Annotated in this window: 107 protein-coding genes and 1 tRNA gene (2 of these 108 cut by a window edge); 47 read left to right on the top strand and 61 right to left on the bottom strand. The window is 59.5% G+C overall.

Annotated features, from left to right (window positions below):
- Positions 1-722: the 3' portion of a TIGR02186 family protein gene (locus AAFN47_RS10405; RefSeq protein ID WP_499809155.1), read on the top strand. Its footprint begins 67 nt before the window's first position; the window shows 722 of its 789 coding nt (coding positions 68-789); its start codon lies off the left edge, out of view; it ends in the stop codon at positions 720-722.
- Positions 723-726: 4 nt separating this feature from the next.
- Here the strand turns inward: AAFN47_RS10405 and pdeM are convergent, their stop codons facing one another.
- A complete protein-coding gene (pdeM, locus tag AAFN47_RS10400; RefSeq protein WP_499809154.1) occupies positions 727-1,458 on the bottom strand; it encodes a ligase-associated DNA damage response endonuclease PdeM in 732 nt (243 codons plus the stop codon).
- 18 nt (positions 1,459-1,476) lie between these two features.
- Positions 1,477-4,020 carry a ligase-associated DNA damage response DEXH box helicase gene (locus tag AAFN47_RS10395; RefSeq protein WP_499809153.1) on the bottom strand — a complete coding sequence of 848 codons (2,544 nt, stop codon included), beginning with the start codon at positions 4,018-4,020 and terminating at the stop codon, positions 1,477-1,479.
- A 166-nt stretch (positions 4,021-4,186) separates the two neighbouring features.
- Between AAFN47_RS10395 and AAFN47_RS10390 the strand changes: the two genes are divergently transcribed.
- Positions 4,187-4,456: a DUF6460 domain-containing protein gene (locus tag AAFN47_RS10390; protein WP_499809152.1), complete on the top strand. Its 270-nt coding sequence runs from the start codon at positions 4,187-4,189 to the stop codon at positions 4,454-4,456.
- Positions 4,457-4,471: 15 nt separating this feature from the next.
- Positions 4,472-5,866 carry an MATE family efflux transporter gene (locus AAFN47_RS10385; protein ID WP_499809151.1) on the top strand — a complete coding sequence of 465 codons (1,395 nt, stop codon included), beginning with the start codon at positions 4,472-4,474 and terminating at the stop codon, positions 5,864-5,866.
- Here the strand turns inward: AAFN47_RS10385 and AAFN47_RS10380 are convergent.
- Positions 5,859-6,755: a cation diffusion facilitator family transporter gene (locus tag AAFN47_RS10380; RefSeq protein ID WP_499809150.1), complete on the bottom strand. Its 897-nt coding sequence runs from the start codon at positions 6,753-6,755 to the stop codon at positions 5,859-5,861. The two genes, AAFN47_RS10385 and AAFN47_RS10380, sit on opposite strands and share 8 nt — an antisense overlap.
- 6 nt (positions 6,756-6,761) lie before the next feature.
- Complete coding sequence (locus AAFN47_RS10375; RefSeq protein ID WP_499809149.1) at positions 6,762-7,103, bottom strand: hypothetical protein; 342 nt, start codon at positions 7,101-7,103, stop codon at positions 6,762-6,764.
- A 13-nt stretch (positions 7,104-7,116) separates the two neighbouring features.
- Here AAFN47_RS10375 and mgrA point away from each other — a divergent pair, with 13 nt between their 5' ends.
- Positions 7,117-8,145: an L-glyceraldehyde 3-phosphate reductase gene (gene mgrA / locus AAFN47_RS10370; protein ID WP_499809148.1), complete on the top strand. Its 1,029-nt coding sequence runs from the start codon at positions 7,117-7,119 to the stop codon at positions 8,143-8,145.
- Between the two features lie 3 nt (positions 8,146-8,148).
- Here mgrA and AAFN47_RS10365 read toward each other — a convergent pair whose 3' ends face one another.
- The 4 genes from AAFN47_RS10365 to AAFN47_RS10350 form a co-directional block, all read right to left on the bottom strand.
- Positions 8,149-9,576, bottom strand: a complete 1,428-nt coding sequence (locus AAFN47_RS10365; protein WP_499809147.1) for a carnitine 3-dehydrogenase — start codon at positions 9,574-9,576, stop codon at positions 8,149-8,151.
- Entirely contained in the window at positions 9,573-10,484 is a 912-nt protein-coding gene (gene bcoG / locus AAFN47_RS10360) for a 3-dehydrocarnitine:acetyl-CoA trimethylamine transferase BcoG (RefSeq protein WP_499809146.1), read from the bottom strand. Before bcoG ends, AAFN47_RS10365 begins: the two co-directional genes overlap by 4 nt.
- A 109-nt stretch (positions 10,485-10,593) precedes the next feature.
- On the bottom strand, positions 10,594-11,694 hold the full coding sequence (locus AAFN47_RS10355; protein ID WP_499809145.1) for a quinone-dependent dihydroorotate dehydrogenase: 1,101 nt from the start codon (positions 11,692-11,694) through the stop codon (positions 10,594-10,596).
- Positions 11,694-12,038, bottom strand: a complete 345-nt coding sequence (locus AAFN47_RS10350; protein ID WP_499809144.1) for a DUF952 domain-containing protein — start codon at positions 12,036-12,038, stop codon at positions 11,694-11,696. The genes AAFN47_RS10355 and AAFN47_RS10350 overlap by 1 nt, the downstream gene beginning before the upstream one ends.
- A gap of 181 nt (positions 12,039-12,219) precedes the next feature.
- Between AAFN47_RS10350 and AAFN47_RS10345 the strand changes: the two genes are divergently transcribed.
- Complete coding sequence (locus tag AAFN47_RS10345) at positions 12,220-12,633, top strand: hypothetical protein (protein ID WP_499809143.1); 414 nt, start codon at positions 12,220-12,222, stop codon at positions 12,631-12,633.
- A 268-nt stretch (positions 12,634-12,901) separates the two neighbouring features.
- Positions 12,902-13,573, top strand: a complete 672-nt coding sequence (locus AAFN47_RS10340; RefSeq protein ID WP_499809142.1) for a response regulator transcription factor — start codon at positions 12,902-12,904, stop codon at positions 13,571-13,573.
- Between the two features lie 42 nt (positions 13,574-13,615).
- Here AAFN47_RS10340 and AAFN47_RS10335 read toward each other — a convergent pair whose 3' ends face one another.
- The gene (locus AAFN47_RS10335) at positions 13,616-14,227 is read right to left on the bottom strand and encodes a CDP-alcohol phosphatidyltransferase family protein (protein WP_499809141.1); all 612 of its coding nucleotides are present in this window, start codon (positions 14,225-14,227) and stop codon (positions 13,616-13,618) included.
- A gap of 190 nt (positions 14,228-14,417) precedes the next feature.
- Between AAFN47_RS10335 and apaG the strand changes: the two genes are divergently transcribed.
- Positions 14,418-14,810, top strand: coding sequence for a Co2+/Mg2+ efflux facilitator ApaG/CorD (apaG, locus tag AAFN47_RS10330; protein ID WP_499809140.1), 393 nt, complete (start codon positions 14,418-14,420; stop codon positions 14,808-14,810).
- A complete protein-coding gene (locus AAFN47_RS10325) occupies positions 14,807-16,264 on the top strand; it encodes a TrkH family potassium uptake protein (protein WP_499809139.1) in 1,458 nt (485 codons plus the stop codon). Before apaG ends, AAFN47_RS10325 begins: the two co-directional genes overlap by 4 nt.
- Before the next feature lie 9 nt (positions 16,265-16,273).
- On the opposite strand, the gene AAFN47_RS10320 is transcribed toward AAFN47_RS10325, so the two are convergent.
- Complete coding sequence (locus AAFN47_RS10320) at positions 16,274-19,660, bottom strand: efflux RND transporter permease subunit (protein ID WP_499809138.1); 3,387 nt, start codon at positions 19,658-19,660, stop codon at positions 16,274-16,276.
- Positions 19,657-21,021, bottom strand: coding sequence for an efflux RND transporter periplasmic adaptor subunit (locus tag AAFN47_RS10315; RefSeq protein WP_499809137.1), 1,365 nt, complete (start codon positions 21,019-21,021; stop codon positions 19,657-19,659). The genes AAFN47_RS10320 and AAFN47_RS10315 overlap by 4 nt, the downstream gene beginning before the upstream one ends.
- Positions 21,022-21,277: 256 nt before the next feature.
- Here AAFN47_RS10315 and AAFN47_RS10310 point away from each other — a divergent pair, with 256 nt between their 5' ends.
- Positions 21,278-21,763, top strand: coding sequence for a fasciclin domain-containing protein (locus AAFN47_RS10310; RefSeq protein WP_499809136.1), 486 nt, complete (start codon positions 21,278-21,280; stop codon positions 21,761-21,763).
- A 59-nt stretch (positions 21,764-21,822) separates the two neighbouring features.
- Here AAFN47_RS10310 and AAFN47_RS10305 read toward each other — a convergent pair whose 3' ends face one another.
- The 4 genes from AAFN47_RS10305 to AAFN47_RS10290 all read right to left on the bottom strand — a co-directional run bounded on the left by AAFN47_RS10305 (position 21,823) and on the right by AAFN47_RS10290 (position 26,263).
- On the bottom strand, positions 21,823-22,965 hold the full coding sequence (locus AAFN47_RS10305; RefSeq protein WP_499809135.1) for a DUF3095 domain-containing protein: 1,143 nt from the start codon (positions 22,963-22,965) through the stop codon (positions 21,823-21,825).
- 131 nt (positions 22,966-23,096) lie between these two features.
- Positions 23,097-24,092 carry an Hsp33 family molecular chaperone gene (locus AAFN47_RS10300; protein WP_499809134.1) on the bottom strand — a complete coding sequence of 332 codons (996 nt, stop codon included), beginning with the start codon at positions 24,090-24,092 and terminating at the stop codon, positions 23,097-23,099.
- The gene (argF, locus tag AAFN47_RS10295) at positions 24,089-25,015 is read right to left on the bottom strand and encodes an ornithine carbamoyltransferase (RefSeq protein WP_499809133.1); all 927 of its coding nucleotides are present in this window, start codon (positions 25,013-25,015) and stop codon (positions 24,089-24,091) included. The genes AAFN47_RS10300 and argF overlap by 4 nt, the downstream gene beginning before the upstream one ends.
- Positions 25,016-25,075: 60 nt before the next feature.
- Positions 25,076-26,263 carry an aspartate aminotransferase family protein gene (locus AAFN47_RS10290; RefSeq protein WP_499809132.1) on the bottom strand — a complete coding sequence of 396 codons (1,188 nt, stop codon included), beginning with the start codon at positions 26,261-26,263 and terminating at the stop codon, positions 25,076-25,078.
- Between the two features lie 412 nt (positions 26,264-26,675).
- Between AAFN47_RS10290 and AAFN47_RS10285 the strand changes: the two genes are divergently transcribed.
- Complete coding sequence (locus AAFN47_RS10285) at positions 26,676-27,194, top strand: GcrA family cell cycle regulator (RefSeq protein WP_499809131.1); 519 nt, start codon at positions 26,676-26,678, stop codon at positions 27,192-27,194.
- A gap of 430 nt (positions 27,195-27,624) precedes the next feature.
- Here the strand turns inward: AAFN47_RS10285 and phoB are convergent, their stop codons facing one another.
- The 8 genes from phoB to AAFN47_RS10245 all read right to left on the bottom strand — a co-directional run bounded on the left by phoB (position 27,625) and on the right by AAFN47_RS10245 (position 37,353).
- Positions 27,625-28,308: a phosphate regulon transcriptional regulator PhoB gene (gene phoB / locus AAFN47_RS10280; RefSeq protein WP_499809285.1), complete on the bottom strand. Its 684-nt coding sequence runs from the start codon at positions 28,306-28,308 to the stop codon at positions 27,625-27,627.
- Between the two features lie 40 nt (positions 28,309-28,348).
- A complete protein-coding gene (gene phoU, locus AAFN47_RS10275; protein ID WP_499809130.1) occupies positions 28,349-29,086 on the bottom strand; it encodes a phosphate signaling complex protein PhoU in 738 nt (245 codons plus the stop codon).
- Between the two features lie 22 nt (positions 29,087-29,108).
- The gene (gene pstB / locus AAFN47_RS10270; RefSeq protein ID WP_499809129.1) at positions 29,109-29,927 is read right to left on the bottom strand and encodes a phosphate ABC transporter ATP-binding protein PstB; all 819 of its coding nucleotides are present in this window, start codon (positions 29,925-29,927) and stop codon (positions 29,109-29,111) included.
- Positions 29,928-29,978: 51 nt separating this feature from the next.
- Positions 29,979-31,274, bottom strand: coding sequence for a phosphate ABC transporter permease PstA (pstA, locus tag AAFN47_RS10265; RefSeq protein ID WP_499809128.1), 1,296 nt, complete (start codon positions 31,272-31,274; stop codon positions 29,979-29,981).
- Positions 31,274-32,644, bottom strand: a complete 1,371-nt coding sequence (pstC, locus tag AAFN47_RS10260; RefSeq protein WP_499809127.1) for a phosphate ABC transporter permease subunit PstC — start codon at positions 32,642-32,644, stop codon at positions 31,274-31,276. The genes pstA and pstC overlap by 1 nt, the downstream gene beginning before the upstream one ends.
- 63 nt (positions 32,645-32,707) lie before the next feature.
- The gene (locus AAFN47_RS10255) at positions 32,708-33,745 is read right to left on the bottom strand and encodes a PstS family phosphate ABC transporter substrate-binding protein (protein WP_499809126.1); all 1,038 of its coding nucleotides are present in this window, start codon (positions 33,743-33,745) and stop codon (positions 32,708-32,710) included.
- Between the two features lie 188 nt (positions 33,746-33,933).
- The gene (locus AAFN47_RS10250) at positions 33,934-35,238 is read right to left on the bottom strand and encodes an ATP-binding protein (protein WP_499809125.1); all 1,305 of its coding nucleotides are present in this window, start codon (positions 35,236-35,238) and stop codon (positions 33,934-33,936) included.
- Between the two features lie 315 nt (positions 35,239-35,553).
- Positions 35,554-37,353 carry a hypothetical protein gene (locus AAFN47_RS10245; protein WP_499809124.1) on the bottom strand — a complete coding sequence of 600 codons (1,800 nt, stop codon included), beginning with the start codon at positions 37,351-37,353 and terminating at the stop codon, positions 35,554-35,556.
- A gap of 219 nt (positions 37,354-37,572) precedes the next feature.
- Between AAFN47_RS10245 and AAFN47_RS10240 the strand changes: the two genes are divergently transcribed.
- Both AAFN47_RS10240 and AAFN47_RS10235 read left to right on the top strand, forming a co-directional pair.
- Complete coding sequence (locus AAFN47_RS10240; protein WP_499809123.1) at positions 37,573-38,559, top strand: NAD(P)H-dependent flavin oxidoreductase; 987 nt, start codon at positions 37,573-37,575, stop codon at positions 38,557-38,559.
- A gap of 115 nt (positions 38,560-38,674) precedes the next feature.
- A tRNA-Thr gene (locus AAFN47_RS10235) sits at positions 38,675-38,750 on the top strand.
- A gap of 316 nt (positions 38,751-39,066) precedes the next feature.
- Here the strand turns inward: AAFN47_RS10235 and AAFN47_RS10230 are convergent.
- The gene (locus AAFN47_RS10230) at positions 39,067-39,669 is read right to left on the bottom strand and encodes a TetR/AcrR family transcriptional regulator (RefSeq protein ID WP_499809122.1); all 603 of its coding nucleotides are present in this window, start codon (positions 39,667-39,669) and stop codon (positions 39,067-39,069) included.
- A 137-nt stretch (positions 39,670-39,806) separates the two neighbouring features.
- Between AAFN47_RS10230 and AAFN47_RS10225 the strand changes: the two genes are divergently transcribed.
- Entirely contained in the window at positions 39,807-40,220 is a 414-nt protein-coding gene (locus tag AAFN47_RS10225) for a cupin domain-containing protein (RefSeq protein ID WP_499809121.1), read from the top strand.
- Between the two features lie 369 nt (positions 40,221-40,589).
- On the opposite strand, the gene AAFN47_RS10220 is transcribed toward AAFN47_RS10225, so the two are convergent.
- The 4 genes from AAFN47_RS10220 to AAFN47_RS10205 form a co-directional block, all read right to left on the bottom strand.
- Positions 40,590-40,775 carry a hypothetical protein gene (locus tag AAFN47_RS10220; protein ID WP_499809120.1) on the bottom strand — a complete coding sequence of 62 codons (186 nt, stop codon included), beginning with the start codon at positions 40,773-40,775 and terminating at the stop codon, positions 40,590-40,592.
- Between the two features lie 222 nt (positions 40,776-40,997).
- Positions 40,998-43,817, bottom strand: coding sequence for an autotransporter outer membrane beta-barrel domain-containing protein (locus AAFN47_RS10215; RefSeq protein WP_499809119.1), 2,820 nt, complete (start codon positions 43,815-43,817; stop codon positions 40,998-41,000).
- A gap of 349 nt (positions 43,818-44,166) precedes the next feature.
- Positions 44,167-44,484, bottom strand: coding sequence for a DUF6074 family protein (locus tag AAFN47_RS10210; RefSeq protein ID WP_499809118.1), 318 nt, complete (start codon positions 44,482-44,484; stop codon positions 44,167-44,169).
- A 115-nt stretch (positions 44,485-44,599) separates the two neighbouring features.
- Positions 44,600-45,232 carry a tyrosine-type recombinase/integrase gene (locus tag AAFN47_RS10205; RefSeq protein ID WP_499809117.1) on the bottom strand — a complete coding sequence of 211 codons (633 nt, stop codon included), beginning with the start codon at positions 45,230-45,232 and terminating at the stop codon, positions 44,600-44,602.
- Positions 45,233-45,529: 297 nt separating this feature from the next.
- Between AAFN47_RS10205 and AAFN47_RS10200 the strand changes: the two genes are divergently transcribed.
- A complete protein-coding gene (locus AAFN47_RS10200) occupies positions 45,530-46,603 on the top strand; it encodes a YihY/virulence factor BrkB family protein (RefSeq protein ID WP_499809116.1) in 1,074 nt (357 codons plus the stop codon).
- A 62-nt stretch (positions 46,604-46,665) separates the two neighbouring features.
- On the opposite strand, the gene AAFN47_RS10195 is transcribed toward AAFN47_RS10200, so the two are convergent.
- A complete protein-coding gene (locus tag AAFN47_RS10195) occupies positions 46,666-47,247 on the bottom strand; it encodes a VOC family protein (protein WP_499809284.1) in 582 nt (193 codons plus the stop codon).
- 113 nt (positions 47,248-47,360) lie between these two features.
- On the opposite strand from AAFN47_RS10195, the gene AAFN47_RS10190 reads away from it, so the two are divergent.
- The 3 genes from AAFN47_RS10190 to AAFN47_RS10180 all read left to right on the top strand — a co-directional run bounded on the left by AAFN47_RS10190 (position 47,361) and on the right by AAFN47_RS10180 (position 49,326).
- Complete coding sequence (locus tag AAFN47_RS10190) at positions 47,361-47,489, top strand: hypothetical protein (RefSeq protein WP_499809115.1); 129 nt, start codon at positions 47,361-47,363, stop codon at positions 47,487-47,489.
- A gap of 55 nt (positions 47,490-47,544) precedes the next feature.
- A complete protein-coding gene (locus AAFN47_RS10185; protein ID WP_499809114.1) occupies positions 47,545-48,435 on the top strand; it encodes an NAD-dependent epimerase/dehydratase family protein in 891 nt (296 codons plus the stop codon).
- A gap of 75 nt (positions 48,436-48,510) precedes the next feature.
- Positions 48,511-49,326, top strand: a complete 816-nt coding sequence (locus AAFN47_RS10180; RefSeq protein ID WP_499809113.1) for a class I SAM-dependent methyltransferase — start codon at positions 48,511-48,513, stop codon at positions 49,324-49,326.
- Positions 49,327-49,398: 72 nt separating this feature from the next.
- Here the strand turns inward: AAFN47_RS10180 and AAFN47_RS10175 are convergent, their stop codons facing one another.
- Entirely contained in the window at positions 49,399-49,707 is a 309-nt protein-coding gene (locus AAFN47_RS10175; RefSeq protein WP_499809112.1) for a hypothetical protein, read from the bottom strand.
- Positions 49,708-49,939: 232 nt separating this feature from the next.
- Between AAFN47_RS10175 and AAFN47_RS10170 the strand changes: the two genes are divergently transcribed.
- The gene (locus AAFN47_RS10170; RefSeq protein WP_499809111.1) at positions 49,940-51,298 is read left to right on the top strand and encodes an MmgE/PrpD family protein; all 1,359 of its coding nucleotides are present in this window, start codon (positions 49,940-49,942) and stop codon (positions 51,296-51,298) included.
- Between the two features lie 21 nt (positions 51,299-51,319).
- Here AAFN47_RS10170 and AAFN47_RS10165 read toward each other — a convergent pair whose 3' ends face one another.
- On the bottom strand, positions 51,320-51,853 hold the full coding sequence (locus AAFN47_RS10165) for a cytochrome b (protein WP_499809110.1): 534 nt from the start codon (positions 51,851-51,853) through the stop codon (positions 51,320-51,322).
- Positions 51,854-51,953: 100 nt separating this feature from the next.
- Between AAFN47_RS10165 and AAFN47_RS10160 the strand changes: the two genes are divergently transcribed.
- Genes AAFN47_RS10160 through AAFN47_RS10150 form a run of 3 tightly spaced genes read left to right on the top strand, consistent with a single transcriptional unit; the run spans position 51,954 to position 54,401 of the window.
- Positions 51,954-52,397, top strand: a complete 444-nt coding sequence (locus AAFN47_RS10160; RefSeq protein WP_499809109.1) for a MarR family winged helix-turn-helix transcriptional regulator — start codon at positions 51,954-51,956, stop codon at positions 52,395-52,397.
- Complete coding sequence (locus AAFN47_RS10155) at positions 52,390-53,793, top strand: metallophosphoesterase family protein (RefSeq protein WP_499809108.1); 1,404 nt, start codon at positions 52,390-52,392, stop codon at positions 53,791-53,793. The genes AAFN47_RS10160 and AAFN47_RS10155 overlap by 8 nt, the downstream gene beginning before the upstream one ends.
- Entirely contained in the window at positions 53,790-54,401 is a 612-nt protein-coding gene (locus AAFN47_RS10150) for a LysE family translocator (RefSeq protein ID WP_499809107.1), read from the top strand. Before AAFN47_RS10155 ends, AAFN47_RS10150 begins: the two co-directional genes overlap by 4 nt.
- Positions 54,402-54,412: 11 nt before the next feature.
- Here AAFN47_RS10150 and AAFN47_RS10145 read toward each other — a convergent pair whose 3' ends face one another.
- A complete protein-coding gene (locus AAFN47_RS10145; RefSeq protein ID WP_499809106.1) occupies positions 54,413-54,739 on the bottom strand; it encodes a hypothetical protein in 327 nt (108 codons plus the stop codon).
- A gap of 68 nt (positions 54,740-54,807) precedes the next feature.
- Positions 54,808-55,812, bottom strand: a complete 1,005-nt coding sequence (locus AAFN47_RS10140) for a zinc transporter ZntB (protein WP_499809105.1) — start codon at positions 55,810-55,812, stop codon at positions 54,808-54,810.
- A gap of 162 nt (positions 55,813-55,974) precedes the next feature.
- Here AAFN47_RS10140 and AAFN47_RS10135 point away from each other — a divergent pair, with 162 nt between their 5' ends.
- The 8 genes from AAFN47_RS10135 (at position 55,975) to AAFN47_RS10100 (ending at position 64,290) form a co-directional block, all read left to right on the top strand.
- Positions 55,975-57,159 (top strand): DUF3095 domain-containing protein, encoded by a 1,185-nt coding sequence (locus AAFN47_RS10135; protein ID WP_499809104.1) that lies wholly within the window; start codon positions 55,975-55,977, stop codon positions 57,157-57,159.
- Positions 57,160-57,306: 147 nt separating this feature from the next.
- Positions 57,307-58,341, top strand: a complete 1,035-nt coding sequence (locus AAFN47_RS10130; RefSeq protein WP_499809103.1) for an ABC transporter substrate-binding protein — start codon at positions 57,307-57,309, stop codon at positions 58,339-58,341.
- A gap of 5 nt (positions 58,342-58,346) precedes the next feature.
- Positions 58,347-59,153, top strand: coding sequence for an ABC transporter ATP-binding protein (locus tag AAFN47_RS10125; protein ID WP_499809102.1), 807 nt, complete (start codon positions 58,347-58,349; stop codon positions 59,151-59,153).
- 2 nt (positions 59,154-59,155) lie between these two features.
- A complete protein-coding gene (locus AAFN47_RS10120) occupies positions 59,156-59,971 on the top strand; it encodes an ABC transporter permease (protein ID WP_499809101.1) in 816 nt (271 codons plus the stop codon).
- Positions 59,972-60,029: 58 nt separating this feature from the next.
- Complete coding sequence (locus AAFN47_RS10115; protein ID WP_499809100.1) at positions 60,030-61,391, top strand: FAD-dependent oxidoreductase; 1,362 nt, start codon at positions 60,030-60,032, stop codon at positions 61,389-61,391.
- Positions 61,388-62,548, top strand: coding sequence for a CaiB/BaiF CoA transferase family protein (locus AAFN47_RS10110; protein WP_499809099.1), 1,161 nt, complete (start codon positions 61,388-61,390; stop codon positions 62,546-62,548). The genes AAFN47_RS10115 and AAFN47_RS10110 overlap by 4 nt, the downstream gene beginning before the upstream one ends.
- A complete protein-coding gene (locus tag AAFN47_RS10105) occupies positions 62,545-63,318 on the top strand; it encodes an enoyl-CoA hydratase-related protein (RefSeq protein ID WP_499809098.1) in 774 nt (257 codons plus the stop codon). Before AAFN47_RS10110 ends, AAFN47_RS10105 begins: the two co-directional genes overlap by 4 nt.
- A 63-nt stretch (positions 63,319-63,381) precedes the next feature.
- Positions 63,382-64,290, top strand: a complete 909-nt coding sequence (locus AAFN47_RS10100) for a LysR family transcriptional regulator (protein ID WP_499809097.1) — start codon at positions 63,382-63,384, stop codon at positions 64,288-64,290.
- An 18-nt stretch (positions 64,291-64,308) separates the two neighbouring features.
- Here AAFN47_RS10100 and AAFN47_RS10095 read toward each other — a convergent pair whose 3' ends face one another.
- The 3 genes from AAFN47_RS10095 to AAFN47_RS10085 form a co-directional block, all read right to left on the bottom strand.
- Positions 64,309-65,178: a dihydrodipicolinate synthase family protein gene (locus AAFN47_RS10095; RefSeq protein WP_499809096.1), complete on the bottom strand. Its 870-nt coding sequence runs from the start codon at positions 65,176-65,178 to the stop codon at positions 64,309-64,311.
- A gap of 11 nt (positions 65,179-65,189) precedes the next feature.
- The gene (gene fdxA / locus AAFN47_RS10090) at positions 65,190-65,525 is read right to left on the bottom strand and encodes a ferredoxin (protein WP_499809095.1); all 336 of its coding nucleotides are present in this window, start codon (positions 65,523-65,525) and stop codon (positions 65,190-65,192) included.
- Between the two features lie 77 nt (positions 65,526-65,602).
- Positions 65,603-66,361 carry a beta-keto acid cleavage family enzyme gene (locus AAFN47_RS10085; protein ID WP_499809094.1) on the bottom strand — a complete coding sequence of 253 codons (759 nt, stop codon included), beginning with the start codon at positions 66,359-66,361 and terminating at the stop codon, positions 65,603-65,605.
- A gap of 374 nt (positions 66,362-66,735) precedes the next feature.
- Here AAFN47_RS10085 and AAFN47_RS10080 point away from each other — a divergent pair, with 374 nt between their 5' ends.
- From AAFN47_RS10080 to AAFN47_RS10055, 6 genes are all read left to right on the top strand, one after another.
- Positions 66,736-67,707, top strand: coding sequence for a TAXI family TRAP transporter solute-binding subunit (locus tag AAFN47_RS10080; protein WP_499809093.1), 972 nt, complete (start codon positions 66,736-66,738; stop codon positions 67,705-67,707).
- A 111-nt stretch (positions 67,708-67,818) separates the two neighbouring features.
- A complete protein-coding gene (locus AAFN47_RS10075; RefSeq protein ID WP_499809092.1) occupies positions 67,819-70,623 on the top strand; it encodes a TRAP transporter permease in 2,805 nt (934 codons plus the stop codon).
- Positions 70,620-71,051: a universal stress protein gene (locus AAFN47_RS10070; RefSeq protein WP_499809091.1), complete on the top strand. Its 432-nt coding sequence runs from the start codon at positions 70,620-70,622 to the stop codon at positions 71,049-71,051. The genes AAFN47_RS10075 and AAFN47_RS10070 overlap by 4 nt, the downstream gene beginning before the upstream one ends.
- 79 nt (positions 71,052-71,130) lie before the next feature.
- Positions 71,131-71,370: a type II toxin-antitoxin system Phd/YefM family antitoxin gene (locus tag AAFN47_RS10065; RefSeq protein ID WP_499809090.1), complete on the top strand. Its 240-nt coding sequence runs from the start codon at positions 71,131-71,133 to the stop codon at positions 71,368-71,370.
- A gap of 465 nt (positions 71,371-71,835) precedes the next feature.
- The gene (locus tag AAFN47_RS10060) at positions 71,836-72,540 is read left to right on the top strand and encodes an NAD-dependent deacylase (protein WP_499809283.1); all 705 of its coding nucleotides are present in this window, start codon (positions 71,836-71,838) and stop codon (positions 72,538-72,540) included.
- A gap of 65 nt (positions 72,541-72,605) precedes the next feature.
- Positions 72,606-72,866 carry a PepSY domain-containing protein gene (locus AAFN47_RS10055; RefSeq protein WP_499809089.1) on the top strand — a complete coding sequence of 87 codons (261 nt, stop codon included), beginning with the start codon at positions 72,606-72,608 and terminating at the stop codon, positions 72,864-72,866.
- Between the two features lie 25 nt (positions 72,867-72,891).
- Here AAFN47_RS10055 and AAFN47_RS10050 read toward each other — a convergent pair whose 3' ends face one another.
- From AAFN47_RS10050 to AAFN47_RS10010, 9 genes are all read right to left on the bottom strand, one after another.
- A complete protein-coding gene (locus AAFN47_RS10050; protein WP_499809088.1) occupies positions 72,892-73,143 on the bottom strand; it encodes a hypothetical protein in 252 nt (83 codons plus the stop codon).
- A 71-nt stretch (positions 73,144-73,214) separates the two neighbouring features.
- Positions 73,215-73,712, bottom strand: a complete 498-nt coding sequence (locus AAFN47_RS10045; protein WP_499809087.1) for an OsmC-related (seleno)protein — start codon at positions 73,710-73,712, stop codon at positions 73,215-73,217.
- A gap of 1 nt (position 73,713) precedes the next feature.
- Positions 73,714-74,739 carry an SMP-30/gluconolactonase/LRE family protein gene (locus AAFN47_RS10040; RefSeq protein WP_499809086.1) on the bottom strand — a complete coding sequence of 342 codons (1,026 nt, stop codon included), beginning with the start codon at positions 74,737-74,739 and terminating at the stop codon, positions 73,714-73,716.
- Positions 74,739-75,677 carry a 3,5-dioxohexanoate:acetyl-CoA acetone transferase gene (gene kce / locus AAFN47_RS10035; protein ID WP_499809085.1) on the bottom strand — a complete coding sequence of 313 codons (939 nt, stop codon included), beginning with the start codon at positions 75,675-75,677 and terminating at the stop codon, positions 74,739-74,741. Before kce ends, AAFN47_RS10040 begins: the two co-directional genes overlap by 1 nt.
- A gap of 34 nt (positions 75,678-75,711) precedes the next feature.
- Positions 75,712-76,488, bottom strand: a complete 777-nt coding sequence (locus AAFN47_RS10030) for a cyclase family protein (RefSeq protein WP_499809084.1) — start codon at positions 76,486-76,488, stop codon at positions 75,712-75,714.
- Between the two features lie 18 nt (positions 76,489-76,506).
- Positions 76,507-77,817: a TRAP transporter large permease gene (locus AAFN47_RS10025; protein ID WP_499809083.1), complete on the bottom strand. Its 1,311-nt coding sequence runs from the start codon at positions 77,815-77,817 to the stop codon at positions 76,507-76,509.
- Positions 77,814-78,386 carry a TRAP transporter small permease subunit gene (locus AAFN47_RS10020; RefSeq protein WP_499809082.1) on the bottom strand — a complete coding sequence of 191 codons (573 nt, stop codon included), beginning with the start codon at positions 78,384-78,386 and terminating at the stop codon, positions 77,814-77,816. Before AAFN47_RS10020 ends, AAFN47_RS10025 begins: the two co-directional genes overlap by 4 nt.
- A 9-nt stretch (positions 78,387-78,395) precedes the next feature.
- Positions 78,396-79,457: a C4-dicarboxylate TRAP transporter substrate-binding protein gene (locus tag AAFN47_RS10015; protein WP_499809081.1), complete on the bottom strand. Its 1,062-nt coding sequence runs from the start codon at positions 79,455-79,457 to the stop codon at positions 78,396-78,398.
- A 12-nt stretch (positions 79,458-79,469) separates the two neighbouring features.
- Positions 79,470-80,132, bottom strand: coding sequence for a TetR/AcrR family transcriptional regulator (locus tag AAFN47_RS10010; protein ID WP_499809080.1), 663 nt, complete (start codon positions 80,130-80,132; stop codon positions 79,470-79,472).
- A gap of 348 nt (positions 80,133-80,480) precedes the next feature.
- Here AAFN47_RS10010 and AAFN47_RS10005 point away from each other — a divergent pair, with 348 nt between their 5' ends.
- Together AAFN47_RS10005 and pgi are read left to right on the top strand one after the other, a co-directional pair.
- Positions 80,481-82,205, top strand: coding sequence for a long-chain-fatty-acid--CoA ligase (locus tag AAFN47_RS10005; RefSeq protein WP_499809079.1), 1,725 nt, complete (start codon positions 80,481-80,483; stop codon positions 82,203-82,205).
- Between the two features lie 125 nt (positions 82,206-82,330).
- Entirely contained in the window at positions 82,331-83,959 is a 1,629-nt protein-coding gene (gene pgi / locus AAFN47_RS10000) for a glucose-6-phosphate isomerase (RefSeq protein WP_499809078.1), read from the top strand.
- Positions 83,960-83,977: 18 nt separating this feature from the next.
- On the opposite strand, the gene AAFN47_RS09995 is transcribed toward pgi, so the two are convergent.
- Positions 83,978-84,547: a contact-dependent growth inhibition system immunity protein gene (locus AAFN47_RS09995; protein ID WP_499809077.1), complete on the bottom strand. Its 570-nt coding sequence runs from the start codon at positions 84,545-84,547 to the stop codon at positions 83,978-83,980.
- Positions 84,548-84,649: 102 nt separating this feature from the next.
- On the bottom strand, positions 84,650-86,146 hold the full coding sequence (locus AAFN47_RS09990) for a CoA-acylating methylmalonate-semialdehyde dehydrogenase (protein ID WP_499809076.1): 1,497 nt from the start codon (positions 86,144-86,146) through the stop codon (positions 84,650-84,652).
- Positions 86,147-86,289: 143 nt separating this feature from the next.
- Between AAFN47_RS09990 and AAFN47_RS09985 the strand changes: the two genes are divergently transcribed.
- On the top strand, positions 86,290-87,171 hold the full coding sequence (locus AAFN47_RS09985; RefSeq protein ID WP_499809075.1) for a LysR family transcriptional regulator: 882 nt from the start codon (positions 86,290-86,292) through the stop codon (positions 87,169-87,171).
- Positions 87,172-87,503: 332 nt separating this feature from the next.
- Here AAFN47_RS09985 and AAFN47_RS09980 read toward each other — a convergent pair whose 3' ends face one another.
- The 8 genes from AAFN47_RS09980 to AAFN47_RS09945 form a co-directional block, all read right to left on the bottom strand.
- On the bottom strand, positions 87,504-88,676 hold the full coding sequence (locus tag AAFN47_RS09980; RefSeq protein ID WP_499809074.1) for a carboxynorspermidine decarboxylase: 1,173 nt from the start codon (positions 88,674-88,676) through the stop codon (positions 87,504-87,506).
- A gap of 3 nt (positions 88,677-88,679) precedes the next feature.
- Positions 88,680-89,936 (bottom strand): saccharopine dehydrogenase family protein, encoded by a 1,257-nt coding sequence (locus tag AAFN47_RS09975; RefSeq protein WP_499809073.1) that lies wholly within the window; start codon positions 89,934-89,936, stop codon positions 88,680-88,682.
- A 14-nt stretch (positions 89,937-89,950) separates the two neighbouring features.
- Positions 89,951-90,655: an orotate phosphoribosyltransferase gene (locus AAFN47_RS09970; protein WP_220228475.1), complete on the bottom strand. Its 705-nt coding sequence runs from the start codon at positions 90,653-90,655 to the stop codon at positions 89,951-89,953.
- A gap of 27 nt (positions 90,656-90,682) precedes the next feature.
- Positions 90,683-91,729 carry a dihydroorotase gene (pyrC, locus tag AAFN47_RS09965; protein ID WP_499809072.1) on the bottom strand — a complete coding sequence of 349 codons (1,047 nt, stop codon included), beginning with the start codon at positions 91,727-91,729 and terminating at the stop codon, positions 90,683-90,685.
- Positions 91,730-91,843: 114 nt separating this feature from the next.
- Entirely contained in the window at positions 91,844-93,349 is a 1,506-nt protein-coding gene (locus tag AAFN47_RS09960; RefSeq protein ID WP_499809071.1) for a cryptochrome/photolyase family protein, read from the bottom strand.
- The gene (locus tag AAFN47_RS09955) at positions 93,276-94,022 is read right to left on the bottom strand and encodes an SDR family NAD(P)-dependent oxidoreductase (protein ID WP_499809070.1); all 747 of its coding nucleotides are present in this window, start codon (positions 94,020-94,022) and stop codon (positions 93,276-93,278) included. Before AAFN47_RS09955 ends, AAFN47_RS09960 begins: the two co-directional genes overlap by 74 nt.
- Before the next feature lie 50 nt (positions 94,023-94,072).
- Positions 94,073-94,663 carry a cysteine hydrolase family protein gene (locus tag AAFN47_RS09950; protein ID WP_499809069.1) on the bottom strand — a complete coding sequence of 197 codons (591 nt, stop codon included), beginning with the start codon at positions 94,661-94,663 and terminating at the stop codon, positions 94,073-94,075.
- Positions 94,664-94,821: 158 nt separating this feature from the next.
- Complete coding sequence (locus AAFN47_RS09945; RefSeq protein ID WP_499809068.1) at positions 94,822-99,870, bottom strand: beta strand repeat-containing protein; 5,049 nt, start codon at positions 99,868-99,870, stop codon at positions 94,822-94,824.
- Between the two features lie 933 nt (positions 99,871-100,803).
- Between AAFN47_RS09945 and AAFN47_RS09940 the strand changes: the two genes are divergently transcribed.
- Entirely contained in the window at positions 100,804-101,439 is a 636-nt protein-coding gene (locus AAFN47_RS09940; protein WP_499809067.1) for a L,D-transpeptidase, read from the top strand.
- A 40-nt stretch (positions 101,440-101,479) separates the two neighbouring features.
- Positions 101,480-102,016, top strand: a complete 537-nt coding sequence (locus tag AAFN47_RS09935) for an OmpA family protein (protein ID WP_499809066.1) — start codon at positions 101,480-101,482, stop codon at positions 102,014-102,016.
- 3 nt (positions 102,017-102,019) lie between these two features.
- On the opposite strand, the gene AAFN47_RS09930 is transcribed toward AAFN47_RS09935, so the two are convergent.
- The gene (locus tag AAFN47_RS09930) at positions 102,020-102,436 is read right to left on the bottom strand and encodes an acyl-CoA thioesterase (protein WP_499809065.1); all 417 of its coding nucleotides are present in this window, start codon (positions 102,434-102,436) and stop codon (positions 102,020-102,022) included.
- Between the two features lie 52 nt (positions 102,437-102,488).
- On the bottom strand, positions 102,489-103,940 hold the full coding sequence (locus AAFN47_RS09925; protein ID WP_499809064.1) for an aminomethyl transferase family protein: 1,452 nt from the start codon (positions 103,938-103,940) through the stop codon (positions 102,489-102,491).
- Positions 103,941-104,196: 256 nt separating this feature from the next.
- Between AAFN47_RS09925 and AAFN47_RS09920 the strand changes: the two genes are divergently transcribed.
- From AAFN47_RS09920 to AAFN47_RS09890, 7 genes are all read left to right on the top strand, one after another.
- The gene (locus AAFN47_RS09920) at positions 104,197-104,820 is read left to right on the top strand and encodes a TetR/AcrR family transcriptional regulator (protein WP_499809063.1); all 624 of its coding nucleotides are present in this window, start codon (positions 104,197-104,199) and stop codon (positions 104,818-104,820) included.
- Between the two features lie 84 nt (positions 104,821-104,904).
- The gene (locus AAFN47_RS09915; protein ID WP_499809062.1) at positions 104,905-106,776 is read left to right on the top strand and encodes an AMP-dependent synthetase/ligase; all 1,872 of its coding nucleotides are present in this window, start codon (positions 104,905-104,907) and stop codon (positions 106,774-106,776) included.
- Positions 106,777-106,822: 46 nt separating this feature from the next.
- Positions 106,823-107,986 carry an ABC transporter substrate-binding protein gene (locus AAFN47_RS09910; protein ID WP_499809061.1) on the top strand — a complete coding sequence of 388 codons (1,164 nt, stop codon included), beginning with the start codon at positions 106,823-106,825 and terminating at the stop codon, positions 107,984-107,986.
- Positions 107,987-108,016: 30 nt separating this feature from the next.
- Positions 108,017-108,889, top strand: a complete 873-nt coding sequence (locus tag AAFN47_RS09905) for a branched-chain amino acid ABC transporter permease (RefSeq protein ID WP_499809060.1) — start codon at positions 108,017-108,019, stop codon at positions 108,887-108,889.
- Positions 108,882-109,961, top strand: coding sequence for a branched-chain amino acid ABC transporter permease (locus AAFN47_RS09900; protein WP_499809059.1), 1,080 nt, complete (start codon positions 108,882-108,884; stop codon positions 109,959-109,961). The genes AAFN47_RS09905 and AAFN47_RS09900 overlap by 8 nt, the downstream gene beginning before the upstream one ends.
- The gene (locus AAFN47_RS09895; RefSeq protein WP_499809058.1) at positions 109,958-110,761 is read left to right on the top strand and encodes an ABC transporter ATP-binding protein; all 804 of its coding nucleotides are present in this window, start codon (positions 109,958-109,960) and stop codon (positions 110,759-110,761) included. Before AAFN47_RS09900 ends, AAFN47_RS09895 begins: the two co-directional genes overlap by 4 nt.
- Positions 110,754-111,518, top strand: a complete 765-nt coding sequence (locus AAFN47_RS09890; protein ID WP_499809057.1) for an ABC transporter ATP-binding protein — start codon at positions 110,754-110,756, stop codon at positions 111,516-111,518. Before AAFN47_RS09895 ends, AAFN47_RS09890 begins: the two co-directional genes overlap by 8 nt.
- On the opposite strand, the gene AAFN47_RS09885 is transcribed toward AAFN47_RS09890, so the two are convergent.
- The 4 genes in view from AAFN47_RS09885 to AAFN47_RS09870 are tightly spaced (at most 21 nt apart) and all read right to left on the bottom strand, a layout consistent with a single transcriptional unit that may run on beyond the window.
- Positions 111,519-112,424, bottom strand: coding sequence for an SMP-30/gluconolactonase/LRE family protein (locus AAFN47_RS09885; protein WP_499809056.1), 906 nt, complete (start codon positions 112,422-112,424; stop codon positions 111,519-111,521).
- A gap of 21 nt (positions 112,425-112,445) precedes the next feature.
- Positions 112,446-113,396 carry an ABC transporter permease gene (locus AAFN47_RS09880; RefSeq protein ID WP_499809055.1) on the bottom strand — a complete coding sequence of 317 codons (951 nt, stop codon included), beginning with the start codon at positions 113,394-113,396 and terminating at the stop codon, positions 112,446-112,448.
- Between the two features lie 8 nt (positions 113,397-113,404).
- Positions 113,405-114,448 (bottom strand): ABC transporter permease, encoded by a 1,044-nt coding sequence (locus tag AAFN47_RS09875; RefSeq protein WP_499809054.1) that lies wholly within the window; start codon positions 114,446-114,448, stop codon positions 113,405-113,407.
- Positions 114,445-114,982, bottom strand: the final stretch of a protein-coding gene (locus tag AAFN47_RS09870; protein WP_499809053.1) for a sugar ABC transporter ATP-binding protein. Its footprint extends 980 nt past the window's final position; 538 of the gene's 1,518 nt are visible here — the last part of the coding sequence; its start codon lies off the right edge, out of view — the gene reads right to left on this strand; its stop codon occupies positions 114,445-114,447. Before AAFN47_RS09870 ends, AAFN47_RS09875 begins: the two co-directional genes overlap by 4 nt.

Here is a 114,982-nt window from a genome sequence, read left to right as displayed (position 1 = left end):
CCGCCCAGTCGCGGACGCCGCGTCTCGATATCGGCATCTCAACCAATGTTATTCCCATCACATCGGATTTCGCCGGAGAGGATCTGACTGTGTTCGGCGCGATCGACGGCGCGGATCCGGAATTGCTGCGCGCGGATTTCTACGATGTCGTCGTAACGCTGGAAGGACCGTCGCTGGAATCCGTCGTCCGCAAGAAGGCGCGCGTCTTTGGCATCTGGATCAATCGTAGTTCGATGCGTTTCGAGCCAGCGCCCGTGTCCTATTCGCTGTCCAGCACTCTGCCTGTCGAATTGATCGCCGACTCCATCGAGTTGAGCGATCTCGGCATAGGCGTTCAGAATATCCATCTCACGCCCACCGGCGCGATCGGAGACGGCAGCGCCACCCCGGAATTCAGAAACGCCCTGTTGCGGCTTCGCACCGCCAATGGCCTTTACCAACGCGATCCAATCGGCGTTGAATATGTCAGCTCAAGCCTGTTTCGAGCCACGCTGCGGCTCCCGGCCAACGTGCCTGTCGGCGAGCACAAGCTGAGGGCCTTCCTGTTTCAAGGCGGCAAATTCGTCATGGAGCGTGATCTGCCGCTCAGCGTCGTCAAGACCGGCATCGAGCAGTTCATTTTCGAATATGCGCACCAACATAGCTTGATCTACGGCCTGTTCGCCGTGCTTCTCGCCATGATTACCGGATGGCTGGGCAGCGTTCTCTTCCGAAAGGATTGAAACCTCAGGCGACCAGTCTGGAAAAAGGCACGGAATAGACACGGTCACGACCGAGCAGATGCGCCGTAAGGCGTTGCTGATCGAAGAGCCGGTGCAAAGCCGGATGCTTGAGACTGAGACCGCCGGTCATGACGCCGAAGGCCGGCATGACAAGACGCTCGCCGTCGCCGGCGAAACAGGCCCGCCGAACGCCCTTGCCTTGCCGCACAACACGCGCCGCCGGATGCAGATGCCCCGCGATCTCGCCCACAGCATCGGCGCGATCCGCAGCCGGCTCGTGACGGAAAACCAGACCGTCACAATAGAGCTCTCCCGCGCAATCGCCCGGAAGCCCTGAAGGTCGGTCCGGATCGTGATTGCCTGCAATCCAGTACCAGTCGCGCCCCTTCATCATGTCTTTGAGCTGTTCTGCATCGCCATCGTTGAGGTTGGCCGCCCCTTCTTTGTCATGGAAACTGTCGCCCAGGCTGATCACGCAGCCAGGTCGGTAACGGTCGATGACCGAGGTAAGCAGTTTCAAGGTTAGCGCCGTGTCGTAGGGCGGAAGAAGCATGCCCCGTCGCGCAAACGCCGCCGATTTTTCCAGATGCAAATCGGAGACGACGAGCACGCCGCTGTCAGGCAGCCACAATGCGCCCTGCGGATCGCAAATGGCCGTTGTTCCCGATATCACGATCTGCGTCATGCGGACGGTCTCGCTCAGGTTTGCTTCGACCGCCATTGTAACCCGGTTCATGCTCCGGAGCCGCCTCCATCATTCAGCGCCGCCCATGGCTTCCGCGATGATTTCATCCGCAGCCTGCGCAAGTATGTCGTCATGAGCTTCTCCGACCACGGGCTCGCGGCCTATTTCCAGCATCACCGGAACTGCGAGCGGCGAAATCTGCTGAAGCCTTTTCAACATGATTCGGCCCTTGATGCGCAACAGCATATCGGCGAGCCGGCGGATATCGAGCAGGCCGGCTGCAGCGTCCGCCCGTGTCGCCTGCAGCAGAATATGGTCAGGTTCATGACTGCGTAGCACATCGTAGATCAGATCCGCCGACACCGTGACCTGGCGGCCGGTCTTTTCCTTTCCCGGGTGCCGACGCTCAATCAACCCGGCAATGACCGCGCAGTTGCGGAAGGTTCGCTTGAGCATCCAGGATTCGGCGAGCCAGGCTTCAAGATCGTCTCCGAGCATGTCTTCGTCGAACAGGTTCTCCATCGAGAGCTCGCCGCTCTCGAACATCTGCCCCATGTCGCGTAGGCCCCAGATCGCCATCGAATAGTCGGTCGCGACAAAACCGAGCGGGCGCGCGCGCGCGCGTTCCAGGCGCCTCGTCAGAAGCATACCCAGCGTCTGGTGAGCCAGACGCCCCTCGAACGGGTAGGTGACCATGTAGAAGCGGTTTTCATGCGGAAACGTTTCGATCAGAAGCTGTTGCCGTGACGGGATAACGGATTTCTCCTTCTGGATTTTCAGCCAGTCGCGCACCTGCGGCGGCAGTTCGTTCCATCGTTCAGGGCTTGCGAGCATGCCGCGAACCTGTTCGGCGAGATAGGTTGAAAGCGGAAACTTGCCGCCGGCGTAGGCGGGTATTTTCGGATTGCCTTCGCCGCCCTTCGAAACGATGCATTCGTTCTCGCGGATTCCCTCGAAGCGCAGGACCTTGCCGGCAAACAGAAAAGTGTCGCCAGGCGCGAGCATCTCGACGAAGTATTCCTCGATCTTGCCGAGCACCGGCCCGCCGCGCACATTGGCGCCGCGGCCGCGCTGGCGCGTAAGCCTTACCGTCAGCTCCGCCGCCTCGATGATTGTCCCGATGTTGAGACGGTATTGCTGCGCGATCTGCGGATTGCTCACGCGCCACAGCCCGTCGGCGCGCTTGCGAATTCGGGCATAGCGCTCATAGGTCTTTAGCGCGTATCCGCCGGTCGCTACAAAATCGACCACACGATCGAATTGGGAACGCAGGAGCGCGGAGTATGGGTAAGCGGAGACGATTTCCCGGTAGAGATCGTCTGCGTCGAAAGGGGCGGCGCAGGCCATGCCGAGCACATGTTGGGCAAGCACGTCCAGCGTTCCCTCGCCAATCGGTGGTGTGTCCTGGGCGCCGAGATAGTTGGCGTCGAGCGCGGCCTGGCACTCCATCACTTCGAAGCGGTTCGCCGGCACCAGAAGGGCGCGGCTCGGCTCGTCCATGCGGTGGTTCGATCGGCCGATGCGCTGGGCGAGCCTGCTGGCGCCTTTGGGAGCGCCGACATGGACAACGAGATCGACGTCGCCCCAGTCGATGCCGAGATCGAGCGTCGAGGTTGCGACCACGGCGCGCAGCCTGTTCTCGGCCATCGCCGCTTCGACGCGCCGCCTCTGGCTCGCATCGAGCGATCCGTGATGCAGCGCGATCGGCAAGTTTTCCTCGTTGATGCGCCAGAGTTCCTGGAACAGCAACTCGGCCTGGCTGCGCGTATTGACGAACAACAGCGTGGTGGCGTGTCGGCAAATCGCCTCGTAGACCTCCGGCATGGCGTAGCGGGCCGAATGGCCAGACCAGGGCACCCGGTCGCGGCTGTCGAGAATTACGATTTCCGGCTTGGCGCCGCCTTCCACAACGATCCGTTCGGAAAGCTGGGAAGCTTTGTCTTGCTCCTGCGGCATCAGCCAGGCCTGCAGGGCTTGCGGGTCGGCGACCGTCGCCGACAGGCCGATCGTCTGCAGTTGCGGACACATCGCCCTCAACCGCGCAATGCCCAGAGATAAAAGGTGTCCGCGCTTGGAAATCACCAGCGAGTGCAGCTCGTCGAGCACGATGTATCGCAGCCCTTTGAAGAACCGTTTGGCGTCGCCATTGGCGATCAGCAACGCAAGCTGTTCGGGTGTCGTCAGAAGGATGTCCGGCGGATTGAGTTTCTGGCGCTGACGTTTGGACTGCGGCGTGTCGCCGGTTCGGGTCTCGACTTTTATCGGCAAGTCCATTTCACGGATCGGCGTCGCAAGATTGCGCTCGATGTCCACGGCGAGCGCCTTCAGGGGCGAAATGTAGAGTGTGTGAATTCCGCGGTCCGCCGCTGAACCGGGCTGTCGGCGCGCCCGGCCCCGGCGGGTCAGATCCGTCAGCGCCGGCAGGAAGCCGGCAAGCGTCTTTCCGGCGCCGGTAGGCGCAATAAGCAAGGCCGATTGCCCCCGTTCTGCGAGATCGAGCAAATCGAGCTGGTGGGCGCGCGGCCGCCACTTTCTGACCCGGAACCAGTCTGTGAAGACGGCGGGCAGAATTTCGGAAGAGACCGGTTCGGCGCAGATGGAATCGCGTGTCACGGAAGAAAACCTAGTGCAGAATTTGCTGCGATAAAACAGTAATAGACGAACCGCGCCATTATCCGGTTGATTGTACGGTCCATGCTCGATATCGGGAGAGACGAGTTGAAAGCGTCGCAGCGGATCACTACTGTCTGGGCGTTGCAGGAACACGGAGTATCGTCACATGTCGAGCAGATTGAACCGCTTTCTGGGGGATTCGCCCAGTCGGACGGTCGTAAAGCTCCTGGTGATTTCCCTGATCGTCGGCGCGGTGATGAGCGCCTTCAACTGGTATCCGATCGATATTCTTCATGCGATCCGTGATTTCCTCGTCAATCTGTGGAATCTCGGCTTCGACGCCCTTGGCCGCTTTGGCGACTATCTCATTCTCGGAGCTGTGGTCGTCATCCCTGTGTTCCTGATCCTGCGCATTCTGAGTTACCGCAACAGTTAGCCAGAGGCCGGCGTGATGACAGAAGCGCTTGCGGACGACGCCCGATCCGCGGCGGGACAGGTCGTCAGGCCGTTTTCGGTGACCCATCGCATGGTTCTCGCCATCGCAGTTCCGATGACGCTGGCCTATTTGACGACGCCGCTTCTGGGCATCGTCGATATGGCTGTCATCGGCCAGCTCGGGCAGGCGGAACTGATCGGCGGTCTGGCGATCGGCGCCATCGTCTTCGACGTCGTCTACACCACCTTCAACTTCCTGCGCGCCTCGACAACCGGACTCGTCGCCCAGGCGTTCGGCCGTGATGACGCGCGCGAGGAACAGGCGGTCTTCTGGCGTTCGATGCTGACCGGACTGATCTGCGGTTTCGCTTTGCTAATCCTGTCGCCAATGATCCTGCTTGTCGGTATGTGGCTGATGGCGCCTGGCCCCGGCGTGGCGGAAGCCGCGCAAACCTATTTCACGATTCGCATCCTGTCGGCCCCGGTCGGTCTTGCCAATTATTCGGTCCTTGGCTTCGTCCTTGGACGCGGCGAGGCCATCACAGGCCTCCTGCTCCAGATGCTGATCAACGGCGTCAACATTTCCCTGTCTATCTGGCTTGGCCTCATTCTCGGATGGGGCATTGCGGGCGTCGCATGGGCTACCGTTGTTGGAGAATTCGTCGGACTTGTCGCCGGTTTCACCTATGTCTGGCTGCGGTTCGATCGCGCCAAGGCGCCGTCCTGGCGGATGATCGCCGACCTGCCGTCAGTGTTGAAGCTGATGGCGTTGAACCGAGACATCATGATCCGCTCGCTTGCGCTGTTGATCGCCTTCGCCCTGTTCGTGCGCCAGGGCGCCCAGTTCGGCGCCGTCACACTTGCCGCCAATGCGGTGCTGATGAATTTTTTCATGGTCGCCGGCTATTATCTCGACGGCTTCGCCACGGCGGCGGAGCAGCTTGCCGGTCGTGCGGTCGGCGCCAATTACAGGCCGGCCTTCGACCGCGCGGTGTCGCTCTCGACGTTTTGGGGCTTTGGGCTCGCAGCCCTCACAACGGCGTTTTTCCTGCTTTTCGGAACCAATGTCGTGGAGTTGATGACGACGGCGCAAGACGTGCGCGCAGCGACTGAGGATTATCTCGTCTGGGCGTCCTTCACGGCTCTTGCCGGCGTCCTCGCCTTCACCATGGACGGGGTGTTTATCGGCGCCACCTGGTCGCGCGACATGCGCAACATGATGCTTTTGTCGATTATCATCTATGTCGCCTGCCTGTGGACACTGACGCCGCTCTTTGGCAATCACGGCCTGTGGATATCGCTGCTGATCTTTCTCGGCATTCGCGGGATCAGCCTCTACCTGCTGGTCAGAACGCGGGCAAACGCGACGTTCCAGTCTACTGATATAACGGCCTCAACCCACTCTAGCTGATGGCGATGCCCTCGTCCTTTAGCTTGTGGTCGGGCTCGACATGAATGATCGTTCGGGCGTTTGGAATCGCCTTGCGCAACTCCGCCTCGATATGATCGCAGATCTGGTGCGACCGCGAGACCGACATCGATCCGTCGACGACCAGGTGAAACTCAATGAACGTGACCGGTCCCGCCATTCGGGTGCGGATGTCATGCGCTTCCATCGCGCCTGTCGCATTGGCGAGGATTATCTCTTCGATCAGCGCCGACTCTTTCCAATCGACAGAGACATCCATCAACCCGTTCACCGATGACGAGATCACGCGCCAGCCTTCCCACAGAACATTTGCGCCCACGATGAACGCCATGAGGGCGTCCAGAATGATCCAGCCGGTCGCAATTGTGACCAGAAGACCGAAGAGCACGCCGACGGAGGTGATGACGTCGGCGTAGATGTGGCGTCCATCGGCGGTCAGAGCCGGTGATTTTTCCTGTCGGCCAAACTTGATCAGAATAAAGGCCCATACCGCGTTGATGGACGCGGCAACGGCGTTGACCATCATGCCCGGTCCCGGATCGGCGAGTGCGTGCTCGCGACCCAGCGCCATCCAGGCTTCGCGGAAAATCAGCAGCGCCGCCAGCACGATGAGCACGCCCTCGAAAACCGCCGAGAAATACTCCGCCTTGTGGTGTCCGAACTGATGCGTGTCGTCGGCCGGCTTCTGGCTCATGCGGATCGCGAACCAGGCGATAAGCGCTGCGATCACATTGACGATCGATTCAAGGGCGTCCGAATAAAGCGCGACCGATCCGCTCAAATCCCAGGCGACGAACTTGATGCCCATTACCGCTATGGAGACCGCTATGGAGGCGGCGGCAAGTCTTGAGACGAGGCGCGGGTTCGACATCGGTGCTTACGGACTGTTACGAGCGGACAGTTGGCGTCGGCGTTCTAGCGCCGCGCAATACGCGAAAAGGGCGCAGAATGCAAAACACACCTGTTGCAGCAGCGCAACCGACAGGTTGCGATCGAGCGACTGACCGCCGGAATAGCCCTGCGGGCATTGCACCGCAGCCAGCAGGCTGGCGCCAGCCGCAACCAGCGTCACAAGGAACTGGAGCGGGGCAATCCCGTCCGTTGCATCAAGGGAGGAAGATTCCAGGAGGTGTAGCGAGCGCTCCGCCTCTACCGACGGTTTACTTTCGTGTTCAACGCCAATATCTCCATCTGGTGGAAAAAACGCGACCGGAAGCAATCAGGAGATTTCGATGAACTATACCCCTTCACCCTCGCGCTACGACGCGATGGTTTATCGCCGCTGTGGCCACTCCGGTCTCAAGCTCCCGGCTATATCGCTCGGCCTCTGGCACAATTTCGGCGAGGACGCCAATCACGAGACCAAGCGGGCGATCTGCCGCGAAGCCTTCGAATGCGGCATTACCCATTTTGATCTCGCCAACAATTACGGGCCGCCGCCGGGAAGCGCAGAAGAAGCTTTCGGCGAAATTCTCAAGACGGATTTGCGGGGATATAGAAACGAGATCGTCATTTCCTCGAAAGCCGGCTACGGCATGTGGCCCGGCCCCTACGGAGAATGGGGAAGCCGCAAATATCTCATCTCCTCCTGCGAAGATTCGTTGAGGCGCATGGGGGTGGACTATGTCGACATTTTCTACTCTCACCGTTTCGACCCTGAAACTCCGCTGGAAGAAACGATGGGCGCGCTCGACAGTCTCGTTCGTCAAGGCAAGGCGCTTTATGTCGGCCTATCCTCCTACAATTCCGACCGGACGCGCGAGGCTGTCCGCATTCTGGGCGAGATGGGCACGCCGCTGCTGATCCATCAGCCGAGCTACAACATGCTCAACCGATGGGTCGAGCGCGACGGACTGAAGGAAACGCTTGCCGAACTTGGCGTCGGATCGATCGCGTTTACGCCGCTAGCACAGGGCATGCTGACCGGCAAATACCTCAAAGGTATTCCGGAAGGCTCGCGCGCCACCCAGGGCAAGTCGCTGCGGCCTACAATGATCAATGAACAGGCGATCGCCCACCTCAACAAGTTGAACGAGATTGCGCAGGCGCGCGGCCAGTCCCTCGCGCAGATGGCGATCGCCTGGGTGCTGCGTAACGAAGGCATTACCTCGGCCCTGATCGGCGCGTCCAGACCCGAACAGGTGACCGATTGCGTCGGCGCCGTGTCCAATCTTGAGTTCACCAAGGACGAACTGAAGCTGATCGACGACTACGCCCGCGAGGAAGACATCAATCTGTGGGCGCTGTCTTCCGACAGTTAACCTTCATTCAGCCTGCCGCGCCAGATCGGTGTGGCCGGCCGCCAATTCCCGCATCCGCGCTTCCACATGCGGCGCTGGAAGCGAGGAACGCCGCGTTTTCAGACTGACGTGAATCAGCAACTGGTCGCAGGACGCGAGAGCGCCGCCCTTGGCGTCGAGCATGCGGTGGCGAAGACGCAGTTTCTTGCCGGCGGTTTCCAAAACGACCGTCTCGACCCGGATCGGGTCTCCAGCCAAGGATTCGTTGAGAAACGCAGTCTTCGTCTCCACGGTGAAGAAACTTCGACCCCCTGTAACATAGGTTTCATCTGCGCCGATCATGACCATGACCGTGTCTGCGGCGTCGGAAAACACCTGGCCATAACGGCTTTCATTCATGTGGCCATTATAGTCGGTCCAATCGATCGGGATCACCCGTGATACGGTTTCGATCGGTTTTCCGGGCGTGAAGGCGGTCGGCGCCGCGATCTGTTTCTGGTGCCGGTTGAGGATCCGTCCCGCAGCACTGTTCTGCCCCTTGAGCGCGCGCATCATGGCGACGAGATTGTTGTCGCGCAGCTGCTCCAGTTCATTGATCGTCATGCGCCCGGACTGTGCGTCAGACTGACTGGCGATGGTCGTAACCAGGTCATCGGTCAAATCCGGGACGTCGGTCAGTTTGGTCCAGGGCCATTTCAGGGCCGGGCCGAACTGCTCGATAAAATGCTTTATGCCAGCTTCGCCTCCGGCGATGCGATAGGTTTCGAAAAGACCCATCTGCGCCCATCGCAGGCCAAAGCCATAGCGGATCGCGTCATCGATTTCCTGCGTCGTGGCGACGCCATCGCGCACCAACCAAAGCGCCTCGCGCCATACGGCCTCCAGCAGTCTATCTGCGATGTGGGCGTCGATTTCGCCGCGCACCTGCAAGGGAAACATGCCGAGCGAGGCAAGGATCGCGGAAGCCTGTTCGATCACATCGGCTGCGTTGTTCTTCGAGCCGACCATTTCGACGAGAGGCAGCAGATAAACCGGATTGAACGGATGGGCGACGATGATCCGCTCCGGCCGATCGACCCCGGATTGGAGATCGCTTGGCGTGAAGCCGGAGGTGGACGATCCGATGATCGCCTCAGTCGAAGCATCAGTGATGATATCGCTCAGAATTCGATGCTTGAGGTCGAGCCGTTCCGGCGCGCTCTCCTGCACCCAGTCCGCACCGGCGACAGCCTCGGCAAGCGTGCCGCAGATATCCAGTCGTCCTTCGGCCGGCAGGCGCGATTCATAGAGCATCGGCAACGCATGGCGCGCATTGGAGAGCACGGCCTCAATCTTGCGGCCAGCTTCCGGATCCGGATCGTACAGCTTTACGTCCCAGCCGTTGAGAAGGAAGCGGGCAAGCCAGCCTCCGCCGATCACGCCGCCGCCGATGATCGCAGCTGTCCGCTTCATGACGGCGCCCGTTTTGTCAGAGCCAGCATGTCGCGCACGGCGGACGGGCCGATGACGCGCGCTCCCATGCGTTCGATGATGCTGGCTGCGCGTTCAACGAGTTGCGCATTGGTGGCCAGGACTCCCTTGTCCAGATAGAGATTGTCTTCCAGGCCGACCCGGACATTGCCGCCGGCGAGCACCGCCGCCGCGACATAGGCCATCTGATCGCGACCAAGCGAAAACGCCGACCAGAACCATTCGTCCGGCACGTTGTTGACCATCGCCATGAAAGTGTTCAGATCGTTCGGCGCGCCCCATGGAACACCCATGCACAGCTGAACGAGGGCTGGACCGGCGAGCGTTCCCTCACGCACAAGTTCCTTCGCAAACCACAGGTGTCCGGTGTCGAAGGCTTCGATTTCGGGCTTGACGCCGAGTTCCGTCATCGCCTTGCCCATGGACCTGAGCATGCCCGGCGTGTTGGTCATTACATAATCAGCTTCGGCGAAATTCATCGTGCCGCAATCGAGCGTGCAGATTTCCGGTAGACATTGAGCGATGTGAGCGACGCGCTCGGCAGCCCCGATCATGTCCGTCGCAGCCTCGTTCAATGGAATCGGCGCATCCGCAGATCCGAAGACGATATCACCGCCCATGCCGGCGGTCAGGTTCAACACCACGTCGACCTCTGCGTCACGAATGCGTTCGGTGACCTCGCGATAGAGCGCCGGATCGCGCGACGGCGCGCCGGATTGCGGATCGCGCACGTGACAGTGCACGATGGCGGCTCCGGCTTTCGCCGCATCGATTGCGCTCGCAGCGATTTCCCGCGGCGAACGCGGCACATGCGGCGACCGGTCCTGTGTTCCGCCCGAACCGGTGACGGCGCAGGTAATGAAAACGTCCCTGTTCATCTCTAGCGGCATCGATCACCTCCCGTGGTCAAAGCGGCACTGAATATCGAAATTCCGTCGAGCGCCGTGCTGAAAGAGACATCCTTTTCCAGATTTCAACCAGTTTGCTTCGTCTCAAAACTCAATCCGGAATTGGCCGCGAGGCCCAATCTTGTGTATCGTCGCCCACCAGATCATGGATCGAAGCGCGCCCGGTCTGTTTTACTATCTGCTCAAGACCGTTTGTTATCCTCTGCGCCAACAAGGGACCCTGATAGACGAAACCGGTGTAAAGCTGCACCAGATTTGCGCCGGCGCGGATCTTCGTGGCGGCGGTATCGGCGGAATCGACGCCGCCTACTCCAATCAGAGTAAAGCTTTGTCCGAGCCGCTGGCGCATCTTTGCAAGCACGATCGTGGAGCGTTCGAACAGCGGCGGACCGGACAGCCCTCCGCCTTCCGACGCTTGAGACCCATCGGAAACGCCCTTTCTCGACAGCGTCGAGTTTGACACAATCACGCCGTCGATAGAACTCGTCGTCGTTTCGGCGGCGATGTCATCCAGATCACTTTCGACAAGATCCGGAGCGATCTTCAGGAAAATCGGCCGGTAGTCTGCACCTGCGTCCAGGCGCGCCGCGCGCGCCTCACTGACCGATCGCAGCAGCAGGGCGAGGTTTTGGCGCGATTGAAGGTCGCGCAAGCCCGGCGTGTTCGGCGAGGAGATGTTGACAGTGAAATAGTCGGCGACATCGTAGAAGGTCTCGACGCCGAGCCGATAGTCGGCGATGCGGTCGGCGCTGTCCTTGTTGGCGCCGACGTTCACGCCCACCGGGCCGTCCCGCCTTCGGACGCGACCTTTGAGGCGGGCCAGCGCCGCATCATGCCCCTTGTTGTTGAAGCCCATGCGATTGATGATCGCTTCGTCACTAGCAATACGGAAGATCCGGGGTTTCGGGTTTCCGTCCTGCGCAAGCGGCGTCACCGTGCCGACTTCCGTGAAACCGAATCCGAGATCGAGGATCGCATCGGGAACCACTGCATTCTTGTCGAAGCCCGCCGCCATTCCCACCGGATTGGCGAACACCAACCCGGCTGTGCGCACAACGAGGCTGGCGGCGCGACGCGCCTTTGGCCGCGGGACCAAGCCACGCTGCAATGCGCGCACGGACAGGCCGTGCGCGGTTTCCGGATCAAGCGTGAACAGCAATTTGCGGCCAATCGCCTGGTAGAGGTGATCCATCAGGCGAGATCCGGCAGACTGTGCCGGCCGTCAGGTCCAAGCGGCAGCGGCTTGACCCATAGAACAGCCCCTGTTTGCAAGGTTGCATAGAGATGCGGAAAAAGAGCGCCGCCGCGCGACGGTTCATATTTGAGATCACCGCCTAGAGGTTCGGCGTCGACCGCGACAAGCAGCAGATCGTCCTGTCCGGCGAAGTGTTTCGCCGCGGTTTCTGCAAGTTGGCCGGCGGTCGAGAAATGGATGTATCCGTCTGTGAAATCGACAGGCGCGCCTTCGAAAACGCCTTGTTCTTCGGCTGCGCGCCAAAGCTCCCGGGGAACGATCTTGTAAATGGTCTCGCGCATGGATGTGTCGTGGTCCGTTCTGCTTTTTCAAACACGGTCTATCGCCTTTGCGCCGGTCTTGAAAGGAAGTCGATGCACCGACGGTGGGCGCAGGGCCAGTTTTCCCGGCATTTTGCGCATTATCACAGTTTGGCGGTAATCCGGTGTTATCATCCAATCCTTGTTGCAACGGGAGCGCATCATGGTCCGCATTGGCCTAGCCGCATTCATGTCATTATCCATCCTCGGATCAGCCTACAGTCAGGAGGGGCGTTTCGTGTTCGAGTCCAACGACGATGGATATGTGCGCTTCGACACGAAAACGGGTGAGATTTCGATCTGCCGCGTCGTCAATGATCAGGCCGTCTGTCGGATGGCAGCCGACGAACGCAAGGCTTTGGAAGAGCAGATCGAGTTGCTGCAGGAAAGGGTCGACGAGCTTCAGACAGAGCTCGCAGCATCGGAGTCCGGGGGCCACGGCGGATTTCCGAGCGAGGAGGATCTGGACCGGACTATGGGCTTCGTTGAAAATATGTTCCGCCGTTTCAACGATCTGGTCGATGACCTTGAAACGGACCGGACCGATCCCGCTCCGAACGCCGGAGAGCGCGAATAATCGCCGCGGGAACCGCGCGCCCACAGAATACAAGCCATGTTAGACTATCGAACTCACGCCGGTAGCGGTATCATGGCGTTCATGCGTACGACATACATCGTCGGCTGCGCGGGACAGTTGATGTGAATATTGGGAATTGGTTGCGGCTTGTGCACAAGGGGGCCCGGGTGTCCGGGAGGGATCGCTCTATCGTTTCCTTGAAAACCGAGTTCGTTCGGTATGGGGAGGAAAGCCGCTCGGTAAGCTTCTGGGAGGGGCTTGGTAATTCATGAAGACATTCATCATTGCAGATGATCACCCGTTGTTCCGGGGCGCCCTCAGGCAGGCCCTGTCGAACATGGGCGATGATCTGGAAATCGTTGAGGCCGGCGATTTTGACGCGGTCCGCAAAGCTGCGGACGAATATCCCGAGGCGGATATCCTGCTGCTCGACCTGACGATGCCGGGTGTAAGCGGCCTGTCAGGTCTGATTTCCCTTCGCGCGGAATATGTGAGCCTGCCGGTCGTCATCGTATCGGCCACCGACGATCCGGCGACGATCCGCCGCGCTCTCGATCTGGGGGCATCCGGCTTTATCTCCAAATCCGCAAGCCTTGAAGAGATCCGCAACGGCGTCCTGTCGGTTCTCGACGGCAATATCTGGACGCCCGGCGGCTTCGACCCCGGCGTTGAAAGCGATCCTGAAATGGCTGATCTTATTGCAAGACTGCGAACGTTGACGCCGCAACAAAGTCGGGTGCTTGGGATGCTGGCGGAGGGTTTGCTCAACAAGCAGATCGCATACGAGCTCGGGGTATCGGAGGCCACGATCAAGGCGCATGTCTCGGCGGTGTTGCAGAAGCTTGCAGTCGACAGCCGCACACAGGCGGTCATTCAGTATTCCAGGATCGGGACGGAGGGGCTGGACAGGGAAAGCGGCGTCGTCGTCTCGCAAACGTAACACCCGGACTTGCCCGTTGTTATAGCCGCTACGCCTTTTGTTTTATCGCCTTCCGAACTGACGTCCCGCGAGCACAATCCGTGACATTGCTGTGTAGAAACACACGGCCGCAAAGATATAAGCCAGAATCGGAAATACACCTGGAAACAGGCAGAAAGCTGAAAGCACGGCGATCGTTTCCGTTCCTTCCGCGAGCCCAGTGGTGAAATAGAGCGACTTGTCGCCGCGTCTGTTGCTGATCATGTCGTGGCGTTCGGCGAGGATTGCGAAAGCGAGAAACGTCGATCCATTGATGTAGAAGGAGAAGATCAGCACGCCGCCGGCGACCGCATTGGCGGCGGGATTGGCGACAATGAAGGCGAGCGGGATAGCGCCGTAGACGACGAAATCGAGCACTATGTCGAGATATCCGCCATAATCAGACGGCTTTGTCGCCCTGGCGATGGCCCCGTCGAGCCCGTCGCAAAGCCGGCTTGTAAGCAGTAGCGCGAGGCCGACCAGGTAAAACTCGAATGCGATGGCGCCGGCCGCCAAGAGCCCGATAGCGCCACCGGCGACCGTGACGGAATTCGCGCTGACGCCGGCGGCGGCCAGACGCGCGCCGATGCGATCGAGCGCCGGATCGATCAATTTTCTGACTTCGCCGTCGAGCATTAGCCTCTCTTTCGTTCCCATTCGCTGTAGTTCAATTCCTGCCCGGTCGGAAAGCGCGATTTCTCACAATCCTGTGTGTACGCGATGCGTTCACAAAAGCCGAAATCGCAAAAGAGTTTACCAGTCTGACTGTTCATGCTTATAGATTGGAACCGGAAAGCGTCGGTTTTTCCACTCCGGCGACAGGACAATGTATCGAGCGCAAACACACGATATAGAAGTCACCGTGGAGCCATTTTACCTGGAAGAGCAGTCGCGTCCGGATGACAGCCGGTATGTATGGGGTTATCGCATCAACATTACCAACCATTCGCGCCACCGCGTCCAGTTGCGCGAGCGATACTGGAAGATCATTGATCAGAACGGCTATGTCGAAGAAGTTTCAGGTCCGGGCGTAATCGGGGAACAGCCGGTACTCGATCCTGGCGACAGCTACGAATATTCATCCGGATGCCCACTGGATACCCCGTCCGGCACAATGGTTGGAAACTATCTTATGGCGCGCGCCGACGGTCAGGAACTCACCGTGGCTATACCAGCGTTCTCGCTGGACATTCCGGGCACGGCGAGAACAATCAATTGAAGCGCGGTCTGGATTTACGGCCTATTATCCTGGTCACCGGCATTCTTGTGACCACGCTTGGCGTCGCCATGATCCTGCCAGCAATCGTCGACCTGGCGGCGGGCAATCCCGACTGGGGGGTATTTCTGGCTTCATCAATGCTGACCTCGCTCGTGGGGTTCAGCCTTTTCATGGCTGCGCGGGGTACGCCGAAAGGCCTGTCCACGCGACAGGCCCTGCTAATGACCGTCGTATCGTGGCTGGCCCTGGTCGCCTTTGGCGCCCTGCCCTTTATGTGGTCCGGCATTGTCGACGGCTACACCGACGCCTTTTTCGAATCGATGTCTGGTTTGACGACAACGGGGGCGACGGTCATCGTCGATCTCGACGCGGCGCCGCCGGGAATCTTGTTCTGGCGCGGTCTTTTGCAATGGCTTGGCGGTCTTGGCATCATTGTCATGGCGATCGCCGTCCTGCCGATGCTTCAAATCGGCGGTCTGCAGCTGTTCAAAGCTGAAGCCTTCGACACGGCGGGCAAGATCCTGCCGAAGGCAGCACAGATCTCGAGCTCGATCACCCTTGTCTTCATCGCCTTTACCGTCATCTGCTGCGCATTGTTCGCGGCGGCCGGAATGCCAATCGGCGACGCCGTGATACACTCCATGACGACCGTCGCCACCGGCGGCTTCTCCACCAAGGACCTATCGATCGGCCACTATCACAGCGCAGCCATAGACTGGATCACAATCGTCTTCATGATCCTCGGCTCGATCCCTTTCGTGCTCTATGTACAGACGCTACAGGGACGGCTGAGGCCGATCCTTATCGATTCCCAGGTCCATGTGTTTCTCGGCACCGTGCTGACTGCGACGATCATCGCCTGGCTTATGGCGCATTACGGGCAATTCCACGTTGGCCTGGAGGGCTTGCGTTATGCGGCGTTCAACGTGGTGTCCATCCTGACGGGAACGGGCTACGCCACGACGGATTACGGCATCTGGGGCCCACATGCGACGTCGTTCTTCTTCGTCATCATGTTTATCGGCGGATGCGCCGGTTCGACCTCCTGCGGCATCAAGATCTTCAGGTTCCAAGTGGTCTTCGAGGCGGTTCGCCAGCACATAAACCAGGTCATGTATCCGCATGGCATCTTCCGACCCAAATTCAACGGCCGCCCAATCGAGATGGCTGTCATTGCATCGGTGATGAGCTTCCTGTTCCTCTATATCATCAGCTTCGGGGTGATCGCCGCCGCCTTGTTGATGACGGGGCTCGACACGACCACAGCACTGTCGGGCGCCGGATCGGCCATTTCCAATGTGGGACCCGGATTAGGCAGGATCATCGGACCGGCGGGCAACTACGCTCCGCTGAACGACACGGCGAAATGGATATTGTCGGCGGGCATGCTGCTCGGTCGGCTGGAACTGTTTACGATCCTGGTGTTGTTCCTGCCGCGCTTCTGGAGAAATTGATTGTCAAAATTACTCGGCCGGAGATTGCGCTCGCCTTTGACCGAATAGGGCGACAAAGGCGGCGCGGATATCGTAGCCGATACCCATCAGCGCCGGCACGAGGAACAGCACCAGCAGGGTCGCCATGGCGAGACCGAAGACGATGGTAATCGCCATCGGCAGCAGGAACTGCGCTTGCTGACTCTTCTCGAACAGCAATGGCAGCAGTCCGCCTATCGTGGTGAGCGATGTCAGAAGCACCGCCCGGAATCTGTCACGGCTCGCACCGATCGCGGCCTGGTCGACCGTGTCGCCATCCGCCAATCGCTCGTCCATGCGGGCGACGAGGATGATGGAGTCATTGACGAGAATGCCGCTTAATCCAAGGAGACCAGCCATGGAGACAATGGTGAGCTGATAGCCGAGGATCCAGTGACCGAAAACGGCGCCGACGATGCCAAAAGGGATGATCAACATGACGGCGAAGGGCCGCCAGTAGCTGGCGAAAACCCAGGCGAGAATAATATAAATGACGGAGAGCGCCACCAGCAGACCGAGCTTGAGGTCGGCAAAGGCGTTTTCCTGTTCCTCCGAACGGCCGGCATATTCATAACGCAATCCGTATTTCGAGGCGATTCTTTCAACCGTTCCGCGGTGTTCGAGTTCCTCGATCACATTGTCCGTGGTGGTGATCTCGTTGTCGATGTCTCCGGCAATCGATATTCGCGTCTTGCCGTCGCGCCGGGAAATATAGGCGAAACCCTGCTGCTCGCGCAGTTCCGCCACTTCGGTCAGCGGAACGAAGTCGCCCGACGGGCTCCTCAGCTCGAAATTGCGCAGGGCGCCGGTTCCCGGATCACGCATGCGCTGATAGAGCCTGACCGTTATCTCGTCATCGCCGTCGGCGAAGCGGTGGGCGATCTCGCCATCAAAGGCGTTTCGAAGCTGACGACCAATGCTTTCTGCGGTAAATCCAAGGGCAGCGCCGCGCGGCAGCATTTCGATGACGAGTTCGGGCTTGCCGAAAGGCAGATTGTCGTCGACGCCGGACACGCCGTTGATGGAGGACAGGACCGGAATGACCTCCGCAGCCGCCGCCTTGAGGTCGGCGACGCGGTCTCCCAGCAGCACCACGTCGATATCGCGTCCCGGCGGGCCGCCGCGCGACTGGAACACGGAGAAACGCGTCACGCCTGGAATATCCGGCACCGCTGCCGCCCAGGCGCGCACGATATCCGAGGTGCGCACGGTGCGTTTCTCGGACACCGTCAGCTGCACCTTGATGGAGGCGCTTGTTCCACCGTAGCGGCTAGCCTTGCTGAAGAGCGTCACAATAGAGGTCGCCAGCTTTTCCTGACCGTCGGGCAGTTCCTGCTCGATGTCGCGGAAGGCTGATTCAATGCGGTCGATCGCGGCCAGCGCATCGGCTTCCGGAAGTCCGGCCACAAAACTGACATTGCCGCGAATACTTTCCGCCTCGGGCGACGGAAAGAAGACGAATTCGACGCGCTTTCCAACAGTAAACCCGATGGCGATGACCAGGATCAGCCCCATCGCGATCGAGAGCGTGACGTAGCGCCAACGATAGGAAAGCGTCACGAGACGATCGAAGAGTCCATCGCGGAGCTTCTGGAATCCACCATCGAACCAGTCGCGAAAGCGGTTCTCGCCGCGCGACGATGTGGTCTTTCGGCGGATCAGAAGAAGAACCGCCTCTATAAGGCTCGCGGCCGCCAGTGCGACAACGGCGATCAGGACCGCCGCCGCGACAGGCGGAAGTTGCGCCAGCCTGTCGCCGATCAGAAGCGCAATCGGGCCCGCGCTGGCGGCCAGCGGCGACATCGAGCCGACTGCGAGCGCGGTAATGGCGAATGCAAGGAAAAACTGGCGCCAATAGGACCAGCGTGGATTCGAACGCGCGCCCAGAGAGTGGGCGAGATGGCCTGGCAGCACGAAAAAGCATTCGAGCAGGCTGGCGATGATGACGGCGACGACAACGAGAGGAAGCACGCCCATGATCTGGCCGATCGTGTCGCGGATCAGGGCAATCGGCGCGAAAGAGGCGATCGTGGTGGTCATTGCCGCAAGCACCGGCGCCAGCATCATGCCGACGCCGCGTTCGGCCGCGACCATCGGCGCGTCGCCCATTTCAAGGCGGGTATTGGTGTGTTCGCCGACCACAATCGCGTCGTCCACGACAATCCCGAGCATCATGATAAGGCCGAACAGCGACACCATGTTGATAGTCTGCCCGGAGACATACATGAAGCCGACGGTCGCTAGCATCGCGATGGGAATGCCGGCTGCGACCCACAGCGCCACGCGGGCGTCGAGGAAGATGAACAGCACAATCACCACAAGGATGAGGCCGCCAACGCCATTCCTGACAAGCAGCATGATGCGTTCATAAAGCGCATCGGCCGCCGAGGAATAGACATGCAGCTCGATGTTTTCGGGTAGGCGGGGCCGTATCTCGTTGACGTAATCGTCCAGGATGGCGGCCGTGGCCAGCGTGTCGGCGGAGGTCGCGCGTTTGACGTCGAGTTCGATCGCCACCGACCCTTCGCTGAAACCGCGTGTCTCGTCATCGTCGAAAGATTCGTAGATCGTCGCAATGTCGCGCAGGTAAACCTTTTCGCCGGTCGGCAGCGCCAACACTTCGACCGCGCCGACGGCGCGCGGCGAATCCGCATCCGCCAGCGACCGCAACTGACGTTCGATGTCGCCATCCAGACTTCCCGAAGGGAGATCGTTGCTGTTTGCCGATACGGCGTTGGCGACGTCCTCGATGGTCATTCCAAGGCGGCGCAAGTCCTTATTACCGACGTCGACCCGGATCTCGCGTTCTCGCAGGGCGTTGAACTCGATCTTGTCGATGCCGCGATCGATGAGGTCGTCCCTCATGCGTTTGGCCCATTCCCGCTTGATCCGTTCGGGCGCCGAACCGCTCAGCGACACATAGGCAACGCGGTCGAAGAAGGTCTGGCGCGATATGGTCGGCTGTTCAGCGTCCGCAGGCAAGGTGGTGATCGCCTTGACCGCGGCCTCGACTTCGGACAGGGCCTTCTGCATGTCCGTTCCGTCCTCGAATTCGAGATTGACGGAGCCGGAGCCTTCTCGCGCTGTGGAATCCATGCGATCGACGCCGTCAATAAACCGGACTTCGGGCTCTATGCGCGCGAGCACATTGGCTTCGACATCCTCCGCGCTTGCCCCCGACCAGACAACCGTAACATCGATATTGGGCCGGTCGACGCTCGGAAAAAACTGCGTATTGATCTTGAAGACGGAAAACAGGCCGGCGAGAATCATCAGCGCCATCAGAAGATTTGCGGCGTTCGGATGCCGTATGAACAGGCGCACAAGACCGCTCAATCCGCCTCCGCCACCTTCATCCCGGCGGTCCATTTCGCTCATTGTCGCGGTTCCGCGCCACTGGCGTCGGCGCGCTCTCCGGGCAACCGCACCCTGACGCCTTCATCGGCCTGGGTCAAATGGGTGACGAGCACGACATCGCCTTCCTCAACGCCGTCTCCAAGGATCACGTCGTCTCCGTCATAGGCGGCGACATCGACGCTGCGCTCCGTCAGACGGCCATCGTGCACGACGAAAACGGATACGCCGTCATAGAGCGCAGTTTCGGGGATTCGAAAGGAACCGTCATACGTTCGGTCGGGAACGTTGATCTCGACAAAAGCGCCCGGTCGCATGCGGACGCCGTCGCCAGGATCGAGACGGGCGACGACTTCCACGCCGCCGCGCGCCGAGGCGATCTCGGCGGCTATACGGTCGATCGTTCCGGTATATTGAAAATCATTCTCGCCGACCGACCAGCGCACCTCAATTCTGCGACCGATCAACGGATCGCGATCGGCGACAATCCGGCCATACTGGGCATCAGTAAGGGTAAACCGGACCTCGAGATTCTCGTCGTCATAGATTGTCGCGACAACATCGGAAACGCTGACATTGCGTCCGGCCTCCGCATTGGCGGAACTGACCACGCCGCGAAACGGCGCCGTCAGGCGGACGTTTTCCAAGTTGCGCTCCGCCTCGTCGACGCGCCATTGCAGGCTGTCGACATTGGCGAGTTGCTGGATCCGCTGCGCCTCCAGAATGACCAGATTGTTGCGCCGCTGGCTTGTCGCCTGCTCGCGCTGGGAAACGACGAGCCTACGCTCCTCGACCTGCTTCTGCGTCATCGTCTCGTTCTTGACGAGGGATTCGGCGCGGGCAAGATCGCTGCGGGCAAGGTCAAGCTGAATCTGGGCTTCCTCGAGTTGCTCTCGTTCGGCCGGGATGTTCGCTTCCGTTTCGGTGAGAGCAGCCTTGGCCTTGGCGAGGTTGGCCCGCGCTTCGGCGAGCGCGCCGCTGTAGCTGAATGAATCAATCTCGATCAGCACAGCGTCCTGATCGACATGAAAGCCGGCGCGCAATCGCGGATTGACCGTCACGATCTCGCCGCCGACGAGCGGCCGGAGTTCGACGGACCGCGACGCCTGGACTTCGCCGTAGAGATGCAGGACGGGCTGATTGTCGGCTGCTACAGCTGTTACAGTCTCGACAGCGTAGACCGCAGGACGCGGCGTGCGAACCACCGGCTCGGGACGCGAACCGATAATCCGGTTCATCAGCACGAACGAGCCGGCGAGCACTACGATCATGAGGACGATCTGCACGATGACGCGCAGGCCATTGCTACGCCTCGGCGCTGCAGGATCTGATGCACCCTTGATGGTAGGCGACTTCTCCGCCTGCTCTTCCAGCGATTTCAGCATTGGCTCGTTGTCTGGCTACGTGCTCACCTGGGGGCGGCCCGGGCGGACCAATTCCGCTCCCCGACAGTATTGCACTCACAAAACGACTGCAAAATCAAAATTGTATCATTCTGTAACGCCTCTCGCCGATCTGTCGAGCGAACAGCCAAACGCGCCGTCTTTCACAAAGCGGTGATATCCGCGTTACCTCATGATCCAATCCGGCGTCGTCCTCCGTACTAAGCAGCGTATGTCAACCAACCCCCTGGAGTTAACTATGCTGAATCTGCGTAACACCATCATCGCCGCCACCGCAATCGTACCGCTTGCCTTTACGTCGATTGCCGCCAAAGCCGCGGACATTGTCGACACGGCGGTTGGCGCTGGTCAATTCAACACGCTTGTCGCTGCGGTTCAGGCAGCGGGTCTCGTCGATACCCTGAAAGGCGAAGGTCCGTTTACAGTTTTCGCCCCGACAGACGACGCCTTTGCAAAGCTGCCGGCTGGCACGGTTGAAGATCTGCTGAAACCGGAAAACAAGGACAAGCTCGTTGCCGTCCTGACCTATCACGTCATTCCTGGCAAGGTCATGTCGGGCGATATCGCCGGAAAGGCCATGGAAGTCGATACGGTGCAGGGCTCGAAGCTCTCCATCGATGCGACCAATGGAGTTAAGGTGGACGAAGCGATGGTCGTCACCGCTGACGTGGAAGCCGACAATGGCGTCATCCATGTCATCGACTCCGTCGTTCTGCCTGAATAAGATCTTAGTGCGTGGGGGCTGACGCCTATCGGCCCCCACAATTCATTCTTCCCCTCGATTCAATCCAACGTTTTTGATTGCGCGAGCTGCTTCGCCGCCTCAGCGTACCCGCCTTTCGCTCCATCTATGAAATGCATGTGATTTGAGGTGTGAACGGACGGCGCAACGCAGGTAATGAGCGCCTCGTCCTGGGTGTGCATGCCGTATCTGACCACGCCCTTCCCGACTTCCATATCAAGCACTCCGCGCGCTTTTTCGATGACTTCAGCAGAGGAATCGATGGTCATCATCAGCGAATCGTCGAATTTCCGGTAATCCGAATTTTCCGCGATTTCACGTCTGTATCGCGCGGGGCGAAACCCTCCCACTCTCAGCCCCAGCCGGAACACAGTCCAGGCAAAGGCTGCGTTGAGATACACCCGGATCATCCACAAAGACCTGGACTTTCCCATGCCGGCAACGCGCGACTGAAGGTCGAGGACATTGCCGGGCCACCTTACGCGCGGACCATCAGGCGGCACAGGGTTAAGACGTTCGCCGCCCTCAAGTATGTCGATGACGCGTGACGCCACCTCTGCAAAACGGGCTTGCGAGACGCCTCGCGCCGGTTTGACGATCAAAGACAGAATCATCCCTTGAGCCTCGACGGGACCCCACTGACAGGAGAGGCCGGTGAGATCCGGTCTATCTTCCGCGGCGGTTGGCGCAATTTGCAGAGAACCATTTTTAAGCTGTTCTTCCGCCCATTCCAGCCCGCCTCCCATGAAAGACGCATACTGGACATTGCTAGAGGCTTTCCAGAACGCTACCCGCACATCAAGACCCGCCTTCCGGACAGCCTCGACACTGATCATTCCGACGCGCAAATCCAGCTGCAGTTCCTGTTTCGCCCAAGATGCAACACGCGACAGAGCCTCGGCGGCTTTCTGACTATGACGGGCGGGAACCGCGAAACGCGCTCCATCGCCGCCAAAAATGAAAAGCCTGAGATCGCCGTTCAATGCGTTCGAAACGGCGCTGATCGTGGCCGCCCCCGCCAGGTTCACAGCCTTGTAGCGTCCTTTTGCGATCTCTTCGGTTGAATTGACGATATCGGAAACACCGACATGCCAGTCGTCGGGCAAACCGACGAACCGGGACTGATCCGTCACATTCACGAAATCCTCGATGACCGCCACTGATTTGTACCAGTCGTCTTCCACGTCGACGTTCTCCGGTTTCGATCACCCTCGGTTTACAACCTGACTGTGTGAGTTTCTACGCAGGATATCGTGTTCCCGGATCACCCGGAGAACAATGATCGCGGCTCTTCGCGACAGGAACCCGCTTCGCTTCAGCCGCCGACTTCGTTCGGATCGAATTCGTAGCTCTTGGAGCAGAATTCACATTTGACGGTTATCTTGCCGTCCTCAATGCTTTCGGCAATCTCTTCCGCCTCAAATCCTTCAAGGACGGATTTGATGCGTTCGCGCGAGCATGAACAGTTGTCGCGGACCGGCATCGGGTCGAAGACACGCACCCCGCGTTCATGAAACAACCGGTATAGCAGCCGCTCGGAACTGACCTGCGGATCGACCAGTTCGTCATCCGCGATTGTTTCCATCAGAGCGCGGGCTTCCTGCCAATCCTCGTCCTCTTCCGTCTCGAAAACATCTTCGAGTTCATCGGGAACGTCGCCGCCCGGAAGGTCCTGGGTCCGGATGCGTTCGGGCGAATCGGGAAGGAACTGGACCACCACGCCGCCGGCGCGCCATTGATGGGTGCGCCCGCCCTCTTCGTCCATCGCATAGAGCTGCGCCGCAGCCAGCCGGACTTCGGTCGGGATCTGCTCCGACTGCCGGAAATAGGCCTTGGCGATTTCTTCGAGGCTGGCGCCGTTGAGTTCGACGATGCCCTGGTAGCGCTGCATGCTCTTGCCCTGGTCTATGGTGAAAGCCAGGATGCCCTTGCCGAGAAGATCCTGCGGCTCGAGCGCGCCGCGGGCGACCGCCTCCGCCAGCAACTGCTCGTCGAAACGGGCATAGGCCCGCATGCTGTCGGGCGTCGTGAAATCCGCAACCAGCATATCGACCGGGCCGTCGCCCTGGGTTTGCACAATCAGTTTGCCTTCGAATTTCAGGGATGTGCCGAGCAATACGGTCAACGTGACCGTTTCGGCCAGAAGCCGCGCCACCGGTTCAGGATAGTCGTGCCGGTCAAGAATGGTGTTGAGCAACGGGCCGATCTGCACGGCCCGACCGCGCACGTCGAGCCCCTCGGCCTGGAAGGGCACCACCATGTCGTCGCCGGCATGGCCGATTTCGCCCAGCTGTGGGGATTGATCGCTCATACCCGACCGAAACACCAGGCAAGGATCGCCTTTTGGGCGTGAAGACGGTTCTCCGCTTCGTCGAAAACCACGGAATTAGGGCCGTCGATCACGCCGTCAGTCACCTCTTCGCCGCGATGGGCCGGCAGGCAATGCATGAACAAGGCGTCATCGCCGGCCTTTTCCATCAGCGCCTCATTGACCTGATAGGGCTGGAAGACATTGTGGCCGCGGGCGCGATGTTCCTGCCCCATGGAGACCCAGGTATCGGTTATTACGCAATCGGATCCCTGCACCGCCTTTTCAGGATCCGCTGTCAGGTCAATCGTTCCGCCGTTGGCGCGCGCCCATTCAATGTAACGGGCTTCCGGCTCGGACCCAGAAGGAACGCCGACTTTCATCGTATAGCCGAAGCGCGCCGACCCTTCGACCAAGGAATGCAGCACATTGTTGCCGTCTCCGACCCAGGACAGCGTCTTTCCCCGGATATTGCCGCGATGCTGCTCGAAGGTCATGACATCGGCCATGATCTGGCAGGGATGCGTGTCGTCGGTCAGACCGTTGATCACCGGCACTGTGGCGTATTCGGCAAGTTCAAGAAGCCGATCGTGACTGGTTGTGCGGATCATGATCGCATCGACGTAGCGCGACAGGACGCGCGCCGTATCGGCGATCGATTCCGCGCGACCGAGTTGCATTTCGCGTCCGGAAAGAAGAAGCGGTTCTCCGCCGAGTTGACGCATGCCGACATCGAAGGACACGCGCGTGCGCGTCGACGGCTTTTCGAAGATCATCGCCAGGATCTTGCCTTCGAGAGGCTTGTCCGCTGTTCCCTTCAGCGTATCGGCCTTGCGCGTGTGGGCATGATCAATGATCGCCCGCAAATCGCCGGACGCCACAGCGGAAAGATCTAGGAAATGACGAAACTCGCCATTCAAGGCCATGTCGGGTTCCATTTCGTGTGTTGCATGTCGAGGAAACGTCCCTCGTAACCTTAGACTATGTCAGCCCGCGGCCGTCGACAATTTGCGAGCCGCCGCCTCCAGGCGTGACAGTCCTTCGCGCGCCTCTTCGACCGTGGTGGTCAGCGGCGGCAGAAGGCGGATGACGTTTTCTCCGGCCGGAACCGCGAGCATGTGTTCGTCACGGATTGCAGTCAGCAATTCGCCGTTCGGAATCCCGGCTTTCAGCCCCAGCATAAGACCGCGGCCACGGATTTCTTCGATGACGTCCGGAAACTCGTCGGCGATCGCGGCCAGACCTTGCGAAAAGACAAGGCCGACGTCGACGACATGCTGTAGGAAGCCCTCTTCCAGAATGACGTCGAGCACGGCGTTGCCGACGGCCATCGCAAGCGGATTGCCGCCGAATGTCGTGCCGTGGGTTCCGGCGACCATGCCCTTGGCGGCCTCCGCCGTGGCAAGGCATGCGCCGACTGGAAACCCGCCGCCAATGCCCTTGGCGATGGCGACGATGTCCGGTGTGATGCCGGACCATTCATAGGCGAAGAGTTTGCCGGTGCGGCCAACGCCGCACTGGACCTCGTCGAGAACCAGCAGAACGCCATGCTCGTCGCACAGCGCGCGCAGATCGCGCAGCCATTGCTCCGGAGCGACGCGGATGCCGCCTTCGCCCTGGATCGGTTCGACGAGCAGAGCGGCCGTTTCATCGTCAACCGCCGCCTTCACCGCGTCGAGATCGGCGAATGGCGCCTGAATGAAGCCTTCCGCTTTCGGTCCGAAACCTTCGAGATATTTTTCCTGGCCGCCGGCGGCGATCGTCGCCAGCGTGCGTCCATGAAAGGCGCCTTCGAAGGTGATGATCTTGTATCGACCAGCGTCGCCGTTTTCGTAGTGATAGCGCCGCGCGGTCTTGATGGAGCATTCCAGCGCCTCGGCGCCGGAGTTGGTGAAGAACACCTTGTCGGCGAAGGTCGCTTCGACAAGACGGTCGCCAAGACGCGTCTGACCGGGAATATCGTATATATTGGAAAGGTGCCACAGCTTGTCGGCCTGGTCTTTCAAGGCTGAAACGAGATGCGGATGGGAATGGCCAAGCGAGTTCACGGCGATGCCCGCGGCAAAATCGAGATATTTCGATCCATCCTCGGCGTAAAGCCACACGCCCTCGCCTTTCTCAAAGCGAACGGGAATGCGCTTGTATGTATCAAACAGCGATGCAGTCTGGGACATCGCAACCTACTCCTTGCCGCCTGTCACCGCAAATTAGCTGAACGGCTTTGATATTGACGGATTTACTGTACCGACCAAAAACAAAAGCTGCCCCACGGCAGCTTTCCCGCTTCTATACCGGACGGTGCGCCATCAATCAACAACTTCGATGACGAACGCGTGCGGCGCGCCGCAATCAGGCAGGTCAAATTCCACTATTGACTTCAAGTTGGGGAAAACTTGAAAAAGGAATCGTCTTGATTCGCCGGACTCTTGTCACCGAGTCCCGCGCCCACTACCTTAGGAAGGCGAATTTGGACTGCATGCGGCGGACCTGAACTATTCACTGAAGTCTCGGATTCCGGCGCCGGAGCAATACCGGCGCATGATGGAGGATTCCGCCGCCCAATACAATGAACGAGGGGCGTGAAGCATGAGCTGGACTGACGAACGCGTCGAAAAACTGAAACAACTATGGGGCGACGGCCTGAGCGCCAGTCAGATTGCGGCCCAGCTTGGCGGCATCAGCCGCAACGCTGTGATCGGAAAAGTGCATCGGCTGAATCTGCCCGGGCGGGCAAAGTCCGGCGGATCGTCAGCCTCCCGGAATAAGAGAACGACGACGGCGTCCCGCAGTTCGTTTACGGCGCGCGCAGCCAGTCCGCGCCCGGTCATGCGCACCAGCGGGGCGACCGCTCTCAAAGCGGATATCATCGCAGACGCCGTGACCAATCTGGATACGAGGCCTGTCGAGGACGTTGTCGTTCCGATATCCAAGAGACTGGTGCTGACGGAACTGACCGAGCGGACCTGCAAATGGCCGATCGGCGATCCGCTGCAGGAGGGCTTCTATTTCTGCGGCAGCGACTGCGAGGAATCAGGCCCGTACTGCTCCTATCATTCCAAGCTGGCCTTCCAGCCAGCCGCTGATCGCCGCCGGTCGAAGAGCTGACCGGTCAAGGTCAAGCAGGCTCGCAATTCCATCACAGCATCCTGGCGCCTTTCGTCCCACGCTGCGTGAAGCGCAGCGTGGGACGATTGCTTATGTGGTCGCGTTTTTTTCTGTGTAATTACAATTAGTTAGACGGTTCTACCAGTTATCTGGCGTCCATCACTACCGTTCGCCGACACTGGCTTTGTTTCGGGAATTGGCAGTTTCGGCTTCGATTTGGCTTTGTTTCGGGATTCTGGAACCATACGGCAAATCTGGCTTCGTTTCGGGAAACGCTGTTTTGGCTCCAACTTGGCTTTGTTTCGGGAAAAGCCATTATTGGCAATCCCAAGCCGCGACCCAGTTGCAAAGGCTCAAGACCGGAAAGCTGTTATAACACAAACGTCCAAAAAAAGCAGCCGCCAAACACACGGGCTGCAGTGAAGGGCGGTCAGTTTTCCAGCGAGTAGCCGGCGCCGCGGACGGTGCGGATGACGTCTTTCATATTGGCGAGGTTGAGCGCCTTGCGCAGCCGTCCGACATGGACGTCGACCGTGCGTTCGTCGACATAGATGTCGTGACCCCACACGCCGTCCAGCAATTGGGACCGCGAGAAGACCCTCGTCGGCGACGCCATGAAAAACTCGAGCAGGCGAAACTCGGTCGGACCCAGCTTGATTTCGCGGCCCTTGCGATAGACGCGATGGGTTTCGCGGTCCAGCTCGATATCGCCGCTCTTGAGCAGAGTGGAAATCGCTTCCGGCTTTGCCCGGCGCAGAAGCGCGCGCACACGCGCCATGAGTTCCGGCGTGGAGAACGGTTTCACCACGTAATCATCGGCGCCTGTCGCAAGCCCGCGCACGCGCTCGCTTTCCTCGCCGCGCGCCGTGAGCATGATGATCGGCAGCCGCTCGGTCTCAGGCCGCACGCGCAGACGGCGGCACAGTTCGATACCGGAGAGGCCCGGAAGCATCCAGTCGAGGATCAGCAGATCCGGCAATCGTTCCTGCAGTTTCAGTTCGGCCTCGTCGCCGCGAAAGACGGTGTCCACGTCGTAGCCTTCCGCTTCCAGATTGTACCGGAGCAGAACGCTCAGCGCCTCTTCGTCTTCCACGACGGTAATTTGCGGTGCTATGCCCATGCCCTTGTCCTGACGCCGCCTTGTCTGGTGTTGCCTATTTTGCAGTTACCGAAACGGACGCCGTTTCGTCGTCCTTCGGACGCTCGGTATCCGGCTGTGCCCCGGTGGACATGTAGTATATCGATTCCGCGATGTTGGTGACGTGATCGCCGATCCGTTCGATGTTCTTGGCGCAGAACAGCAGATGCGTACAGGCCGTGATGTTTCGTGGATCTTCCATCATGTAGGTCAGCAATTCGCGGAACAGCGACGTGTATATGGCGTCGATTTCCTCGTCGCGCTCGCGCACGGCGGACGCCGCCTCCGGCGACCGGCTCGAAAACGCATCAAGCACTTCCTTGAGCTGGGTCAGAGCGAGTTCCGAGAGATGTTCAAGGCCGCGCACCAGCTTCTTCGGCTGCGCCAGACCTTCAACAGCGATGACCCGCTTGGCAATGCCCTTGGCCATGTCGCCGACACGTTCAAGGTCGGCGGCGATGCGGATCGATCCTATGATCTCGCGCAGATCCGAGGCCATCGGCTGACGCCGGGCAATTATCAGGACCGCCTTCTCGTCGATCTGTCGCTCTGCGTCGTCGACGATCAGATCGTCCGAAATAACCTTTTGCGACAGAGAGGCGTCGGAATTGACAAGCGCCCTGATCGATTCCTCAACCATACGCTCTGTCAGGCCGCCCATCTCCGAAATGCGCCGGACAAGATACTGCAGTTCCTCGTCATAGGACGACACCGTGTGCGCGGATGCTGCCGATACTTTTGATTCTTCGGGCATGATGATTTGCTTCCGTGTTGTGTCAGCCGAAACGACCGGTGATGTAATCCTGGGTCCGCTGGTCGTCCGGATTGGTGAACATATGATCCGTCGCGCCTTCCTCCACCAGATTGCCGAGGTGGAACATTGCGGTCCGTTGCGAGACGCGCGCCGCCTGCTGCATCGAGTGTGTGACGATCACGATCGTGTAGTTTTCCCGCAGTTCGTCGATCAGTTCCTCGACCTTCGCCGTGGCGATCGGATCGAGCGCGGAACATGGTTCGTCCATGAGGATCACCTCGGGACTGACGGCGATCGCCCTGGCGATGCAAAGACGCTGCTGCTGGCCGCCGGAAAGGCCGGTTCCGGGCTCATGCAGACGGTCCTTCACTTCTTCAAACAGACCAGCTTTTTGCAGGCTGGACTCGACGATCTCGTCCATATTGCTCTTGCCTGCCGCCAAGCCGTGAATGCGCGGACCGTAAGCGATATTTTCGTAGATCGATTTTGGAAAAGGATTTGGCTTCTGAAACACCATTCCGACGCTGGCGCGCAATTCCACGACATCGACGGACGGATCGTAGATATTTGCGCCGTCGAGAGTGATGTCTCCGGTGATCCGGCAAATATCAATGGTGTCGTTCATTCTGTTGAGACACCTGAGAAAGGTGGACTTTCCACATCCGGACGGGCCTATGAGCGCCGTTACCTGTTTCTCCCTGACATCCAGATCGACATCGAACAGGGCCTGTTTCTCCCCGTAGAAGACGCCGACCTTGCGGGCCTTCATCTTGACCGGGATGGCCGCATCCAGATTTTTGTTTACAGCCTTCTCAACAGCAGCTTCAGACATCATGTTCATCCTTACACCTCATATCGGTCAAATATACCGATCTTTCTTTCGTTTTGGTCCTTACCAGCGTCTTTCAAACCTGCTTCTCAGGAAGACCGCGAGACCGTTCATGAGAATGAGAAAGGCCAGCAGCACAAGAATTGCTGCGGAAGTCCGGGATACAAACCCGCGTTCGGGACTGTCGGCCCAGATATAGATCTGGGTCGGCAGGGCCGTGGAAGCTGAAAGTATACCTTCAGGTGGACTCGTGATGAAGGCGTTCATGCCGATCAGCAGCAGGGGAGCGGTTTCCCCCAGAGCCTGGGCAAGGCCGATGATCGTGCCCGTCATAATGGTGGGCATCGAAAGCGGAAGCATGTGATGCACGATTGATTCATGCTTGGATGCTCCGATCCCAAGCGCCGCTTCCTGGATCGAAGACGGCACCGACCGCAACGCGGCGCGCGTGACGATGATAATCGTCGGCAGCGTCATCAGCGACAACACCATGCCGCCGACGAGAGGCGCCGAGCGTGGCAGTCCGAACCATCCGAGAAAGACCGCCAGGCCAAGCAGTCCAAAAACAACGGAAGGAACGGCGGCAAGGTTGTTGATGTTGATCTCGATGACATCGGTCAGGCGGTTCTTCGGCGCGAATTCTTCCAGATAGATGGCAGCCGAGATTCCAAGAGGAAAGCTGATGAGGAAACAGACCAGAAGCGCCCAGAAGGAACCTGAAATCGCCCCGGCCAGCCCAGCCAGTTCCGGAAACCGCGAATCAGAATTGAATATCAAGGCGGTATTGAGGGGTTGGGACACGACACCCTCGGCTTTCAAGGCGTCATACCACTCAATCTGCTGGTTGCTTATCCGTCGTCGGTCTTCCGGAAGGTCCCTTGATATCTGACCTTTGGCAAACTGGTCCACAGGATCCGCGAATGGGAGCTTGAAGGCGAATTCCTTGTTTCGAAGATCAGGATGATCCACCACATAGTCCCGCACGAGATAAGGCGCGTTCGAAGTGAACATCGCAAAATATTCACGCTGTTCGGATCGCGGCAGTTCTCCGGGGAGCAGCTCAATCATGGACGTGCGTACGATCGAGCGCCAGTTGGCTCCACCGATATCGTCTGCAGGAATATCCGCATCCGCCAGGTTGACGGAGATCTGGACCTTGGTCTGTATGAAGGCGGACGCGCCGGTATAGATCAGCGAACTTATGAGAACAACCAGGAAGCCGATGGCAAATGTGATAGCGGCAATGCCGTAGAGCTGAAGCCTCCGGTCGGCGGCATGGCGCTTCTTGCGCCGCGCGGCCATTTCGGGAGATTTCCAGATCGGCCCGGCGGTTTTTCCGTCGATGACAGAGTCAGACATCAGTATGCCTCCCGGTATTTGCGGACAATACGCAGTGCTATGAGGTTCAGGAAAAGCGTCACGATGAACAACATCAGGCCGAGTGCGAAGGCTGCGAGCGTCTTGGGATTGTCGAACTCCGAGTCACCGATCAGCAACGTCACGATCTGCACTGTCACCGTCGTGACGGAGTCCAGAGGATTAACAGTCATTTTTGCAATCAGGCCGGCGGCCATCACGACGATCATCGTTTCGCCGATAGCACGGCTGAGGGCGAGCAGCACGCCTCCGACAATGCCCGGCAGCGCGGCCGGCAGCAATACACGCCGGATCGTTTCGCCTTTGGTGGCTCCGACCGCCAGCGAACCGTCGCGTATCATCTGCGGCACAGCAGCGAAAGCGTCGTCTGAAAGCGAGGAGATGAAGGGAATGAGCATGATGCCCATTACGCCGCCTGCCGCCAGAGCGCTGTTGGGCGCCACATCCATTCCGATCGCCGTTCCCAACTGACGCAGGGCGGGCGCGACTGTGAGCACCGCAAAAAAGCCGTAGACGACAGTGGGTACGCCGGCGAGAATCTCAAGGATAGGCTTGACCACGGCCCGGAAGGGCTTGGAAGCGTATTCGGTCAGATAAATGGCCGACAAAATCCCGATCGGCACGGCGACCGCCATAGCGAGCGTGGCCACGAGCATGGTGCCGAGGAACACGGGAACGGCGCCGAATGCACCCTGGCCGGCGACCTGATCCGCCCTGATGGCAATCTGCGGCTCCCACCGCAATCCGAACAGGAACTCGTAGAATGGCACCCGCTTGAAGAACTGATACGCCTCGAACAACAACGAGGCGACGATGCCGAGGGTGGTCAGGATTGCGACGGCTGACGCAAAGATCATGAACCAGGTGACGGCTTTTTCGAAACGATGCCTTGCGAAGAACCGTTTGGACACGGCCATTACCGCGATGATCGCGCCGGCGATCGCCAGCACGAAAACAGCGGCGGAAAGCAACACCGTAGATGTTACGCGCAGAGACTTGAGGTATTCGACGGCGTTGAGCACCGCCTGGGAAGGCTCCTGGAAAATGTTGCCTGCCGCGACCTGCCGTATTTCGCTGGTCAGCAAGGCTTTTTCCGAGGAATTCAATGCCTCGGCTCCCGGAAAGGAACCCAAAACGAGGAAATCGATGACCGAATTCTCGAACAGCAGCCAGAGCAAGAGAAATATAAACGCAGGGACAGCCGTGTAAACCATGGCGTTCATGCCGTGATACACAGGCCGGGAATGCATTTCACGCAGATCGGTTCCAGCGGCGGCGACAGCGCGCCGCGAAGCGAGGAAATACGCCACAAGCGACGCCAGGACCAAAAACAGTAAAAGGTATAGAACCATATCCCTTGCCCCTCAAACGGCAAACCCCGGCGCAGACACCGGGGTTTGCCAAAGGTAATTTCGTTACATTCCGAGCTTCTTGGCGCCCAGAACGCTTTCCTGGACTTCCGCGCGCTTTTCATCGGAAAGCGGCGTCAAGCCACGCTCCGGCAGGTAGCCGTCAGCAGCAAGCGCTTCGTCAGACACATACTCGGCGATGAATTCCTTCATACCGGGAATCACGTCGCGATGAGCGTTCTTTACGTAGAAGAAGATCGGGCGGGCGATCGGATACGAGAAGTCCGCGATCGTCTCGAAAGTCGGCGCAACGCCGTTGATCTTCACGCCCTTCAGTTTGTCATTGTTCTCGTACAGGAAGGAGTAACCGAAGATGCCAACAGCGTGCGAGTCGGCTTCCAGACGCTGAACGATCAGGTTGTCGTTTTCACCGGCCTCTACGAAGGGGCCGTCCTGACGCATGCGGGAACACTTTTCTTCCCATGTGTCTTCGTCGGACTCTTCAAGCGCTTCCATGCCCGGAAGAGCGTTGCAGCCGTCATGCATGGCAAGCTCGACGAAGGCGTCGCGTGTGCCGGAGGTGGGGGGAGGTCCGAAAATCAGAATCTCGGAGTCCGGAAGAGACGGATCGATGTCCGACCACTTCTGGTTCGGATTGGCGACGAAACCGCCATTGCCGTCCGGAAGTTCAGCAGCAAGCGCCTTGAAGATCTGCTCTTCCGTCAAGTCCCAGTCTGCTTCGTTCTGGCGGGAAATGGCGATAGACAAACCATCGTACCCGATGAGGGCTTCGGTGATGTCGTCAACGCCATTGCCAGCGCAAAGCTCGATCTCGGAAGATTTGATTGCGCGCGATGCGCCCGTGATATCAGCGTGGTCAGGCCCGATGCCTCCGCAGAAGACCTTGAAGCCACCGCCGGTGCCAGTCGATTCAACGACCGGAGCAGGGTTACCCGTTTTGTTGGAATATTCTTCAGCAGTAGCCTGCGAATAGGGGAAAACCGTCGAAGAACCGACGATCTTGATCTGGTCGCGCGCAATCGCGGCGCCAGCAAACGCAGCCGACGCCACCAGCGCGGCTGCTGTCACTTTAAGGGTTTTCATGAATCTCTCCCGTCTGAGCGGTGTATTGCGGTGGTGTGTTTTACGCTCATTGTTGAGCGCAGCCCGTTGAGTTACCGGCGTGGTACTCTTAACAACCTGGGCAATGCACTTTTATGACGAAGCATTTACAGTTTTATGACAATTTATGTCTCTGTAATCGTTGTATTTTTTTATAGTTTGCAACGAAATCAAGAAGATCGCCGCACGATTCTTACGACAAACTCCGATCCTTCTCCGAGAACGGAGTTCACGATCAGCCTTGCGCGATGCCTGGTGAGGATATGTTTGACGATCGCAAGGCCCAGCCCCGTCCCTTTCTTGGATCGGCTCGTCTCCACATTGACCCGGTAGAAACGCTCCGTTAATCGCGGCACATGCTCGGACGGAATGCCCGGTCCGTAATCCTTGATCGAAACGTCGATCATGCCCTGCGCCGTCGGTGAGGGATCCTTGATCGAGATATCCACGCGGCCGCCGTTCTGGCCGTATTTGCAGGCGTTCTCGATCAGATTTTCGAAAACCTGGATGAGTTCGTCATAGTCTCCCGTCACCGGCACTGGCCCTTCGGGCGCGGCCAGCCGGAGTTCCACATCGAGATCCTCGGCCATCGGCCGCAGCGTGTCGCGAACATGGCCGATCAGCGGAACGAGGTCGACCTCGTCCGTCGGCGCCATGTGCGCCTTCATTTCCAGACGGGTCAGCGACAAGAGATCATCGACCAACCGCGTCATTCGGCCGGCCTGTTCGCTCATGATAGAAAGAAAACGTTCCTGGGCTTCGCGGTCGTTGCGCGCCGGACCCTGAAGGGTTTCGATGAACCCTGTCAGCGACGCCAGCGGGGTGCGCAGTTCATGGCTGGCGTTGGCGATGAAGTCCGTGCGCATGCGGTCCATGCGCCGCGACTCGCTCTGATCGCGAAATATGAGGAGAAAGAGTGCACTGCCTCCCTTCAGACGCGCGACCTCGCGCATCGGCGCGATCCGCACCTTGTACCACCTTTCCGAGGGCACCTTTTCCACGTAGTCGATTGTTCTTGTGCGGTGATCGTCGGCGACCTCGTGAACCAGTTCGAGAATCTGCGGCGCACGCAGCCGGGAAGACAGATGAGATCCGCGGGTAATAGGCCCGAATTTCTCGATTGCGGCATGGTTCTGGTAGATCACGATGCTGCCGGGCGCGAGCACGATCGCCGGATCGTCGAGCGCCTCGCAACTTGCAAAGACCACGTCCTCGACCGGCGTCTGCGAACCGGTTTGTCTGAGCATCCTCTCGCGTTTGCGGATCATTCGCGATCGCACCGGCAGAGCCGCGGCGAGAACGATAATTCCGAGGCCGAGCCAGACATGCCAGAGCGTCACGTCATCGAAGACGATCAGCGCCATGGCCAGGAACACGGCGGCGATCAGGGTGTAACGCGCATCGTATAGACGCATCGGAACGGCCGACATTTCAGCCCGCAGGTCTTCCTTCTCGCTGTCGTTTTTCTTCAACATAAGTCTGTCTGCATTGACCGCCGCCGTCCGCTCGCGAACCAGAAGTTTGACGTAGAGACCGCGGATGACACTGTCATGACCGGACCGCCGGTGTTGTGGACGGACAGTTCCCGTTAATCCGACGAGCCTCGATGGTAAAGGAAAAAGGGGATAGGAAGAAACGGAGCGACGGTAAAAATGTGCTGCATGGCTGTGGAAATCGCCATCAAACGGCAAGGAAGACCCCGGGCGTCAACACAGGTTTTCTGAAGGATTGACGATGGCCGGGACCGCCGCCGGCGCATCGCCGCCGAATGGGCGTTTCAACCAAAAAATCTATTCAGGCCGGATGCGAATGCCGTAAATGTCGACGCTCCTGGAGGAGCCCGTGACGTCCGGATTGATGTAGATGTAGCCCGGCAGTCCGGTGGCGGCGGCGCCGCGCAGATCCACATTGAATATGATGTCGTTGAGCTCGTAGGCCACGTCGAAACGACGACGCCCGCAATCGCCAAGGCCCGGAAAATCGCAGCGAATATAAATCTGCGTGGGCTCTTCGCTTGCGGAGCGCAGGGTGATGGCGACGAGCGATTCCCGATCCTGCATCATCTGCAGCACGCCGGGACCCAGTTCGAAACTCACTTCACCCGCTTCGTCCCCGTTGGTGGACGTGATCTGCAGGGCGGCCCGGCTGCCTTCGTCGAGCAATTCGACGGAAGCGTCTTCATTCGCCGACACATTCGTGATGTCGTCCGGGGAGAAGACCCGCACCCAGTCATCCGAGAAACGACCCTGGGGCCTCGGTGAGCCCGCGAAATCCTCGCTTTCAACCTGCGCCGGCGGATTTGGAACGCTCATGTCGCGCTCCTCGCTCGACAGGCCAAGCCCGCCGACGATGAACCACCAGACGCCGATTCCGACGAAGGCCACGACCAGCGCCATTACGAGAATCAGCGAGAAAATCGGGAATCGGCGTTTCTTGCCGTTGCGGCCCGCCGAACGACGCCCGCCGCGACCGTCGTCAACATTCGGCTCGTCCCATCGCACCGGCCTGTTCGGCTGATGTCCGGACGCACGCGGCGGTGACGGATCCTGGCGCCTACGCTTTCTGGCGCGCGGAGGCCGGCCGGTTTGCCCGGCTTGCTGGTCCGGCTGGCTACGCGGGCGCTTGCCGTTTCGATGAGCTGGTCTGGGCGCCTCTACGGCATCCCAGTCCTGCTGGTCATGCCGCAATTCCGGTTCCGGCGCGGCGTCAAGATCTTCCCATTGCGGCTCTTCGGCCGCCGGCATCTTCGGTCTGCGAGGCCCTTTCTGAAGGCGGTCGCCCGGATCCTGCCAGTCGATGTCGTCATATTCCGGCCAGTCGGGGCGCCCCGCCTGCGGCTGGGCGCCGCTGCTTCCGCGCGGCGGCTGGCGTTCGTTTTGGACGAAGACGTCCTCAAATTCAGGGCCGTGTGTTTCTTTGAGACCGGGCGCGCGCGGACGACGGGGTGGGCCGTCAGCGCTGCGGCGCTGAGAGGCTTCGCTTTCGCGTCGCCGGTTCGGTCGGTCGGAAGGAGGAGCCTGCGACGCAGGCGCTTCTTCGCGACCGCGCTCGCCCCGTTCTGACCAAAGCTCCGGTTCGACCCGCACATCACGCTCGGCGCGCCCGCCTCGCGCTGCCGGCGCTTCGCGGCGTGGCGTCGGTTCGGGACGGGTGAAATCTGCATCTTCTGATCTGAACGGAGTCGGCGTCATCGGCGGCTCGGCCCGGTCTTCGTTCCGCTGAGCAATGTCATCCCGCGCCGCGGGCGGTTGTTTGCGCGGCTCTCTTTCCTCCGGCAAGACAAGATCGTCGAGATTGAGAACCGTCTCCGGCATCAGCAATTCTTCAGGCTCGAGATCGAAGATGTCAGGCTCTGGCTCGGGCTCAGGCTTGCGCATCTGCGCCTTCTGGTATTCAGCCTCGACGGAGTTGATCGTTTTTTCGAGTTTTCGATGCTGTTCTATGGCCGTGTCAGAGCCGTCCAACTGTTGTTTGGAGATTGCCCGGCCAAGCGCGTCGCGCGCCGACTGGTAGATTTTGGCACGGGTCTGGGCATCCGCCTGTCCGGCCTCTTTCAAAGCCTTGACGATCGCCGCTTCCAGTCCCTTCACAAATTCACTCCAGTCTGTGACGTCTCAAACGTCCTTTTGGCCCTGTCGCCAAACGGGCACCTGCCAAATGACATAAGTAGAAGGGTTTTTCCAATACAAATGTGGTCAAAGACACAAGCGATTCCATTTCGCAAGGTCCAGTCCGGCCTTTTCAGCCAATACACGTTCTGATAATTGCATTGACGTTTACGAAAACGTCAAAATTTGGAATCGTTTCCCATGGCCCTTCCCGACCTCCTCAAAAACCTGCGTCTTCCGGTCGTCGGCGCACCCCTGTTCATCATCTCTCATCCGCCGCTGACGCTGGCGCAATGCAAAGCAGGCGTGGTTGGTTCCTTCCCGGCGCTCAATGCGCGGCCGGAAGCCCAACTCGATGAATGGCTGGCGGAGATCACCGAAGGGCTCGCCGATCACGACGCAAAGCACCCGGATCGGAAGGCGGCGCCGTTCGCCGTCAACCAGATCGTCCACCGCTCGAACAAGCGGCTCGAACATGATCTCGGTCTATGCGAGAAATACAGGGTTCCGATCGTGATCTCCTCGCTGGGCGCGGTGCCCGAGGTCAATCAGGCGGTGCACGCCTATGGCGGGATTGTGCTTCACGACATCATAAACAACCGGCACGCCCATTCGGCGATCAACAAGGGCGCGGACGGCCTGATCGCGGTTGCCGCCGGCGCAGGCGGCCACGCAGGAGCGCTGTCTCCCTTTGCGCTGGTCCAGGAAATTCGCGAATGGTTCGATGGCCCGCTGCTCTTGTCAGGCGCCATAGCCAACGGCCGGTCGATCCTGGCGGCGCAGGCGATGGGCGCGGATCTCGCCTATATGGGCTCCGCCTTCATCGCTACGAACGAAGCCCGGGCCGTCGATGATTACAAACAGATGATCGTCGACAGCAACGCCACGGACATCGTCTACAGCAACTATTTCACCGGCGTGCTCGGCAATTATCTCAAACCGTCGATTATCGCCGCCGGGCTTGATCCGGATAATCTGCCGGAAGCCGACGTCACGAAGATGAATTTCGATCAATCGCAGGGCGCCAAGGCCTGGCGCGACATCTGGGGGTCGGGCCAGGGCGTGGGCGCGATCAAGTCCGTTCTGCCGGTGGCCGCTCTCGTCGACCGGCTGGAGGCCGAGTATCTCGACGCGCGGCGGTCGCTTGCGCTGGACAGCGCGCCCGTGGACGCGCGGCAGGGGGTTTGATTGCGCGCCTGACGCTTTTGGCTTGAATTCGCCGGTGAATAGGGTTAAGCAGCGCCGCGTTGCAGGGGACCATCGTCCCGTGCAATGGTCTCGCCGTTAATCGTTACGGCGACGGGCCGCTTTAGCTCAGTTGGTAGAGCATCGCATTCGTAATGCGGAGGTCGTCAGTTCGAGTCTGACAAGCGGCACCATTCTCTTCACGTATCCATTTGTTTTATATAGATATTTCTAGAATCTATAATTCCTTTCCCACTTATACTCCCACTATTTTTCGCGGTAAGGACCTATCCGAATTAGGGCAGCCGCTCCTGAAAAATCCTCGCCCGCTGCCTGATCCTCCGAATACGACGGGGATATTCCATCTGGATCCGATCAAACAGAATATAGGCATGGGTGGCCTTTCAAACCGCATAACCTCAGATCTCAAATTCGGTCTAGGAGATACATAAGCCAATGTATTGCTGGCGAACAAACAGCTTGCAGGCTGGCCATTATAGTTTTGCCTCTTTAGACAAGTTGCTGCGTCCCTGAGAGCATCTGTTTGACCATAGCATCTACCATGAAACCAACGGCTTCTCGCGCTTGTTGTGGCGTTGCGCCGGCGACATCAACCAAAGCAATCAACGCCTCTATTCCAGTAGAGGCGGACAGGCTCCGAACAAGTTTCTCTTTCTGGTCATTTGACAGCCCGGTTTCATGTTCCGACAAGGCTCGGCGAAACATGTTGATGCGGCGTCCGCCCCGAGCGGTCGTTTTGCTATCGGCCCGCCACTCACGCATTGTTCCGGAGAGGAACTGACGGAAACCGCTTTCATTCTCGAATGAAAAATCCAGAAAGTAGATGCATATAGCTCTCAGCTTTCCCTGCACGTCAGAGGCGTCTCCAACAATATCCTCATAGGGTTTTACCGCAATGTCGAGGACGGCCTCCGCAACCAAAACGTCGGGGGCGGAATAGTAGCGGTAGCTGGTCGCCTTTGACACACCATTCTCTGCAGCAGCGGCGGCTACCGTGACAACCTTACCTTCCGACAGGAGCTTCCTGGCCCCATCCAGAATAGCCTGACGCGTCCGTCCGCGCTGTGCGGATCTGTCCTGGGATTTGGTCACTTCTAATTCCGCTCTCAGACTATTTTAAGACTATTGTCTTATCATGAGACTAATGTATCATGATAAGACAACAAGGTCAATTTCGGAGTTGCGACATGACACGGTTTCCACGCACCTATGATGTTTTGAACATTCTGATGAAATTCCACGCGTTTCCGGAAGAGGTAGATGGAAAGTATTGCCTCGTTGAATGCCTCGTCCCTGTCGGCGCCGGTGCGCCACCAAACCATCATGCGGGTGAAACCGAGGGCTTTTTCATTCTGGAAGGTGAGGTCGCTTTCAGAATTGGCGCCGACGACCGGGTGGCGGGACCTGGCGACTACGTTTGTATTCCTGACGGAGAAGTTCACGCGTTTCAAGCAGTCGGCGATAGCCCTGCGCGCCTTCTCATCCTCAATGCGCCTGGACATATGCATAAAGCGTTCTTCACCGGTATAGGCACAGCGCTTCCGGACGATCAAACGGATTTGCCAGAACCTTCAGAGCCAGACTTAGACGCTGTCATTAAAATCGCGAACGACGTGGGCATGACAATCGCATCCCCGCAATAGATGTCCACCCGGATGGTGAATTCGCTCAGAAGGATCGTATAGGATGATCTCGAAGCCATTGATAGGACTTGTGGCTCTGTTGAGCGCTGCTCAAAAATCCTTGTCTAGGAGACAATCGCCTGTTCTCAAATTCTTGTATCAGCAAACAATCGTTGAATTAAAATGCCATCAGAACCATCTAAATGGTTAGGGGGTGGAGACATATCACCATCTGGGCGATTATCGGGCGGCTATTGTGTATTGAGCAGCAGGCTGTCTGACATCCCTCACATTAGGGCATGAATCGTGGCGAAGGCGAATTTTACCGCCCACCGTGTGTGGTTACACTGCAGGCATCAAATCCGTTTCTCGTCTTGCTCTACAGTTCCTTCACACCACCTTGGATCGCGGCAAAACCTCCCAAATCGGGGCGAGTGATAAGGGAGGAGCCAAACCATCTATAATTTGGGCGGCCTTCGCCTGGTCGGCGAAGTGCTGCAGTCGCTCAAGCTGCTCCGGCATGATGCTGAGCGAGATTGCGACCGCTTCGCCGTTGTCGAAATCGAGATCTTCCATGAAAACCTCCAACCGGTTGCTCTTGACCTGCAAGCACAAAAAAAGGCGTGTCCGCTCCCTTTCGGGGTGACACACCTTCGGAACTCGCAGAGCAAGTCGGGTTAGCGGCGACCAAAATGGAAATTAGGTCATCGCCACTGAAACAGGAATTATTTCCTATTTAGGTATAGCATATCTCCACTCAGAAGCAAGCTGAGAGTGTCATGGCGCCTCAAAATATCATCAGAATTGCCATCTGAAATCTGCTCTAACAGCAGTACTGACCAGATCATCGCTCACTTGCCCGAAATAGGACAAACCAAGACTGGAAGATGCACCCAGTTCAAAATCAAGTCCAGCTTCAAGAAGTGCTGCATTGCGCGCCAAAGGCGCACCGGAAATCGTGAATGCAGAACCCCACGTGTTTGCAAGGGCAAGTTCGGCGTAAGGCGTTACATCACTGAATGCATGTTGCCACGCAGCCGAGAAGTGGGGTGAGACTTTCATTCCGTTGCTCAAAACATGATCCGTTGAGAACCTCACCCCAAGTGTCGAATAGCCGATGCTGGAACTGCTGCCCGAGGAGGTCAGCGCAGCCGATCCACCTGTTTCGGCAAACCCGTCAGTTCCAAGATGAGCCCAAGCGAGGCCGGCATACGGCTCGATGGGAATGCCTCCGACAGTTGCATCATAGCCGATCTCGCCGAAGATCTGACCGGTATTGGCATTGTAACCGGAACTTGTGCGATCCATGAAGCCGGGAAAGAAGATTGTCCGGTTCACATCGATCGAGCTGAATGCATAACTTCCGCCGCCCCGGAGGTTGAACAAGCCAAATTCGGCGCCGGCATAGGCGCCGATCAATCCGGTTTGGGTGTCGGCGGAACTCATCAGATCGTCGATTTCTGTGCTTGATCGCGAATAGCCGGCGGCTACACCGATCGTGTAACGCTCGCCGACGCCGATATCCACCCCTGCAAAAATGCCACCATAGGCGCTGCTGATATCGGAGACGTTTCCATTTCCATCGAATTCGCTCCAGATGCCAAGCCCCTGAGCCCAGACAGCAGCATCCTGATCGTCCAGCGTGTCCTCGCGCAGACGGTCGAGCATCGCCTCGCGGGCAAAGAGGGCTTCATTGATAAGAACGGATTGTTGGCTTGCGTAAATTTCTCCGGATACGGCATTGAGTGCGAGGGGAAGTTGACCCTCTGAAAGTCCGAAAAGGGCGGCGTTCAGGCCGTCCGGTATTCCGCCACCCCGATTGAAGGCATTGTCGAGGCCATCGCCGACTGCATGCTGGTTGGCTGAAAGGCCGCCAACCAGAGCCATCCGTGAGGTGAGTTCAAGGTCCACTGCCGTGTCGGAATAGGCGAGCGACGGTGCGACGAAACTTGCCAATCCATAGGTCTCAAGTGTTTCAAAGGTTCCGGTGACTTCATTCGTCGCGGTCATTATCCTGTACGAGTTCGCAAGGTCGCCGGGGTAGAAGATCGGGGCGATGGTTCCCGCCAGCCGCACAGCGCCCTCGACGGAGACGCTGTCATTTTGATCGCCGCCGATGCGGAGGCCGAGCCCACCCGTAGCCGTCTGGGCAAAGACGCCGCTGAATTCATGGATCGTCCCGGCGCCCTCGGCGCTTATGTAGATCAGACCGCTGTTCTCGAAACGCGCATAGGGCCCGGCCATGAAATCGATGCGCCCGTCGATGACGCCGTAGTTGACGGCAAGAGATCCTTCAGCGGTATCGCCGGCTCTGATCGCGTCGCTTCCGGGTGCAGCAAAGATGGTTCCTCCATTCAGCAGAACGCCAAACTTGCCCTGCATTTCGACCCCGGCGCTATCGGGACCGGTCACTTCGACGCCGCCGTTATTGTAGACAACTCCGTAAGTGCCGCTTTGAATACCGATACTCGATGCTCCGTTCGCCTGGACCGTCCCGTCATTCAGGATATCGTAGCCTTCCTTGCTCAAATCAACACCAAGGACGATCGATCCCGGCGTGTTGGAGGTGAGCAGGGTCGCATTGCTTGCCGCGGGCGCGTAAATCCCCGGAACGACGACTTCGTAGCCATGCACGCCATCGGCATCTGTGTAGATGCCGATCACTTTTCCCTGATGGGCCGAGTTGGCTGATGTCACCATGGCGCCCGGAACGTCGAGAAGGGTCCAGGTTTCAACTCCGTTTTCGTCGACATGCAGCACGGCGGCCTGCAAATCGCCGGAAGCGTCGATCAGATCGGCGACCATGATGTAGCCACCTTTCCCGTCACCGGTAATGCCTTCGAAGTGAGTGAATACATAGTCGGAATGGCTGTAAGCCGTGGCTGTGCCATCTGACATGTCGTAGATGTAGCCGGTCTCGAATCCCGGTTCGCCAAGGGGGCCGTTTCCAAAGCCACCGGCGATTTTGTCGCCCCAGACACCGTAGGCGGTCGTGCTGACCGCTCCGCCGGGACCAGTTATCGATTCCGGAAGTACGAGCGTGGTATAGGCGCCGGTTGGAATGTCATAGATAAAGGCATTCCCGGTGGCGATGTTCGTATCGTAATTGCCGACGACAGTATTGCCGAAATTGCTGTGGGCAATCGTGAATTTTACGCCGCTGACCGGATATTGCAGTGTCGTCAGTTCCTCGCCGGGCGTGGCCGCGCTGTCATAGAGATAAGCAAGATCATCTGGGTTCGATTCGCTTGTCTTGTAACTACCGACCACACGCAGAATTCCGCCCTGGCTACCGAAACTAGGACCATAGGGCGAAGCGCTGATCGCCCCCGGAAAATTGACGCCATCGCCGGTCTCTGTGGGATAAGCCGACCAGACTTCTGTGTCGGAACGATACAGAATACCACCTGTATTGGGCGAATCACCAGGTATTGCGTAATTGCCGACAATGTTGTCGGCCCGAATGCCGGTTAGAAAGGTCTCATTGCTCCCAAAGTCCAGGGTCTTGTACTCAAGCGGATCGGCTTGAGCGTCAATTGGCAGCCATACGCTCGCGCAGACCAAGGCTGATACGGACGTCAGCGCGCTATAGCGCAATCTTCGCATTTTCTTAGACACTTATTTTTCCCCTATTACGCCTGCGAGACATTACTGCCTGCTACAAACAAACCGAATCAACTACATCCAGCCATTGCTGTTGAGCCATGCATAAAGATAAGTAGTTCTTTTACGGACATTGTAAGGACGACAGATCAGCCTGAGTACTTCAGTTTTTCACGTCAACCTTAATCACCGATTGAGACAACTTCGCTGTATCTCTGTGTTGCATATATCAATTCTGTTATCCAGATTTATATTTATTATGTTATTTTTTTAATGCAGGTTTGTATGATCCACAGCATGCGATTTGCCTGGTCTGGAAAGAACGTTCATTGAGAGGAGGCAAGGCAAAAGTTCTGAGATTAATTCAAGCCACCCCATCCGAACCATTTTGGTTCTTGTCTGAATGGAACCATCCGCGCCGAACCAGTTCCCGGCAAACTGCGTCGTGAAAGCGGTGGACCTCGTTGTCGATACGCGATTTGCTAAATCCGAGCGCTTCCAAGCGCGCTATGAAGTGCTTTAGAACTGACGTCTGCCAGTAGGAGTTGGCAGCCGCCGTTGACTTCTTCGACATGATGACTTCCACAACGTGTCTGGCCTTTCCAATCAATCGTTCGCTCGGAAACGGGATGATCTGCGCTGAATTCTCCTGATTGAAGAGTTCAAACTGTCGATTGCTCATCAGTAGCCCCCTGATGCTTTTTTGTAGGTGATTTCATCGGAGTCAGTCTGTCGTTCGTCGTCCTGCCCTAACACAACTAACTCTTTCATAAGCTGAGACTCCATAGGTGTTCCGTCTAGGTAGTTCTTATGTAGGTGTTTAGGGGGCATTTTTGCCCTGTCGGATTGTGTTGTATTTGCCCTGTCGAACACGGTGGATTCTCAATCGAGCGCCATCCGTGTGCTGCAGCGTAATCCAGAACGGCTTCAAGCCTCATTCTGGCCTTGGCCGCAGTCTCGGGCTTGGATGTCCAAACGGGTTTGAGCAATTTCAGGACGTGCGCGGTGTCGATCTCCGAAACAGGAACACACCTGATCGACTTACTGAATTGTGTCAGCGTGTGCTGCCATTGCCAACGTGTCTTTTCGTTGGACCAGTTCCCATACTTGGCAACCAGGAATTCATCGGCAACATCACCAGATGTTCGCCCCGTCTCCCGGTCGCGGTCTCGTTCGGTCTTAGGATTACGTTTTGCAGTGAGATGACGCCTGGCTTCAAAAGCTGCATCGCGGGCAGTAGCAAGCGAAACGGTCGGATAAGGACCAAGTCCCATTTCATTCTCTGTGCCATTCCTGACCCAACGAAATACCCAAGACTTGGACAGTGTGGGAGAGACGCGTAAATAAAGCCCGCCACCATCCGAATAGCGACCCTTTTTATTGATGTTCTTAACTTCAACTGCTGAAAGTTTGTTTGTCGTCCGAGCCAAAAGGCTTTCCCACTATGATTCCCACTTTGAAGCGGGAATAATAGCGCACAGACACGCACAGGGTTTTGTCTCTGACAAGCGGCACCACTCTTCCCAAAAGTTTGATTTGACGCGCCGATCCCGACGCCGCGGCTAACTTTTTCCAGTCAGACACAACTGCGCATCCATTCCTGCTGCGAGGTTCGATGGAACCGATTCGACCGCTCTGCATTGAGATAGAGCGCCGCAACCACGTATTGAAGACAATCACCCATGAATTCCTCATCGACAGAGGCAAGTCATCCTCCACGCGGCCGTATGGCTTCATCACCCGGCGTCATACCGGCGAGAGGATGGAAAGACATAGTTTTACGCGTCTACAGCGAGCTCGTTGAAGACCGCTTGATGCTTATCGCAGCGGGGATCACGTTCTACCTGCTGCTCGCCCTCGTGCCAGCGCTTACGGCGCTGGTTTCGATATTCAGTCTTTTCTCGGACCCGCAATCGCTTCGCGAATTCACGCTGTTCTTTAACGGCGTCGCGCCAACCGCAGCGCTGGACATCATCGACGAACAACTCAACCGACTGACTTCCCATAACGAATCGGCTTTGAGTTTCGCCTTTGTGGCATCCGTGGGACTGGCGCTCTGGAGCACCAATTCCGGCATGAAGGCACTTTTCGACGGGGTCAACGTCGCCTACGACGAAACGGAAAGCAGAAGCTTTATCAGATACACGTTGACGTCGATGACTTTCACATTCGGTCTCGTCGCCGGGTTGATCGCCTCGATAGCCCTGCTTGGCCTACTGCCGCTGGTGCTCGAATATGTGGGGCTGCAGAAGGGGGCGGATCTGGCGATCCGCATCGCCGGGCTCCTTGTCGTTCTTGTTTTAATGTCGATCTCCATTTCAATGCTCTACCGCTGGGGACCGAGCCGGGCGGACGCCCAGTGGAGGTGGATTACTCCGGGAATGATCGTCTCCATGATCGGGATCACGATCGTGTCCCTGGCGTTTTCGTTCTACGTCGCCAATTTCGGCTCCTACGACGCCACCTACGGTTCGCTCGGCGCCATCATCGGCTTCATGACCTGGATATGGATTTCAACGATCGTGCTGCTGGTCGGCGCGGAGCTCAACGCCGAGGTCGAGCACCAGACCCTTGTCGATTCAACGACAGGCGCCGAGCAGCCGATGGGCGAAAGGGGCGCGGTCGTGGCGGATACTGTCGGCGTGTCGGCAAATGGCACAACGCCTTCGTATCAGCAGTTCGAGGTTTCACCGGCCGCAGAAAGCGGGAGCGATGGACCCCGAAAGGGCATTTCAACCAACCAGTTGCTGTTCGCTTACCTTGTTCTTGGCGCCTGGTGGCTCTCCACCCGCAAGAACTGACAGTCTCTTCATCAGCCTGTTCGAAATGAACGCTCACACCCTGGCTGACCATGTGAGCAGGCTCAATACGGATTTTTCGCCGTCCGGTCCTCCGAAAGCGATTGCTGACGCCGCGCGACCAGCAATTCGATCGCATCGGCCAGATGTTCCTCGGCGATGTTGTAGTCGCCGCGCGCGACGCGGATCTTGTGCGCCTCGATCATCACATCGGCATGGCTGCAGCCGAAGACCGGTTCGAACCGGTAGGACGCGAGTTCGATCAGAAGTCCCAGCGGATCCTCGAAATATATCGAATCCATGAACCCGCGATCCTTCGGGCCTGAATGCTTTATGCCGCGCTCGTCGAGGCGCTGAACTGCCTGGCGGAAGGTCGCCTGGCTGACTGAAAAGGCCAGATGATGCACGGCGCCCTGCCTGGTCGAGGTCCGCGACCTATCGGGCTTGCGGGCCTCGTTGGTGAACACGGTGATGAGGCGGCCGTCGCCAGGATCGAAATAAAGATGGCTCTCGCCGGGATTGTCGAGATTGGGTTGTTCGAAGACAAATGGCATGCCCAGCACGCCTTCCCAGAAATCGATCGACGTCCGCCGATCCGCCCCAACGAGGGTAATGTGATGGACTCCCGGGCTCTGCAGCTTTCGCAAACGGCCGTTATCAGACATTGACGCCTCCCGCTTTGCGCCGGCCAGCAACCGGCTTCCGTCGGTCAACTATAGCCGGGCGGTCGCAAGGCAACAGGCGATATCGGATAAAAACCATGGTCCTATCGAACACACCGGAACTCCCTGTCCTGCGCTACGGAAAATCCGCCGTTCTCGTCCATCCCGTGGCGTTTGAAGACTACACAGGGCGCCAGTTCACCGCTGGCGGACGTCAATCGAATTGAAATTGCCGCTTGCCCCGCTATTCTTGGCTGAAAGCCAGGGTGGAGATTTTTCAAAATGCGGATTCTGTTTACAGGCGGAGCAGGCAAGGCTGGCCGTCACGTGATTCCATATCTGCTTGCGCAGGGCCATGTCGTATTGAATGTCGATCTGCTGCCGCTGGACCATCCCGATGTTGAAAACCGGCTGGCGGACATCACCGACGCCGGCCAAATATTCGACGCCCTTTCAAGCTACGCAAGTCTCGGCGAACTGGACGCGGGCGCGGGCGTACCGAAATTTGACGCCGTTGTTCACTTCGCGGCAGTGCCGCGCATCCTGATCAGGCCCGACAATGAATGCTACCGCGTCAACACGATCGGAACATACAACGTCATCGACGCCGCCGTGAAACTCGGCATTCGCAAGATCGTCTTCGCGTCCTCCGAAACTACCTACGGCGTGTGCTTTGCCGATGGAGAACGGAAACCGGAATACCTGCCGATCGACGAGGAGCATCCGACCACGCCCGAGGACAGTTACGCCATGTCCAAGGTCGTCAACGAAGTGACTGCGCGCAGTTTCCAGCAAAGATCCGGTTTCGACATATACGGTTTGCGGATAAACAATGTGATCGAACCGCATGAATACGAGCAGAATTTTCCCGCCTATCTGGAGAACCCGGCTCTCAGGCGGCGAAACATATTCGCCTATATCGACGCGCGGGATCTGGGCCAGATGGTGGACCGGTGCCTGAAGACGGACGGATTGGGTTTCCAGATATTCAACGTCTCGAACGACGATCATTCCGTCTCCCTGACCACGGGCGAGATCATCGAAAGGTTCTATCAGGGCGTGCCCCTGAAGCGGGAAATGGGTAAAAACGAGACGTTCTATGCGAACGCCAAAGCCCGGGATCTGCTGGGCTTCTCCCCCGAACACAGCTGGCGCGCCTGTCTGAACAGATAAAGCGCCGACACTGGCGCTCTTATTCAAATGCACCTAGGATTGTCCGGCGAAATCAGCAATCGGGGAGTCGGGAGAATGGATCAGGTCGCAGACCATCGGTCCTACCTGCTCGGCGACACAGAAAGCGCCGTCTACCGTTACCGCCTCTTCAACAGGGTGCATGAACCTGCAACACGCGACCGAATGGCGACCCTCAACATCGCGCCGGACGCGCATGTGCTGGAAGTCGGCTGCGGCATTGGCGAAACCGCCTGTCTGTTCGCCACAGAGCTTGTGCCTGCTGGACATGTGGTCGCCTTCGACCGGGCGCCCGAACTGGTCGAGACAGCGAGACAGACAGCTTTGGAACGCGAGATCGACAATATCACCTTTGTCTGCTCCGACGCCGCTGAGTTCGATTTCGGATCGGAACGGTTCGATCTCGCACACACCCGTTTTGTCCTCTCCTACCTGAATGGCGCCGCCGAGATCGTTGGCAAGATATTCGGCGCAATGAAAAAGGGCGGTCTGTTTTTCGGCGAGGAGATCGTTCAAAGCTACGTTCTTGTCGGCGAGACCGCTGCCTATGAACCCTTTGGCAAATGGTTCGGGCAGTTGATCGAGGCCGGCGGCGGACAGGCCGACTACGGGCTCAGGCAATTGCCCGCGGACGTGCTTGCATCGGGGTTCACGGATATGCGGGCGACCGCCCACTGGCCACTCGAGGATCAGTCGTTAATCGTGGAGATGGTTGGTCTCGCGCTTGCTAGCGAAATGAAACACAACCTGACGAGGCTCGGTATAGCAAGCGAAGCGGAGATCGACGCGGCGGTCGCTGCGCTGAACGCAACCCACCGCAATTTCACCGTAAGCCCGGCCATGGTGGCGCAGATCATCGGTCGGAAGCCCTGAATCAAGCGGCTCGCACTCAACTATTGCCGGGAGGACACCGGGCGACAGGCATTCTTTTTTAGAAAGATCCGCCTAGCGCACGCATCTGACCTCCTGGTCCGGAGGCACGGAAAATTTGCCGTTCTCGTCCATTGTGTAACCCTTGAGGGCCATGCAGGAGGCCAGTTCACCACAGGACGGACCGCTGTAAACATTCAGACCGCCGCCATACAGCCCGTAACCGCCATAGGAGTTCGTGATGGTCTTGACTTCCCTGAGGCACTGATAGCGAGCCTCGAGGAACTGTCGCTGGGTGCCGGGTCCGCTATAGGTCGACGGCACGCATGACGTAAGCACAAGAACCGCCGCCATGCCGACGATGACATTGAGTATGGTCTTCACGGCAGACTCCATATCTGCAACCGATTCCAGACACATCTCACAATTTGCGGTCGGTTTCAATTTTTCATGACTGGTTGACGCAGGTTTTCCAGCAAGGTGACAGGTTGACCGGCTTTCACCGCTATTCTCTCTGCGGATTCTCGCAGGTCCGACTTCGGTCTGCGCGCTTGGCCGGAGGCGGAACTGACTGTAGACAGTAGGCAAAGCAAATCCGCAAGGGAGGTCTGAAGTCATGACAGTCGCCGTCACCGAACCGCTCGCATCCTTCGTGGCCGACCTTCGCTACGATGATCTACCGGGCGAATGCACCGAAAGAGCAAAACATCTGCTGCTCGATCTGGCCGGCTCCATTGTCCGGGCCGGTAGCGAAGCCGATTCCACGGCCGTTCTGCAAGCCACGCTGGCGACGGTTGGTCTCGACGGGCCTGGCGAAGCTTCCGTCGTCGGGCAAAACTGGCGGCTTGCGCCGCCCGTAGCCGCCCTCGTCAACGGCATGCTCGGTCATTCGCTTGATTTCGACGACACCCATGCGGCAAGCTCGCTTCATCCTTCGGCTCCCGTCGTTGCGGCTGCGCTTGCGGTGGCCGAGCAGACCGGCGCCAGCGGGCGCGACGTTTTGACGGCGATCATAGCCGGCTATGAAGTCGCCTGCCGTCTTGGCAATGCGCTTGATCCGACGTCGCACTACGCACGCGGCTTTCACCCGACGGCGACCGCCGGAACCTTCGGCGCCGCGGCGGCCGCCGGCAAGCTCTACGGCCTCGACTCCGCGGGCGTCGCCGCAGCCTTTGGCGTAGCAGGAAGCCAGGCTGCCGGTTCGCTGCAGTTTCTTGCCAACGGCGCCTGGAACAAGCGATGGCAGGTCGGCGAAGCAGCCATGAACGGCGTGCTTTCCGCGGCGCTCGCCAAAAACGGTTTCATCGCGTCCACCGAACCGATCGAAGGCGGCGCCGGCTTGCTGAAGGGCTATACGGACGACCCGCACCCCGAAAAGGCCGTGGCCGATCTCGGAACCATATGGGAGACCATGCATATCGGCATGAAGCCCTATCCAAGTTGCCGCTACACCCATGCGGCGCTCGACGCGCTTGCGCATCTCCGCGACTCCGAGGCGCTGGACGCATCCGATTTCGAGCAAGTCACGATCGGCCTTCATCGCAACGGCATTACGCTGACGGCCGAATCTCTGCCGGAAAAGCGGCGGGTGCGCAGCATTGTCGCCGGACAATTCTCCATGCCGTTCACGGCCGCCGTCATGATCGACCAGGGCCGTTTTGGCTGGGACGACTATCGCCGTATCGGCGATCCCGCGCTCGACGCCATATCGGACCGGATCGACGTTCGGCGCGACGAGAGCCTGGAAGGTCTTGACCATCCCTTCGGCGCGACGGTCAGCGCAGACACGTCGAAAGGCCGTTTCGACTTCAGGGTCGAGGATCCTCCGGGCGAACCGAAGACCTTTCCCGACACCGCCGGCATCCGGGCAAAATTCTTGAGCCTCGCCGAACCGGTGCTCGGCGCAGGCGCCGCGCGGCTCGCCGACGACATTTTGTCGCTCGACGGCCGCAATTCACTCTCCGGCGGACTGTAGGCGAAGACCACACGGGACCAATCAGGACCGACGCAAGCTCATACGTCTGAACAGGTCATCCCTCAGGACATACTGGTGGTACAATGCCGCAGCGATATGGGCGACGAGCAACGCCAGCAACACGAAGGCGCCGGCGCCGTGCGGACCGCGCGGCAGAAACTGGTCAAAATCGGGCAACGGACCTGAGATCAGGCCGAACAGTACTGGCCCTGCTCCGGACAGAACCATCATGCCGACGCCGCTCGCCAGCATGCCGAGCGGGATAATGACGAGAAGAATGTGAACGCCGCGGGAAATGGCGCCCTTGACGCCTTCGGTATTCGGCGCCGCGTCCGGTTTCTTGTCGGCAAGCCACCACCAACCGATACGGACCAGTGTGAGCAGGCCGGCGGCAAGACCGCACGCGACGTGGACGCGAAGCGCAGCATAGGCTTCGGCGCCGATCTGGTCGGCGGCGACGCCCGATGCAAGGGCGATTACAATGAACAGGGCAATAGACCAGTGCAGCGCGATGGCCACTGCGCCATAGGCCGCGGGCGTACTCTTGATCGTCATATTTGCTCTCCTGACCGGCGCCCATACCTGCAACGCCATCATTAATATAGCATGCTATATATCATTGCATAGCCTGCTATACAAGAGTAGCTGAGACGGTATGGAATTCGACAAGTCCAAATCGGCCGGTTACCTGACCAACCATCTTGCGCGACTGTTCGCATCCGAATTGCAAAACGCCATTCGTCATCTGGAGATTGCGCCGGCGCAGTTCATGACGATGCTGGAACTGTGGCGCGAAGACGGCCAGACCCAGAAAGCACTGGTGAAAAAGCTGGATGTCGAACAGGCGACAATGGCCAATACGCTTACGCGCATGGAGCGCGACGGCCTGATCCGGCGCAAGCCCAACCCGACCGATGCGCGCTCGCAGCAGATCTGGCTGACGCAGAAGGCGAAGAAGCTGGAGGGCCCGGCGACTGAAGCGGCGGGATCGATCAACAATATTGCGCTTGCCGATCTGTCAGAAGCGGACAGGGCGCAATTTCTCGACCTGATGCGCCGCGTCATTGCCACGCTGCAGCCGGAGACCCGCGATGCCTGACGAAAACGATCGCGCGCCGATCAGGGCGCTGCTTCCGAAAAAAGGCGGACACCAGTTCGTCCTTTACGGAGACAGCTGTTCAGGGGTTCCCGGCGCGCCGCACGAACATACGCTGGCGCGGGTCAATCGCGTCGTGTCGCACATCGCCCCGAAGCCGGACTTCATCATCTATCCCGGCGACGAGGTCATGGGACTGACAAGCGACGAGGCGGAGTTGCGCCGGCAATGGGCCTATTTCCTGGACACGGAAATGGCGTGGCTCGATCCCGACATACCCGTCTATCACTCGACCGGAAACCACACGACCTACAGCACAATGAGCGAACGGGTCTTCGCCGACGTGCTGTCTCACCTGCCGCGCAACGGCGCCGCAGGCCAGAACGGCCTCAGCTATTTCGTGAGGCGCGACGATCTTCTGATCGTCTTCGTCCACACGCTGTCGCAAGCCATGGGCGGCGAAGGCCACGTTGAAACGTCCTGGCTCGACGCGACGCTCGCGGCAAATGACGACGCGTGCTGGAAACTCGTCGTCGGCCATCACCCCGCCTTTCCGGCCAACGGCTATGAAGGCCCCTATCAGCGCACCATCGGCGACGATTATGTCGAAGCGTTCTGGAACATTCTGAAGCGACACGACGTCTTTGCCTATCTGTGCAGCCATTTGCTGTTGTTCGACGCACAGGTCCATGACGGAATTCTGCAGATCCTGACCGCCGGATCAGGCACCGCCTGCCGCATGCCGGAGGAAATCGAATATCTGCATTGCGTCCAGGCCGCGCTCGACAATGACGGATTGCGATACCAGGTGATTGACGATGAAGGCCGGATTCGCGAAAGGCTCACCTGGCCGCTTCAGCTTCCGCCGTCCGACGGGTGGTGCCTGCTGGCGGAAGGCGAGATGACCGCGCCGCTACAAGGATATCAGAAGGCGGCGGCTACAACGCCTGCAATCCTGTGCTTTCGCTTCTGCGGACGCACTAAGGAAACCGGCGGACCAAAGCAGACGTTCCTTGCAGCGCTGGACGCGGCGACGGGAACGGAACCGGTCTGGATCGGGCTCACCGGCAAACGTCAGCAACTGACGGTTATCCTGCAGCCTTATCCGAATAACAGCCCGCATTACTGGTTTGGCCCGGACATAGGTCCGGGTTCCGGGTTCGACCTGCAATTGATGCTTCACGGAGGCATGGGTCCGGGCGGGCTCCTGTGGCGACAGGGCGACGACGCCAGGTGGTCGTCGCTCAAAAACCGATCCGCCACCGGCGTTGAAGTGATCAACTGGCCGGACAACTGGCATATCGGCCACGGACAGGAAAACGAAGACAGACCTTTTGCCGGCAGAGAACTCGCTTTACGCTGTCATTTTCAGAATCAGGAAGACGCTGTCACGCCATGAGCATCGAATATCTCGTCACCTCTCTTGTCGTCGTCCTGCTGCCCGGCGCGGGCGTCCTCTATACGCTCGCCGTCGGCCTCGGCCGCGGATTCCGGCCGAGCGTCATCGCGGCCTTCGGCTGCACGCTGGGGATCGTGCCGCACATGTTGGCGAGTATAGTGGGCCTTGCCGCCATCCTTCACGCCAGCGCGCTGGCCTTTCAGGTCGTCAAATACATTGGCGTCATCTATCTGTTCTACATGGCGTGGAACATCGTGCGGGAGGGCGGCGCGCTGCAGGTCTCGGCCGATCGCCAGCAGATCCCTGCCTTGCGCATCATCCGCAACGGCGTCCTGCTGAACGTGTTGAACCCGAAACTGTCGCTCTTCTTCCTCGCCTTCCTGCCGCAGTTCATTCCGCCAGGAACGCTTCATCCCACGCCTGTGCTTCTGTGGCTGGCGCTGATCTTCATGGCGCTGACATTCGTGATCTTTGTCTGCTATGCCGCCTGCGCTTCGCTTGCGCGAGACTATGTCATCGCGCGTCCGCGGGTGATGCTGTGGCTGAGACGTTCCTTCGCGGCCTCTTTCGGACTGCTGGGACTACGACTGGCCTTCTCCGACCGGTAATACCCCCAAGCCTATTTCGGGTCGTCGCTCCTGCTGCTTCTGAGGCCATGCTGCTTGTTGGGCGAGACCCGCTCCATGTCCAGCGGACCAGCAAGTTCGCCAAGCACGATGAGAACGCGCCGCAGCATGCCGTTCTCGTCTCCCGGCATCCCTTCCTCGAGGGCGACGTCCTCTTCGGTCGCATCATATTCCCACTGGCGGAGGATCGCGATCTTCTCCGCTTTCGAATAGTCCGGATGGCCTGGCACGTTTTCCGGCTCGCCGAAAACAGCCGCCGGATCGAGCAAAGCCGCCTTCATCCGATCGTCGCGTTCCGGTTTTTCTTCACTGCTGGTCATGACGCCGCCGCCCTTTCAGGAATCCCATCTCAGTAAAATAGCACGGATTCCGGCCTTTACGGCATTGCTCAGAACAGACCGATCTTGCGGAACAGCCATATTTCGAAAAGACCGATCACCACGAGGACCGCGCAAACGATGGCAAAGGCCCAATGGTCGTTCAAGCCTGGCATGCCGCCGACATTGATGCCCAGCAACCCGGTCAGCAGACTGAGCGGCAGGAACAGAGCCGCGACGACAGAGAGCACCAGCATCTGGCGGTTCATGCGTTCCGCCCGATTGTCCATGACCTGATCGTGCACAACCTGCGCCCGGTCGCGAATGGCGTCGAGTTCCTCGCCAAGACGCATCATGCGTTCGGCCGCTTCACGAATGCGGCTGCGGTCCCGCAGGCTCAGCCATTCTATGTCCTCGATCTCCAGCGTCGACAGGGCGTCACGCTGGGGGAACATGTAACGGCGCAAAACGATGGCCGTCCGCCGGACGTTGGCCAGAAGCGGCCTTGAGACCTCGTCGATATCGTCGAGAACCTGTTCCTCGATATCGTCAATCTGTTCGTTGAGTTCCGAAACCGTCGGATCGATGCGATCGGCAAGCCGCAAGGCCAGCCGCGAAACAAGATCGCCGGGCGAGGTCGGCGCCCTTTCGGCTTCGATCGCTTCAATCAGATCGCGAATGGCGGCGAGCGGCCGCCAGCCAAGGCTGATCACATCGCTATCCTCGATCCATAGCCTGATGTCGATCATGTCTTCCGGTTCTTCACCCGGATCAATATTGATGCCGCGCAGATTGAGGAGGACGCCGTTTTCATGGAGCGTGCAGCGTGGGCGCGTCTCCGCCGCTGTCAGCGCCTCGAAAACATGAAGGTCTATCCCGCATTTCCTCAACCACCGCAACGCCTTCTCGTTCATACGATTGAGATGCACCCAGGTGAATGCGCCCGGAGCGCTGGTATCGGCCTTATCAAGTTCGTCCAGCGTCAATCGTGTGCCGTGACCAGTTCCATCGAACAGGAAAACCGTGCTGCCTGGCACTTCGGTTTTGCGTTTGGATGATTTTGCTTTGTCCGCCATGGGCGCCAATGTGGCTCGTAATCAACAGATTGTCATTGCGTTTTTACTGCAAACAAAAGAACCGATCGGCAAATCGACTCGTTTCTGGACGATGGCATAGAGCGCGACGGTCCGTCCATTCCGGAATGCAGCCGTCACGTGAGAAACCCGGATCCAATATCGATGACCCCATTCACAACCCCTGCAAACCGTAATGAATCGGAAGCATTTTATAGCCGGCTTCCGGTTAATGACGCCTTCGACACAATGAGCCGGATAAAGAGTTATACGTCCCTGCCGGCCGAGTGGATAGTCGGCGTCGCGGATGTTGTCGGCTCAACCGGAGAAATCGAAAAAGGCCGCTACAAGGTTGTCAATACAGTCGGAGCCGCTGTCATTTCCGCGCAGATAAACGCCGCCGGCGCGCTGCGCTTCCCTTATGTTTTCGGAGGCGACGGCGCAGCCTTTGCGCTGCCGGCAAGTTATAAAGACAGCGCCGAGAAGGCGCTTTCCGCTGTTATCCGCTGGGCGCAGGAAGAGTTCGATCTCGAAATGCGCGGCGCAGTCATTCCCGTATCATTGATCCGGGACAACGGACTGGACGTCGCCGTCGCCCGCTATCGCGCCTCAAAGGGCGTGGACTATGCGATGTTCGCAGGCGGCGGCCTGGCGTGGGCGGATCGTCAGATGAAGGAAGGCAGGTTCCGCCTGGAAGCCTCTCCCGCCGGCGTGCGCCCGGACTTGACGGGACTGTCCTGCCGCTGGACACCGATCCGCGCACAGAAAGGCAGCATACTTTCGCTGCTGGTGCTGCCAGAGAAAGACGCCGACGCCGAGGAATTGACGCGACTCTATCGCGCTATCGTCGCAATCGAGGAAAGTCTCGAGCGCGCCGGACACCCGGTTCCCGAAAGCGGCCCCGGCTATCGCTGGCCGCCCGAAGGGCTCGATCTGGAGGTTGCCGCGACACGGGGAAATACAACCTTCGCCGTCCACAAGATGAAGCTTCTCGCCGCGACATTCATCGCGCTGGTCTTTTTCAAGACCGGCTGGAAAGCCGGCGCCTTCGATCCCAGGGAGTATGTCGAGGTGACCGCCGCCAATGCGGATTTCCGCAAATTCGACGACGGCCTCAAGATGACGATCGACTGCGACGCAGAAACCCAGGCGCAACTGATCGCGCTGCTTGCAAAGGCCTCCGAGGCCGGCCTTGTCCGATACGGCCTGTCCGAACAGCCGGAAGCGATCATGACCTGCATCGTGCCTTCCGTGACCCGCAATGACCATGTGCATTTCGTGGACGGCGCCGGCGGCGGATATACGCGCGCCGCAAGCCTGATGAAAGCCATGGCCGCAGTCGCCTCATAATCGCGCCAAGAGCGTTGCCGTTTCGGCAATCACTATAACGAAAAATAGTTCTTTATTCGAACACAACTCAGAGTCATTCTTTCCATTCGCCTGTCCGGCACGCCCGCATTCCGCAACAAGACAGGCATTCAAAAAAGAGGTTGGAACATGAATGATCTGAAACTGAACCGTCGCAGCCTGCTTGCAGGTATGGGCGCAATTGGGGGATTGGCGACCGCGCAGAGCCTTATCAGCGTATTGCCTGCACAGGCGTCCGATATGAAGACCGTGCGCATGCAGCTCGGCTGGCTTGCCTCCAACGGCATCCTGGGTGAAGTCGTCGCCCAGTCCAAAGGCTTTTACAAGGAAGAGGGCGTCGAACTCGAAGTCATTCCGGGCGGACCAAACGTCGACGGCGTTGGCGGCGTAGCAGCCGGCCAGTCCACGCTGGGCCAGACATCGTCCAGCCCCTCCGTCATGCTCGCGCGTTCGGCCGGTATCCCGATCAAGGCGTTCGCCGCGGGCTACCAGAAGCACCCATTCACATATTTCTCGCTGGAAGCGAATGCGATCCGCGAACCGAAGGACATGGTCGGAAAGACGATCGCTACACAACCGACCGCCTATATCCTGCTGCGGGCGCTGCTCGCAAAGAACGGCATTTCCGAAGACGACGTCACGATCGTCAACATGGGTTCGGACATGAACCAGTTGATAACGGGACAGGCCCAGGCCGTGACCGGCTGGCTGACGAACGCCAACGCTCTCAAGGTTCTGGGCGACGACCGCGTCGACCTGATGCTCTGGGACACCGGCATCCAGCTCTACGCCAACGTCTATTTCGCAACAGACGACTCACTGGCGAATGACGCCGATACTCTGGCCAGCTTCCTGCGCGGCTCCGCCCGCGGCTGGGGATACGCCAGGGAGAATCCGGAAGAAGCCGTGGACATCCTCGTCGGCACCTATCCGAATCTGGACAAGCCCAGCGAAATGGACGCCGTCGAGGGCGTCATCGGTTTCAACTTCAATGACGTCACGGCCAAGGAAGGCTGGGGCGCCATGACCAAGGAAAATTGGCAGGAGCAGATCGAAACCTACGCGTCGCTCGAGCAGTTCAAGGGCGATGTTCCGACCGTCGATGATGTGATGACGCTGGCGATCCTCGACGCTACGGCCGAGACTCGCAAGAAAGTCGGATAATCGACATGGCGACCATGCACGCAGTCAAGGATGCTGTTTCCGCGGAAGCGGAAACAGCCTTCGCAGTGCGCGTTGACGGACTGGACGTAACCTTCGGTGAAGGCGAAACAGCCGTGACCGCGCTCCGGGACGTCAACGTCGACATCCCCGAAGGCGCACTGGTGACCATGCTCGGACCTTCCGGCTGCGGAAAGTCCACCCTGCTGCGTGCGATCGCCGATCTCGTCCCGGCCTCCCGGGGCGAAATCAAGGTGCATGGGCGCACGCCGGAAGAAGCCCGAAAGGAGCGCGATTTCGCCTTTGTCTTCCAGGACGCAACGCTGTTGCCCTGGCGTAGCGCGATCGACAATGTGCGCCTACCGCTTGAAGTCGGAAAACCAGGGCCTGCCCATGCGGATCCGATGGAGTTGCTTGAGCTCGTCGGGCTGAAGGGTCGAGAAAACGCTCTTCCCGGCGAGCTCTCCGGTGGCATGCGCCAGCGCGTCGCAATCGCCCGGGCGCTGGTCACGCGGCCGAGAATCCTCTTGATGGACGAACCGTTCGGCGCTCTGGACGAGATCACCCGCGACAAGCTCAACGAAGAACTGTTGCGTATCTGGAACGAGACCGGGACGACGATCCTTTTCGTCACCCATTCGATTCCCGAAGCCGTGTTTCTGGGCCAAAAGGTGCTGTTGCTCGCCGCGCATCCCGGCCGCGTCAAGGAATACATGCCGGTCGACCTTCCCTATCCGCGCCAGCTGCCGGTTCGCGATACTGTGGAATTCATCAAGATCACCGCGCATCTGCGCAAGATGCTCGAGGAGTGCTGACAATGGCCGATATCGCACAGAGCCAGGCCAGTACAAGCAACAAATCCAGTTCCGCGTGGCTTGCCAGAAACAGAGACAGGCTTCTCCCGCTTGCTGCGGCGGCCGGACTGATTCTTCTATGGCAGCTCGTTGTTTGGGGTTTTTCCGTTCCGACGTACATGGCGCCGAGCCCGATGCAGGTGCTTAACGCCTTCGTAGAGGACGCCGCGACGCTTTGGACCAATTTCTGGCCGACCCTGTTTGAGGCGGCACTCGGTTTCATCGCCGGCAATGTGGTGGCGATTGTGCTCGCCGTACTATTCGTCTACAGCCAGACGACGGAGAAGGCCTTCTACCCGATCGCCGTCTTCATCAACACCATACCCATCATCGCCATTGCTCCGATCCTCGTTCTGATTTTCGGCAACGGGCTGACGCCGAAGATCATCATCGCGGCGCTGATCTGCTTCTTCCCGACGCTGGTCAACATGGTTCGCGGGCTGAAGGCGGTCAATCCGGCGACGCTCGACCTGATGCGTGTCCTGTCGGCAAGCGAAGCAGAAATCTTCTGGAAGGTCCGCCTTCAAAGTTCCCTGCCCTTCCTTTTTGCGGCGCTCAAGATCGCCAGCACGACGTGCGTCATAGGCGCGATCGTGGCCGAATGGATCGGTTCGAACTTCGGACTGGGCGCCCTGATCATTGAAGCAACCTACAATTTCCGGGCGCCGCTTCTCTATGCGACGGTCTTCACCTGCTCGCTGCTTGCCGTGTTCCTGTTCGCCATGGTGAGCTTTGCCGAACGTCGCATGATCAAATGGAAAACGCCGGCCGTTCATTAAGCCGGCGTCCCGAACAACCGCTACAGAACCAGACTCGCCACAGCCCCCGGAGGTCAAGATGGAAGACATAATCATTCAGGAAACGCCGCGCGCCGCAAAGGTCGTCGACCGCTCCGAAGTGGTCGTGGTTGGCGGTGGTCCCGCCGGCATATCGGCTGCGGTTTCGGCTGCGCGCAACGGCGCCAGCGTCACGCTTCTGGAACGCTACAATCACCTGGGCGGTCTCGCCTCCGGCGGCATGGTGCTGTTGCTGGACGACATGCACAACGATCTGGAAATCACCGTGCAGGGGATCTGCATGGAAATGATCGAGCGCATGGAAAAGATGGGGCTGTGCGTGGCGCCGCCAGAACGCGACCGCCAGCCCGACGTCCGGGAAACCCAGCAGATGTGGGAGAAATGGTCGCGCTGGGGCGTGTTCGACTTTCACACCCATTCCATGCCGCACCCGGTCTGCTATTCCGCCGCCTTTGATCCGGACGGCTACAAGCGCGCGGCGAATGCCGTCATCCAGGAATCCGGCGTTAAATTGCGGCTGCATTCCTGGTTTTCCTCCTCGATCATCGAGGACGGCGCGATCAAGGGCGTCGTCGTCGAATCCAAGGAAGGCCGCCAGGCGATCATGGGCGACGTCGTCATCGACACGACCGGCGACCTCGACGTCGCAGCCAGCGCCGGCGCGCGCTTCCAGGAAGGCTCCTTCATTCTCACCCCGGTCTCGCGATGGGGCGGCGTCGACACAGACAAGGCCGAACGCTTCCAGTACGAGAACGTGGAAGAATTCGCCAAACTCGACCACGAGGCAAAGCGCATTATCGGCGGCTGCTGGAACTACTGGTGGCTGAAAACGCCGTTGCCGGGCGTGGTCTGGCTCAACTGCCCGCATATTCCGAAGCTCGATGGCCTGAAAGTGAACGATCTGACAGGCGTGGAGTTCGAGGGACGCCGCAGAATGGAAGAATTGCTGGCCTTCGCCCGCAAGAACTTGCCTGGCTTCGAAAGCGCCTATGTGGTGGATTTCGCGCCGCAGACCGGCGTGCGCCAGACGCGCCTGCTCGAGGGCGAATATGTGGTGACGAAGGACGACGTGATGAGCCGCCGGCATTTCCCCGACACGGTGTGCCGCGGCCGAGACTATTACACGCCCTATCGCGCCATGGTGCCGAAGGATATCGAACAGTTGCTGGTGGCCGGCCGGCATTATTCCGCGACGCCTCAGGCGCAAAAATCCAGCCGAGAAATCCCGCCATGCATGGCCATGGGCGAAGCCGCCGGCGTGGCGGCCACCGTTGCGCTCAACGCCGGAACGTCCGTCCGCAAAGCCGATATCCGGGCGATCCAGAAGCAGATGCGCGCCCAGGGCGCGGATCCGGGCGACGTCCCCTCGACCAACGCCGGCATGCAGGAGGCCGCAGAATGACCCCATTGCCACTCGACGGGATCCGGGTGATCGACTTCACGCAGGTCATGCTTGGCCCCAGCTGCACGCAGATGGTCGCCGACTACGGCGCCGAGGTCATCAAGATCGAGAAGCAAAAGATAGGCGATCTGTCGCGCTGGTCGCTTGGCTCCGACCCGGATGGCCTCAACAATCCGGTCTTCAGTTCGCTCAACCGCAACAAGAAGAGCGTCGCGGTCGACCTGAAGAGCGAGACGGTTCGCCAGCAGATTCTGGAACTGATCGACAGCGCCGACGTCGTGGTCAACAATTTTCGGCCTGGCGTGATGGAGCGCATGGGTTTCGGCTATGAAGACCTGAAGACACGCAATCCCCGTCTGATCTACGCCGTTGGCACCGGCTACGGGATCGACGGCCCCTACCGCCACAAAGGCGGGCAGGACGTGCTCGCCCAGGCGATGTCCGGCGCAATGGCGCGCAAGGCGGACCCGACCCATCCAACGGCGATCTATGCGACAACGCTGTGCGACTATTCCGCCGGGATGCACCTTTTCCAGGGGATTCTTCTGGCGATCCTGCAACGAGAGAAGACCGGACGGGGCCAGATCCTCTCCGTCAGCCTCTATTCGTCGATGATCGCCATGCAGATGCAGGAAGCCGCCGTCCACATGATGCGCGGCAAGGACCTGAACTGGGCGGCGTTTCCTCTGACCGGCGTATTCGAGACGACTGACCGTCCTGTCGCGATGGTCGGCGCCTTCAAGGAAAATCCGTTGCGCGACATCTGCGAAGCGCTGGAAATCGACGACCTGTCGAAAAACGAACGCTACGCCAATTTCGACGTACAGATGGAGCATCGTCCGGAACTGCAGGCAATCTTCAGGGAGCGTTTCGCCCAGGAATCATCCGCGCACTGGATCGAAAGGCTGGAAGGCGTCGACATCCTGTGCTCGAAGGTCATGACATTGCCTGAAGCGCTGGAAGACGAACAGACAATCGTCAACGGTCTGATCCTGGAAGCCGGCGAAACACCGGCTGGACCGGTCCGTCTTATCGGATCGCCGATCGACATGTCGGACGCAAAAGTCACGGTGCGGCTGAAGCCTCCGAAACTCGGCGAGCACAATGACGAATACCTTTCCCGGCAGGATGATTTGGCAGAGGCAAAGGCGTCATGAGCGTCCTTTTTTCGGTAGAGGACGGCGTCGCCCGCGTGACGCTCAACCGGCCAGACCGGCTTAACGCCGTGGACGCCGCAACCGCAGCGGAGCTGGAGGCGATATGGGATGATCTGGAAAGCCGGTCGGACGTTTATTGCGTGGTCATAACCGGCGCCGGCGAGAAGGCTTTCTGCGCTGGAGCGGACATGAAGGGATCCGGATCCTCGGGACTGGAATACTGGGCGGAGACGCGTCCGAACGGCTTCGGAGGGCTGAGCTTTCGCACAAGCCTGGATATTCCGGTGATTGCCCGCGTCAACGGCTACGCGCTGGGCGGTGGTTTCGAGATGGTGATGGGCTGCGATATCGTCGTCGCATCGAAAACGGCCCGTTTCGGACTGCCGGAAGCACGCGTCGGCCGCATGCCGCTCGACGGCGGCATGGTGCTCCTTCAGCGCAAGATCCCGCACAATCTCGCCATGGGGATCATGCTCGCCGGCCGGCAGGTTTCGGCCGAAGAACTCCACCGCTACGGCCTAGTCAATGAAATAACCGAACCCGAAGCGCTCGACGACGCGGTCGACGCCTGGGTCAAGGACATTCTCGCCGGCGCGCCGCTGTCGCTGCGCGCCATCAAGCAAACGGTCAACCGTACGGCGCATCTGACGCCTGCGGAAGCGCAGGCGCTGAAGACGCCGGCGCTGGTTGCAGCGCTTACCAGCGAAGATGCGGAAGAAGGCGTCGCGGCCTTCCGCGAGAAACGCGCGCCCGTGTGGCGCGGTCGTTGAGGCGGATCAGCCCCGCTTCCAATTCCCGGCCTCCGGAACTAACGTGAACGCAGAGGCCGATTCATGCACGCAGCCATTCTCAGATACTTCGCGACAGTCGCGCGGTCAGGTTCGATCCGCAAGGCCTCGGAAGAACTGCATGTCGCGACATCGGCTCTGAGCCGGCAGATCCAGAAACTGGAAAACGAGCTTGGCGCACCGCTTTTCGAACGGTTGCCGAAAGGCCTGCGTCTGACGCGCGCGGGCGAGATCGTGCTTGCCCACGCCGACCGCACCCTGCAGGAATTCGATGTTCTGAAAGGCGAACTCGGCGCGCTGAAAGGCATGAAAACCGGCCAGGTGCGTATCGCCTGCCTCGACAGTCTGCTTGTGCATTTTCTGCCGGCTGAAATCCGCAAATTCCACAGAGCCCATCCCGGGGTCAATTTTCGCGTGCAAACCGGCGCGCATGGCCGGGTGACAAGCCTGGTGGCCGATGGAGAGGCGGATTTCGCGATCACGTTCAATATCTCGCCGCCCGACGACATGAAGCTCATCCACGACATCGCCACGCCTCTCAAGGCCATGGTCGCGAAAGATCATCCGTTGGCGCGTTTGCCGGCCGTGACCCTGAGCGAGTGCGCGCAGTACAACCTGCTTCTCCAGCTCGATACGGAGCCGATCCGTTCCCTGATCGAGGTTGAGCTGTCCGTGCTTCACCGCAGCGGACGCAACTTCGTGACAAGCAACCACATCATGCTGCTGCGACAATTGGTGAAAGACGGACTTGGCGTCGCCTTCTACACGCCGATCGGCCTGGTCGAGGAACTAAACTCCGGCGAGATCGTCGGAGTGCCGCTCAAGGGCACGCGTCTGGACGCATTGCGGCTCGGCATTCTCGTTCCGAAACGCCGACAAATGACCCGCGCTTCCCTCGCCATGATCGAGCAAATGGGCGCCTCGCTGGCTCAACTCGAAAAATCCGTTCCCTGATCAGGCGCCTCAGAGCGACTACCCAAGCTGCTCGACGAGATCAGCCTGTTGCGCTTCCGTCAACGTCAGGAAGGGCGGCAGCGGCGTCGCCGCAGAGGCTTTGCCGAGACGTTTGGCGACGAGATATTTCACGGCTGGAACAAGCGGGAAGGATGACACCGTCGTGCGCACGTGACGAACGGAGTCCAACAGGTCCGAGTTGCCCTGATCTGCAAGGAGCGCGGCAGAACTGGCAGGATCGATGTTGACGGTTGCGGAAATGCAGCCGGCGTAGCCGTCGCGATCGCAATTCGCCAACGCCACCTCGTTGCTGGGGAAGACATCGAAGCCGTCGATCTTAGCCATGGCGGCCGCATAGTCGAGATCGCCGGAACTATCCTTCATTCCGACAATTCTGTCAGGAAAGGAAGCCGTCAGGCGACGCGCCAGATCCTCGCTGAAGCGGATCCCGGTCAACTGCGGATAATTGTAGAGATAGATCGCAATCGGCATCGCAGCAGTTTCCTCCACCAACTGTGCGAACCAGGCATAAAGGCCGTCATCGGTCACTGGCTTGTAGTACCAGGGCGGCAGGACGAGGGCCGCCGCAAAGCCGCATTCATGCGCATAACGGGTGAGTTCAACCGTCGTCGCCAGATCGGGCGTTGCGGCGCCGACCATCAACTTCGATCCGTCAAAGGCCTGCGAAGCGGCCGTCATCACCGCCTTGCGATCAACCACGGACATGGAATTCGCCTCGCCCGTCGAGCCGAGAACATTCAGCGCGTCGCATCCATTGTCGAGCGCCCAGCGGCAATGCGCCGTGAAGGCTTCGAGGTCGGGATGGAAGGAGGAATCGAGCGGTGTCGGAACGGCGGCGATAACGCCCTTCAGCCGGTGTAAAGTCATGGTGTCTATGCCTACGCTGTGTGGAGGATGGGGAGTGCTGCAACGAGCGGGTGATCATTGGCGGTGGTGTTAGACGAATCCCAGCCGCCTGGCGAGCCCAGACCAGAGACGTTCTCGTCGAAATATTCGCGGTTGATGGCTTCGTAATGCTTCATGTCGGCAGTGATCTCGCCGTCCCAGGTTATCGCGTCGACCGGACAGATAGACAGGCAAATGCCGCAATTCACGCATTCGTCCGGGTGGATATAGAACATGCGGCCGCCCTCGTAGATGCAGTCGACCGGACACACGTCGGTGCAGTCGCCATCCTTCACATCCACGCAGGGTTCGGTAATGATATAGGCCATGTCCGAACCATGGCATCACAAACCGTTCCAATAAAGAGCCAATTTTCGCTAAATCCATTGCCGTTTCGGCAATCCGGTCACTTCCCTGCCAGCGACACAAGCTCCCGGACGCGTTCGACATTGTCTTTCGCCACGCCGCCGTCACGGTTCCAGAGACTGTTTTCGAAGCCTATGCGCGCCTTGCCTCCCCGGCTCAAAGCCGCAAGAAGACAGTCGGTTTCTCCGGACCCGAAGGCGCACAGCCCCCATTCGGCGTCGTTGCTCTGAAGGCCTGATCCCTCGAACAACGACAGGAAGGAATCCATATCTTCCGGCGCGCTCTGCTGACCCACGGTGTAGCGTCCAAGCACGAAGAGCAGTTGCATATCGGCGGCAGGAAGGACAGCGGCGTCCATGAGGCCAATCAGACGGCCGAGATCTTCCGCATCGTAGAGGATATGCTGAACCTGCACGCCCTCATCCGCCGCCCAGTGGTAGAATTCAGATGCGGCGGAAACATCTCCCGTATCAGGAACCATTTCGCGCAAGGCGACGGATACGGATTTCGGCATGACATCGCGCACAAGGCGGCGCTGCTCTTCCGGCGAATAGCGGCCGACCGCCTCGGTGGTGATCTGAACCTGCATCTGTGGAACAGCCTGCGCCATTTCGGCGATCAGTTCCAGGTAGAGACCGGCGTCCAGAACATGGGCGCCTGCAGCGTCGCGCACATGGGCGTGGAGACCACCTGCGCCAGCTTCGCTACAGGCGCGCGCGCAAGCGACGATTTCGTCGATCATGATCGGAATTTCCGGATGATCGGCTTTCGATCGTCTCGCCCCGTTGGGCGCGACCATGATGCGTGGAAGGGCTTCCAGGGACAGAGAGGACTCCTACTTTCGGACATAAGGCTCCGGGACAGCGCCGGATCATACTCAAGTTCCTTTGATTGACAACGCTAGATTTGTTTGGAAGACTTTGTCCCCACCAATACGGGAACTCGCAGGAGCGGCAGTGTGGACAGCCTTGTTTCGATCAACCACCAGATCGCGCACAGCCTCAACCTGCCAAGCCCGACCCTCTCTTGTCCGGAAGGACAATACCCGGTTCTTTTTCTCCATTGTCGCACCAGGCGCCCAGCCACAACGCTGACGGCGGAGGCGAAGACAAACAGGCGCAGGCCAAGGCAAGACCGGTCAGCGTCACAACAAACATCAATCAGGGAGCACATATGATGTTAGCACGCAAAATTCTGGCCGGATCGGCGCTCGCCGCAACACTGGCCTTCTCCAGCGGTTATGCAGCCGCAGAGACCTTTGTGACGATCGGCACCGGCGGACAAACCGGCGTTTACTATCAGGTGGGCGGCGCCATCTGCCGTCTGGTCAATCGCGGCACGTCGGATCACGACATCAAGTGCACGCACACCACCGGCGGCTCTGTCGCCAATATCAACGGAATTCGCAACGGCGATCTTGACCTCGGCGTCGCCCAGTCCGACTGGCAGTATCACGCCTACAACGGCACGGCGCCCGAGCAGTTTCCCGACGGAGCATTCGAAGGATTGAGGGCTGTCTTTTCTGTGCATCCCGAGCCGTTCACCGTTGTTGCGCGCGCCGATTCCGGCATCGACAGTTTCGATGATCTGAAAGGCAAGCGAGTCAACGTCGGCAATCCGGGCTCCGGCCAGCGCGGCACGATGGAAGTGCTGATGAAGGAGATGGGCTGGACGATGGACGATTTCGCCCTCGCCTCCGAGTTGAAATCCTCCGAGCAGTCGGCGGCGCTCTGCGACAACAAGGTTGACGCGATCGTCTTTACCGTTGGCCATCCGAACGGTTCGATCAAAGAGGCCACTACCTCCTGCGAATCGAAGCTGATCAACGTCGACAATGACGCGACCAAGAAGCTCGTCGAAGACAACGCATTCTACGCGGTCGCGACCATTCCGGGCGGCATGTACACCGGTACAGACGGCGACACGACGACCTTCGGCGTGGGCGCGACCTTCGTCGCCTCCACCGATACGCCGGACGAGGTGGTGTACGAAATCACCAAGGCTGTGTTCGAGAATTTCGACCGGTTCAAGAAGATGCATCCTGCCTTCGAGAATCTGAACCAGGAAGACATGATCAAGAACAACCTGTCGGCGCCGCTGCATGACGGCGCAGCCAAATACTACAAGGAACAGGGCTGGATGTAATCCGCAGCCGGCAGCGGGCGTCTGTCACGGACGCCCGCCGCACAATAATAAAACGGGGAAGGCCACGGGGGCGTTACGATGAGTCAGGAATCCGAGTCCGATACAACAATAATGAGCAGTGACGAACTCGACGATCTCGTTGCGTCGACTGATACCGGCGGCCGCAGTCCGGATAACCGAAACGTTGTGCTTCTGATCGCGGGCGTAGCGCTCGCATGGTCGATCTTCCAGATATGGATCGCTTCACCGGTTCCCTACACGACAGGTTTCGGGGTGTTTTCGAGCGGCGAGGCGCGACCGATTCATCTCGCTTTCGCGCTGTTTCTCGCTTATCTCGCCTATCCCGCTTTCAAGAATTCGCCGCGTCACGTTGTGCCCGTGTCAGACTGGGTGCTCGCAATCGTCGCCGCCTTCTGCTCATTTTATTTGTTCCTGTTCGATACAGACTTTATGGACGGGGTCCTCGGAACCCGGCTCTCCGACAGGCCCAACAACCCCGATACGCTCGACGTGACGGTCTCTGTCGTCGGCATCATTCTACTACTGGAAGCCACGCGCCGGGCGCTCGGGCCGCCGCTGATGATCGTGGCGATCGTGTTTCTCGGCTACACGTTCCTCGGTCCCTATGCGCCAGGCTTCCTGGCCTGGAAGGGCGCGAGCTTCGACGCCGTCGCCTATCACCAGTGGCTGTCCACTGAAGGCGTGTTCGGCATCGCGCTCGGCGTCTCCACCGACCTGGTCTTCCTGTTCGTGCTGTTCGGCGCATTGCTCGACAAGGCGGGCGCCGGTAACTACTTCATCAAGGTCGCCTTCTCGATGATGGGCCACTTCAGCGGCGGACCGGCCAAAGCGGCCGTCGTCGCCTCCGGCATGACCGGCCTTATTTCCGGTTCATCGATCGCCAATGTGGTGACGACCGGAACCTTCACCATTCCGATGATGCGCCGGGTGGGCTTTTCCGCCGAGAAGGCCGGCGCCGTCGAAGTCGCCTCCTCCGTCAACGGCCAGATCATGCCGCCCGTGATGGGCGCCGCCGCCTTTCTCATGGTCGAATATATCGGGATCTCGTATTTCGAGGTGGTCAAGCACGCCTTCGTGCCGGCGATCATCTCCTATATCGCTCTGGTCTATATCGTTCACCTGGAAGCCAAGAAGCAGAACATGGCCGGCCTGCCGCGGGCAAGCGAACCGAAGCCGCTGAAATGGGGGCTGATCTCGTTCGGCATAACGATGGCGGTGATCCTGGCCGCCGCAAGCGCGGTCTATTATCTCTTCGCCGCCTTCCAGGCCGCGCAATCGGCCGGTCTTTCGCTCATCGGCACAATCGTCGCGCTGGCGATCATTGTCGCCATCTTCGCGATGATCCGGTCCCGGCTCAGCGAGAAAGGACGCGGCCGGGTTTTATCTACAGGCGCAATGGTCCTGGGCTTTGCGGTGATCACCGCCTTCCTCATTTTCTACCTGCTCGACTTCATCGGCGGCGTCGCCGGCGATGCAACGCCGTGGATCATCGCCGTGCTTCTCGGCGTCGCCTATGTGGGACTGGTGCGGTTCTGCTCGACCTATCCCGAACTTGAGCTGGACGACCCGAACGAACCGGTGGTGCGACTTCCGGAACCCGGACCGACAGTCAAATCGGGACTGCACTTCCTGCTACCCGTTCTCGTCCTGATCTGGTGCCTGATGGTGGAGCGTCTTTCGCCTTCGCTCTCGGCCTTCTGGGCGACCGCCTTCATGATCTTCATCCTTCTTACCCAGAGGCCGCTCTTCGCGAAGTTCCGCGGCGAACCAACGGCCGGCGCGACCTGGCGCGGCTTCAGCGAACTGATCGACGGCATGATCACCGGCGCGCGAAACATGATCGGCATCGGCATTGCGACGGCCGCGGCCGGCATCATTGTCGGCGCAGTGTCGCAGACCGGCGTTGGATCCGTGCTTGCCGCCCTTGTGGAGTTCCTGTCCCAAGGCCAGATCATGCTGATCCTGATCTTTACCGCGATCCTGAGCCTCATCCTCGGCATGGGCCTTCCAACGACGGCGAACTATATCGTCGTTTCAGCCCTGCTCGCGCCCGTGATCGTGGCGCTCGGCCAGCAGAGCGGGCTGATCGTGCCATTGATCGCCGTCCATCTGTTCGTCTTCTATTTCGGCATCATGGCGGATGTGACGCCGCCGGTGGGGCTCGCCTCCTTCGCGGCGGCGGCGGTCTCCGGCGGCGACCCGATCCGCACCGGCTTCGTCGCCTTCTTCTATTCGCTCAGAACGGCGTTGCTGCCGTTCCTGTTCATCTTCAACACCGACATCCTTCTGATCGACGTGACCTGGTACGAGGGCGTGTTTGTTTTCATTGTGGCGACGGCGGCGATGTTGATATTCACCGCCGGTTCGCAAGGGTTCTTCATGACCCGATCGCGGATCTGGGAGTCGATTGCGCTGATCGTGATCGCATTCACCCTCTTCAGACCCGGCTTCTGGATGGACTATGTCTCGCCACCCTTCACATCGGTTCCGCCAACGGAACTGGCGCAGGCCATGGGCGCGGCTAAGCCCGACTCCGAAATCAGGGCGATCGTCGACGGCCTCGACGATGTCGGCGAGCCGATCACCCTGACCATGATTATCGATGTGGGCGACGAGCCAACCGGCGAAGAGCGCCTGGAAGCCTTCGGCCTGGAACTCTATAACGAAGACGGCAAGGTGCTGGTCGACAACGCCATCTACGATTCGCCCGCACAGCAAGCCGGCTTCGACTTCGACCAGGTCATCGAATCGGTGCTGGTTCCTGCCAACCAACCGTCAAAATACTGGTTCTATATTCCCGCATTGCTGCTGCTGGGGCTGATCTACATGCTGCAGACGCGCCGGGCCGAACCAGAGCCCGCATCCACCGCCGCCGGGCAGGGAGCTTCGTCATGACCATGTTTCGCAACATCCTTGCCGCAGTCGATCTCGGCGACCAGGAAACCTCGACCAAAGTCATCACCGGCGCTATGGAGGTGTTCACCAAGGGCGACACGTTACACGTGATCACCGTGGTCCCGGATTACGGGTTGAGCATTGTCGGCACCTTTTTTCCAAAGGGGCACGAAAGTCAGCTCATCGAACACGCACAGACCGAACTGCACGCCTTCACCGCGAAGACCGTTCCGGAGGGGACGCCGCTGCAGCACGTGATCGCCCATGGCAGCATCTATGAGGAGATCATCAGGGCCGCGAACAATCTCAAGGTCGACCTCATCGTCATGGGGTCGCACCGCCCGGCGCTGCAGGACTATCTTCTCGGCCCCAACGCGGCCCGCGTCATGCGCCACGCCGACCAGTCGGTGCTGGTGGTCAGGAGTTGAGGTCTCAGGAGCCGTTTTGTCGGCAATCCATTTGATTTTCTGTCTAAAATAGACCAAATATCTTGTAGCGAGCCCTGCAATGAAGGCTTTTCGGTCGAGTGGCCTGAAACAGCATGTCGGCGACGTGCTGCACGCAGCGGAAACCGCGCCGGTCGCAATCACCAAACACGACAAGCTGCGTTATGTGCTGATGAGCGCCGAACAATATGAACGGCGAATCCGATTCGTGTCGTGCTTACAGCATAGAAGAAACCCCGGACGACATCGCGGATCTGCTTGTCTCCGAGCTCGATCGCCAATTGGAAGAACTCGACGGTGAGTAAAAATGATCTTCCCCGGGAAGGCGATGTCTGGCGTTATTCTTGTCAATGGCGTTGGCAGCATGCGCGAAACGAAACCGAAGGTCGTAAAACAGATCCATCTCCTTCGTAGCGATTGCGAAAACCCACGCGGGCGAACACGTCCTTTTCATACTCCCGATCACGTCGAAGCCGCCCGATGCGGAAACGCATGCAATTGAAATTCCACAAACGGAAATTCGCCGCGCCGGTCTGGATGGTTCTCTGAAGCTCTGGATTGTTATCGACGAGTATAATCTTGATATACTCGAGCGCTCATTTTATTTCGAACGCGGTGAAAAACTCGGATGTTTCAGTCCGAAATTCCGCCTCATAATCATCCGCGAATTCAGACAACTCTTCTCAGCACGGCGCTCCAAACCGGTAAGACGGCTCGACTGAAGCGGGTCTTTTCCCTGTCATCCCCCGATGCTATCACTGTCGGCATGGTCGCCTATGAACGCATCGTCATCCTGAGCGGCGCCGGTCTGTCGGCGGAATCCGGACTCTCCACGTTCCGGGACAAGGGCGGCATTTGGGAGAAGCACCGGATCGAGGACGTAGCGACGCCCGAGGCCTTTCTGCGCGACCCCGAACGGGTTCTGAATTTTTACAACACGCGCCGCGGCAACGCCCGTGACGTCCAGCCGAACGCGGCTCACAAGGCGCTTGCCAGGCTGGAGGCGGAATTTCCCGGCCATGTGCTGACCGTTACGCAGAACATCGACCCGCTGCACGAAATGGCGGGCACGACGAACCTCATCCATATGCACGGCGAGATCGCGAGGGTGCTGTGCATGCATTGCGGCGCACGCACGCCCTGCGAAACCGATCTGACGGTCGACATGGTCTGCGCAGCTTGCAACAGGAACGGCGGCATGCGCCCCGACGTGGTGTGGTTTGGCGAGATGCCCTATCGAATGGACGAGATCTATTCCGCGCTGACCGATTGCGACCTGTTCATCTCCATCGGCACCAGCGGCAATGTCTATCCTGCGGCGGGCTTTGTCGCCGAGGCCCGCGAGGTTGGCGCTCACACGGTCGAGCTCAATCTGGAGCCGTCAGCGGGTATTTCGCTGTTCGACGAGGCGATCCACGGCAAGGCGACCGAGGTGGCGCCGGCCTATGTGGAGCGGTTATTGCGGGACTGACCCATTTTGGACCCAATTTCCGACCAGGTTTGTTTTTTCATCCAAACAATAGGGATCAATGCCCGATGCGATTCTTTCTTGCCGTCAGCCTCCTTGTTGCAACGACGACCACCGCACTGGCCGACCGTCCACCAAACACCGAGGAACGCAAGGCTATCGAAGACGTCTTGACGACAGCCGGCTACACGTCCTGGGAAGAGATTGAATTCGACGATGACGATGACGACCGTGTCTGGGAAGTCGACGACGCGATCGGCCCCGATGGCAAGGAGTATGATCTGAAACTCGACACCGACTACAAGATCATCAAGAAAGAGCTGGACTGATTGACAAGCAACTCGGACGCATCCGCTATTTCACGGCCGGATCGACATCCTTGACGGCGGCATGGCAAGCAGCTGACAGATCCTGCGAATTCCTCGCAAGACACTGAAAGGCTTCAACCCCGCCCGGCGAAACACCCCTGCAATGGGCAATGAAATCGCTGCGGCAATTGGCCCGCAGGGCCTGTTTCTGGTCGTCGGTTACGGCGAAAGCCGCTGTTGACGCGGCGATAGCCACAGGCAGGAAAAGCAGGGTGAAAGCGGTTCGGTAGGATCGCATATTGATCTCCTTGAGCGGTGATTTATCAAAGCACGGGAAGTGCGTGTCTTCAACCACTCAACACGTCGCAATCACACTTCCTTCCAGCCATCCGGCGTCTTCATGCGGTGGTGGATGGCGTTGCCCTGGCCCAGCGTCTGCTCGATGAAACACCCCTTCTTCGCTGTCTCGATCAGTTCAATGACTTTTTCTTCCGGATCGGGACTGTCGATCAACACGTCGATCTCGAAGCTCTTCGGCGCTGTCTCGTAAACCCGGCCGACCTGTTTCCAGTTCCACTGAACGCGGGTGTGCACGTCGAGATCGTTGAGCGTTACGCCCAGCCGTTTCGCAAAGGCACGGATCTGCGTCATGATGCAGCCGGTGATGGAGCCCACAAACAAAGCGAGCGGCGGCGGCGCGGAAGCGTCTCCACCATGGAACGGCCCTTCGTCGGTGGCGAGTTCGAACTCCTCCAGCGACGGCTTGACCATCTGTACGGCGAGTTCGTTGCGCATCTTGCCGACGGCCTTTCCCTGGCAGTCGAACTGGACGACCGTGCGGTCAGGCATCGCAGAAAATTCGCTCATGTCATTGTCCTTCATTCCAGTGAACCATGGGAAGACCTGCGACGGGCGAGCGGAAATACGGGATCGTCGTTCCGCGCAGGCTGCCGATATAGACGTTCTTCAGATCGGGACCGCCAAAGGTGACGCTCGCCATCCAGGGCGCGATCGAGCCGCCGCACGCCATTTGCAGTTCGGGCGTGACGCGATCCTCCTCAAAGGCCATCAGCAATTCCTTGCCGGCGGCCGATCCGTGGTCATCGTCAAGAATGATCTCCAGGTCGCCCTCCGGGGTGATGGCGAATATGCGATCGATCATCACATGGGTGCCCCAGAGATTGCCGTAGGCGTCAAAGGCAATGCCGTCGATGAAGGCGTTGTGATCGGAAGGCCCGAACGTCTCCCGGTCAGTCAGCGAGCCGTCTTCCTGCACCCGCAGACGGGTTATACGCTTGCCGGTCGTCTCGACGACATAGAGCCATTCCTCTTTCGCGTCGAAACGGATCTCGTTGGTGAAGGCAAACCCGTCGGCGACGATGCGCAGACCCTTCTCGTCGGCCATGGCGACAAACCCGTCTTTCAGATCGGGGCTTATCGCCTCCATCCAGTTTGGAATGGTGGTCGAGACGGTGAGCCAGACGCGGTCGCGGCTGTCGCGCAATACGAAATTGACCTTGCCGATAGCGCGGCCGTCGATCGTGTCGTAGAGCACTTCGCTTTCGCCGGTGCGCTTCATCAGTTCCAGCCGGTCGGTGCCGAAATTGGAGACGAGAATGTCCCCGTTACGGGCAAAGGCAAGGCCGTTCGGCAGCGTGCCCTGCGTGAAGCGCGCGGCGTCATCGGTCGCAGACACAAAATCCGTCTGCTCGGTCTGGGCGATGATCTCCTGCCGACCATCCGGGAAGATGTGAACGACGCCGCCGCGGGCGTCCGCCGACCAGAGCGATCCGTCCGGCTCGGCGAGGATGCATTCAGGCCGCTGCAGGTCGTGGCCGATCGTGCGGATCTCCGCAGGATCGACCACGAAACCTTTTATCGGATTGTCGCCCATCAGAACTTGACCATGTCGCCGCCCTTGAGATCAAGCGCCGCGCGCGCATCGGCGGGCGACGCGACCTCAAGGCCGAGCTCTTCAATGATGGTGCGGATTTTCCTGACCTGCTGGGCGTTGGAGTCAGCAAGTTGGCCCTTGCCGATATTGAGCGAGTCTTCAAGACCGACACGAACATTGCCGCCGAGCATGGCGGCCTGGGTTATGAACGGCATCTGGTAGCGGCCGGCGGCGAGGACCGACCAGACATAATCATCGCCGAAGAGACGGTCGGCCGTCTGCTTCATGAACATGACGTTTTCCATCTCGGCGCCGATTCCGCCAAGGATTCCGAAGATTGACTGCACCAGGAAAGGCGGCTTGATCATGCCGGCGTCGACGAAATAGGCGAGATTGTAGAGATGGCCAATATCGTAGCATTCGTGCTCGAAACGGGTGCCGCAGCCTTCGCCAAGGTGCTGCAGGATGTAGCGGATATCCTTGAACGTGTTGCGGAAGATGAAGTCTTCACTGGCTTCAAGAAAGGGCTGCTCCCATTCGTGCTTCCAGGTCTTGTACTTGCCCGCCAGCGGATGGAGCGCGAAGTTCATGGATCCCATATTGAGCGAGCACATTTCGGGCTCGGCTTTCAAGGGAGCCGCCAGCCGCTCCTGGACGGTCATGCCGAGACCGCCGCCGGTGGTGATGTTGATCACCGAATCCGTCGCCTGCTTGATGCGCGGCAGGAACTGCATGAAGACGTCTGGATCCGGCGTCGGGCGACCGTCTTCCGGGTTGCGCGCATGTAGATGGATGATCGAGGCGCCGGCCTCGGCCGCGTCGATCGACTGACGGGCGATTTCGTCCGGGGTAATCGGCAGGGCGTCGGACATGGTTGGCGTGTGCACGCCCCCGGTCACGGCGCAGGTGATGATGACTTTATCCATTTTTCGGGCCATGACGGCGCCTCCCTTTCAGTTGTTTTTGTGAATGCTAGTCTTCGAAAATCGCCACCGCGCGAATGAACCCGGCGGAGGCGTCCTTGATCTTGAACGGAAAGCAGGAAATCTCGTATCCGAAGGGCGGAAGTTGATCGAGATTGGTCAACTTTTCCATGTGGCAGTAGCCAATTTCCATGCCGGCGCGATGGCCCTCCCAGATGATTGAGGGGTCCTTGGTTTCCGCGAATCTCTTGGCGGTATGGACGAAAGGCGCATCCCAGCTCCAGCCGTCGATGCCGGTCACGCGAACGCCGCGCTCCAGAAGATAAAGCGTCGCCTCGCGCCCCATCCCGCAACCGCGCAAAAGGAAATCGCTCTCTCCGTAACGCTCGCCCGCCGCTGTGTTGACGACAACGACGTCGAGCGGCTGCAGCTCATAGCCGATGCGTTTCAGCTCAGCCTCGACGTCGTTGGCCGTCGCGACATAGCCGTCTTCCATGTGCCGAAAATCAAGCTTGACGCCCGGACGGAAACACCAGTCAAGCGGAATCTCGTCGATGGTCATGGCGCGCTCGCCATTGTTCATCGTTGAATGATAGTGGTACGGCGCGTCCAGATGGGTCCCGTTGTGGGTCGAAATGTTGAGCTTCTCGACAGCCCATCCCTCGCCGCCCGGCAGACCTTCCTTTGTCAGTCCGGAAAAGAAAGTGGTGATCTGCTCGACCGTCGCCTGGTGATCGAAATACTCTATTTCGGGCAATGCCATCGGCGGATCGGAAGCAATCCCGGTTTCGAGCGGAACGGAGAGGTCTACGATACGTCTTGCCATTGAATGTCCTTCCGGAAACTATTGTATGAGCGCCGTTGTGAGCGGCGGATAGACGAGGACCGCGAGAAGCACGACCACCATCATCAGGGCGAAGGGGGCCGCGCCGCGAAAAATTTCCCCAAGGCTGATGGACTCGTCATCGAGGGTCGACTTGATGACGAAGACCGATATGCCGAAAGGCGGGGTCAGCAGACCAATTTCAACCGCGATCACCGTCACGATGCCGAACCAAACCAGGTCGACGCCGAGCGGCTGTATCACCGGCAGCATCAGAGGCACCATGATCAGCATGATCGACGAGGAGTCGAGGATTGTGCCCATGACGATCAACAGGACGACATAGGCAATGATTACGCCCCAGAAGCCGATATCGGCTGTCGCGACGAACACGCCGAACTCCTGTGGCACGCCGGATAGCGCAAGCATGCGCGAATACATTTGCGCGGCGATGATGAGGAAACAGACCGACGCCGTCACCAGACCGGTGTCCGTCAACACTTCCCAGAAATTGGACAGAGTGAGCGTGCGGCGAAACAGGCCGATGATGATGGCGCCTAGGCATCCGACCGCTCCGGCCTCGATCGGCGTGAACACGCCGGCGTAGATACCGCCTAGAACAAGCAGGATCAGCGCGAGGATCGGCAGGCCCTTTTTCGCCATTTCCGCCGAGCCCATATCGTGCTCGGTATCCTCGGACAGGTTCTCGCCGATAAACGAGGGCCAGAAATAGGCCATGGAGATGACGCCGCCGGCAAACACGATCGCCAGCAGGATGCCCGGCAGGACGCCTGCTAGAAACAGGTCTCCGACGGACTGCTCTGTCAGAAGCCCATAAAGAATAAGCAGCAGGCTCGGCGGTATCAGCATTCCAAGGACGGAAGAGCCCGCGACGACGCCGACGGAGAATTTCCCGGTATAGCCGTGGCGCACCATTTCCGGCACGGCGATGCGGGTAAAGACGGCGGCGGATGCGATGGAAATGCCGGTGATTGCGGCGAATATTGCATTCGCGGCGACCGTGGACACGCCGAGACCGCCTTTCACCCGGCGAAAGAGCTGGTTGGCGACGTCGTAGGCGTCGCGCCCGAGGCCGGAGACCGAGACAAGGAATCCCATCAGGACGAATAACGGCACCACGCCGAAAAAATATGAAGAGATGGTTTCTGACGCGGCGAGCGCCAGAAGTTTGCCGGCGAGGAGCGGAGACCCCTTGATCATCCACACGCCGACATAGGAGCACAACATCAGGGCGATCGGCACCCAGAGGCCGGCGTAGACAAGCACCATCATGGCGCCGAGCGTCGCCAGGCCGATTTCAAAAGACGTCATTGGCCGGCTCCGTCGTCTTCAGCAGGATGAATTATGCCCCAGAGCGCGACAGCGCCGGAAATCGCCAGCTGCATCAAGAGAGCGGCGCAGCCGATCAGGATAACCAGTTTGACCGGCCAATCCGGAAACGTGAAATCGCCGACGGTTCCGACATAGGACTGGCGTTGCCATGACTTTTCAAAAAGCGGCACGCTGGCCGAGAACAGGAGCCAGATCAGTACGAACGCCGCAATAACGTAAACAAATTCCATCGCGTTGCGCACCCGTTTGGAGCGGCGGGCGACGGCGTCGAGCAGCGCGTCCGTGCGGGTGAAGCGCCCCATGCGAAAGGCCTGCGAAACCTGCAGGAAGACAATGGCGACAATGGACATCGAGACAATTTCAGGTACGCCTGATACCGGCGCGAGGAAGGCGTTGCGGCCAATGACATCGGCGTTGACGAGGATCACGAGGCCGACGATCATGATCGTGCCGATCACGTTCAGCGTGTTCGAGATACCGTCAGCGGCTCTGCGGATCTTTCCGGCCGTGCCGGAGCCCGAAGGCTCCGGCGTGGTTTCCATGGTCATGGCGACCGATTACTCCTGGTCCCAGTTGCGAACAGGCGCGCCGCCGGCGGCGCGCACGGCGTCCATGTAAGCTTTCAGGATCTCGGTGCCGGCTTTGCCTTCACTGTCAACCTGAGCAGCCCAAGTCTGGGCGACATTGTCCATGCCGTCAGCCCACTGCTTGCGGAACGCGTCGTCAACTTCCGTAATGGTCGCGCCTTGCTCTTCCATGGCCTTGAGGCTTGCGACCATCGCCTTGTTGAGATCGGCGAGGTAGGCCGCCTTGAAGTCGTCGCCGGCGTTCAACAATGCCTGCTGAACCACTTCCGGCAGACTGTCGAACCACTCCTTGTTGGCGGCGAGAGATCCGGCGTATTGCGCGCCGAAACCAACCTTCGTGATGTAGGGCGCAACCTCGTACAGCTTGCCCGGCAGAGCGGCCGTCGCAAACACGATGACGCCGTCATACACGCCTGTCTTGATCTCGTTGTAGTAGGTGGTGAGATTGCCGGAAACGCCGACAGCGCCCGTGCCTTCCAGCCAGTTGACTGCCGGACCAGGCGCGCCGATCTTCTTGCCCTCGAGATCAGCAATGGAGTTGATCGGGAAGGTGGTCATCAGAAGGTAGTCGTCGATCCCGGACGGGGCGCCGAGATACTGCAGATTGTTTTCGAGCCATGTCTCGAGCATCTTCGGATTGTCTTCGTGGAGCTTGTCGATGGTCTCAACGACGACGTCGGGATCAGACGAGACGAACGGCGTGTAGTAGCTGACGTTCTGCAGCGACAGTTTTGCCGGGTCGAATACCGACGAGATGACGCCGATCTCTGCCAGACCTTCTTCGACAGCTTCGGTCTCGTCGCCGACCTTCGCCAGCGAACCGCCATACTGTTCATCCCAGTTGAATGTGTATTCGGTGCCTTCGAGCTGCTTGTTGACCGAAGGAATGAAGACCTCCGGCACCAGCCTGACCCAACGGAACACCGGAGGGTGTCCGGCTACGACCGTGGCGTTGATGGTTTCGGCCTGCGAGACGGCCGAGACGCTTGCAAACAATGTCGTTGCAAGCGCAGTCAGAATAAGCTTTCTCATAGTTTCCTCCTGTTATTCAACATTCTCGTCGAACTGGTTGACTGCCTGCTTCGCCAGCGCCCTGATGCCGGCGCATGAAAATGCGACGGTGGTGCTGACCGTTTCTTCCGTGTCGGAATCATTGCACAGCCCGTCCGACAGCCGTGCGGCGCGACCCGTGCGGGCCATCACGGACAAGGCGACGCTGATCGAAAAGAGATAGGCGCGCACAGCCGCCGCCATATCGAGTTCCGGCAGCACCTGGCGCATGGCCGCAATCGAGCGCCGCGCGATCGGATCATAGTGCTCGATAGCCATGTTCCTGGATCGCTCATCTGCGGAATTGCTGAAACTGACGACGAGACGCGCAAAGGCGCTACCGCCTCGACTTTCATCGTGTCCCATCTCGATGGTTGGCCTGAGCAGCGCCTCCATCAGTTCTTCAAGCGTGGGAACGCCTTCGGCGAACAGCCTGTCGAGCGCATCGTTGCGCTGCGCATTGACGGCGCCGGCGCGCCGGTCGATCACCTCGTCAAAGAGCTGATCCTTGTTCTGAAAATAGTAGTGAATCATCGCCTGGTTGACGTCGGCGTCGCGGGCGATGCCACGTATCGAGGCACCGCCGTAGCCGAGTTCCGCAAAAGCGCGTTCCGCCGCGTCGAGTATGGATACGCGGGCTTTCTGCGGATTGCGCACGTCCTTTTTTAGCGGCTTAGTCAGCTTCGGGCCTCCCTTACAGCGCGAACTTGGCGTCGCGTCTGGCGAACCGCGGCTCCTCCTGGCGATCCTATTAATCAAACGTTTGATAAATTCATCGTTTTGTCAAGCAGTTTTTATACGGCGATTGTTTTCACTGCATTCAGCGAACAACCGACGCGCATCTTGTGCGACAGACCGCCTATTCTTACCTTTACGTAAGATGGATGATGCTTTATGGCCTGCCCTATTCATACAGTGCAGTTTAACGGCTGCACACGGGATATATCGCTCGAACCGCAAGCAGTGTATTCTGCTTTTTTGACGGTCGTTTCTCGGGAGGAAGCAGTGTCTGTTCAATCATCCGATATCGCAGCGGCGGCTCCGCTGGACAAAGTCTGGCTGAAGTCCTATCCGGAAAACGTGCCGGCTGAAATCGGCGCCCTGCAATATGCCTCGGTCGGCGAATTGTTTCGCGAATCGTGCAAGAAGTATGCGGATCGCAAATCTTTTACCTGCATGGGCAAATCGATCACCTATCGGGAACTCGATGAGCATGCGCGCGCCATTGGCGCCTGGCTGCAATCGCGCGGTCTGGAAAAGGGCGATCGCGTCGCTCTGATGATGCCCAACATCCCGCAATATCCGGTCATCGCCTCCGCAATCCTGCAAGCCGGCTACACGGTCGTAAACGTGAACCCGCTTTACACGCCGCGCGAACTGGAACACCAGCTCAAGGACTCCGGCGCAAAGGCGATCTTTGTGATCGAGAATTTCGCCGTTACTCTGCAGCATGCGATTGGTCACAGCGTGTTGCAGCACGTCTGCGTCGTCTCGATGGGCGACATGCTCGGGCTCAAAGGCCACCTCGTCAATTTCGTGGTGCGCAAGGTCAAGAAAATGGTTCCGGAATGGTCACTGCCGGGCCACGTCACCTTCCGCACAGCCCTCTCCGAAGGCCATGCAAAGACATTCCAGCCAGCTCATGTCGGCCTCGATGACGTAGCGTTCCTGCAGTACACCGGCGGAACGACGGGCGTTTCGAAGGGCGCGACGCTGACGAACCGCAATATCCTGTCCAACATGGTGCAGAACGATTTGTGGCTGGACGCGCTCAAACTGAAGCGCGAAATTCCCGATCCGCTCGTCTATATTTGCTGCCTGCCACTCTATCACATCTTTGCGCTCACGATTAACATGATCATGGGCATGGATCGCGGCGCCGAGAACGTTCTTATTCCCAATCCGCGCGACATTCCGGGTTTCGTGAAGGAACTCGGCAAGTATGAATTCCATGTTCTGCCGGGCCTCAACACGCTTTTCAATGCGCTGCTGGCCAACGAGAGCTTTCAGAAGCTCGACTTTTCGAACCTGTTGCTGACGATCGGCGGCGGCATGGCCGTTCAGCGTCCGGTGGCCGAGCGTTGGCAGAAGCTGACCGGTTGCAAGATCTCGGAGGGTTACGGGCTTTCTGAAACGTCGCCTGTCGCAACATCCAACCGCTTCGACAGCCCGGAGTTCACCGGCTCCATCGGTCTGCCGATTCCCTCCACGGACATCGATATTCGCGACGAGGACGGCAAGTCGGTTCCGCTCGGCGAGATTGGCGAGATATGCATTCGCGGTCCGCAGGTGATGACCGGCTACTGGAACCGCCCGGAAGAGACCGCCAAGGTGATGACGGAAGACGGCTTTTTCCGCTCCGGCGACATGGGCACCATGGACGAGCAGGGTTATATCCGCATCGTCGACCGCAAGAAGGACATGGTGAACGTCTCCGGCTTCAACGTTTATCCGAACGAGGTCGAAGAGGTCGTGGTCAGCCACGAGGGCGTTCTCGAGGCGGCGGCGATCGGCGTCCCGGACGAACATTCCGGCGAAGTGGTCAAGCTTTTCGTGGTGCGGAAGGATCCGGCGCTGACAGAAGCGGATGTGCGTGAATGGTGCCGCGAGAACCTGACCGGCTACAAGCGTCCCAAATACATCGAATTCGCCGATGAATTGCCCAAATCCAATGTCGGCAAGATTCTGCGCCGCGAATTGCGTGACGGCGAACAGAAGAAGTCAGCCTGACCGGCGGCCTTGGTTTTGTTAATCCCCCACGCCGCAAGTGCGGCGTAGGAGCGCCCTATCTTGATTGCCGCGACAGCCGGGGTTAGACCCGATAGCTGGATCAAACCTTTCCAGACGGGATGCAGATGATGGGCAATCCAGAGCAGGCGGTGAAACAACTTCGCGATCATCGCATGTCAAATGCGCCGAAGGACATACGCGCTGCCTTCGCCGCCGACCCTGAGCGGTTTGAACAATTTTCCATTCGCCTCGACGACCTGCTTCTCGACTATTCCAAATGCGCCGTTGACGCCGAGACAGTGGCGCTGCTGGCCGAACTTGCGGCGACTGCCGAGATCGAGGCGAAACGCGACGCGATGTTTTCCGGCGCGCACATCAACGCGACGGAAGACCGCGCTGTACTGCATACTGCGCTGCGAAACCGTTCCGGCGAAGCCGTTTACGACAACGGTCAGGACGTCATGCCGGATATTCTGGCCGTGCTCGACGCTATGGGCGAATTCGCCGAGGCGGTCCGTAGCGGGACAATCAAGGGTGCGGCAGGCAAGGCGATCACCAATATCGTCAACATCGGCATCGGCGGATCGGATCTCGGACCAGCCATGTGCGCGCGGGCGCTTGCCCCTTACGCAGACGGTCCCAAGACGCATTTCGTCTCCAATATAGACGGCGCCCATATCGCCGACACGCTTGGCCCGCTCGACCCCAAAACCACCCTCGTCATTATCGCATCCAAGACCTTCACAACAATCGAGACCATGACGAATGCAGCGACGGCGCGGCGCTGGGTGGCCGACGCGCTTGGTGAAGAGGCCGTGCAACATCACTTCGTCGCCGTTTCCACGGCGCTCGAAAAGGTCGCCGCGTTCGGCATCAGCGAGAACCGCGTTTTCGGTTTCTGGGATTTCGTCGGCGGCCGCTATTCCATCTGGTCGGCGATCGGGCTGCCGCTGATGATTGCGATCGGTCGCGAGCGCTTCATCGAGTTCCTCAAAGGCGCGCATGATCTCGATCGGCACTTCTGCGCCGCGCCGGCAACGCAAAATTTGCCGATGATGCTCGGGCTTCTCGGCTATTATCACCGGGTTATCTGCGGCTACCCTTCTCGCGCGATCATTCCCTACGACCAGAGGCTCGCCCGCCTGCCCGCCTATCTGCAGCAGCTCGACATGGAATCGAACGGCAAAGGCGTTGAAACCGACGGCGTTGCAGTCGACAAAACCACCGGACCACTGGTCTGGGGCGAACCCGGCACCAACAGCCAGCACGCCTTCTTCCAGTTGCTGCACCAGGGGACAGACATCGTTCCGGTGGAGTTTATCGCGGCCGCCCGCGGCCACGAGCCGGATCTCGCCCATCAGCACGCGCTGCTGCTCGCCAATTGCTTCGCCCAGTCGGAAGCCCTGATGAAAGGACGAACGCTTGAAGAAGCCCGCGCGATGCTCGATGCGACCGGCGACAGGAACGCGGCGGAACTTGCGCCGCACAAGGTCTTTCCCGGCAATCGGCCGTCGATCACCCTCCTCTATGAAAAGCTCACGCCGTATGCGCTTGGGCGGCTGATCGCGCTCTACGAACATCGCGTCTTCACCGAGGCGCAGCTCTTCGGCATCAACGCCTTCGACCAGTGGGGCGTGGAACTGGGCAAGGAGCTTGCGACCGCGCTGCTGCCCGTCGTCGAAGGCAAGGAGAGCGCGGCAGGCCACGACAGCTCGACCTCTGGTCTGGTCGGGTACGTTTTGGCGCAGCGTTGAGTAAGCGCCACAGACTGATCAGTCGGATTTCGGTCTGTCAGTAAATTCCCTGAATTCCTTCCAGGGCGACTGACGGCATTCCCTTTCGATTGCCTGATCCACGACCACTTCCAGGGATTCAGGGCTCATGCCAAAGTCTTCCAGACGGTAATCGCCGAGAATGTTCAACCGCGTCAGTGCGGGCAGCTCAGTCAGCGCCGCTCTGCAAAGCGCGCGCATCTCATCCGAAAGTCCAGAGCCTGCTTGCTGATCCTGCACGAGCTTGCATCGGATGACGGCGCTTAGTAGATCACCTTCATAGAAATCGCCAGCGGCAAGCGGGTTCTTGCGCAAGACCTCCAGCGCCCTGGGCACAAGGTATTTCAGGCCGATGTTCTGACCGATCATGATGCGGAGATCTTCCGTGGAAAATTCCTCGATCGGCTTCCGACGCAGGCGGTGACACTCCTGAACAAGCCAGGTGGGAGCGTCGGTCTCCCCCCCCAGTCGTCTTTTTCCAGCTGTTCGAGTGTAGCCATGTATCGAGCACAGCCTAAAATTGATGGCGATACGACAAAGCTTGTTCTGGTTGGCGCATCTATAACTCATAATACGGCGATATTTGAGCTATAGCAAACGTCGCTATAACTCACACAAAAACGCCCGGCTTTCGCCAGGCGTTCGTGTTTTGGGCAATGCTGATCCGGCCGATCAGTTCATCGTCGGGATGACGAATTCCGCGCCTTCCTTCACGCCGGACGGCCAACGCGAGGTGATCGTCTTGGTCTTTGTGTAGAAGCGGAAGGCGTCGGCGCCGTGCTGGTTGAGGTCGCCAAAGTTCGACCCCTTCCAGCCGCCAAAGGTGTAGTAGGCGATCGGCACCGGGATCGGCACGTTCACGCCGACCATGCCGACCTGCACGCGCGATGCGAAGTCGCGGGCGGCGTCGCCGTCGCGGGTAAAGATCGCAACGCCGTTGCCGTATTCGTGCTCGGTCGGCAGTTTCAGCGCGTCCTCATAAGTCTCAGCGCGAACGACGGACAGGACAGGACCGAAGATCTCTTCCTTGTAGATGCGCATGTCCGGCTTCACATGATCGAACAGGCAGCCGCCCATGTAATAGCCGTTTTCGTAGCCCTGCATCTTGAAACCGCGGCCATCGACGACGAGCTTCGCGCCTTCCTCGACGCCGAGGTCGACATAGCCCTTGACCCGGTCAAGCGCCTGCTGGGTGACGAGCGGGCCGAAATCCGCGCTCGGATCCGTAGACGGGCCAACCTTCAGGCTTTCGACACGCGGGATCAGAGCTTCGACAAGGCGGTCGGCGGTCTGCTGGCCGACAGGAACCGCGACGGAGATTGCCATGCAGCGTTCGCCTGCGGAGCCGTAGCCGGCGCCGATCAGAGCGTCGACGGTCTGGTCCATGTCGGCGTCCGGCATGATGATCATGTGGTTCTTGGCGCCGCCGAAACACTGGACGCGCTTTCCGGACGCGCAACCACGGCTGTAGATATATTCGGCGATCGGCGTCGAGCCGACGAAACCGACGGCCTTGATGTCCGGATCGTCGAGGATGGCGTCGACGGCTTCCTTGTCGCCATTGACGACGTTGAGGATGCCCTCAGGCAAGCCGGCTTCGATGAAGAGTTCAGCAATCCGCATCGGCACGCCCGGATCGCGCTCGGACGGCTTCAGGATGAAGGCGTTGCCGGCGGAAATGGCCGGCGCGATCTTCCAGAGCGGGATCATAGCCGGGAAATTGAACGGCGTGATGCCGGCGACGACGCCGAGCGGCTGGCGCATGGAGTAGACGTCGATGCCGGGGCCTGCGCCGTCGGTGAACTCGCCCTTCAGAAGGTGGGGAGCGCCAATGCAGAACTCCACGACTTCGAGGCCGCGCTGGATGTCGCCCTTCGCATCCGGAATGGTCTTGCCGTGCTCCTTGGCCAGCAGTTCCGCCAGGGAATCGTATTCCTGCTGGACGAGATCGAGAAACTTCATCAGCACGCGGGCGCGGCGCTGCGGATTGATCGCCGCCCAACCGGGCTGCGCCGCCTTGGCGTTTTCGACCGCCGCCCGCATCTCTTCCTTGCTTGCGAGGGCGACCTTGCCCTGCACTGTGCCGTCCATCGGCATCAGCACATCCGCCGACCTGCCGCTTGTTCCGGCGACATTCTTGCCGCCGATAAAATGTCCAATATCGCGCATGGGAGTCCTCCTTGATTGATTGCCGGCACTTTGCGCTTTAATTTATGAAAATCAATGCGCAATCCAGCGTATCTGTTGTGCAAATTTTATAGTTCTTCGTTGGCGCAATTGTCAGGCGCCGGCAATGCGGAGGCAAGGGCAAAATGAATTGGGACGATGTCCGTATCTTTCTCGCGGTTGCGCGAACCGGGCAGATTTTGGCGGCCTCCCGGCGCCTGGAGTTGAACCACGCCACGGTGAGCCGGCGTATCACGGCTCTGGAAAGCGATCTGCAATCGAAACTGCTCATACGCCGCACCAATGGCTGCGACCTGACCCAGGAGGGCGAGGCCTTCATGCACGCCGCCGAACGCATGGAGGCGGAAATGCTGGCGGCGCGCGCAGCGGTCGGCCGCACTGACACGGAAGTGTCCGGCATTGTGCGCATTGGCGCGACAGACGGCTTCGGCATTTCCTTTCTGGCGCCCCGGCTCGGAGCCCTGACACGGCAATATCCGGGTTTGAAGATCCAGCTCGTACCTGTGCCCCAGAGTTTTTCACTCTCACGCCGCGAAGCCGATATCTCCATAACCGTGGAACGTCCGCAGACCGGGCGGCTTGTCGCCCGCAAGCTCGTCGACTATGCGCTCGGACTCTACGCGTCAAAGACCTATCTGCAGGAATTTGGCGCGCCCAAGACCGCTGCGGATCTGAAAACTCACCGCCTTGTCGGATATGTCGAGGACCTGATCTTTTCGCCGCAGCTCCACTATCGCGCCGACTTCGTGCGCAACTGGGAATCCGACTTCGAGATATCCGCCGTTCTCGGCCAGATAAAAGCAGTGCGATCGGGCGCAGGGATCGGCATCCTTCATCGGTTTATCGCCCGTCCCTACGATGATCTGGCGCCCGTGTTGCCGGCTCTGCGCGTCGACCGCAGCTACTGGATCGTCTATCATGAGTCGTTGCGCAATATCCGCCGGATCAAGACCGTCGTTGATTTTATTGCGGCCGAGACAGAACGCGAAAAGCAGCAATTCATCTGAATTTTGTGCAATGCAGCATTTTTTTGCTGCACCTTTCGTCGTCTGGCTGACTGCAGCATTTTGCGCAGCATATCGCTGCAGCATAAATCCGAAATTACTGCTGAATTTTTTATGCTGCATTGCAGCATAATACATCATAAATAACTGTTTTTTTGTATTTAATTGATATGCTGCGTTCTACAAAAGGGTGCAGCATAAATAATGTCAAAGCGCAGCAATTTCGCTCCCGATATTTGCAGAAATTGCTGCACCACGCGCGCTTCTGTACACAAGTCTAACGCAGCATTTATCGGTGTTTAGCGGAAGCGCAGCATTCTTGAACCTCAAAGGCTCTACAGCCGTCCCTCGAAATCCGCATATCCGAAACTTTTGACGACCTCCAGCGCGTCTGTGCGGCTGTCCCAGAGCGCAAGCGACGGCAGCGGCATGCCGTTGAACGTCGTCGCCTTGACCATGGTGTAATAGGCGAGATCAAGGAATACCAACCGGTCACCGACCTCCGGCGGCTTTTCGAAACGGTAGGTCCCGATAATGTCTCCGGCCAGGCATGTCGGACCTCCCAGACGGACGACATGCGCGTCCACCATCTCAATGGCTGTATTGCGCGGAAGCGCGGCTGCGCCCAGCACGTCCGGCGTGAACGGCGCTTCTATGACATCGGACATGTGACAGGTGGCGGACGTATCCATTACAGCCAGCGGCGCGCCATAATCGAAACGGTCGAGGACCTGTGACACCAGCGCGCCTGCATGCAGCGCCACGGCCGTGCCCGGCTCGATATAGACCTTGAGGCCCGTGCGTTCGCGAAAGCGCGCAAGCCTCTCGATGAACCGATCCAGTGGAAAGCCGTCATCGGTGATCAAGAGTCCGCCGCCGAGATTGATCCACTCCACCGCGCCGAAAAGATGCGCGCACTTGGCTTCGACGGCGGACAGCATGCGGTCGAAGGCGTCATACGGATGGTCGCAAAGAGCATGGACATGGATGCCGGAGATCCCATCGAGTTCGGCCGCCGTTACCTGATTGGCGGGCACGCCCAGCCGCGACCAGGACGCACAGGGGTCATAGAGCGGGTTTTCGACTTCGCTGTGCATTGGGTTAACGCGAATCCCGGTCTCCACGCCGCCATGCGCCTCGATAACGCTGCGGTATCGCGCCCACTGTTCGAGCGAGTTCAGGATGAGGTGGTCGCTGTAACCCAGAAGCTCGTCGATATCCGCTTCCTTGAGGCCCGGCGCATACGCATGCACGTCTCCGCCAAAGCGCGAGCGCCCAAGCCGCGCCTCATAGAGGCCGCTTGCCGCGGTTCCGGAAAGGTATTTCATTACCAGATCGGCGACGGCAAAGCATGAAAAGGCTTTCAGGGCCAGAAGCACGCTGACGCCCGCCTCTTCGCCAACCCGTTTCAGGATCTGCAGATTGCGTTCAAGCCGCGCGAGGTCGAGCACATGGCAAGGCGTGGGAACACGCGCTGTATCGAGCTTCGCAAAATTGTGCGGCGCCAAGGATTACACCTCAGCCGGCCAGGGCCAGCTTCCGTCGAGCGGCAAGTCCTGCATTTCCCAGTCGATGCCGACCTCCGGCATCAGCTTCAGGAAGGGGTCGGGATCGAGCTCTTCGACATTGACCATGGTCTTCGGTTTCCACACGCCGCTGGCCATCAACCGCGCAGCCGTGATGACCGGTATGCCGGTCGAATAGGAAATCGACTGGCCGCCCACCTCGCGGAAGTTTTCTTCGTGATCGCAGTTCGACCAGATAAAGATCCGGCGCTCCTTGCCGTCCTTCATGCCGCGGATATCGGCTCCGATGCAGATCTTGCCGGTATAGCCGGCCGCAAGGGAAGCCGGATCCGGCAACAAGGCCTTGATCACACGGTTGGGCGCGACCTTGACGCCGTCAACCTCGATCGGGATCGATGAGGTCAGGCCCAGATTGTCGAGCACCTCAAAGACCTTGAGATAATGTTCGCCGAAGCCCATCCAGAAGCCAATATGCGGCGTGTCCGGGAAGTTGACGGCCAGCGACTGCAATTCGTCATGGCCCATGGAATAGACGCGATGGGCGCCCACCTCAGGCAGCGCAACCTTCATGGAAGCGGAATGGTGGGGTATTGTTTCCCATCGGCCGTTCTCCCAGGTGATCACGTCTTCCTTGATCTCGCGCAGGTTAACGTCGGCGTCGAAATTTGTGGCGAAGTAAAGGCCGTGGCTGCCGGCGTTCACGTCGATGATGTCGATGGAGGCGATGGCGTCGAAGCAATGTTTGCGCGCATGGGCGCAAAAGATGTTGACGACGCCGGGATCGAATCCCATGCCGAGCAACGCGCTGGCGCCTCGCGCTGCAAACTTCTCGCGTCGCGGCCACTCGATGCGCTCGTACCAGTTGGGCGGGATATTCTCGACGAATTCGTCCTCGCCGAGAGCAGTGTCGAGATAGTCCACACCGGTATTGATACAGGCGTCGAGGATTGCGGCGTTGCAGTAGGGCGAGGCGACGTTGAGCACGAGGCCGGCGTCGAGTTCGCGGATCAATGCGGCGACCGCGTCGGCGCTGCGCGCGTGAACGGATCGTGTCGCAACCAGTTGCCTTTCGCCCGGCGCAGACCAGCGGTCCTGGACTTCGCCGGCTATGCGTTCCAGCTTTTCGGCGTTTCTGGCGGCAAGCGTGATGGTTCCGAAATCGTTGCGGAACTGGGCCGCCTTGTTGACAGTCACCTGACCTACGCCGCCCGCTCCAATAATCAGCAGGTTCGGTTTCGTCATTCAATCGCCTCCGTTCAGTCCTTGTCCGTCGGCAGTTCGGTTATGCCGCCATTCTTCGCCGACCAGGCAAGCGGACCATTGAGAAAGGCCTCGACTTCGGTGAGCGTTTTCTCGTCGAAGTAGCCTTTCTCTCGCGAGAGCGCCAGCACGTCCCACCAGGTGGCGAGATAGTGCAGCGTCATGCCGTGATCCTTCAGCCGTTGCGGCGCCTCCGGAAAGATATCGTAATAGAAAATGGCGAAGGTGTGCTCGATGGTCGCGCCCGCCTCGCGGATCGCGTCCGCGAACTTGATCTTGCTTCCGCCGTCGGTCGTCAGGTCCTCGACCAGGATGACGCGGCTGCCTTCCGGCATGCTGCCCTCAATGCGGGCGTCGCGACCGAAACCCTTCGGTTTCTTGCGCACATATTGCATGGGCAGTCCCATACGTTCGGAAATCCAGGCGGCGAAGGGTATGCCGGCGGTTTCGCCGCCCGCAACGCTGTCGAATTGCTCAAAACCTGCGTCACGCAGGATGGTGGCGACGGAGAAATCCATGATCGCGGAGCGGATGCGGGGATAGGAGATCAGCTTGCGACAGTCGATATAGACCGGGCTCGCGAGACCGGAGGTGAAGGTGTAGGGTTCATCGGCGCGAAAATGCACCGCCTTGATCTCGATGAGCATCTGAGCGACAAGTTTCGAGACCTGCTCGGCCTCGGGAAATGCATTGGAAAACATGCGGGCAATCCTCTCAAAACCAGACTGTCAGGGGCGCAGCTCCACGTCCCAGTAAAGCGGCGTTTTCGGGTCGAACAGGGTGACCGGCCCTGCGCCGGTCTCGATTTTTTGCGGGTAGGCGACAGGCGCGTCGCGCCGGATAAGCCTGACCCTCTCCTCATTCGGAGGCAGCCGATAAAAGGCCGGACCGTTGAGCGAGACGAAAGCCTCAAGCCGGTCGAGCGCCTCTTCCTCTTCGAAGACATGGGCGAGGCAGGACAGCGTATTGGTCGCCGAAAAGACGCCCGCGCAACCGCAGCCGCATTCCTTGGCCGGGTCAACATGCGGCGCGGAATCGGTGCCAAGGAAGAAGCGTGGATTGCCCGAGACAGCCGCCGCGCGCAGTGCGAGCCGATGCTCCTCCCGCTTGGCGACCGGCAGGCAGTAATAATGCGGCCGGATGCCGCCGACGAGTATGTCGTTGCGGTTGATGATCAGGTGATGCGTGGTGATGGTGCCGGCGACGCCGTCGGCCGCGTCGCGCACATAGTCGACGCCCTGGATGGTGGTCACATGCTCCAGCACGATCCTCAGGCCTGGAATGCGCTGTCGCAGCGGATCGAGCACCCGGTCAAGGAAGACGGCTTCCCGGTCGAATATGTCGATGGCGGGATCGGTCACCTCGCCGTGGCAGCAGAGCGGCACGCCGGCCTCGGCCATACGCTCCAGCACCGGATAGACCTTCTCGATATCTCGCACGCCGCTCTGGGAATTGGTGGTCGCGCCCGCCGGATAGAGCTTCACCGCGGTGATGAGGCCCGACGCGTGGGCGGACACGACATCCTCGGCGTCGGTCGTTTCGGTCAGATACAGCGTCATGAGCGGGGCAAAGCGGTGACCAGCCGGCAGAGCGTCCATGATGCGTGCGCGATAAGCCTCTGCAGCCGCGCTATCGGCGACTGGCGGCACGAGATTGGGCATGATGATTGCGCGGCCGAAATGCGCGCTGGTGTGCGGCAGGACGCCCTGCAACATTGCTCCGTCGCGTAGGTGAAGATGCCAGTCGTCGGGACGGCGGATCTCGATCTGCTGCATGGGCTGCCTCGTCGGTGTCGCCGGGCCTGATTACAGGGATTCCCGCGCAAGGGCCAGTGCAGCAAAGTCCCAGGCTGGAATGTTTCTGTGAAAACCTGCGTCGAAGACAGCGGTTCAGCCCTTCGTCTGCTTGAAAGCCTTCAGGGCGCGCTCGCGCGAGCCCTTCAGATCGACGATCGGTTCGGGATAGGCGTCGCCCAGCTTCACGCCTGCTTTTTCCAGCACGTCCTCCGGCGCCTCCCAGGGGTTGAACAGCCACTTGTCCGGCATGCCCGCGAGTTCCGGCACCCAACGGCGCGTGTAATTGCCCTTGCCATCGAATTTCTGGCCCTGCAGCACCGGATTGAAGACACGGAAATAGGGCGCAGCGTCAGCGCCGCATCCCGCCACCCACTGCCAGCTCGCCGAATTGTTGGCGAGATCCGCATCCACCAGACAATTCCAGAACCAGGCTTCGCCCTCGCGCCAATGCAGGAGCAGGTTCTTTACCAGAAAGGACCCCACAACCATTCGCACGCGGTTGTGGATGTAGCCGGTTTGCCACAATTCACGCATGCCGGCGTCGACAATCGGAACGCCTGTTTGTCCACGCCGCCAGGCACGCAGGCGTTTCGCGTTCTGGTCCCACGGAAAATCGTCAAATTTTTCCTGCAGGTTTTTCTCAGGCAGTTCGGGGAAGTGGTAGAGCATGGAATAGGAGAACTCCCGCCAGGCAAGTTCGCTGAGGAAATTATCCACATCGGCGCCATCGCCACTATTCTTGACGGCGTACCAGGCGGTGTTGGGAGAAATTTCGCCGTAATGCAGGTAGGGCGAAAGGCGCGAGACATTGTGACGATCCGGAAAGTTCCGTCCCGACTTGTAGCCTCTCAGCCCGTCATCGATAAAATCTTCCAGGCGCTGCAACGCCGCATCCTCGCCGACCTGCCAGTTTTCCATCATCGCCTCGCCCCAGTCACGCTTCGGGAGGAGTTCGAGTTCATCCAGCGCAACAGCCATTGCGTCGTCTTCCGCCTGCGCCAACGTCAGCTCCGGCTTGTCGAGCGGCTTGCGCGGCGCGGCGGTGGAAAGACATCCCTTTTTGTAGAATGGCGTGAAGACGCGATACGGATCGCCATCGTCCTTGAGCACTTCCCACGGCTCCCACAGCAGCGATCCGTTGTCGCTTGCGACATTGACGCCCGCTTCCTGCAGATCCGCCTTGAGGGCATTGTCTCTCGCGATGCGCCAAGGCTCGTAGCATCGGTTCCAGTGCACGGAAACGGCGTTGTGCTTACGGGCGAGTTCAGGGATGATCTTCGCCGCGTCGCCCCGGTACAAGCGCAGCTTGTTCCTCAGACTGGCATTCAGCGCCTTCAGCGAATGGCGCAGCCAGACGCGGCTCGCAGCGCCGGGCCTCCAGTCCCCGGCAGTCTCCAGATCCAGCACATAAACCGGAATAACGGACCCGCGCTCGGCTGCGGCGCAGAGCGCCGGATTGTCGGCCAGCCGCAGATCCTGCCGGAACCAGAATATCACCGTATCGACCATTGTGTCCTTTCCGTCGTCACGCCGGTATTTCCTTGCCGGCCCAGTCGAAACAGCCGCCGCTGTCGGACGGTTCCAGACCTTCCAAGACATCGAGGAGTTTCCCCGCGGCGAAATCCGGCGCAAACAGTTTGCCGTCCGGAACCGACGACTGGAAGGGCCGCGACAACGCGCTGTTCACGGTTCCTGGATGCAGACCGACAATTATGGATTGCGGATTGCGCCGGGCAATCTCGATGCTCGCCGTGCGAATGATCATGTTCAACGCGGCCTTGGAGGCCCGGTAGGCGTACCAGCCGCCAAGCCTGTTATCGGAGATGCTCCCGACCCGCGCGGAAAGGGCGGCAATCGTGTAAGGACGCTGACGATGCATCAATGGCGAGAGATGACTGACAATCATCGCGGGCAGCACTGTATTCACGGCGAACAGTCGCTGAAGCTGCGCGGAGTCGAGATCGCGCAGGCTCTTCTCCGGCGCAATTCCTTCGTCGTGCAGTATTCCCGTCGCGATAACAACCAAATCCGGAGGGTTCGGCTCTACAACGGCGCGGCATGTTTCCCGCACGGAAATTGCGTCGTCGGGATCATAGATCAGGCCGCGCACAGGGGGTCTTGCATCATCATCGCTGCGTGAAACAGCGACGATATCGCAATTTGGATAACGATCCGCAACGGTCTCCACGAAGGCGGAACCGATCGCGCCTGACGCGCCGAAGACGACTGCCTTTCCGATTGTCCGTTGCAACGCGATAACCTGATCCTTCAAGACGCCAGAGTTGCTCTCCGAACTATCTACGTTGGTTCAACGCCGCTGGATCATCGCCAATCGTGGTCGCGAACGATAATGGCGAAGCGATCCGCGAGTTCTGCAAGCGCGACGTCGTGCACCGTCTGTGCATCGATCACGCCGCTTCTTCCGTCAGGCAGATCCCGCGTGGCGCAGGCGCGGGCGTCAATCGTCACTCGGTAGCCCAGGTCCAGCGCGGCGCGCGCTGTGGAGCTTACACACATATGAGTCATGAAGCCGACAAGTATCAGCTCGGTTTTCGTTGCGTCTTCGAGTTGGTCAGCAAGCGTGGCGCCCGCGAAAGCATTGGGCAAGCCCTTCTCAACGACGGCTTCGCCGTCATGCGGAGAAAGAGCCTCGATGAACCGACCGCGATGAGCCTCGCGATCAAAAAGACTTCCAGGCCGCCCCTTGTGCGCGACATGAATGATCGGTCGACCAGCCTCACGCATTTGTTCCAGAAGCACAGCCGCCGCATTCACAGCGTCTGCGCATGCGGTGACTGCGATCGGGCCTTCCACGTACTCGTTCTGCATGTCGATTAAAACGAGGCTCGCCCGATCCAGGCTCGGCGGCTCAAGATTCGCGCCGGCCAGTTCCAGCAATGTCTTTGGCGTCATTTTTTTCCTCCGCTATTCCTTATGTCATGTCACGGCTACCGGACGAGCGAAAGCCGCCGGCATCGGCTTTAAAGGCTATCACGTGCGCTTAACAAGAAAAGGGCGCTCCGAAGAGCGCCCTTGAAAGTCCCGGACCGGGGTCCGGCGTGGCATGACTGTTACCAGGAGTAACGGACACCCATCGTACCGTTTGCGGCCCAGTAGTCGTCGGCGAAGATGTAGTTCGCCTGACCGTAGACCGACCAGCTGTTGGCTGCGTCATACCAGTTGAAGCCGGCTCCGACTTCTCCGAACACGCCGGAGATGTCGTCCTGAAGCGTCAGACCGGAGATGATCGCAGAGTTGTCTCCCAGGAACTCGCCGCCGACATAGGCATTGATGTAGGGATCCATCTTGCCGTTACCGACCAACATGCTGGTGCCAACCCGACCACCGATCTTGCCGCGCAGGCTGTCGTCGCTGTTGATCGATACAGGCGTACCGAGCACGTTCAGGTCGTCGAGGTCGGAGTTGACGTAAGCGAGGCTTGCGACCGGCTCGATGAAGTAGCCGCTGGCGTTGGTGAAGCGGTATCCACCTTCGACGCGACCACCAAGGTTCAGGATATCCGTCGAAGCCGGGGCTCCACCGACAGAGAAGTCGGCCGTCAGGAAGTCTGCCTTGAACAGGGCGTCGATGTAGCCGGGGCCGTTGACCCAGGTTGCGTAGATGCCCGCCATGCCGCCGTCGATGGTAGCTTCATCGCCAAGACCGGAGAACTCAACCGAATTGGTTACGTATCCGCCCATCAGACCAAGAACCAGCGTGCTGCCGTTATTCATGTGGAAGGCATGGTCGACACCACCCTCGATGCCCCAGAGCGTCTCGTTGTAGTCCGTGTCGAAGGACACGAACTGACCCGGGAAGGCTTCGAAGGACTGGCTGCCTTCACTTTCGGCATACTGTCCGATACCACGCAGCCACACGCCGTTGCCGTTGTTGTTGACCGCAGGCGCTGCGGGCGGAGGCGCTGCCTCGATGAAGTCGGCATTTGCCGTCGAGACACCGGTGCCCGTGGAGCCGTAGATCTCACGCAGGTCGCTGGAGCGGTCGAGGTAACCATCGGCCGTCGTGTGCCACATGTTCTGCGCAATGCTGGCTGCCTGAGCGAACATGTAGGCGCTGGAGTCTGCGTAGGAAGCCAGCACCCAGGCCTTGGCGTCCGGAGCGAAGCCCGGCGTCCACTGCGCAGGATCTGCCGGTGCGTCGAGGAACAGGTCGTATGAGAAGAGACCTGTGTCGATCGGACCGCCAGCCAGATCGAAGTCACCGAGATCGGTGTTGCCGGAGAGAACCCCGATGACCGGGATACCGACCGGGTTGTAGGCGCCGAAGCCGCCGACATTGTTGACGATGACATCCGTCGATCCGTCGACATCGCCGGTAATGACCAGCATGTCGGAGGACGAGGAACCGACAGCGCCGAGCGCAGCGTCAACCGCAAGCTCACCACCCATGCCGTTGTAGTTGCCGGCCACGATCGTCATGTCGCCGATACCGGATCCATAGACCGGGAGCGTGACCAGTCCGTAGTCGGACGTGCCGTTGACCATGCTGACAAGGCCGGAGTTGTTGAAGTCGTCGATGCCGAACAGCGGACCGCCGAAGCTGGTCAGGCCGTTGACATAGATCTCTCCGGAGTTGTTGACGATGCTGTCGCCACCCGCGCTAGCGAAGGAGAACAGTGTCAGGCCGTCCGTCTCGATCATGCCGCTGTTGTTCAGCGTGGCGTCTCCGTTGAACGCCCAGATATTGTTAAAGCCTTCCGTAGCCCAATATCCGGAGTTGTCGACCATGGTCCCGCCGCCGAAGCTGATCAGGTTCATGTTGCCGTAGACGTCACCCGCGTTGTTCACAGCCACGTCGCTTCCGGCCAGGATCGAGATGGCGTTGTCGTCCCAGAAGCCGTCATCGCTCATGATGGTGCCGTTGACGCCGTTGTTGACCGTCGCGGCGCCATCGGTGCCGATGAAGACAACCGGCTCGAAGAAGGAACCTTCGCCGCGCAGCAGCCCGTCGGAGGTAACGGTGACGGTGTTGTCGCCGAGCAACGAGAAGCTGGTGATCGTAACGGCGCTGCCGTCATCAGCCAGGATTTCCGAACCGGTTCCAACTGACACGTTGATGTCGTTCAGCGCGAAGGGGGTGTCAATCTCGATGCCGTTTCCACCGGCGACCACGGTCGACGTACCGTCTACCGAGACGTCGATGGTCGATCCGGCGCCGCCGCTGAGCGTGCGGAAGATATCGATACCCTCTTCACCGGCGTTGATGTCGGCGTTCACGTCGACATTGATATTGCCGGCGCCGAAGACCTTGACAATATCGATACCGTCATCGCCTGCGGTGATCGCGCCGCCGTCGGAACCGTCGCCGGTCGTGCCGCCGTCGCCGGTAGCGATGTTGACGTCGCCATCGGAGAAGATGTTGGTGGTTTCGATACCTTCGTAGGTAGCGCTGATGGCGCTGTTGGCGGTGACGTTGGTGTTGCCGTCACCGAACAGCTTGAAGGTGCTGATACCGTCAGTACCGGCGGTGATTGGCGCAGCAGCGCCAGTCGTTACCGAAACATCGCCGTCGGAGAAGACGCCAACCGTCTGGATGCCTTCATCGCCGGAATTGATGGCTGCTTCGGCATTGATAGTGACGTTGCCGTCGCCGAACAGCTTCAGCGTATTGATGCCGTCGTCTCCGGCCGTGATCGGAGCATCAACTCCGGTCATGATGGAAACGTTTCCGTCCGAGAGAACGCCAACCGTGGAGATGCCGTCATCGCCTGCTCCGATTGCGGAGTTGGCTTCGATCGTCACATCGCCGTCGCCGAAGTACTTCAGTGCGCTGATACCATCATCGCCTGCCGTTATCGGAGCTGCAGTTCCGGTGCCGATGATGATGTTGCCGTCATTGAGAAGGCTGAGAACTTCAATGCCCTCGTCGCCGGCATTGATGGCGGCTTCCGCGCCGACTTCGACGTTGCCGTCGCCGAACAGCTTGGACACCTGAATGCCGTCATTGTCGGCTGCCAGAGTACCATTGAGGCCTGTGTTGACGAAGACGTCGCCATCATTAAACAGGCTGACCGCCTGGATCGCGTTGAAGCCGACATTGGCGCCGCTGAAACCGGACACCGATTCGTTGACGTCGATGTCGATGTCGCCAGTGCCTCCGGCATTGAGAGCGCCGACCCCGATGAAGTCGGATTCGATTGCGGCATTGGTTTCGACAACCGCATTGCCGGCTCCGCCACCGAGCTGCACCGCTCCGGCGCCAAGAACCCAAGCCTGGGTCATGGCGTTGACCGTGGTCGTGGCGTTGCCTGCACCAACGGCTACCGAGAGAGCGCCGATGATCGGCGGATCGATGGCGCCGTTGACTGTGACCGTGGCGTTGCCGCCGATGGACAGGGCGCCCACACCGATCAGGCCTGCGTCAGCAGCCGACGTCGAGGCGACTGTGGTCTTGCCTTCCGTGGTGACATTCACGTCGCCGCCGAAAGAGGCGCCGACCACACCGCTACCACCAAGACCGCCACCGAGGTTGGTGTTGGAGGTGGTGTCGCCGGTTGTGATGTTGACGGTTCCGCCGCCAAGACCGGCAACGCCGAGACCGCCGGAGTTGGTTTCACCGGTATTGATGGTGACGTTATTGCCGACACCAACGACGCCAGCATCGTCAGCATTGACGACACCGGTATCGATATTGGTGTCACCGCCGCCAAGGGCTAGACCCAGTACGCCGACGCCATCCGAATTAATGACATTCTCGTCACCATCCGGATCTGGCGTTTCGGAGCTGATGTTGACGTTGCCCGAACCGAGGTTCAGACCCAGAAGTCCAACGCCGGTTGCATCGACGTTAGAATTCTGAGCAACACCATCACCGACCGTAATGTTGGCGTCCTCGGAGCCGCCGAGAACGACAGCGCCCACACCGATAACCGGCGCCGGAGTCGAGGAGCCAAGCACATTGCCGCCGAACAGGTTTGCCGAGGCGGATCCCGTACCGGACAACGCGAGAACTCCGGCAAGACCGTCCGATTCGACGTCGCCGCCGGCAGTGGCGGTTGCGTTGCCCGAACCGAATGCGGCTGCAGCGAGGCCGATACCGCCAGCGCCTTCCTGGGTTATCAGGCTGCCGTCATAAGTCGTGGCTGTGGCGCTACCTGTACCCGCTGTAACTGCCGCGACACCCACCGGGATGTTCAGTGTAGGCGCGAAGCTTACGGTGGCGCTTGTCTGGTTGACGCTTCCGTAAACATCGACGTTGGATGTTCCGTTGCCCCCGGCAATTCCCACTACGCCAGCCGCACTGCCATTTATAGAAGAGGTCGATCCGACCATCAGGTCGACATTGGCGTCACCGCCGCCGCCGACTGCAAGCAGGCCCGCGGCAATACCATCACCGCCGCCGTTGGTATCCGTTGCAGTGATGTTTCCGTTGATCTCGGCAATGATGTTGGAGCCGCCCAACGTCAACAGCGTCATGCCGTTGGAAGAAGCGCCATCACCGCCGGTAATTTGCGTACCAGCCGCAGTATTGACCGTGATTGGTGAATTTGCATTTGTCGTCGTTATTAATACACCGCTTGCTTCAGCGCCAACTCCCCCTTCGATGCTGCCAGCATTCATGGTGAAACTAACGGGAGCATTTGCGCCGGTTGTGGTGACAAAAAGACCGGAGGAAACGGCTGACGCACCACCCTCTAACGATCCGCCATTCATGATCATCTCGATTTCCGAACCGGCGCCCGAGGTCGTCAGTGACATGCCGGGAGCAAAAACCGATACTCCGCCTGTTATGGCTCCGGCATCCATCTGCACATAGATGTCAGCGTCGGCGCCGCTCGTGTTAACGGAAAATCCGGGCGCCACAAGGCTAAGACTGCCACCGTTAATCGACGGCGCCACAGCCGGCTGGATCTGATTGATGTAAACATCAACGTATTGCCCTGCAGCATCGGTCGATATCGACACGCCGCTTCCGTCTGCTGCGAAGCTGTCTCCGTTTGACTGGGTGTTGTTAAAGTCGAAGATGACCGGATTGGATCCGGTGTCGGCATTGTTATAACGGATACCCGTATAAGGCGCCCCTGTTCCGCAGGAGACGACCGCCGGATTGAACGGCCCAACCGCTCCACATTCGTTGTTCGCCAGAGCCTGACTGGACATCAGTAGCCCACCGGCGGGAACTGCAACTGCCGTTAACCCTACGACGGAGACGCCTGCGACAAGCCTGCGGCGCAAAGTTTTCAGATTGGAAGACGTATTAAAGTGACTCAGCAATTTCTTGCTCCCCCGATAGAGCGCGATCCCCCGATGAGATCACGCTGATTCATACTCATATCACCCGACAACTTTGACTGATTAACACTCGTGAGTTCTTGCAACAACTGAAATGACGCAAAATTTTCTGCATTTTCGATGTAAGTTGTGAATCTGCAACAGTATCTACCTACTGACGAATTCTTGTATGGTCTGTAACGGTGATAAATTGGACCAAACTACTGATTCCAAGCAGGTTTTAACATTTATCTCTTCGTCTATGCTGCAGTAGAGATCACTTTTCATGCGCAATAGAAGGTTGTTTTTTCTCTCCTCAGACCAATTTGAGTTTCGCAATACATCCATCGATTTTTCTACTCTCTTTGTCATTTCAAAATATTCCCATCCGACTTTTGGAATATTTTGTAATTCTCCCGCAATAATATTCGACACTAATACGCCATCTTATGCTTGATTACATCAATAAATTGAAGATATAATTCTTAAAAACCATGGTTAATGCCACATTTAATCATGATTCATCGCGTAAGAATTTTTTACAATCAGAGATTCATTTCAGACTTGACGCAGGAATCGCTATGCGTGCGTTCCAGCTTCACGAAACCGTGATCGGCGCTGTACTGCGCGCGTGAATCAATCCTGGCGAACACCACTCAAGATGGATGCGAATCAGCGCGGCAACCGGCCTGGCCAAAGCACGGTTTCGAAAGGAAACCATGCCGATTCATTGACCTTTTCCAAAATTTGAGCGATCACTAACAATCATGAACCCGTAGGATGAATTCCGCCGGAATATTGCTCCGGCACAGGAGGATTTAGATGAACAGGCGCATTTTTCTCGGTGGCGCGATAGCTGCGGCGGCGCTCGCACACCCCGGCATTCGCCACGCAGCAGCCCAGTCGAACTCTTCACGCTACTTCAAGGGCTCCACGGCGGATGGCGGCTACACCTATCCGAACACAAACTTCGATTCCATCGATGACCGCTGGAAACGCCAGATGGTGAAGTATTTCTCCGACGAGCCGCAGGGCACCGTCGTGATCGACACCAACAATCACTACATGTACTGGATATGGGAAAACAACACGGCGATCCGATACGGCGTCGGTGTGGGCCGTGAAGGCTTCCAGTGGTTCGGTCGCGCCAATGTCGCGCGCAAGCAGCGCTGGCCCACCTGGACGCCGCCAAAGGAAATGCACGCGCGCCAGCCCGGACTGCCGCAGATGATGGAAGGCGGACCAAACAATCCGATGGGCGCGCGGGGGCTCTATCTGCACAATGACAAGGGCGACACCGGATACCGCCTGCACGGAACCGCCGAACCCTGGTCGATCGGATCGGATGTCTCTTCCGGCTGCATTCGTATGTTCAACGAGGACATCATCGATCTCTACAGGCGTGTGCCGGTCGGCACCTCAGTACTGGTGCTCGAGCATATTTCCGACCGCGCCTGAAGCACCGTCGCCCGATACTCAAAAGCAGGTTTCAATATCCATGAAGTCCATCTTTCACGCATTGATCGCATGCGCCTTGCTGGCTGGCGGCCTCGGCGCGTCCGGCTGCACCACTGCTAGCCTCGGCGACCCGCTGAGCGGCAGCACGGATGATCCGGCCGTCGGCTTTGCCAACGCCAAGTCCGACAGCGAAGAAAATTTCGTCATGACCGTCGGACGGCGCATCTATTTCGCGTCCGGATCCGCAGAATTTGACGACGTGGCGCTGGAAACGATGGACCTGCAGGCCCGGTGGCTGGTGCGCCATCCGAAATGGCTGATCAAGATGCAGGGCTTTGCGGACGATCCAGGATCCGACGCAGCCAATGTGGCGCTGTCAGACAAGCGGGCGAACGCCGTGATGAACTATCTGGCTTCCAAGGGCGTCGACCGGCGCAGGATGTGGGCCAAGGGCTATGGCAAGGAGCGCCTGGTGCGCAATTGCTCGAATATCGCCTGCAAGGCCCAGAACCGGCGCGTGAACGTCAATTTGCGCAAGGAATTCGACGCCGCGGCGCCGCAATACACCGGCGGTTGAACATCACTCTCCGCGAAAGCGGGCGACGACATCAGCCGGTATGGGCGTGGATTTGAGTTTACCCGTCTCCGGATCCTTCTGGGTCCAGACGCGCGTTTCCCGGACCTCGACGCACAAGGCGCCGTCTTTGGTCAGCGCGTGAATTATATCGAAACTGGATTTGCGAATCTCGGCGATGCTGCTTACGATTTCGATCTCGTCGCCATAGCGGCAGGGCGCCTTGAACTGCGCATTCGTCGCCACCAGCGGACATCCGGCGATTCCGTAGCGCGCCACCATCTCATGTTTCGGCAACTCCGCCGCCTCGTAGAGCATTGTGACGCCGTGGTCGAAGAACGAGAAAAAATTCGGGTTGAAAACGATCCCGGCCGGATCGCAGTCACCCCATTCGATCCGCCGCGTCAATGTGTTGGAAAGCATCGCTTGATCCTTGTCTCGCCGAACTTCGGCGGCGCCTGTCCGATTCGGGACACTATACGGCTTCCAGCGAACCGCGTGTCACACCGATTTCGCTGCGATAGGACTGCGCCGCGAGACTGATCGGCGACGGCGCGACGATGGCGCGGATCTTGACCTGTTCATGCGATTCGATATTGCCGGCGCTGCGAGCCCCTCCGCCATCCTCGCCCCAGTAGAGCACGACCTCTGTTCCGTGTTCGGCGAAGTCCGAGTCGACGCTGGCCAGAGACATCATGGCGTGCTCGTTGACGGTGTAGGTCGGATAGGTGGCGAGGCCAATCGTCTTGCCAGACTTGTCGGTGACGCGGTCGTAGTGCATGCGCGCTGCGGCCGCCAGCGGCATGGTGATCGGCAGCGGATTGCGGCCGCCGGTCTCGAACTGGCTCTGCATGACCTTCATCACGTCCTCGGCGTTCCAGATCAGCGTCACCTTCTTGCGATGCGGCTTGCCGACCATCGCTTCCAGCGCCTCCCGACCGACATAGTCGTGGTCGAACTTCACCAGATGGCCGTAATTGAGGTCGAACGGCGTGAGATAATAGTCTTCGATGTCAGGCGAATAAAAGCTGCCGCCGAGCGACATGCGCATCGCCGCATTCCGCGAACTCAGCCAGTCGCGGTAGGGCTTCATTGCCGGGCTGGTGTAGACGGCCGAAACCGGCACCGCCCACCAGCCTGATTCGATTACGGTGGTGAAATAGCCGATGGACCCGATTTGCCGCAGCCCGAAGTCCTTGCCCTCGCTCACAAGCGCTTTCTTGACGGCCTGTCGATCCTCCCAGGGGCCGGAAAGCTCAAGACCGGGAACGCCGCCCATGGTGTGGCGCATGCCGCGAACCTTGCATCCGGCGATATCAAGGATATCCGATCGGAAGAATTTTATCTCCGGCAACGGACCGCCATGCAGTTTTCCCAGCAGATCCCAGGCGTTCGGTCCTTCCACCTGATAGCGATAGAAATTGCGCTTCTTTGCCTTGTTGAGCGCCCACATCGAATCGAGTTCGGATTCCACCTCGTAGCCGAGCGCCTGGGCATTGAACTCCACCCAGTCGGTGGTCGAGGGGTTGCCGACGACGATGAAGTGTTCCGGCTCCAGACGATAAATGATCGCATCGCCGATGACGTGGCCTTCCGGAGAGCAGGCCACAAGCTGCTTCGCCGCGCCGACCTCGAATGTCCTGAAGGAATTGACGGCAAGATACTGACACAGATCCAGCGCGCCGGGTCCGCGCAGGTGCAGGCTGTGCATGTGGTAGCTCTGATCGTGCAGTGCGATCGTCTCGCGCCAGGAGCGCTGCTCGTCGCGCCAGGTCGTGAATTCCGGCCGCACGGCGTCGCCCGGCATCATCTGGGTGTAGATCGTCAGCGCATTCTTCGGCGGATTGCGAAACAAATGATCAACGATATTGGGAACCTGCTCGATCAGGTCGCTCAAGGATTGCGGTTGTTTGTCATTTCCGGCCATGTCGATCTCCTCCCTTGCCGCCTTGCACGCTGCCGATGCCCCGGCATATCCGGATTGCAGTCTTGATAATTCTATTGCACTATAGAAAAATAGGCAATATGTCGAGCGCCTTCGTATCGGCGCCCCGGAAGGAGAGCGCCATGCATGCGCCGATGCGCCGATGCGACGTGGATGTCGGCGGCGTCTGGCCGTTTCCCTCGGCAGAAGCGATCGTGTACACAGATCCTGAACCTGCCTGCCCCCGATCGAGTAAGCCATGACCCGCCAGTTGAAACAGACCGAAAAGTCTCCGCAGCGCAACGTCAGAAAGCGTCGCCGCGAAATCGTCGACGCCGCGGCGCGGGTCTTTGCCGAACGCGGCTATCATGGAACGTCAACGCAGGATATCGCCGATCTGCTCGGCATGCGGCAGGCGAGCCTCTATTACTATTTCGATTCCAAGGAAACGGCGCTGGAAGAGGTCTGCGCCCTTGGCGCAGCGGGATTTGTCGAAAAGGCTGAAGAGATCGTCCGCAACGGACTTCCGGCGCAGAAACGCCTCTGCCAGCTCCTTGCGGCGCATATTGCGCCGCTGGACCATCGCGCGGATTACACCCGAACCTTCCTGAACGAACGCAAATGGCTGCCCATGGAAAGCCGCCGCAAGGTCGGCCGCATGTCGCGGCGGCTCGAAGCCATTTTCGAGCGGGTCATCCGCGAGGGCATCCGCAACGGCGAGTTCCGCAACGATCTCAATCCGCGCATGACGACGCTCGCCCTGCTCGGGATGATGAACGCCGTCTCCACCTGGTACGAGCGTGAATCCATACCGCTTGACCGGATCGCCGAACTGTTTGGCGACCTGGCGCTGAACGGCGCCCGCAACACGGATGCCGACTAGGCAAAAAATTTTATAGAGCTATAGAATTTTAGCTCTGGCTGCGGTATAGAACAAGCTCGGAGGAACTTGGCTGGACGCCGGGAGATGATGGAAGCGTCTGCGTATAGCTACGAGACATTGCGGCGAACCACTGCGCCGGCGCTGTTGTGCGAACGCGCCCGGAGCGACCCTTCCGGCGCGGCCTTTCGCGCCAAGCAACTCGGCATATATCGCGAACGTTCCTGGACCGACTATGCGGCGGCGGTCGCGCGTTGCGCGGCGGCGTTCAAAAAGCTTGGCCTCCGCAAGGGAGACCGGGTCGCGATCATGGGCGACCCTTGCGAGGAATGGGCGATCTCCGACCTCGCCGCACAGGCGATCGGCTGCATTACCTACGGCATCTACCCGACTGCCTCCACGGAAGAGGTCGAGTACCAGATGCGCGACGGCGGCGCCTCCGCCTTCGTTTCCGAAGATCAGGAATATGTCGACAAGCTGCTCGCCGTGGCGGACAGGCTGCCGGACCTGCAGCATATCGTGGTCATCGACGACACGGCCCTGTTTGACTATGACGATCCGCGGCTGAAGACTTGGCGGAACCTCGTGGACGCCGAAAGCGCAGGGATCGACTGGCTTGAGAGAAAAGCCGGAGAGCTGGACCCCGAAGCCCCGGCCTTCATCGTCTACACGTCCGGGACGACGGGCGCGCCAAAAGGCGCTGTTGTCAGTCACGGCAAGCACCTGGCGGCGACCTACAACATCGTCAACCACTATCCAATGCTGCGGGAGCGCGAACAGCGGACCGTCGCGTTTCTGCCGCTGTGCCATGTGCTTGGCCGCGACATCGCGCTGACGCTGCCGCTTTGTTCCAGGCTCGTCCCGCATTATAGCGAAGACGTCGAGGACCTTGCGACCACGATCTTCGAGGTCGCGCCGACAATACTGTTTTCCGTGCCGCGCTATCTGCAGAAATTCGCCTCGCAGATCCTGGTCGGCATTTCCAACTCGTCCGGCCTGAAACGCGGCGCCTATGAATTTGCGATGCGCCGCGCCCGCCCAATCGCGGAGGCGCGATGGGAGGGCGACTATTCAACGGCCGACGCCGCCGCGTTCAAACTGGCGTGGGTCTTCGTCTTTCGACCGATCCTGAACAAACTCGGCTTCGACAAGCTGGAGCTGGTCATTTCCGGCGGCGCGCCGCTGCCGGCGGAGACGGCGACGCTGTGGCAGATATACGGCGTCAATGTCGTCGAGATGTACGGCCAGACCGAGACAGCCGGCGGCATCATCGCCGGTCAGAAAGGGCCGTTCTTCCGACCGGGGACCGTGGGCACGGTTCCCGAAGGATGGGAGGCGCGGCTTGCCGATGACGGCGAAATCCAGGTCTCGAGCCCGGACCTTTTCGACGGCTACTGGAACAACGAAGAGGCGACGCGCGAAAGTTTCACTGAAGACGGATGGCTGAAAACCGGAGACATCGGCAAGCTCGAAGACGGCGCCCTGCGCCTGATCGACCGGGCCCGCGATTTCCTGGTGACCTCCGGCGGCAAAACAATTTCGCCGGCCTATGTCGAAAACGTCATGCGGGCGAGCCCCTATCTGAGCGAAATCATCGTCTTCGGTCACGGACGGAAATATCTGGCGGCGCTCGTCGAGATCGATTTCGACATGGTGTCGGACTGGGCGCGCGCCAACGACATCGCCTATTCAGGCTTTACCAATCTCGCGGAAAATCCGCGTACGCGGGACCTCATCGCAGGCGAGATCGCGCGCGGCAACGAGAAACTCGCCCGCGTCGAACAAATCAAGCAGTTTCGGATCCTGCCCAAGGTTCTCGACCCTGAGGAGGAAGGCGAGCCGGTGACGCCGACGCGCAAGGTCAAGCGCACGCAGATGTACGAGCGGTTCAAGACGCTTGTCGACGAGATGTATGACGACAGGGAAGAGCGAATGGTCGCGGCCGCTGTCGGGGAGTAGCACGACAATCGCGGCCATGTCCGGTCGCGACACAAAGGGAGGAAGCATGATGATGAAGAAATGGATAGCCGTTCTGGGACTGGCGACGGCGGGTTTCGCCGTGTCGTCCGCAAACGCCCAGGAAAGCGTGAAGATTGGCCTGACGGGAGCGCTGACCGGGCCGGTCGCCGGCACCTATGCGCCGGCGGTTGAAGGTCTGCGGCTTTATATCGACAAGGTCAACGCAGCCGGCGGCGTCGACGGAAAGCCGATCGAGCTGCTCATTCAGGACGACGGCGCCGAGCCGTCCAAGGCCGCCGCCAACGCCAAACGGTTCCTGACCCAGGACGATGTGGCGATGATGATCAATTCCAGCCTGTCGTCGACCTATGCGCCGACGATCGCCGAGGCAAAGCGCAATGGCGTCCCGCTGCTGTTTGCGGCGTCCGTCTGCCCGGCCGAGGTTTTTCCGCCGGCCGACCCGAACCTGTTCTGCACGACGGCTTTCGGCGCCAAGTATGACAGCCGCGCCGCTCTTAGCTTTATCGAGGACAAGTCGGGCGCCGATGTGAAGCTGGGGCTGCACGCCATGGCGATACCGGTTTCCCGCGGCGAGATCGACTTCGCCGAGGAACTCGGCAAGGAAATGGGCATGACGCCTGTCTCCAAGGAAATCACGCCGCCGCCGACGCCCGACTACACGCCATTCGCAACGAACATCAACAATGCGGACGCCGAATGGGTCTGGTCCTGGGCGCCCTGGGTCGCGCAGATCAAGACCTTCGAGGCATTGCGCCGGCTTGGCTGGGAAGGCGATTACCTCGCCTATGCGCATCTGGAAGCGGAAGGCGAACTGGAACGCGTCAAGGATCCGGAATTCTTCGTCGTCGGCGCCAACGCCCTGTTTTCGGAAGGTCTTCCGGTCATGGCGGACATTACGTCGGCGGCCGAAGGCTCCAGCTATCCCGCCAACCAGATGACCGAAGGCTGGATCGCCGGCATGGTCATCGAAGCTGCCCTGAAGGCCGCAAGCGATCCGACATCGGCCGAATCCGTTCGCGAAGCCATGTCGAACATCAGCGTCGACATGCAGGGTCTGCGCGGCGGACCGCTGGAATGGACCGCCGACAACCACTTCCGCACACAGCAGAACTACCGGGTCTATCGCTGGAACCCGGACAGCGGAAGCATCGAGACCGTCCAGGACTGGACGCCCTTCGACGTCCAGTAAGTTCAGCACAGAGTAATCGGGGCGGATCGCTTGCAATTCGTAGTCAATATCATGGTGCTTGCGGCGATCTACGCCCTGATCGCCTGCGGTTATGTGCTGATCTACCGGGTCAGCCGGGTCCTCAATCTCGCCCATGGCGAATTGATGATGCTCGGCGCTTATCTGCTGGTGGCGACAGCTTCGGCTTTTGCCGCCAGTCCTCTGATGGCCGTCGTCTTCGCCGCAGTGATGAGCCTTGCTGTCGGCGGCATGGTCTATCTGTTTCTCATGCGTCGAATGACGGGAGAGACAGTGCTGGCCGCCGTCCTGACAACGGTGGCGCTCGGTATCCTGATCCGAGGCCTCATCGTGCTCTTCTGGTCGGCGCAGCAGCAGCATCCGCGCGCCATGCTTGGCTGGGACAATCCCGTCATCGTGCTGCCGGGCGACGCCCGCATCTCGCTCTATTCCGGTCTGCTGATCGTCGCCACCGTCCTCGTCTACGGCGGGCTGTTTCTCTTTCTGCGGTTCGGGCGCTGGGGCATCCGCATGCGCGCGGCGGGGCAGAACCCACTGCTCGCCGCCCAGCGCGGCATCAACCTGCACGCCGTCTTCGCACTCGCCTGGGGTCTGTCGACCTTTACCGGCGCCATCGCCGGCATGCTGATCGCGCTCGATTCCGGCCTCGACAGCACCATGACGATGATTGGGCTGAAGGCCTTTCCGGCGGCCCTTGTCGGCGGGCTCGACAGCCTCGTCGGAGCACTGATCGGCGCGCTCATCATCGCCGGAGCGGAAGTCGGCGTCATTCGCTTCATCGATCCGCTGCTTGCGGACGTCGTGCCATTCATCGTTCTCATCGTTATGCTGGTGATCCGGCCGTGGGGATTGTTCGGCACCCGGGAGGAACTCGACCGTGTCTAAGCCGCTGCCGTCCGCCAGCGGCCATTTCCGCCGCAGCTACGCCGACGAATTCCGTCTGATCGAGACCCGGTTCGCTAAAGCGATGACCCTTGTCTTCGCGGTCTTTCTGATCGGCTTTCCCTTCCTCGCCTCGCCTTTCTACGTGGACCTTGCGACACAGGTCTTCCTGGCGTCGATCGGCGCGCTCGCCCTGATGCTTTTGACCGGCATCGCCGGCCAGATCAGCCTCGGCCACGCCGGACTGCTGGCGGCCGGCGCCTTTACCGCCGGCATTCTCTACAAGGAGACGGCGGCGCCCTTCTGGATCACGATACCGGCTTCCGCCGTAACGGGCGCGGTGCTTGGCGTCGTCTTCGGCCTGCCGTCGCTCAGACTGCGCGGGCTCTATCTCGCCGTCTCGACGCTGGCGTTGCACTTCGTCGTCGTTTATCTCGGCGGCGAATACGAAACCCGCCGCGGCTATTCCACCGGCATCCTGGTCGATCCTCCCGTCGTCTTCGGTTTTGAGATCTACGCGCCGCGCATCTGGTATTTCGTGTTGGCGGCCGCCGCGGGGATTGCGCTTCTCGTATCGATCAATCTGATGCGTTCGCGCTCCGGGCGCGCCTGGCGGGCGATCCATTCCAACGAGACTGTCGCCGAGGCGCTCGGCATCGACATGGCGCGCTACAAGCTTCTCGCATTCGTCATCTCCTCCGCCATGACGTCCGTCGCCGGCGCGCTCTTCGCCTATTATCGCGGCTTCGTGTCCATCGAGGCGTTCTCGCTCTATCTGACCATCCAGTATGTGGCGATGATCATCATCGGCGGCATGGGCAACCTGCTCGGCGCGCTTCTGGGCGCCGTCTTCGTGACGCTGTTTCCCTATCTGATCGAGGGTCTGATGAGCGCCCTGCCCGGCGCCGACCGGCTGGCAGGTTCGGTGTTTGCGGTGAACTACGCAGCTTTCGGTTTCGTCATGATCCTGTTTCTCGTCTTCGAGCCGCAAGGACTCGTCGGGATATGGCGCAGGGTCCGCAACTACTTCCTCCTCTGGCCTTTCAAACACAAGGCGCTCGGAGGCTCCTCGTGACCGGGACGGCGCTGCTCGAGGTCGACAAGCTGGAAGTCGTCTACCAAAGGGCGATCACCGCGATCCAGGGCGTGACGCTCGCGGTGAAGGAAGGCCAGATCGTCGCCCTGCTCGGCACCAACGGGGCCGGCAAGACGACGACGCTAAGAGCGATTTCCGGATTTCTCGGTCTCGACGACGCACGCGTGACCGAGGGCGCCGTCCGCTTTCGCGGAACCCGGCTCGAAAATCGGCCGCCGCACGAGATCACCCGGCGCGGACTGTCGCTCGTTCCCGAGCGCGACAAGGTCTTCCCTAACCTCACCGTGACAGAAAACCTTCAGGCCGTCGTCAGACGCGGACGGTCCGGCGACGCGCGCGTCCGGGACGACGCCGCGTATCACTTCTTTCCGAAGCTGAAGGAGTTGCGAAAACGTGAGGCCGGCCTGCTTTCGGGCGGCGAGCGGCAGATGCTGGCCATCGCAGCCGGACTGATGTGCGAGCCGGACCTGTTGATGATCGACGAACTTTCGCTCGGCCTTGCGCCGGTCGCCGTCGAAAGCCTGACGCAGAGCCTCGTCAGCATCCGCGACGAACTCGCCATCAGCATCCTGCTGGTCGAACAGAGCGCCGGCGTGGCGCTCAGGATCGCCGACTACGGCTATGTGCTGGAGAACGGCCGGATCGTCCTTGACGGCGACGCCGAGAGGCTGACGGGCCATGCCGACATCCAGGAATTCTATCTCGGTCAGGCCAGCGGCAACCGGCGCAGCTACCGCGATGTCAAACAATACCGCAGAAGCCGGAGGTGGTATGGCTGAGCTCGACGTATCCGGCCTCGTCCTGCGCTTCGGCGGGCTGCAGGTGCTGGACGACGTTTCGTTCAGCGTCGCTCCCGGTGAGCTCTTCGCCCTCATCGGCCCGAACGGCGCCGGCAAGACCAGCGTGCTCAACTGCATCAGCGGCATCTATCTTCCAAGCGCCGGTTCGATCCGCTTCGACGGACGCGATCTCATAGGCCTGAAACCGCACTTGATCGCCCGTGCAGGTCTCGCCCGCACCTTCCAGCACGGCGAGATGTTCCGCGACATGAGCGTGGTCGATAATCTGCTTGCCGGCCGGCACGCCCGGTTCAAGACAAACCCGTTCGCCGAGGCGCTGTTCCTGCCCTCTGTGCGCCGGGCGGAACTCGCCCATCGCGAGGCCGTCGAACGCATCATCGAATTCGTCGAACTGGAGCGCTACCGGCATGCGCCTGTCGGCGGACTGCCCTTCGGCATCCAGAAACTCGCCGGTTTCGCCCGGGCGCTGGCGCTGGAACCGAAGTTCCTGCTGCTCGACGAACCATCGGCGGGGCTCAATCGCGACGAACGCGAGGACCTCGCCCGCTTCCTGCTCCGCGTCAAGTACGATCTCGGCCTGCCGATGATCTGGATCGAACATGACATGCAGATGGTGTCGGACCTGGCCGACCGGCTGCATGTGCTCGACTACGGCCGGACGATCGCCTCCGGCGGGCCGGACGACGTGCTGAACGATCCAGCAGTCGTCAGCGCCTATCTGGGAACCGTGGAATAGCTACATTCCGCGAGCGTTCACATAGACCGAGCGGAGGGTCGTCGTCGCGCAGATGAACAAACGGTTGCGTTTCGGCCCGCCGAAACAGACATTCGAAACGACCTCGTCGATCAGGATCTTGCCGAGCAGGGCGCCGTCCGGCGCAAAGCAATGGATGCCGTCGCCGGCAGACGACCAGATGTTACCGTTCGTATCCACCCGGAAGCCGTCGAAGATGCCTTCGTCGCAGGTAACGAAATCGGCTCCGGGTCCGACGGAGCGTCCATCGCCGCTTACGGGATAGGCGCGGATGACCGGATCGCAGTCCGGAAAATGGGTGCGGCCGGTGTCGGCGACATAGAGCAGGCTCTCATCCGGTGAAAATGCGAGGCCGTTCGGCTGTTTCATGTCGGAGATCATGCGGCTGATCCCACCCGACGGATCGATGCGGTAAACGTGGCGGCCGTCCTGTTCCATCGGGGCGGCATCTCCCTCATAGTCGCTGTCGATGCCGTAAGAGGGATCGGAGAACCAGACCGACCCGTCCGACTTGACGACAACGTCGTTGGGTGAGTTGAGGGGCTTGCCCTCATAGCTGTCCGCCAGCACCGTGCGCGTTCCGTCATGCTCGTAGCGGCTGACGCAACGGCCCCGGTGTTCGCAGGCGATCATCCTGCCCTGAGCATCAAGCGTGTGGCCGTTCTGGTTGCGACAGGGCTGTTCGAACGAGGCCACAGCGCCGTTCATTTCGTCCCACCGCAGGATCCTGTCATTGGGGATGTCGGACCAGATGAGGTAACGGCCGGCGGGGAAATAGACCGGTCCTTCCGTCCATCGTCCTTTCTCCCACAGTACTTCCGGCCCGGCATTACCTTGAATCAGTTTTGGGAATCGTTCGTCGAAGATCACATAATCGGATGCAGGCATCGTTTTCCTCCCTTGCTCGCGTCACGAGGTAACCCGTGCATTGCGTCCATACACGAGCAGCATGCCGATGATCACCGCCCCGTATATGATCTGCCGTCCTGCCTCCGGCATCTGCATGATTGAAAGCACAGAATTGAGCAGCACGATCAGGATCACGCCGATCAACGTGCCGACATATCGGCCTCGTCCGCCGAGGATGTGCGTACCTCCCAGCACCACGGCGGCGATGGCGGGAAGCAGGAACGCGTTGCCCATCCCCTGATAGGCCTTGGCGGAATAGCCTGTCAAAAGCACGCCCGCCAGAGATGCGCAAAGACCGGACATCACGAAGGCGCCGACGATGACGAGACGCGTCCGGATACCGGACAGGAAAGCGGCCCCTTCCCGGGACCCGGTCGCATAAAGAGCGCGGCCGAAACCGGTGCGCGTGAGGATACCGAAAATGACCAAAGACACGGCAGCCCAGACGAAGATCGCGGCGGGAATGCCGAGAATATCCTCCTTCGCCAGGAACAGCATCAGTGGCGTCGCAGCGTCCTGCGGTGCGAACCCGCCGGTATGGGCGACCATCAGCCCGCGCAACACCGTATCGACGCCGAGGGTAAAGATCATGGACGGGATACGCAGATAGGCTACGCCGATACCGTTGACCAGGCCGACCGCAAGTCCAACCGCAAGCGCTGTGGGCACGGCGAGACTGCCGCCGACTGCAGTCGCCATCATGGCGGCAGCCGCCAGGGTCCAGGGAATGGAGAGGTCGATATTGCCGAGCAGGATGACCATCATCATGCCGGCCGCACAGATGCCGAGGAACGCCCCGGTCTGCAATTGCTGCAGGAGGTAATTCGGCGAAAGCAGCGGCGCCGTGCCTGCCGTCGAAACGGTGTAAGCCGTGCCTGCCATCAGGATCACGACGATGAACATCGCCGAAATGACGATCGGTTTGTTTTCCGCTGAAATGCGATTGAGCATGGACGGCCTCATCTGAACAGATCCAGCTTGTTCCTGACACGCAGCGTGCGAAAGGCGCCGAATGAGACGGCGGTCAGCAGAACAAGACCCTCGATCAGCGGCTGCAGCAACGGATCGATGGACAGAATTCGGAAATAGAAGGAGATGACGCGCAGGATCAGCGCACCGACGAGGCTGCCGATCGCGCTGCCGACGCCGCCGAAAAGCGAGGTCCCGCCAAGAACGACGGCGGCAATGGAATTCAGTGTATAGGCTCCGGCCTGCTGGATGTCGGCATTGCCGGAGGATGTCTGGATCGCGAGATAGAGACCGCCGCAGGCCGCGAAGAACCCGCCCAGCGTGAATGCCGCAATGCGCGCGCGGTTGATCGGCAGGCCGGACATATAGGCGGCGCCCTCGGCTGAACCGATCGCATAGATGGTTCTGCCGGTGACCGAACGCCGAAACGGCACCCATACGAGGATTGCGATACCGAAAAGGAAGATGAGAGGCACCGGAATGTCGGCGAAAGGTCTCAGCCAGACCGCATCCGCGTTGAGACCGTAGGTGTCGAAGAAGTCCCAGACGGAATTGGTCAGCGCCCAGTTCAGGTCCTCGTCGACGTCGCCTCCGGGCTTCGGCCGCACCCACAGGGCAAGGCCCATTGCAACGGCGCCGGTTGCGAGCGTCGCAATGATCGGCTGGATCCGGCCATAGACGACGATCAGACCGTTCATCATTCCGAAGGCCGTGCCGGCAAGCAGGGTCAAAAACATGCCGAACAGGATCTGGAGCGGCGTCCCGTTGACGACTTCCGAGGCGATGCAGTTCGTCAGGGTCATTATTGCACCGACGGACAAATCAAGGCCCCCGAGGAGGACCGGCAGGGTCTGCGCCATGGCGACGAAGGCGATGGCGACGACTTCATTGGCGTTCTGCACCAGGACGGCAGTCGAGAAGCCGCGCGGATGCATCATGTTGTAAGTGATGTAGAGCAGTGTCACCAGCACCAATGCGCCGGCAAAGCCGCGATTCTGCCTGAGCCAGCGGGTGGGGAAGGAACTGGCCGTCATACCGCTTCCACATCGATATTGAGCGAGGAGGCGACAAGTCCCTCCTCGGTAATCGCGTCGCCCGCCAGTTCGTTCACGACACTCCCGTCATAAATGACTGACACGCGGTCGCAGCAGCCGATCAGTTCGGCGTAGTCTGAAGAATAGAAAAGGATCGCCTTGCCCTCGTCGGCGAGCTCCCGCATGAGGCGGTAGATTTCCTGCTTGGTCCCCACGTCGATGCCGCGGGTCGGATCGTTCAGGAGGATGATATCGGGATCGATCATCAGCCACTTGGCGATAACGATCTTTTGCTGATTGCCTCCGGAAAGCGTCGTCACCGCATCGGAGGGCGAACCGATCTTGATGTTGAGCTTGGCGACGGCATCGGAAACGGCCTTTGCGGCAAGACGGGGATCGATCACCGGTCCGCGCGATATCCTGCCGAAGGACGCGGCAAGCAGATTGTCGGAGATCGGCATGCCGAGCATCAGCCCTTCGGACTTTCGGTCTTCCGGCACCAGAGCCATAGGCACATCTCCGGACCTGGCGTCG

The organism is Hoeflea sp. CAU 1731 (assembly GCF_039888615.1).
In the GTDB taxonomy this organism is placed as follows: domain Bacteria; phylum Pseudomonadota; class Alphaproteobacteria; order Rhizobiales; family Rhizobiaceae; genus Flavimaribacter.
This window is presented reverse-complemented; position numbering and strand designations above follow the sequence as displayed.

Coding starts and splice junctions, on each gene's coding strand:
- AAFN47_RS10310 (WP_499809136.1), top strand. CDS start 21,278: ATGCTGAATCTGCGTAACACCATCATCGCCGCCACCGCAATCGTACCG.
- AAFN47_RS10255 (WP_499809126.1), bottom strand. CDS start 33,745: ATGAAAACCCTTAAAGTGACAGCAGCCGCGCTGGTGGCGTCGGCTGCG.
- AAFN47_RS09930 (WP_499809065.1), bottom strand. CDS start 102,436: ATGCTTTCCAACACATTGACGCGGCGGATCGAATGGGGTGACTGCGAT.
- AAFN47_RS10340 (WP_499809142.1), top strand. CDS start 12,902: ATGAAGACATTCATCATTGCAGATGATCACCCGTTGTTCCGGGGCGCC.
- AAFN47_RS10110 (WP_499809099.1), top strand. CDS start 61,388: ATGACCCCATTGCCACTCGACGGGATCCGGGTGATCGACTTCACGCAG.
- kce (WP_499809085.1), bottom strand. CDS start 75,677: ATGGCCCGAAAAATGGATAAAGTCATCATCACCTGCGCCGTGACCGGG.
- AAFN47_RS09875 (WP_499809054.1), bottom strand. CDS start 114,448: ATGACGGCCAGTTCCTTCCCCACCCGCTGGCTCAGGCAGAATCGCGGC.
- AAFN47_RS09915 (WP_499809062.1), top strand. CDS start 104,905: ATGATGGAAGCGTCTGCGTATAGCTACGAGACATTGCGGCGAACCACT.
- AAFN47_RS09945 (WP_499809068.1), bottom strand. CDS start 99,870: ATGTCCAGTCAGGCTCTGGCGAACAACGAATGTGGAGCGGTTGGGCCG.
- AAFN47_RS10075 (WP_499809092.1), top strand. CDS start 67,819: ATGAGCAGTGACGAACTCGACGATCTCGTTGCGTCGACTGATACCGGC.
- AAFN47_RS09940 (WP_499809067.1), top strand. CDS start 100,804: ATGAACAGGCGCATTTTTCTCGGTGGCGCGATAGCTGCGGCGGCGCTC.
- phoU (WP_499809130.1), bottom strand. CDS start 29,086: ATGCCCGAAGAATCAAAAGTATCGGCAGCATCCGCGCACACGGTGTCG.
- AAFN47_RS10070 (WP_499809091.1), top strand. CDS start 70,620: ATGACCATGTTTCGCAACATCCTTGCCGCAGTCGATCTCGGCGACCAG.
- AAFN47_RS09910 (WP_499809061.1), top strand. CDS start 106,823: ATGATGATGAAGAAATGGATAGCCGTTCTGGGACTGGCGACGGCGGGT.
- pstC (WP_499809127.1), bottom strand. CDS start 32,644: ATGGTTCTATACCTTTTACTGTTTTTGGTCCTGGCGTCGCTTGTGGCG.
- AAFN47_RS09925 (WP_499809064.1), bottom strand. CDS start 103,940: ATGGCCGGAAATGACAAACAACCGCAATCCTTGAGCGACCTGATCGAG.
- AAFN47_RS10350 (WP_499809144.1), bottom strand. CDS start 12,038: ATGCGCGAGACCATTTACAAGATCGTTCCCCGGGAGCTTTGGCGCGCA.
- AAFN47_RS10165 (WP_499809110.1), bottom strand. CDS start 51,853: ATGACGATCAAGAGTACGCCCGCGGCCTATGGCGCAGTGGCCATCGCG.
- AAFN47_RS09880 (WP_499809055.1), bottom strand. CDS start 113,396: ATGCTCAATCGCATTTCAGCGGAAAACAAACCGATCGTCATTTCGGCG.
- AAFN47_RS10140 (WP_499809105.1), bottom strand. CDS start 55,812: ATGGCGGACAAAGCAAAATCATCCAAACGCAAAACCGAAGTGCCAGGC.
- AAFN47_RS10345 (WP_499809143.1), top strand. CDS start 12,220: ATGGTCCGCATTGGCCTAGCCGCATTCATGTCATTATCCATCCTCGGA.
- AAFN47_RS10180 (WP_499809113.1), top strand. CDS start 48,511: ATGGATCAGGTCGCAGACCATCGGTCCTACCTGCTCGGCGACACAGAA.
- AAFN47_RS09920 (WP_499809063.1), top strand. CDS start 104,197: ATGACCCGCCAGTTGAAACAGACCGAAAAGTCTCCGCAGCGCAACGTC.
- AAFN47_RS09995 (WP_499809077.1), bottom strand. CDS start 84,547: ATGAGTTATAGATGCGCCAACCAGAACAAGCTTTGTCGTATCGCCATC.
- AAFN47_RS10315 (WP_499809137.1), bottom strand. CDS start 21,021: ATGCTGAAATCGCTGGAAGAGCAGGCGGAGAAGTCGCCTACCATCAAG.
- AAFN47_RS10225 (WP_499809121.1), top strand. CDS start 39,807: ATGAAATTCCACGCGTTTCCGGAAGAGGTAGATGGAAAGTATTGCCTC.
- AAFN47_RS10115 (WP_499809100.1), top strand. CDS start 60,030: ATGGAAGACATAATCATTCAGGAAACGCCGCGCGCCGCAAAGGTCGTC.
- AAFN47_RS10170 (WP_499809111.1), top strand. CDS start 49,940: ATGACAGTCGCCGTCACCGAACCGCTCGCATCCTTCGTGGCCGACCTT.
- pyrC (WP_499809072.1), bottom strand. CDS start 91,729: ATGCAGCAGATCGAGATCCGCCGTCCCGACGACTGGCATCTTCACCTA.
- AAFN47_RS10020 (WP_499809082.1), bottom strand. CDS start 78,386: ATGACCATGGAAACCACGCCGGAGCCTTCGGGCTCCGGCACGGCCGGA.
- AAFN47_RS10055 (WP_499809089.1), top strand. CDS start 72,606: ATGCGATTCTTTCTTGCCGTCAGCCTCCTTGTTGCAACGACGACCACC.
- AAFN47_RS10220 (WP_499809120.1), bottom strand. CDS start 40,775: ATGGAAGATCTCGATTTCGACAACGGCGAAGCGGTCGCAATCTCGCTC.
- AAFN47_RS09985 (WP_499809075.1), top strand. CDS start 86,290: ATGAATTGGGACGATGTCCGTATCTTTCTCGCGGTTGCGCGAACCGGG.
- AAFN47_RS09970 (WP_220228475.1), bottom strand. CDS start 90,655: ATGTTTTCCAATGCATTTCCCGAGGCCGAGCAGGTCTCGAAACTTGTC.
- AAFN47_RS09950 (WP_499809069.1), bottom strand. CDS start 94,663: ATGACGCCAAAGACATTGCTGGAACTGGCCGGCGCGAATCTTGAGCCG.
- AAFN47_RS09885 (WP_499809056.1), bottom strand. CDS start 112,424: ATGCCTGCATCCGATTATGTGATCTTCGACGAACGATTCCCAAAACTG.
- AAFN47_RS10335 (WP_499809141.1), bottom strand. CDS start 14,227: ATGCTCGACGGCGAAGTCAGAAAATTGATCGATCCGGCGCTCGATCGC.
- apaG (WP_499809140.1), top strand. CDS start 14,418: ATGTATCGAGCGCAAACACACGATATAGAAGTCACCGTGGAGCCATTT.
- AAFN47_RS10250 (WP_499809125.1), bottom strand. CDS start 35,238: ATGTTGAAGAAAAACGACAGCGAGAAGGAAGACCTGCGGGCTGAAATG.
- AAFN47_RS10120 (WP_499809101.1), top strand. CDS start 59,156: ATGGCCGATATCGCACAGAGCCAGGCCAGTACAAGCAACAAATCCAGT.
- AAFN47_RS10050 (WP_499809088.1), bottom strand. CDS start 73,143: ATGCGATCCTACCGAACCGCTTTCACCCTGCTTTTCCTGCCTGTGGCT.
- AAFN47_RS10185 (WP_499809114.1), top strand. CDS start 47,545: ATGCGGATTCTGTTTACAGGCGGAGCAGGCAAGGCTGGCCGTCACGTG.
- AAFN47_RS10100 (WP_499809097.1), top strand. CDS start 63,382: ATGCACGCAGCCATTCTCAGATACTTCGCGACAGTCGCGCGGTCAGGT.
- AAFN47_RS09935 (WP_499809066.1), top strand. CDS start 101,480: ATGAAGTCCATCTTTCACGCATTGATCGCATGCGCCTTGCTGGCTGGC.
- AAFN47_RS10300 (WP_499809134.1), bottom strand. CDS start 24,092: ATGAGCGATCAATCCCCACAGCTGGGCGAAATCGGCCATGCCGGCGAC.
- bcoG (WP_499809146.1), bottom strand. CDS start 10,484: ATGCCGCTAGAGATGAACAGGGACGTTTTCATTACCTGCGCCGTCACC.
- AAFN47_RS10045 (WP_499809087.1), bottom strand. CDS start 73,712: ATGAGCGAATTTTCTGCGATGCCTGACCGCACGGTCGTCCAGTTCGAC.
- AAFN47_RS10015 (WP_499809081.1), bottom strand. CDS start 79,457: ATGAGAAAGCTTATTCTGACTGCGCTTGCAACGACATTGTTTGCAAGC.
- AAFN47_RS09960 (WP_499809071.1), bottom strand. CDS start 93,349: ATGTCTTGGAAGGTCTGGAACCGTCCGACAGCGGCGGCTGTTTCGACT.
- AAFN47_RS10030 (WP_499809084.1), bottom strand. CDS start 76,488: ATGGCAAGACGTATCGTAGACCTCTCCGTTCCGCTCGAAACCGGGATT.
- AAFN47_RS10355 (WP_499809145.1), bottom strand. CDS start 11,694: ATGGATCACCTCTACCAGGCGATTGGCCGCAAATTGCTGTTCACGCTT.
- AAFN47_RS10365 (WP_499809147.1), bottom strand. CDS start 9,576: ATGAAGCGGACAGCTGCGATCATCGGCGGCGGCGTGATCGGCGGAGGC.
- pstA (WP_499809128.1), bottom strand. CDS start 31,274: ATGTCTGACTCTGTCATCGACGGAAAAACCGCCGGGCCGATCTGGAAA.
- AAFN47_RS10290 (WP_499809132.1), bottom strand. CDS start 26,263: ATGTCCCAGACTGCATCGCTGTTTGATACATACAAGCGCATTCCCGTT.
- AAFN47_RS10085 (WP_499809094.1), bottom strand. CDS start 66,361: ATGGTCGCGCCCAACGGGGCGAGACGATCGAAAGCCGATCATCCGGAA.
- AAFN47_RS09990 (WP_499809076.1), bottom strand. CDS start 86,146: ATGCGCGATATTGGACATTTTATCGGCGGCAAGAATGTCGCCGGAACA.
- AAFN47_RS10190 (WP_499809115.1), top strand. CDS start 47,361: ATGGTCCTATCGAACACACCGGAACTCCCTGTCCTGCGCTACGGAAAA.
- AAFN47_RS10125 (WP_499809102.1), top strand. CDS start 58,347: ATGGCGACCATGCACGCAGTCAAGGATGCTGTTTCCGCGGAAGCGGAA.
- argF (WP_499809133.1), bottom strand. CDS start 25,015: ATGGCCTTGAATGGCGAGTTTCGTCATTTCCTAGATCTTTCCGCTGTG.
- AAFN47_RS10130 (WP_499809103.1), top strand. CDS start 57,307: ATGAATGATCTGAAACTGAACCGTCGCAGCCTGCTTGCAGGTATGGGC.
- AAFN47_RS10145 (WP_499809106.1), bottom strand. CDS start 54,739: ATGACCAGCAGTGAAGAAAAACCGGAACGCGACGATCGGATGAAGGCG.
- AAFN47_RS10385 (WP_499809151.1), top strand. CDS start 4,472: ATGACAGAAGCGCTTGCGGACGACGCCCGATCCGCGGCGGGACAGGTC.
- AAFN47_RS10210 (WP_499809118.1), bottom strand. CDS start 44,484: ATGAGCAATCGACAGTTTGAACTCTTCAATCAGGAGAATTCAGCGCAG.
- AAFN47_RS10380 (WP_499809150.1), bottom strand. CDS start 6,755: ATGTCGAACCCGCGCCTCGTCTCAAGACTTGCCGCCGCCTCCATAGCG.
- AAFN47_RS10155 (WP_499809108.1), top strand. CDS start 52,390: ATGCCTGACGAAAACGATCGCGCGCCGATCAGGGCGCTGCTTCCGAAA.
- AAFN47_RS10320 (WP_499809138.1), bottom strand. CDS start 19,660: ATGAGCGAAATGGACCGCCGGGATGAAGGTGGCGGAGGCGGATTGAGC.
- AAFN47_RS10060 (WP_499809283.1), top strand. CDS start 71,836: ATGGTCGCCTATGAACGCATCGTCATCCTGAGCGGCGCCGGTCTGTCG.
- AAFN47_RS10025 (WP_499809083.1), bottom strand. CDS start 77,817: ATGACGTCTTTTGAAATCGGCCTGGCGACGCTCGGCGCCATGATGGTG.
- AAFN47_RS10095 (WP_499809096.1), bottom strand. CDS start 65,178: ATGACTTTACACCGGCTGAAGGGCGTTATCGCCGCCGTTCCGACACCG.
- AAFN47_RS10065 (WP_499809090.1), top strand. CDS start 71,131: ATGAAGGCTTTTCGGTCGAGTGGCCTGAAACAGCATGTCGGCGACGTG.
- pdeM (WP_499809154.1), bottom strand. CDS start 1,458: ATGAACCGGGTTACAATGGCGGTCGAAGCAAACCTGAGCGAGACCGTC.
- AAFN47_RS09975 (WP_499809073.1), bottom strand. CDS start 89,936: ATGACGAAACCGAACCTGCTGATTATTGGAGCGGGCGGCGTAGGTCAG.
- AAFN47_RS10135 (WP_499809104.1), top strand. CDS start 55,975: ATGACCCCATTCACAACCCCTGCAAACCGTAATGAATCGGAAGCATTT.
- fdxA (WP_499809095.1), bottom strand. CDS start 65,525: ATGGCCTATATCATTACCGAACCCTGCGTGGATGTGAAGGATGGCGAC.
- pgi (WP_499809078.1), top strand. CDS start 82,331: ATGATGGGCAATCCAGAGCAGGCGGTGAAACAACTTCGCGATCATCGC.
- AAFN47_RS10080 (WP_499809093.1), top strand. CDS start 66,736: ATGATGTTAGCACGCAAAATTCTGGCCGGATCGGCGCTCGCCGCAACA.
- AAFN47_RS10160 (WP_499809109.1), top strand. CDS start 51,954: ATGGAATTCGACAAGTCCAAATCGGCCGGTTACCTGACCAACCATCTT.
- AAFN47_RS10390 (WP_499809152.1), top strand. CDS start 4,187: ATGTCGAGCAGATTGAACCGCTTTCTGGGGGATTCGCCCAGTCGGACG.
- AAFN47_RS10285 (WP_499809131.1), top strand. CDS start 26,676: ATGAGCTGGACTGACGAACGCGTCGAAAAACTGAAACAACTATGGGGC.
- AAFN47_RS10105 (WP_499809098.1), top strand. CDS start 62,545: ATGAGCGTCCTTTTTTCGGTAGAGGACGGCGTCGCCCGCGTGACGCTC.
- AAFN47_RS10240 (WP_499809123.1), top strand. CDS start 37,573: ATGGCCCTTCCCGACCTCCTCAAAAACCTGCGTCTTCCGGTCGTCGGC.
- AAFN47_RS10200 (WP_499809116.1), top strand. CDS start 45,530: ATGGCTTCATCACCCGGCGTCATACCGGCGAGAGGATGGAAAGACATA.
- AAFN47_RS10040 (WP_499809086.1), bottom strand. CDS start 74,739: ATGGGCGACAATCCGATAAAAGGTTTCGTGGTCGATCCTGCGGAGATC.
- AAFN47_RS09890 (WP_499809057.1), top strand. CDS start 110,754: ATGGCTGAGCTCGACGTATCCGGCCTCGTCCTGCGCTTCGGCGGGCTG.
- AAFN47_RS10150 (WP_499809107.1), top strand. CDS start 53,790: ATGAGCATCGAATATCTCGTCACCTCTCTTGTCGTCGTCCTGCTGCCC.
- mgrA (WP_499809148.1), top strand. CDS start 7,117: ATGAACTATACCCCTTCACCCTCGCGCTACGACGCGATGGTTTATCGC.
- pstB (WP_499809129.1), bottom strand. CDS start 29,927: ATGAACATGATGTCTGAAGCTGCTGTTGAGAAGGCTGTAAACAAAAAT.